This window comes from Caulobacter sp. FV2ye17ST (genome assembly GCF_058680955.1).
In genome coordinates this window covers 670,039-779,546 of sequence record NZ_CM178727.1, presented here as the reverse complement: position 1 = coordinate 779,546, position 109,508 = coordinate 670,039, and the positions used below count along the sequence as shown (strand labels likewise).

The window sequence follows — 109,508 nt, the reverse complement described above, 5'->3', positions numbered from 1 at the left end:
TGATGAAGCGGTTGAAGTGAAACACCACGATCATCACCGCCCCGACGATGCGCAGGGCGTCCAGGTGCAGCATCTGGTCGGAATCGGGCTTCAGGGGCGGCAGCTTGATCATGGGCGAGACGTGCGCCGGAGCGCCGAAACGGTCAAGTTGGTCAGCATACCCAATTTGATTCACCGCATGGTTTGGCTTGCGGGTAACCCACACCATGTATCGGCCATGACCCTGCAACCCGCGCCCTTCACCGACGCCGAGATCGACGCCCTGGTCGAGACCTTCTACGCCAAGGTCCAGCAGCACCACCGCCTGGGCCCGATCTTCCAGAAGGCCGTCGGCGATGACGGCTGGCCCGAGCATCTGGCGACGCTGAAGCGGTTCTGGGCCGGGGTGCTGCGCGGCGACGGCGGCTACAAGGGCTCGCCCATGGCCGTGCACCAGCGGGTCGAGGGCATCACCGAGGGCCTGTTCACCCCGTGGCTGGGCCTGTTTCACCTGACCTGCGCCGAGCTGTTCGACGCGCCCCGCGCGGCCCTGGTCGGCGCCAAGGCCGAGCGCATCGCCCATACCCTCAAGCGCGGTCTGTCGTTCCGGCCGGGGGCGGCGGCTTGAGCGCCGAAACCCTGCGTCAGGCCCTGACCGCTCAGGGCTATGCGCGCTCGCCGGCTGAAGAGACCCGCGCCCTGCTGGGGCCCGCTGCCCTGACCGACTGGGCCGGCTTCGCCGACAGCTGGAACAATCTGGGCCTGGACGGCTTCATGGCCGACGGCGGCCGCTATCGGAAACGCCGCTTCGCCGCCTTCGCGGCGACCCCGGAAGGGGTGCGCCGCAAGCCGCATCAGCCGCACTATCAGAGCCGCGACTACAACGCCCTGAACGGCGGGGTGCAGCGCTGGTTCGAGCCCGTGACCGACGCCATCGCCGACCATCCGGTGACCCGCGCCGTGATCGCGCAGGGGCTGGCGATCTTTCATCCGATCACGCCGCAGCCGCCCGCGTCCTGGCATGTGGAACTGCATCAGTTTCGCGTCGAGGCCCGGGCCGGCGAGGCGGGCCTGCCCACGCCCGAGGGCGCGCACCGCGACGGCGTGGACTGGGTGATCGTCATGCTGGTCGACCGGGTCAATGTGCTGAGCGGCGTCACCGACATCTATGCTCCTGGCGGCAAGTCCCTGGGCAGTTTCACCCTGACCGCCCCGACCGACATGGTGCTGCTGGACGACCTGCGGGTGCTGCACGGCGTCACTCCGATCCGCCCCGAAGACCCCGCCCGCCCCGCCCTGCGCGACGTGCTGGTGGTGACATTCAGGCAAGAGATCTCGGCGACGGCGGCGATCTGAACACGCACAACGTTTCGGCTTCACGCGGTTGACCCGCTGAAGGTGTGGGGAGGCGGCGGAGCGTCCGGGCCAGGCCCGGATGAGGGTGTAGTGGAGTACCGTTTCGGCCGTGGCCGGAGCGCTCCGCGCGGTCGTTATCCCTCTGGCCGGGGCGCGCGGGTCTTGTTCAACCCTATGCCCCACCCGGATTTTGTCCTCCTCGCGACGGACCCAGCCCTCAAGCTGCAAGCCACGCCGATTCCGGAGGAACCCGGAGCGAACCTTCGGACGGGCGGAGGCTTGGCCTTCCTCCGATAGGCGGGTTTACGTCACCCGCCCTCTGAACCCGTACAACCGCCCCCATCGCCCGTCAGGTCGCCAGCTGGACGCCCTCCCCTTGCGATGAAGCAAGGAGAAGTATGCGGGCGTTTTGCAGGGGGCTGCGTCGATTTTCGATCGTGACGCTGGGCGTCGCCGTCAGGGCGTTGTTTTTATTGAGCGCGGGGCGAGGTTATCCCCGTGCGGGCACGGGGATAAAGCTCTCTTCAGCAACCCTCCCCCTTCGAGAGAGCAAGGGGCGCGCCGTCGCCACTATCCCGATGTCACCGCAATCCACTCACCGAAACTCCTGTCGGCGAGATCAGATGGGCCCGATTGATCCAGGTCAGGGTTGAAGCGCGAGCGAGCGCGCAACGTACCGGCCTCAAGCTTGAATGGAGTCCGGCTCATGATCCCCGATGCAAGAACCCTGGTCGTCGTCGCCGACGGACATCGCGCGCGCCTGCTGGAGCAGATGCGCCTGGACGGCCCGTTGCACGACCGCCCCGACTGGCTGGACGGCCTCAAGGAGCGCCACGCCCATTCGCGCAAGCCGGCGCCGCATGACGGCGACGCCAATGACAAGGCCGAGCGCGCCTTCATCAAGGATCTGGCCCACCATCTCGAAGGCGTCGCCCGCGACCACGCCTTCGACCAGTTGATCCTGATCGCCCCGCCCCGCGCCCTGGGCCATCTGCGCGAAGACCTGCCGAAGGCTCTGGCCAGCAAGGTCGTGGGCTCCAACCCCCATGAGTGGGTCGATGCGCCGATCATGACCCTTCAGGACGTGGTTGGGGCGGTCCGCCGCGAAATGGCGAGCTGAGGGCGACCGCCAAAGTGGGTCGGCATCCGGGCGTCAACGGTCGGAGTGGGGCGCTCGTGCAGGACCTGCGCGTCGATCCGGCCGCTCGCTCAGCCCCGCCAAGCGCGGAGCCCTCACGATCCCTGATGCAGCGCCCCGCGGCATGGCCTATGCTACAGCGCACCCGCCATGCGCTTCGACGACCGCTTCCTTGAAGAACTGAAGTCCCGCCTTCGCCCTTCCGACGTGATCGGAAAGTCGGTGAAGCTGCGGCGGCAGGGGCGCGAATATGCCGGGCTGTCGCCGTTCACCAAGGAGAAGAGCCCGTCGTTCTTCGTCAATGACGACAAGGGCTTCTATCACTGCTTCTCCAGCGGCAAGCACGGCGACATCATCAGCTACCTGCAGGAAACCGAGCGGCTGACCTTTACCGAGGCGGTCGAGCGGCTGGCTTCGGAAGCCGGCATGGTGCTGCCCGAGCCCGACGTCCGCGCCGCCCAGGAAGACCGCAAACGCCAGGGCCTGGGCGACTGGATGGAGCTGGCCGCCGCCTGGTTCGAGGCCGAGCTGCGCCGGCCGGTCGGCCAGGCCGCGCGGGCCTATCTGGAGCGCCGGGGCCTGCCCGAGAGCGAGTGGAGCCGGTTTCACATCGGCTTCGCGCCCAACAACCGCACGGGCCTGAAGGACTATCTTATCGCCAAGGGAGCCCAGCCGGGCGATCTGGTCGAGGCCGGGGTGCTGATCGCGCCCGAGGACGGCGGCGCGCCCTATGACCGGTTCCGCGACCGGATCATCTTTCCCATCACCGACACGCGCGGCAAGGTCGTCTCGTTCGGCGGCCGGGCCATGGATCCCGCCGCCCGCGCCAAATATCTGAACGGCCCGGAGACCAGCCTCTTCCACAAGGGTCGGCTGCTGTACGGCCTGTACGAGGCCCGCAAGATCCTGCACGCCGCCCAGGCCGCCGCGCCGACCGAGACCAACCCGATGGTGGTGGTGGAAGGCTATATGGACGTCATCGCCTGTCACCGCGCCGGCGTGGCGGCGGTGGCGGCCATGGGCACGGCCATGACCGAGGAGCAGATGGAGGTGCTTTGGCGCCTGCATCCCGAGCCCACCCTGTGCTTTGACGGCGACAAGGCCGGCCAGCGCGCCGCCAGCCGGGCCATGGATCGCGCCCTGCCCCTGCTGAAACCCGGCCGCTCGTTCCGCTTCTCGCTGGTGACCGGCGGCAAGGACCCCGACGACGTGCTGCGCGAACAGGGTCCGGCGGCGCTGAAGGCCCAGCTGGCCGCGACCACGCCCTTCGTCGAGCAGCTGTTCAATCGCGAGCGCGACCTGGAGCCGCTGGACACGCCCGAGCGCAAGGCCGGCCTCAAGCAGCGCCTGCGCGCCGCCGCCGCCAGCATCGCCGACAAGGACCTGGCCCAGGCCTATCGCGACGACCTTCTGGGCAAGCTGGACGCGCTGTTTCCCCGCGCCGGCTTCACGCCCAATGACGGGGGCGGTTATGGGGGCGGCTATGGCGGGGGGCGACCCTTCACCCCGCGCGGCCAGTGGAAGAACGGCAAGCGCGAACCGCCTGACCCCGGCATCCGGGGCGTGGCCCGCGCCCTGATCGGCGAGCGCATCAATCCCTTCCACGCCGCGATCGCCGTGGCCGCCATCGACCATCCCGGCTGGGCGCGTCCCTATGACGAGGCCATCGAACGGGTGGGCTTTGGCGATCCGCGCCTGCGGCCCCTGGCGCTGGAGCTGTTCGAGGCGCTGGTCGACGACATGCACGACGACGCCCCGTTCCGCGAGATCCTGGCCCGCAAGGGCTTCGCGCCGCAGATCGCCGAGCTCGAGCGCGTCGCCCAGGCCCTGGCCGGCGCGCCGTTCCTCGATCCGAACATGGACCAGCACCGCGCCCGGGCCCTGTGGTCGGCCTGCTACGAAGCGGTGATCGAGGTCGCCAATTCCGAACAGGCCCTGGAATCCCTGCGCCGCGAACCCGTCACCGCCGGCAGCCTGACCGCCACCCGCGACCTGCGCACCCGTATCGGCGTGCTCCAGCGCCAGATCAGCAATCTGGAGTTCTGGCGGGGGGAGAGCTAGGCCTCCACAGCCTTCTTCAGGATGTCGTTGATCCTGCCCTGCCATCCCGGCCCGCCGGCGCGCAGCCGATCGATGACGTCCTGGTCGAGGCGCAGGGTGATCTGCTTCTTGGGCTGGTCGAGTTTGGGACGCCCCCGCTTGGTCAGCGTGCCGCTCGCCGGACGCACAAGGCGCTCGCCGTCGCGAACCTCCGCGCGCTCGAACACATCGACCGTCCATTCCGGAGCGTCGTCAGGGTCAACCCACGGCGTCTTGGTAGGCTTTTCGTTCGCGGGCATTGCACTCTCTCATCGAAATTATGCGCCGCGCAGAGCCTCGCGGCGTCCAGACCACCATGACGGTCTTGCGTCCCAGACGTCCGATGGTCTGGTAGCGAGCTTCTCCATAACTGACGCGATCATCTTCCACGGTGACGGTCAGGCCTTCGAAGACCTGGCCAGCATGCGCGAAGTCCAGCGCTCGATGCTCAAGCGTCAGTCTTCTCTTGTCCGGATCGTACTCGATTTCCATTATCGTAGCTACAATAATTGACGACGGTCAAGGCGCGCAAAGCCTGAAGGTGTTTTGAGGTCTTTCACATCCTTTGATTGCATTTTCAGACGAAATAGGCCGATTGTCGAGGCGATCAATTGGCCAGCGGACCTCCACGCCCTTGACACCGCCCCCTCGCCCCGCCATTTGCCGACTCAAGGATTTGCCAAGCAGCTGATTGACATCGAGCGGGCCGCCGTCGCATCGCGCGCGCCCTTACCGAAACAGGATGTCACCCTCGCCGCCGAAGCTGGATCCCAAGTGGTCGCGGACCGTCAAGGTCGTCATGCACAAGGCCGCGCTGAAGACGCCCATGTCTCCGCCGAGAGGTTTCTCGCGGAGCGATCCTCCGTGGCGAACGTTCAGTGCTGACCCAATGCGACGGTTTGACGCCAAGATTTTTTTGGGAAACGGCGAAACGGACGACGCAGCGCAACGCGGGCGGGACCTTTTCGGATCTAGAATTTTTTCGGCGCGCCTCTCGCGGGGGAGGTCGCGCCGACTTCGGAGACCTTGATGAGCAACAATTCCTCGGCTGAGACCGAAGCGCCTGAGTCCACCGGTGGTGATGGTCCCCTGCTCGACCTGACCGACGCCGGCGTCAAGAAGTTCATCAAGCAGGCGAAAGCCCGCGGCTTCGTGACGATGGAAGAGCTGAACAAGGTTCTGCCTTCGGAAGAGGTCAGCCCCGACGCCATCGAAGACACGCTGGCCATGCTCAGCGAGATGGGCGTCAATGTCGTCGAGGCCGAAGAAGACGCCGAGACCAACGAAGGCGGCGAAGTCGTCGCCCGCGAAGACAACCAGCAGGTCATCACCTCCGACAAGCCGTCGGCCTATGACCGCACCGACGACCCCGTGCGGATGTATCTGCGCGAAATGGGCTCGGTGGAGCTGCTGTCGCGCGAAGGCGAAATCGCCATCGCCAAGCGGATCGAAGCCGGTCGCGACACCATGATCCGGGGTCTGTGCGAAAGCGCCCTGACCTTCGAAGCCATCATGGTCTGGCGCGAGGAACTGGGCACGGGCCGCATCCTGCTGCGCGAAGTGATCGACCTGGAAGGCACCTACGCCGCCATCAACGGCGTCGCCGCCCAGCCCGCGACCGACGACACCGACGCCGAACCGGCCGAGCCGGTCGACGAGGAAGGCGCCGCGCCCAAGCCGGAAGGCGACGGCGACGACGAGGACGACTTCGACGACGGCGCCGGTCCGACCGTCAGCGCCATGGAAGGCGAACTGCGCGAAGGCGTGATGGCCATCCTGGACGCCATCGCCAGCGAGTTCGAAACCTTCCGCAAGCTGCAGGACAAGCTGGTCGGCAGCCGCCTGAAGGGCGAAGATCTCAGCGACAACGACCGCAAGGCCTATGAGGCCCTGTCGCAGACCATCATCCTGCACCTCAAGACCCTGAAGCTGAACAACAACCGTATCGAGGCCCTGGTCGAGCAGCTCTATGCGATCAACAAGCGCCTGATCGGTCTGGAAGGCCGCCTGCTGCGCCTGGCCGACAGCTACGGCATCAGCCGCTCCGAGTTCCTGAAGGCCTATTTCGGCTCCGAGCTGAACCCGACCTGGAGCGATCAGGTCAAGACCATGGGCGTGCGCTGGACCAAGTTCGTCGAGAACGACCAGACCTCGGTCGTCGACATCCGCAGCGAGATCGCCGCCCTGGCCACCGAGACCGGCGTGCCGATCGACGACTATCGCCGCATCGTCCAGACCGTCCAGAAGGGCGAGCGCGAAGCCCGTCAGGCCAAGAAGGAAATGGTCGAGGCCAATCTGCGTCTCGTGATCTCGATCGCCAAGAAATACACCAACCGCGGCCTGCAGTTCCTGGACCTGATCCAGGAAGGCAATATCGGTCTGATGAAGGCCGTCGATAAGTTCGAATATCGTCGCGGCTACAAGTTCTCGACCTACGCCACCTGGTGGATCCGTCAGGCCATCACCCGCTCGATCGCCGACCAGGCGCGGACCATCCGCATCCCGGTCCACATGATCGAGACGATCAACAAGATCGTCCGCACCAGCCGCCAGATGCTGCACGAGATCGGCCGCGAGCCGACCCCGGAAGAACTGGCCGAAAAGCTGGCCATGCCGCTGGAAAAGGTCCGCAAGGTCCTGAAGATCGCCAAGGAGCCCATCAGCCTCGAAACGCCGATCGGCGACGAGGAAGACAGCCACCTGGGCGACTTCATCGAAGACAAGAACGCCATCCTGCCCATCGACGCGGCCATCCAGTCCAACCTGCGGGAAACCACCACCCGCGTGCTGGCCTCGCTGACGCCGCGCGAAGAGCGGGTTCTGCGCATGCGCTTCGGCATCGGCATGAACACCGACCACACCCTGGAAGAAGTCGGCCAGCAGTTCAGCGTCACCCGCGAACGCATCCGTCAGATCGAGGCCAAGGCCCTGCGCAAGCTCAAGCACCCCTCGCGCTCGCGCAAGCTGCGCAGCTTCCTGGACAGCTAGGGCGCTTCGATCAGAAAGACGGAAAAGGGCGGCTCGCAAGAGCCGCCCTTTTTTCTTGAAATCCGGGCTACTCGTGCCCCGCAAAGGACTTTTGTTGGGCCAGAAGGAGGCTGCTCTAGGGTCTGTGCGATCCCCTCCGCGTCCTCCAGACAGTCCGTTGCGCCACCTCCCCTTACACGTCACACCACCCCCAAGCGCCACCGACGCCTAAAAATAACACCGTTCGATGATTTACGTTCTTCGGAATTTATGCCATTTTATCAGGTGGCATGGGACGTCAACAACCTTGGGCCGATTTTGAACGGACTTAGGCGACCCCAACCTCCAGTACAGTGTTCATCAACCCATCGCTGTTCATCTGACGCGCTACCGCTCGGCCGCGCCAAATGGGCGGCTGAAAGCCGGGCGCCGGAATGCAGGTCGACGTTCAAGAGGATCTTTACAGCGCCCTCGCTCGCCGGCTGGCGTTGAAAGTCGCCACCACCATCGTCACAGGTTTGATCTCCAGAGAGGTCTTCGCCAAAGACGTCATCTGCGCGCGTGAGGCGGCGGTTGAAGACCTCGTCTTTGATTTGGCGTTCTTTGCGCTGGCTCAGTTCGAAGACACATCGGGCCTGGAGATCGAGGGCGTTCGCTATTTCCCTCATTGCCTGTTCGCACCGGCTCACTCAGCCCCCTCCACCTACATCGCTGGAACATCCCGCACGGCGCTGCACGGCGCGTTGGACGATGACCTGCTTGAGAAAGCCTTCGAGACCGCCTGCTCGACCACTTCGAAACCCTAACCTCTCATTCAAACTGAACCCCTCAGCGGAGAAGCATATGCGTCAGTCCAATGGAGACACCAGCCGCACGTGGCCTCAGTCTGATAAAAGTAACGTCGTCGGCGTGGGCAGTTTTCACAAGAGTCTACGCCATAATGACTATGGCGAAGTAATCCAGACCGAATTCACGATGCTCGTGGATGCTACTCAGGGCAAAGCAGCCTTTGCGCACGTGCCTAAAGGGCAAGCCCGCCCCGCATGCGATGGAACAGTAGCGCAGCTGACCAACCCCCAGGCTGGCCTCGCCGCTGACCGCCTGACCCACCCGTCGACCGCCTATGCGATGCTCCCGGCGCCCTCCGTGACGTCGGAGACCACGGCCGCCGAGATGACCGAACTCTATTGGATGGCGTTGTTTCGCGATGTTTCGCTCGACGCCCTGCCCTCTGATCCCAGGGCCAATACAGCCGTCGGCGAACTGAACCAGAGATTTTCGAACGGAATAACGGACACCCAGGACGCAGGACATATCCGGCCGGGATTGGATCTTCCCGGCACATCAGCAGCCTTCGCGCCCTTCACCGCAGACACGCTCTTTCGCCTCGGCCTCCCGGGCGAAGAGCTGGGCCCCATGATCAGCCAGTTCTTCCTGCGCCCGATCGCCTACGGCGTGCAGACCATCGACCAGCGCCTGCGGCCGTACGCCAAGGCGTGTGACTTTCTTACAGATTTCGAAGATTGGCTCGCGGCTCAGAATAGCGGGACAGATCGAAATTGCCGGGCCTACAGCCAATGCAATGAAGAGAACGCCAGCTTTTTCGAGGGAGAGACGCTTCGCTACATTGCCACAATGCGCGACCTGGCCCGCTTCGTGAACAAGGATGCCCTACACCAGGCCTATTTCAATGCCGCCCTGATCCTGCTTTCCGGCAAGGCGGCCTGGACCCCAGGAAACCCCTACGCGACAAATCAGCCCCTCGCTGATCGGGAAGCGGGCTTTGGCGTGCTGGGCGGCCCGCACATCCTGGCGCTGGTCTCCGAAGTCGCCACGCGCGCCCTCAAGGTCGCCTGGAACCAGAAGTGGCAGGTGCATCTACGTCTGCGTCCAGAGGCTTATGGCGGCCTGGTTCACGTCGAGAATGTCGGCGTGGCGGGCAACAAGCGAGCCTACGGCCTTCCACAATGGATCGCCAAGACGAGCGCCGCCAAAGAGCTGATGGCCAACAACAAAAGCTACCTGCTCCCCATGGCCTTCACTGCGGGCAGCCCAACCCACCCCTCCTACGGCGCGGGCCACGCCACAGTCGCCGGCGCCTGCGTCACGATCCTCAAGGCCTATTTCGATATGGGCCCAATCGATAAGCCTATACTTTTCAAAACCCTAAAGGAACGCTCGACGCCTTACGATCCGCCCAATCCGATCAAAGCCTACGATCCAAAGTTAAGCGCCCTCGACGGGCGCGCAGATCTCGCCCCGGACGTCGCCGACACGCTGACCATCGAAGGTGAACTGAACAAGCTGGCCCAGAACGTCGCCATGGGTCGCTCCATGGGCGGGGTTCACTGGCGCACGGACAATACCCGAAGCCTGATCCTGGGCGAGGCTCTGGCGGCCGAGATCCTCGCCGAGATCTCAACGGACTCGGCCGAGAAGCCCGTATTCACCTTCCGCACGTTCGCGCGTGGCGCGGATGGGTTGCCTAGGACCGTCGTGATCGACGGCGGCCGGATCACGGTCGACGGCGCGCCCAGGGTAACGGCGCTTGAGTAGGACAGCGTTGGGCTCGGCTCACCCGATGCCGGTCCCGGAGGCCCCCAAGCTGGAGGGCGCCCGCCTCGCCAGCCACTGATCCATGACGATATCGGGGACCCGCCGGCGCGGGTCCCCTTTGCCGATCGCCCTACAGCGTCGCCATGTCGATCACGAAGCGGTAGCGCACGTCGCTCTTGGCCATGCGCTTGTAGGCCTCGTTGATCTGGTCGATCGAGATGGTCTCGATGTCGGCGACGATGTTGTGGTCGCCGCAGAAGTCGAGCATCTCCTGGGTTTCCTTGATCGAGCCGATCATCGAGCCAGCCAGGGTGCGGCGGCCGGGGATCAGGGCGAAGGCGTTCAGCGACACCGGCTCTTCGGGCGCGCCGACCAGGACCATGGTCCCGTCGATCTTCAGCAGGTTCAGATAGGCGCCCCAGTCGATGCCGGCCGAAACCGTGCAGATGATCAGGTCGAGCGTTCCGGCCAAAGTCTTGAACGTCTCGGCGTCGCTGGTGGCGTAGTAGTGGTCCGCGCCCATCGCCAGGCCATCGGCTTGCTTGGACAGGGTCTGGCTCAGCACCGTGACCTCGGCGCCCATGGCGTGGGCGATCTTGACGCCCATGTGGCCCAGGCCGCCCAGGCCCAGGATCGCGACCTTCTTGCCGGGACCGGCGTTCCAGTGGCGCAGCGGCGAATAGAGGGTGACGCCGGCGCACAGCAGCGGGGCGGCGGCGTCGAGGGCCAGGTTGTCGGGGATCGACAGCACATAGCCTTCCTTGACCACCATGTGGTCGGAATAGCCGCCATAGGTGGGCAGGTCGCTGCCGGGCTGGGGGCTGCTATAGGTCTGGACCAGGCCCGGCATGTACTGCTCGCGGTCGAGGTCGCGCGTGGCGCAGCCGATGCAGCTGTCGACGAAACAGCCGACGCCGACCCGGTCGCCTTCCTTGAAGCGGCTGACCTTGGAGCCGACGGCGGTGACCACGCCGGTGATCTCGTGGCCGGGCACGATCGGATAGACGCTCATGCCCCAGCCGTTATCGACCATGTGGATGTCGGAGTGGCAGACGCCGCAATGCTTGATGGCGATGACGACGTCGTCTTCGTTGGGTTCGCGGCGGTCGAAAGTGAAGGGCGCGAGCGGCGCGCCGGCGGCGGGCGCCGCGTAGCCTTTGGCATGGGCCATCGGGAATTCCTTGAATTTCTGGAGATCGATCTGGGGAGCGATCGAACGGCCAAGGTGTTCCACGGGCCGACCGCCTGGCGTTAGACCAATCCTCGGAGACTCCTGCACGATCCTGCAAAGCCGGGCCTGAGCGGTTTTCAGGCGGCAGGACGGGGCGTAGAAGGGCGATGTCGCGAAAGCCAGGAAAACCAAGCCCTTGACCCTGCCCGTCCCGCCCGGCGTCTATGGCGAGCTCGCCCAGATCGTCACCCGTTACGCCACGGGCGGCGCCGAGCCCGCCTCGCCGAGGGAGGGCCTGTTCTTCACCCGCCGGGATGAGCCTTCGCAGCCGCTGCACGTGGCCCAGCGCCCCAGCTTCTGGCTGGTGGTCCAGGGCCGCAAGTGCCTGAGCATCGGCGACGAGGAGCTGCACTACGGTGTCGGCGACTGCCTGCTGGTGGCGCTGGACCTGCCGGTGACCTCCCGGATCACCCTGGCCAGCCCGGCCGAGCCGCATCTGTGCGTGGGCATGGCGATCAACCCGACCAGCCTGGCCGAGTTGGTCAGCCGCGCCCCGACGCCGGCGCCCGTTGCGGCGTTCTCACAGTGTCGGCGAGGCGTCGCCGTCCACGCCGCGCCGCCGGAACTGCTGGACGCGATGCTGCGGCTTCTGCGCCTGCTGGACCGCCCCGCCGACCTGGCCGCGATGGGCCCGCTGATCGAACAGGAAATCCTGTGGCGGCTGCTGAACGGCCCCGACGGCGCGCGCCTGTTGCGCGTGGCGATGGGCGAGGGTCAGGGCGGCCGGGTGTCCAAGGCCGTCTCGTGGCTGCGCAACAACTTCGCCGAGCCCCTGCGCATCGAGGCCCTGGCCGAGCGGGTGGGCATGAGTGAGTCGTCCCTGCACCACCACTTCAAGGCCGTCACCAACATGACGCCCATGCAGTACCAGAAGCAGCTGCGGCTCTATGAGGCCCGGCGGCTGATGCTGGCCGAAGGACTGGACGTCGGCGCGGCCGGCTTCAGCGTCGGCTATCAGAGCCCCTCGCAGTTCAGCCGCGAATATCGCCGGCTCTACGGCCTGTCTCCGGCCCGCGACATCGAGGCCCTGCGCGCGCCGATCGCGGCGGAGTAGGCAAGAGCGGCCCCTCGCGGAGCCGCCCCTGGTCTCCGTCAGGCCAGTTCCAGCGTCTTGGCCTGGGGCTGGTGGCTGTCCAGCGCCGCGTTCGGATCGGCCATGTCGGAAACCGCATTGGCGAAGCCCAGATATTCGGCCGCGAATGTCGGCGGGAGGATCTCGACCAGCCAGGTGTTCTCGATCCACACCTCGACGACGCGGAAGTGGCCGCCCCGGTCGCAGACGAAGGCGTCCCAGCCCCTGGCGGCGGCGCGGGCCAGGACCTCGTCAGCGCCCATCTCGACGCTGAGCGCGAAATGGGTGGGCGAGCGGCGGTCGGCGCCGTCGGGCTGGCGCACGAAGATCGCGCCGGGCTCGCCATTGGGCTCCATCACGCTGCCGGCGGGATAGATCTCGAGGGCGGTGCCGTGGCCGTCGGCCTTAAACACCATGCAGCTGCCCGGGTTGGGCGGAAAATCGACGACGACGCCGGCCATGAGATCAGCGAAGAATTCGCCCACACCCTGGGGGTCTGCGGCGCTGACGGACAAGTGATGGATCATAAGGGTACCCTCCGGATGAGGCGCAGTTCGACTCCGGGCGCGCGACCTCTGCCGCGCGCCGCACTTTCGACTCGCCGTTGCTGATGAAATATCGGCGTTATCGCGCCGAGGCCGGGGATTTATTTGCCCAACCTCGAGACCTCAACTTACAAGGCCGTCATGACCTCGATTTAATCTTCGGGAGCGCGACCAGCCTCCTGCGGCCGCCTCGTCCGAGCAGCGCGAGATAACTCAAGCAATCGCTTTAGTTTTTGCTTGTCGGGCGCCGCCGGCCGGAATACTAAAGCATATGCTTCAGCAAACACCCGCCCTCGACCACGTCTTTCACGCCCTCGCCGACCCCGCGCGGCGCAGCATGCTGGAGCGGCTTTCCGCCGGGCCGGCCTCGGTCAGCGAACTGGCCCACCCCCTGCCCATGAGCCTGTCGGCCGTGGGCCAGCACCTGGCCGTGCTGGAGGCCTCCGGCCTGGTGAAAACCGAAAAAGTCGGCCGCGTGCGGACCTGCACACTGGACGCCGGGGCCCTGACCCAGGCCGAAAAATGGATCAACGAACGCCGCATCGGCTGGGAGCGGAAGCTCGACCGGCTGGGCGACTATCTGGCGCAAACCAAACCCGACACGGAGACCTGACCCATGGCCGCCATCACCCACGCCACCTTTTGTCTTGAGCGGGTTTATGACGCCGCCCCGGCCCGCGTCTTTCACGCCTTTACCGATCCCGCCGCGCGGATGCGCTGGTTCTTCAAGGCCGACAGCTGGTCACTGCACAAGCATTCCGGCGGCGAGCTGGGCATCGGGGCCCAGGAGTCCAGCCTGTTCAGCCCGCCGGGCCAAACGGTGCTGATCACCAATGACAGCATCTATCTGGACGTCGTCGAAAACGAGCGGCTGATCTTCGCCTATTCGATGACCCTGGGCGGCGCGCCGCTGTCCTCATCCCTGGCCACGGTGGAGCTGCGGGCCGAGGGCAAGGGAACGCGGCTGATCTTCACCGAACAGGGCGCCTATCTGGACGGCAATGTCGCCGGTCGCGAGGAAGGCACCCGGCTGATGCTGGAGTCGCTGGCCGCGGAAATCGCCCGGGCCTAGTCATGTGCGAAGGGACCCGCAAGCGCGGCGGGCGGTAGGCGAACCCGCTCCCCGGGCAAACTTGGGGGAAACCCGGGGAGCGTTATCCGAACGCGGCCGCTGGGGGATGCGGGCGCGCCCGGGAAGCGGCGCGCTAGACCTTCAGGTCCAGCAGGGCGCCGGTCATGGCGTCGGCGGTCTTGGCCACCGCGACATTGGCTTCGAAATCGGTCTTGGCGGAAACCTGCTCGACCGCTTCCTTGGCGAGATCGGTGTCAATCTCGCGCGCGCTCCACGTCGCCGTGCGCTGGGCGCTTTCGGTGAGGCGGTGAGCGGCGGCGGTCATGCCGGCGGCGGCGATGGCGAGGGCCTGCATGGCGAGGGTTTCCCTTTGCGATGAGACAGATCGTCCCACGTCGCGGTTAAGCCCTCGCGTAAAAGAAAGGTGAAGATCGTATCAGCCATGTCAGGCTGCGGGGACGCGCCAGGCCGACAAAGATTACAAAACGTTCAGGTAACCCAACCTCGACAAGCCGCCTCCGGCTGGCCAAGGTTCGCCCCTTTCGCGGGCCAGCCCCGCCCTGGAGCCTGCTTGATGTCATTTTCGCGCCGCGCCGCTCTTCTCAGCGCCGCCCTGCTCATGGTCGCCCAACCCGTCCTGGCCGCGCCGAAGGCCAAGGCTCCCGCGTCCAGCTTCACGCCGTCGCCCGAGGCGATCCGCGCCCACATGACCTTCCTGGCCGATGACGCGATGGAGGGCCGCGAGGCCGGCACCCGCGGCTATGACATCGCCGCCAACTATGTCGCCGCCCAGTACGCCCTGCTGGGCGTCAAGCCCGGCGCCGCCAACGGCTCGTATCTGCAGCGCGTGCCTCTGCTGGCCTTCAAGAACGCCAGCGAGGGGTCGATCACCCTGACCGGGGCCGACGGCGAGGAACAGGCCCTGAAGTTTGGCGAGGACTACCTGCCCAGCGCCCAGGCCCAGACGACCGAAGTCTCGATCAACGCCCCGCTGGTCTTTGTCGGCTTTGGCCTGGTGGCCCCCGAGAAGGGCCGCGACGACTACGCCGGCCTGGACGTGAAGGGCAAGATCGTCGTCCTGCTGAGCGGCGCGCCGTCCAGCTTCCAGACCGAAGAACGCGCCCACTACGGCAACGGCAACGTCAAGCGCGTCGAGGCCGCCAAGCGCGGCGCGGCGGGCGTCATCACCATGAGCACGGCCAGCGGCGAGAAGCGCCGCCCGTTCGAGCGCGGCGTGGTCGGCTATCGCGAATGGCGCATGACCTGGCGCGACGCCAATGACGTCGGCCACGTGCGCGGCGTCTCGGCCAACAACCTGGCCTCGATCAGCCACAAGGCCGCCGGCAAGCTGTTCGCCGGCGCCCCGACCTCGCTGGAGGCGGTGCTGGCCGCCGCTGAAACCCCCGAGGGCGCGGTGAAGGGCTTCGACCTGCCGTTCAAGGCCTCGGTGGCCCTCAAGAGCGAGATCGAAAAGCGCGAGAGCAGCAATGTCGTCGGCGTGATCGAGGGTTCTGACCCGACGCTGAAGGCCCAGACCATCGTGCTGTCGGCCCACCTGGACCACACCGGCGTCAACACCCACGGCACGGGCGCCGACAAGATCAACAACGGCGCGCTGGACAACGCCTCGGGCATCGCCACCCTGCTGGAGGTCGCCCGCGGCTTCAAGAACGCCAAGACCAAGCCCAGGCGCACCATCCTGCTGGTCGCCGTGACGGCCGAGGAAAAAGGCCTGATCGGCTCGGAATATTTCGCCAACAACCCGACCGTCCCCAAGGCCGATATCGCCGCCAATGTGAACCTGGACATGCCGGTGCTGCTGTATCCGTTCACCGACGTGATCGCCTTTGGCGCCGACCGCTCGACCCTCGGCCCGGCCGTGGCCAAGGCCGCCGGCCGCGTGGGCATCGCCCTGTCGGGCGACCCGATGCCCGAGGAAGGCCTGTTCACCCGCAGCGACCACTATCGCTTCGTCGAGCAGGGCGTGCCGTCGGTGTTCCTGATGACCGGCTTCCAGAACGGCGGCGAGAAAGCCTTCAAGGACTTCCTGGCCACCAACTATCACAAGCCCACCGACGATCTGAACCTGCCGATCGACTATGTGGCGGCCGCCAAGTTCGCCCTGGTCAACTATGAGATCGCCCGCGAACTGGCCGACGCCAAGGACCGTCCTGTGTGGAAGACGGGCGACTTCTTCGGCTCGCAGTTCGCGCCGGCGGGCCACCCGTCCGCGGCGAAGTAACTTCCGGCAAGACCGGCATTGACCCAGGGGGCGGCGGAAGGGATTCTGCCGCCCTCGTTGTTTCCAGAGGCTCGCTTTCCCGTGTCTGCCCGCACCGGCGCCTTCCTGAAGATCGGCGTGATCACGCCGGTGATCATGGTCGCCGACGTGTGGCTGGCCCAGCAGCTGTTTCCCGGCTTTGACCCCGGCGCGCAGTTCATCAGCGAGCTGGGCGGCCCCGCCGCCCCCGCCCCGCTGGTGTTCAATATCGGCATGGTGCTGGCGGGAACGGCCGGCCTGTTCGCCGGAGCGGGCTTCACCCATGCCCTGGAGCATGCCGGCGGGCGTCGCGCGGTCTCGGCCTTCACCGGCCTGTGGGTGGCCCTGACCGGACTGGGGGCGATCTTCGCCGGACTGTTCCACTGGCCCGACGAGATGCACCGCGCATGCGGCGTGGGCCTGGCCATCCAGTTCGCGCCGCTGTTCACCGCCTGGGCCCTGTGGGGCGTTCCTGGCCACAAGCGCCTGGCCCAGTTCTCGCTGGGCTGGTTCTTCGGCCTGCTGCTGGTGTTCGCCCTGCTGACCGGGGTGTGGAACGTCCGGACAGGCTATGACGTCGGCTACTGGCAACGCGGCCACGCCTTCCTGGGCCTGCTGTGGCTGGGCATAGCGGCGTGGACGCTGGAGCGGGGCTGGCGGGTGCGGCTGTCCCGCGAGATCGAGGCGGTTTCGGCCTAGACCGTGGCGTTTCCGACATCGGCGGTGGAAAAAATCCGCCGAGCGATGTCGACTTGCGCCTGGCCCGTTCGTCAAGACTGGGAACAGCGCTGCAGGAGACGCCTCATGACCCAGTATTGGGTGACCATACTCCGCCCCGACGACTACGATCCGTCCGTCGAAGACGCCGCGATGCGGCGCGGGATCAGCGCGCTGAACGAAGAGATGATCGCCGCGGGCGTCAGGGTCTTCGTGGGCGGGCTGCAATCGCCACACCGCGCCAGGTCTCTACGCCCCCAGCCCGACGGCCAGATCCTGGTCACCGACGGGCCCTCCCTGTCGACCGGGCAGCATGTGGGCGGCTTCTGGGTGCTCGAGGTCGCTGACCTGGAAGCGGCCCTGGCCTGGGGTCGCAAGGCCGCCGTCGCCTGCCGGGCTCCGGTCGAGGTGCGCCCATTCCATTGACCCGGGGCTAGAGGCCTTGGCTTTCGCATCCTGTTCGCGGAAAGCCAAAGCCCACTTTTCCGCCCGACAACGCGCCTACTCCCCCACCTCCATCGGCGTGGGATCGCCATCGTGCGAGATCAGCACCGCCAGCCAGCGCAGGTCTTCATACTGGGCCAGGGCGTACATCAGGGCCAAGGCCAGGGGGATGGCCAGGAAGGCGCCGGGCACGCCCCACAGCACCGTCCACATGCCGACCGCGATCAGGCTGGCGGCCGGGTCGATGTTCTGACTGTCGGCCTGCATCTTGGGCAGCACCAGATTGCCGACCACCGACGCGACGATCTGGATCCCGACAAAGACGATGATCGCGGGTGTCAGGCTTGGAAACTGCAGCAGCGCGAACAGGGTCGGCCCGACGCTGCCGATCAGGACGCCCAGCACCGGCAGATAGGAGAACAGGAAGATCACCAGGCTCCAGAACAGAGCGTTGTCCAGGCCGACGGCGAACATCACCACGCCAGCCCCCACGGCGATGATCAGGCCGGTGATCGACTGGACGTACATATAGCTTTGAACGCCCGAGAAGCTGCGCTCCAGGACCGTGGCCAGGCCACGGCCGCCGCGCGCGGCGATGATCTGGTCCACGCGCTTTTCGATCGCAGCCTTGGACACCAGCAGGAAGAACAGGAAGATCAGGGTCAGACCCAGGCCGGCGGAAGCCTCCTGGACGCTGGTCAGCAGCCGGTCGGCCAAAGGTCCCAGCTCGACCTTCTCGGCCAGGGCCTTCAGGCTGAGGGTCCCGCCTTCGGGCAAGCGAACCCTGGCCAACAGCTGGTCGATGCGGGCCAGCATGGCCGGGACCTCGCCGACGATCCGCGAGGCGCCCTCGATTACGACCGCGATGCTGGCCAGGATAATGCTCCCGACGATCACCGCCGTGATGGCGAAGACCATCCAGCGGCGCGCCTTGGGCAGCAGCCGCTCCACGCGTTCGCTCAGGGCCATGATCAGGATGGCCAGGACCAGGGCCAGGGTGAAGGGCCACAGCACGCCGCGGAACACATACAGCAGCGCCGTGGCCGCGAAGAAGTTCACCAGGAACGAGGCGCTCGTCTTGCTCACGGTGTCTCCTTTGGATCGGCCTGGCCCAGGATCGCCTGCCGGCGATATCGTGGACCGGCGCAAAGCGCTACCGCCAGGCGTAGTTGAAGCTGACGCTGATCCGCTGCTCTTCAGCCTGATTGGGCGTCACCTCGTGGCGCAGCCAGCTTTCCCACAGCAGGATCGTGCCGGGCTCGGGCTGCACATAGACGAACGGCTGCAGGGTCTCGGGGGCGTCGGCGTTGCGCGTCGGCGCGGCCATCATCATCGGCAGGCGCGGATCCTCGAACTTCAGCGCCGAGGCGCCGGCCGGGATGGTGACATAGACCGTGCCCGAGATGACGCTGTGCGGGTGGATATGGCCGGTGTGCTGGCCGCCCGGGTCGAGGATGTTGATCCACAGGCTGTCCATCACCAGCTTGCCGCCGGCCAGGTCAAAGCAAAGCTCCTTGGCGAAGGCCGCCGCGTGCTTGTCGAGCTTCTTCTTGAGGTCGGCGAACAGGCTGTCGCGCTGGGCCAGGTCGTCCAGCGAGGCGTAGGAGGTGTAGCCCAGATAGCCCTTCTTCTCGGCCCAGGCCTGACCGGCCTCGTCCTCCTCGGCCACCGCGATGCAGGCGTCGTGCAGGTCGTCGATGAAGGTCTCGAAGTCCTTGTCGCCTGAAAGGCTGGCTTCATAGAGCGGGGTGACGAAGAGCGAGCGTGTGGTCATGGGGGCGGCGTAGACACCCGGATCGGGGATGTCAAAAACACTTTATGGTTGTTCGTTGAAAAGATTAATGCGACGGTGAGATATCAGTGTTCTTCCAAATGGGGGCGGAGAATGCGTTCAGGTTTCATGGTGGCTGCTTGCCTGGCGTCAGCGCTCGGATTGGGTGGGTGCGTGAGCGGTTTTACGGGCGCGCCCGCCACGACCATCGACGCGGCCAAGGTTTCATCCTGCCCCGTGATCGCTAAGAATGATCTGCCGGACAGAAGGGACTATGACGCTCAAGGCAGCGATGCCGAGACACGGCGCATCGCGCGTAACGCCTTCGTCGACAAGTGCGTGGCGGCCATCGAGACGAGCTATCAGGCGTTCGCGCAGAACCTGTCGACGGACCAGAAGTCCTTCGCGGTTGGATCCGATCTCGCGGCGTCGGGCGCGACGGCGGCGGCGACCCTCGCCAAGAGCGCCCGCACCAAGACACATCTCACGACCTATGCCAGCGTGATCCTGGGCCTCAGAGGCAGTGTCGAGAAAGAGCTTTTCTTCAGCAAAGCCCTGCCCGCGCTGATGACCCAGATGGAAGCTTCACGCGACGTCGTGATGGCGCGCATCATCCTGAACAAGGCCCGTCCCGTGACCGAGTACACGCTGGACGGCGCCCTGACCGATCTCAAGGCGTACTACGCGGCAGGAACCCTGACCGGCGCGCTGACTGAGGTGACGGCGGACGCCGGCAAGAGCGCCACCACCGCAAAGATGGAGCTGAAGCGGGTAACCGAGGGCGACTACAGCTATACCGACGCGGGCCAGAAGTTGCGCCGGTATTGGCGCCCCGACGGAACTATCAATGCAGCCAACGCCGCCAATTTGCAGGCTTGGCTGAGCACCAACGCCGGTGGTCGCAGCGTAAGCGAACTGGTCTACGGCATAGGTATTCCACCCGCCCTTCAGACCCAGGCGGTCAAGGACCTGAACATTCAATAGGAGCGACGCGGATGCGCACCAAGCACCTGGACAGCCTGCGAGCCTACCTAAAACCTGGCGGCGAGACAGACCCGAAGCGGGCGGCGGAGCTGGCCAAGGCCTTCCAGGCCTTTGGGGCGAAAGAGAACAGCTTATCGCTCCTACTCTATCGGCCCGCCCATCGGCGCCTTCATGCCAGGGTCGCGGCGCATCTGAACCTTTAAAAGGGAGGCGGCGATGGCTCGCCAAGTCACGGTCAACAAGGTGCCCGCCGACATGGTGGACCAGGTCCAGGGCGACTTCGAAAGCGAAGGCGCCAGGGTCGTTCGCATACCCAACCCCGACGGCAGCTTCAAGCTGGTCGTCTACTTCCCCTAAGCGCCACGTCGCGTGACGGTGTGACATGCGCCGCGCCGCCGATTCACCTATATCAGCGGGGTGACTGACGACGCCCCCACCCCCCGCCTCTCTGGCGCCGACCTGATCAAGGACGAGGCCGCGCGCCTGCCTGACGCGCCGGGCGTGTACCGGATGATCGGCGAGGCGGACGAGGTCCTGTACGTCGGCAAGGCCAAGAGCCTGAAGAAGCGGGTGATCCAGTACGCCCAGGGCCGCTTCCACACCAACCGAATCGCCCACATGGTCGACGCCACGCGGGCCATGGTGTTCGTCACCACCCGCACCGAAGCCGACGCCCTGCTGCTCGAGATCAACCTGATCAAGTCGTTGAAGCCGCGCTTCAACGTGCTGCTGCGCGACGACAAGAGCTTTCCCGAGATCATGATCCGCCGCGATCATGACGCGCCACAGCTGCGCAAGCATCGCGGGGCGCACGCGATCAAGGGCGACTATTTCGGGCCCTTCGCCAGCGCCGGGGCGGTGAACAGCACGCTCAACACCCTGCAGAAGGCCTTCCTGCTGCGCTCGTGCAGCGACAGCGTCTATGAGAGCCGCGACCGGCCCTGCATGCTGCACCAGATCAAGCGCTGCGCCGCGCCGTGCACCGGGCTGGTCAGCATCCCCGACTATCAGGCCCTGGTCGACCAGGCCGAGGCGTTTCTGAGGGGCAAGTCACGCGCGGTCATGGCGACCATGGCCGCCGAGATGGAGGCCGCCGCCGAGGACCTGGAGTTCGAACGCGCCGCCCGCCTGCGCGACCGTATCCGCGCCCTCTCGGCCGTGGCCCAGGAAAGCCAGATCAATCCCGAGACCGTGGAGGAGGCCGACGTCGTCGCCCTGCACGTCGAGGGCGGCCAGGCCTGCGTGCAGGTGTTCTTCTTCCGGGCCGGCCAGAACTGGGGCAACCGCGCCTACTTCCCCCGCATTACCGGCGCGGCGGAAGAAGAAGGGGTCAGCGAGGAGGCCCAGGCGATGACCGCGTTCCTGGGCCAGTTCTATGACGACAAGCCGATCCCGCGCCTGATCCTGGCCAATATCGAACCGGCCGAGTGCGCCCTGCTGGCCGAGGCCTTCGCCCTGAAGAGCGGCCGCAAGGTCGAGATCGCCGTACCCCGGCGCGGCGAAAAGGCTGATCTGGTCCAGCACGCCCTGACCAATGCCCGCGAGGCGCTGGGCCGGAAGATGGCGGAGGGCTCGGCCCAGACCAAGCTGCTGGCCGGCGTCGCCGAGGCGTTCGGCCTGGACGCCCCGCCCGAGCGGATCGAGGTCTATGACAACAGCCACATCCAGGGCACCAACGCCGTGGGCGGCATGATCGTGGCCGGGCCGGACGGCTTCATGAAGGGCCAGTACCGCAAGTTCAACATCAAGAGCACCGAGCTGACCCCCGGCGATGACTACGGCATGATGAAGGAGGTGCTGAAGCGCCGCTTCGCCCGCCTGGTCAAGGAAGAGGAAGAGGGGCAAAGCGACAACCGCCCCGACCTGGTGCTGGTCGACGGCGGCAAGGGCCAGCTGGACGCGGCGCTGGAGATCATGGCCGACCTGGGCGTCGACGACATCGCCGTCGTGGGCGTCGCCAAGGGTCCGGACCGCGACGCGGGCCTGGAGCGGTTCTTCATGCCCGACAAGACGCCGTTCATGCTCGAGCCGAAATCACCGGTGCTCTACTACCTGCAGCGCCTGCGCGACGAGGCCCACCGCTTCGCCATCGGCGCCCACCGTACGCGCCGCAGCATGGACCTGAAAAAGAACCCGCTGGACGAGATCGAGGGCGTGGGTCCCGGCCGCAAGAAGGCCCTGCTGCACGCCTTCGGCTCGGCCAAGGGCGTCGGCCGCGCCGGGGTCGAGGACCTGCTGAAGGTCGAGGGCGTCAGCCAGGCCCTGGCCGAGCGCATCCACGCCTTCTTCCGCAAGAGCTGAAGTCCGGCCTTGCAGGCGGGCCCGGGCGGGCCACATCAGATGCATGTCCGATCTGATCGCGATCCTGCTCACCCTTGCCGTCATCGCCATTCTGACGCCGGTCGCGATCCGGGCGATCCGCAACGCCAAGCGCTCCAAGAGGGCCATGGCTCCACTGGCCGGCATGATGATGCTGCTGGGCGCCTTCCTTACCGCCGATCCGCCGCCTCCCCCGCGATCGGAATCCATCGCGCGCGAAGAGGAGGACGAGGATGGGGCGGCCGACGGAACGAAGCCAGAGGCTTAGGTTTAAGCCTGTAATCTTTTACGCTTGTCAAACCAAATACTGCTGCGCACTCTCGCCCGCGGGGATGGGAGAACGCCGATGACGAGACCGGTCTGGGACAAGCCGCGCCGCATGCCGCTGCTGCCGCGTATCCTCTCAGGCGTGATCGTGGCCGCGATCCTGGGGGCGCTGGTGTTCGGCATCGTCGATCTGATGCGCGTGGAAAGCGTCAACGCCACCCTGCCCCCGGCGACGGCCGAGCAGATGCTGGTCGAAAAGCCCAAGGCCCGGGCCGAATGGGGCCATGTGCGGGCCAATCTGAAGACCCGGCTGAACCAAACCAATCCGCTGGATCTGGGCGCCGTCTGGTCCACACGCACGGGCCGGGTCTGCGGGCTGGTCAATGGCCGGGGCAGCTTCGGCGGCCTCAGCGGCATGGTGCGGTTCTATTCGGTCGACAGGGTCCCGGTGTTCCATCAGGACGTCGATCACCTAGAGTTCCAGCACGGCTGGTTCGAGTGCAACCGCGATCGTTGGGTCAGGCTGCGGGACGGTTCGGAAGAGACCGGGTTCTGCGGCACCGAACTGGGCAAGCGTCGCTGTTATTCCGTGCGGGTCGTCGACCGCGTGCGCACGGTGGAAGACTAGAGCATTCCGTCCTGACTGCGTCAGTCCGGAGCTCTAGTTCTTTGTTTGACGCATTTTCTTCACGCGAACCGGAATCCACTTCGCTCGAAAATGCTCTAGAGACCCCGCATCTCAAGAGGCTCACGGTCCGCGTCCAGACGGATGGCGATGTCGGCGCGGGGCGGCAGATCGCGGGCGATCCACTCGGTCAGACGCTGATAGTGGGCGACGAAGCGGTCCAGGGCCATCTCGTCCATCGCCAGCCGGGGGTCATGGCCCTGGGCGGCTAGGTCGTGGCGCAGGCGCTGCTCCTGCTGGCCCCGCCAGGCGCGGACGGTGGCGAAGTCGGGGGCGGTCATCGCGACCAGAAGATCGATCCTGTCGAACAGCGCGCGATAGGGCCCTGCCAGGGCGGCGTTGGCGTAGCCCCGCCAGACGCCCGCGGGGTCTTCCTCACGCTCGAGGGCGTTGACCGGTTGATCAAGGGCCGCCTGGGGCTGGGCCCGGGCGCCCACGCACCAGCCCTCCAGCAGGATCACCTGCGCCGGTCCCTCGAAGGGCTCGAAGTCAGCGACCCGCGCCCGGTCGTCGGCGGCCTTGTCGAAGCGGGGCAACAGCACGCGATCCGGATGGGCCAGAGCGTCCAGCACGCTCAGACCTAGCGGGATGTCGTGGGTCCCGGGAACCCCGCGCGTGCGCAGCAGGGGATGGACCGTTCGGCCCAGAACCAGACGCTCCGCATGGGTCAGATAGAGGTCGTCCAGCGACAGATTGGCGGTCTTCAGGCCCCGGCGTCGCAACAGCCGGGTCACCAGCGCCGTCAGGGTCGACTTGCCGGCGCCCTGCGGCGCGCAGAGGCCGACCACCAGCGGCCTGCCGCGTCCAGCAGACGCTTGGGCGATCCGCGCGGCGAGGGGGATGTGGAGTCGGGCGGCCAGAGCGGCGAAGCGCGGCGGCAGTCCCGCCTGCGCCATGAAGGCGGCGACCTCTCTGCTGTCGGGCGCCATGCTCAGAACGGATTGGCCCAGCGCACGGCGTCCGCCGCCGGCAAGGGCAGGGTCGCCTCGAACACCAGCCCCTCGAGCCGGAAGTCGAAGCTGGGCGAGCCTTTCAGTTCCCGACGGATCGAGCTGTCGATCAGCCGCGTGCCAAAACCCGGCTTGCTGGGCGCGCTCACGGCGGGGCCGCCCGTCTCGACCCAGACAAGGGTCAGGACCCGGGTCTGCGGATCGATCCGCCAGTCGATGCCGACCCGCCCGGCCGGCGCCGACAGGGCGCCGTACTTGGCGCTGTTGGTGGCCAGTTCGTGAAACACCATCGACAGGGCCACGGCGGTGTGGGGATCCAGGGAGACGGGCGGCCCTGAATAGGCGATCCGTTCGCCGTGGGCGCGGGTGCAGACGCGCATCAACTCGTCCAGGTCGGCCTTGCTCCAGCCGCTGCGGGTCAGCAGATCATGGGCGGCCGAAAGGGCGATCAGCCGCTCCGTGAACATCTCGACCGGCGCCCCTTCCAGCTTGCCGAACGTCTGGCGCGCCAGGGCCTGAACCGTGGCCAGGGTGTTCTTCACCCGGTGGTTCAGCTCGTTGATCATCACCTTCTGGCGGTCTTCGCGGGTCTTCAGTTCATGGGAGGCGACGGCCAGGGCGTCATGGATGGCGGCCACTTCCTCGAGGCTTCGCCCGGTCGACTCGCCCACCGGCTGCCCCTCGCCGATCGCGCGGGCGGCGGCGACCAGGCCGCTGACCTGGCGATTGATACCGCGCGAGACGAACAGCGCCATGCCGATGCCCAGCACCAGCAGCAGCCCGAAGACGCCGGTGGCGACGGCGACGGACCGGATCACCACGCCATCCAGCTCGGCCCGGGGAACCGCGACCATCAGGGTCCAGCCCGTCTGGGCCGACCGCGTATAGGCCACCGCGGTCGGCACGCCGTCGAGCGATACGCTCCGGCCGATACCCTCACGGGCGCGTTTCAGGCTTTCGAGCGTCGCGGCCGGTATGGTGCGACCGGTCCAGGTGGCATTGTCCGCTGAGCGGGCGATGACCTTGTAGTTGCTGTCCACCAGGGTGGCGATCCAGCGATCGGGAACACGCTGCTGGCGGAAGACCGACGTGAACGAGGCGGCCTCGACCACATAGGCCAGAAGATGGGGCTGACCCTTGATATCGACCCGGGCCCCCACGGTGATCACCGGCCTTTTGGCCACCCGGCCAACCCGCAGATCCGACACCCTGCTCTGGCCGACCATCAGGGCCTGGGTCAGCTGTCTTGGCCTTTGCACCATGGGCAGGGGCGCGCCGTAGGGGCGCAGGGTGTTGATGAGCTGCTGGCCGGCGACGTCGGTCACCACGACCCAGCCAGACCGCTGCTCCACCACCCGGCGGGCGCGCGCGTCAAACTCCTTCAGGTCGCCGTTCTGCAGCGCCTGGTCGCTGGCCAGGGTCTCGACGACAGCGATCCCGACAGCGGTCTGCCGATCCACGGTGCCCGAAAGGGCGCGGGCCGTGGTCAGCATCTGCTGGTAGGTTTGCGCGCGGCCCTGACGATCGGCGCCCGCCAGCAGGAAGCCCATGCTCAGCACCGCGGGAACCAGCAGGCTGAGCGTCAGCAGAATGAGCCGGACGCGAACAGAATTGACGCGCCCCCGGACCTGGCGCCGGACACGATCCAGCAGATTCATGCGATCAAGACTTCGCAAAATCCCGAACTCCCGCCTCGTTCCCTCTCCTCTGTATAGCGAGGGTGGGTGAGTCCCATGTCACGAAAAATGCCCGTTATGGTTTAGGTCTGACAGCGGCGTAGCCCTTTGGCCGTTTCCCGCGTTAGAACATCACCATGAAGAATCTTCCGAACATCCTCACCGCCTCGCGCCTTGTCGTCGCCCTGTTCATGTTCGTGGCGCTGGCCGCCGCCGCCGGCGCGGTGCCCTATCTGAGCGAACGCCTGACCGGCGAAGATCAGCTGCGGCTGGAACGCTGGGCGTTCTGGGCGTTCGTGATCGCCGCCATCACCGACTTCTTCGACGGCTGGCTGGCGCGCAAGCTGGACGCCGTCACGGTCTGGGGCGCGATCCTGGATCCCATCGGCGACAAGATTCTGGTCTGCGGCGCCCTGCTGGGCCTGATGGCCCTGGGGCCCAATCCGATGGTCGTGCTGCCGGCCGGCCTGATCCTGTTCCGCGAATTCGCCGTCAGCGCGCTGCGCGAGGTCGGCGCCGGCAAGGGGATCAAGCTGCCCGTCACCCTGCTGGCCAAGTGGAAGACCACCCTGCAACTGGTGGCCATCGGCGCCGAGATGGTGCTGGCCTCCTGGGCGGCGTTCGGCCTGCCCGACACCCCGGACGTCGTCGGCCCCGCCACCCTGGCCATCCACGGCCTGCTGTGGCTGGCGGCGATCATCACCCTGATCACCGGCGCCCAGTACTGGGAAGCGGCCCGCAAGGCGCTGACCTAAACGGAGCGCCTACTCGGCCGCCAGCAGACCAGGCTCGTCGTCCTCGCCCTCCACGGCGTCGGGATCGGTCGGGCCGTACAGCAGCCATTCGCTGTCCAGCGGATCAAGACCCCGACGCGCCCGTTCGGCGCGCATCATCAGGGTCAGCCAGTTCGCACCGGTTGTTCGCAATACCATCCTCGCCTCCTGTGGCCTGGAGAGGTTATTGAGAATGACTCTCAATAACGGCGACGGCAAGGCTGTTTCGACGCGCCGCCCGACTTCGACAGGCTTCGCCATGGAAGCCCGGCTTGATCACGTCGTGAAGATCAGAAGGCAGGGCGCGTGGCGGCCAAAAAGCAGACTCCAAGATTCTCCTTGCTGGCGCGGCCTTATGCCCCCATCATGGGTCCATCGAATTCGCTGCCGTTCGGCCTGCTATTCCATGCTTCCTTCGAGGAAGCGCCGGACGCGCCTACCGATCCCCAACGAAATTTGATCGTCGAACGGAACGCTTCCGGCGGCGACTACTATCCAAAGGACTACACACCATGGCTACCGGCACCGTTAAGTGGTTCAACGGCACCAAGGGCTTCGGCTTCATCCAACCGGATGACGGCGGCTCGGACGTTTTTGTGCACATCTCGGCCGTTGAACGCGCCGGCCTTCGCACCCTCAATGAGGGCCAGAAGATCACCTACGAACTGGAACAAGACAAGCGCAGCGGCAAGATGTCCGCTGGCCAGCTGCAGGCTTAATCCAGTCAGAAAAGCGCCGGTACGCCGGCGCTCTTCGAAAGCTTCCTATAGGCCGGCGCTTGCGCCGGCCTATTTGCGTTTGGGGGATCCTGCTCTAGCTTGAGAGTGTTGTCCCAACCCCGGTTGCCCCATGCGCACGACCCGTCTCCTGATCGTGCTGCTGGCCAGCCTGATGCTCAGCGCCTGCGGCTCGCTGCCTCGCGAGGCCTTCACCGCCAGTGATATTGTCGGGGGCGCGCCGCAGGGTCTGTCAGACGTGCGCTTCGACGCCAGCGACGCGGCCGCCGGCATTCAGTTCGCCGACGCCGCCCGCACCCGCGCCGCGGGCCAGAATACGTTCGACGTGCTGGCCGTCTCGGGCGGCGGATCGAACGGGGCCTATGGCGCCGGCGTGCTGGTGGGCTGGACCAAGGCGGGCGACCGGCCCGAATTCGATATCGTCACCGGCGTCTCGACCGGGGCCCTGACCGCCCCCTTCGCCTTCCTGGGCCCCGACTGGGACAAGCGCCTGACCGAGGCCTACACCAGCGACGCCGCCGAACGCATTCTGGACCGCCGGGGCCTGGACATCCTGTTCCGGCCCAGCTTCTACACCAGCAACGCCCTGCGCGGCCTGGTCGAGACCTATGTCGACCCGCCCCTGCTGTACGCCGTGGCCACCGAGCACGCCCGGGGCCGACGGCTGCTGATCGCCACCACCAATCTCGACACCGAGCAGACGGTGATCTGGGACATGGGCGCCATCGCCGCGCGTGGCGATGACAAGGCCCTGAAGCTCTTTCAGGACGTCCTGGTGGCCTCGGCCAGCATCCCCGGAGTCTTCCCGCCCACCCTGATCGAGGTGGAGGGCAAGGGCCGGCGCCTGTCGGAAATGCACGTCGACGGGGGTGTCTCGACGCCGTTCTTCGTGGCGCCCGAAGCCCTGCTTCTGTGGACCACCCCCAGTCATGGCCAGGCGCGGCCGGGTCGCATCCGGGTGATCGTCAACGGCAAGATCGGCGGCGCCTTCGCCTTCACCGGGGGCGGCGCCCTGGCCATTGTCGGCCGGGCCTGGAGCACCATGAGCAAGGCCCAGATGCGCACACACCTGACCGCCAGCGCCGCCTTCGCCCGCCGCAACGGCGGGTCACTGCTCTATGCCGCCATCCCCGACGACGCCGAAGCCGACACCTCGGGCCTGGACTTCAAGGCCGCCAATCGCGAGGCGCTGTTCAAGCTGGGCTATGAGCGCGCGATCGCCGGCGCCGAATGGCAGGCGCCCGCCGCCCCCGTGGACGCGCCCAAGGGGTCCTGAGAGATCCTACTGGCCGCCGGTCCACTGAAAGACGTCCTCAAGCCGCTTGTCGAACACCTGGGCGATGCGAAACGCCGCCTCCAGGGTGGGTGAATACTTGCCCGCCTCGATGGCCGCGATGGTCTGGCGCGTCAGGCCGATACGGGCGCCAAGCTCGGCCTGCGACATCTCGCCAGCCAGGAAGCGCAGCGTGCGGATCTGGTTGACGATCTGGCCGCCGCTCATGCCCGGCTCCGGCCGTAGCTCCACAGGACCAAGCCGCTCTGCACGACCTCGGCCAGCACGATCATGAACAGCGCGGCGTTGATGATCTCCCAGCCGCTGGTGGTGAAGGGCATGACCACGCCTACCAGGATCAGGCCAGCCATCATCACATAATAGGCCGCCGTGGTGGAGCGACGCTCGATGGCCAGGTCCCGCTCATCGGCCGGCGCCCGGGCGTCCTCGGGCGCGCGCAGCCGGAACCACAGCCGGCCCAGGCCCTGGATCAGCGCGTGACTGGTCGCCGTGATCGCCAGCAGCCCCAGTTGCGGCAGGTTGGGTAACACCCCCGGGGCCGGTGGGCGCAGGGCGACATAGGTGAAGTAAGGGACATAGGCGGCCAGCATCGCCAGCAGCAGCAGCCAGGCCATTTTTTCTCGATGCGGCATCGTCGCGCCTTTCATGTCTGAAATTGTCGACTCAATGTCAGATATTTTTGACATAGAGTCAATCAGACCGAACATGCGCACCAGACCTTAGCGCGCGTAGTCCGCCGCCACCGCCTCGGCCACCTTGATGCCGTCCACCGCCGCCGACAGGATGCCGCCGGCATAGCCCGCGCCTTCACCGGCCGGGAACAGGCCCGCCGTGTTGAGGCTCTGGAAGTCCTGACCGCGCGTGATCCGGATCGGCGAGGAGGTGCGGGTCTCGACCCCGGTCAGCAGCACGTCGGGATGGTCATAGCCGGCGATCTGGCGACCAAACACCGGCAGGGCCTCGCGCATGGCCTCGACCGCGAAGGCGGGCAGGCAGGCCGACAGGTCGGTCATGGTGATGCCCGGCTTGTACGAGGGGGCCACCTCGCCAAGATCGGTCGAGGGGCGGCCGGCCAGGAAATCGCCGACCTTCTGGGCGGGCGCGGCATAGGTCGAACCGCCCGCCACATAGGCCAAGCTCTCCCATTTGCGCTGGAATTCGATGCCGGCTAGCGGATGGCCCGGATAGTCGCGCTCGGGGTCGATGCCGACCACGAAGCCCGAATTGGCGTTCCGTTCGTTGCGCGAATACTGGCTCATGCCGTTGGTCACGACGCGGCCCGGCTCCGAGGTCGCCGCCACCACCGTGCCACCCGGGCACATGCAGAAACTGTAGACCGTGCGACCATTGGCGCAGTGATGCGACAGGCTGTAGTCGGCCGCGCCGAGGTCGGGATGGCCCGCATGGCTGCCGAAGCGCGCCCGGTCCATCCACGACTGCGGATGCTCGATCCGCACCCCGACCGAGAACGGCTTGGCCTCGATATGGACGCCCTGGTCGTACAGCCTCTGGAAGGTGTCGCGGGCGCTGTGGCCGACGGCCAGAACCACCCGGTCGGCCTCCAGATAGTCGCCGGTCGAGAGCTTCAGACCCTTCACCCTGCGCGAGCCGTCGGCGGCGGTCTCGATGTCGAGCTCGTCGACCCGGTGCTGCCAGCGATATTCCCCGCCCAGGGCCTCGATGGTCTCGCGCATGGACTCAACCATGGTCACCAGCCGGAAGGTGCCGATGTGGGGGTGGGCCTCGGTCAGGATCTCGGGCGGGGCGCCGGCCTTGACGAACTCCTCCAGCACCTTGCGGCCCAGATGGCGGGGATCCTTGATCTGGCTATAGAGCTTGCCATCCGAAAACGTGCCTGCCCCGCCCTCGCCGAACTGGACGTTGGACTCCGGGTTCAGCTCGCTGCGCCGCCACAGCGCCCAGGTGTCCTTGGTGCGCTCGCGCACCACCTTGCCACGGTCCAGGATGATCGGCTTGAAGCCCATCTGGGCCAGGATCAGGCCGGCGAACAGACCGCAGGGACCCGCGCCGATCACCACCGGACGCAGGGCGTTCAGCGGCTCGGGCGCGCGGGCCATCAGGCGGTATTCGGTGTCGGGCGCCACGCGCACATGGTTATCGCCGGCCAGGCGCGCCAAGACCCCCGCCTCGTCACGCACCGTGACGTCGATCGAGTAGACCATCAGGATCGCGGCCTTGCGGCGGGCGTCGTGGGCCCGGCGCGCGACGGTCCAGGACAACAGGTCGCCGGCCCGCAGACCCAGGCGCTCAAGGATCGCCGGCTCCATCGCCTCGGGCGGATGGCCGAGCGGCAGCTTCAGTTCGGAAATGCGCAACATGGCGCGGGTTTAGCGGGAAGATGGGCCGCGCGCCAGAAACCCGCCGCGACTCCGGTTCCCTGGGTAACCTTGCTCTCCGGATCGGGGGTTGCGCGGGCCCGACTCCGTCTCTAAACGGGCGACTTAACCTGCAAGATGGTCGGCAGCGGGCGCGCGGATGTGCGCGACCGTGTCTCTGCGCGCGAGTTTTCTCCTATGCCCAAAAGAACAGACCTCTCCTCGATCCTGATCATCGGCGCCGGCCCGATCGTCATCGGCCAGGCGTGCGAGTTCGACTATTCGGGCGTCCAGGCCTGTAAGGCGCTGCGCGCCGAGGGCTACCGGATCATTCTGGTCAATTCCAACCCCGCCACGATCATGACCGACCCGGACGTGGCCGACGCGACCTATATCGAGCCGATCACGCCCGAGATGGTCGCCAAGATCATCGAGAAGGAGCGCCCCGACGCCCTGCTCCCCACCATGGGCGGCCAGACGGCTCTGAACACCGCGCTGGCCCTGGAAGCCAATGGCACCCTGGCCAAGTACGGCGTCGAGATGATCGGCGCCAAGGCGGCCGTGATCGACAAGGCCGAGGACCGTCAAAAATTCCGTGACGCCATGGACAAGCTGGGTCTCGAAAGCCCCAAGTCCAAGGCCGCGCACAGCATGGACGAGGCCCGCGAAGGCCTGGCCTTCGTCGGCCTGCCCGCCATCATCCGCCCCAGCTTCACCCTGGCCGGCACCGGCGGCGGCATCGCCTACAACCTCGAGGAATTCGAGGAGATTGTGCTGCGCGGGCTGGACCTGTCGCCCACCACCGAGGTGCTGATCGAAGAAAGCGTCCTGGGCTGGAAAGAGTACGAGATGGAGGTCGTCCGCGACACGGCCGACAACTGCATCATCGTCTGCTCGATCGAGAACATCGACCCGATGGGCGTCCACACCGGCGACTCCATCACCGTCGCCCCGGCCCTGACCCTGACGGACAAGGAATATCAGTGGATGCGTGCGGCCTCGATCGCCGTGCTGCGCGAGATCGGTGTCGAGACCGGCGGCTCCAACGTCCAGTTCGCGGTCAATCCGGCCGACGGCCGCATGGTCGTGATCGAGATGAACCCGCGCGTCTCGCGCTCGTCGGCCCTGGCCTCCAAGGCCACCGGCTTCCCGATCGCCAAGGTCGCCGCGCGCCTGGCCGTCGGCTACACCCTGGATGAGCTGAAGAACGACATCACGGGCGGCGCGACCCCGGCCTCGTTCGAGCCCTCGATCGACTACGTGGTCACCAAGATCCCGCGCTTCGCCTTCGAAAAGTATCCGGGCAGCGAGCCGCACCTGACCACCGCCATGAAGTCGGTCGGCGAAGTCATGGCTATTGGCCGCACCTTCAAGGAAAGCGTCCAGAAGGCCCTGCGCGGCCTGGAGACCGGCCTGACCGGCTTCGACGAGATCGAGATCCACGGCGCCGACGATCCCGACAACGGCAAGGCCGCCGTGATCCGCGCCCTGGGCATGCCCACCCCCGACCGCATCCGCGTGATCGCCCAGGCCTTCCGCCACGGCCTGACCGTCGAAGAGGTCAACGCCGCCTGTTCCTATGAGCCCTGGTTCCTGCGCCAGATCGCCGAGCTGGTGCGCCAGGAAGGCTGGGTCCGCGCCGGCGGCCTGCCGACCGACGCCCAAGGCTTCCGCGCCCTGAAGGCGCAGGGCTTCTCCGACGCCCGCCTGGCCAAGCTGGCCGGTTCGGACGAAACCGCCGTCCGCAAGGCCCGTCAGGCCCTGAACGTGCGCCCGGTGTTCAAGCGCATCGACAGCTGCGCCGGCGAGTTCGCCGCTGCGACGCCCTACATGTATTCGACCTATGAGACCGGCGCCCTGGGTCAGATCCCCGAGTGCGAAAGCCTGCCGACCAACCGCAAGAAGGCGGTCATTCTGGGCGGCGGTCCCAACCGGATCGGCCAGGGCATCGAGTTCGACTATTGCTGCTGCCACGCGGCCTTCGCGCTGGACGCCATCGGCATCGAGTCGATCATGGTCAACTGCAACCCCGAGACCGTCTCGACCGACTATGACACCTCCGACCGCCTGTATTTCGAGCCGCTGACGGCCGAGGACGTGCTGGAGCTGCTGCATGTCGAGATGAGCAACGGGACCCTGGCCGGGGTCATCGTCCAGTTCGGCGGCCAGACGCCGCTGAAGCTGGCTCAGGCGCTGCAAGACGCCGGCGTGCCGATCCTGGGCACCAGCCCCGACGCCATCGACCTGGCCGAAGACCGCGAGCGCTTCCAGCAGCTGCTGAACGGCCTGGACATCGCCCAGCCCGAAAACGCCATCGCGCGCACCTGGGACGAAGCCCGCGTGGCCGGCGAGGAAATCGGCTTCCCGTTCGTGATGCGTCCGTCCTACGTGCTGGGCGGCCGGGGCATGGAGATCATCCGCGATCACGAGCACCTGGAACGCTACATCACCAACACCGGCGAGATCTCGTTCGAGCACCCGATCCTGCTGGACCACTATCTGAGCCGCGCCACCGAGGTGGACGTCGACGCCCTGTGCGACGGGACCGACGTGTTCGTGGCCGGCGTGCTGGAGCATATCGAGGAAGCCGGCGTCCACTCGGGCGACAGCGCCTGCTCGATGCCGCCCTTCTCGCTGTCGGCCGAAACGGTCGAGGAGCTGAAGCGCCAGACCGTGAAGATGGCCCTGGCCCTCAATGTGCGCGGCCTGATGAACGTGCAGTTCGCCATCGAGGAGCCGCACAGCGAAAACCCGCGCATCTATGTGCTGGAAGTGAACCCCCGCGCCTCGCGCACGGTGCCCTTCGTGGCCAAGACCATCGGTCAGCCCGTGGCCGCCATCGCCGCCAAGATCATGGCCGGCGAGACGCTCAAGAGCTTTGGCCTGGTCGACAAGCCGTACGACCATATCGCGGTCAAGGAAGCGGTCTTCCCGTTCGCCCGCTTCGCCGGGGTCGACACGATCCTGGGCCCGGAAATGCGCTCGACCGGCGAGGTCATGGGCCTGGACTGGCTGCGCGAGGGCGAGACCAGCATGGCGCCCGCCTTCGCCCGCGCCTTCGCCAAGAGCCAGCTGGGCGGCGGCGTCACCCTGCCCCGCGAGGGCACGGCCTTCGTCTCGGTCAAGGAAAGCGACAAGCCCTGGATCGTCGAGCCCGTCCGCCTGCTGCAGGCCGCCGGCTTCACGGTGCTCTCCACCGAAGGCACCCGCGCCTATCTGGCCACCCAAGGCGTCCAGGTCGAGCATGTGAAGAAGGTGCTGGAAGGCCGCCCACACATCGTCGACGTGATGAAGAACGGCGGCGTGCAGCTGGTGTTCAACACCACCGAAGGCAAGCAGGCCCTGGAAGACAGCTTCGAGATCCGCCGCACGGCCCTGATGATGAAGGTGCCCTATTACACCACCTCGGCCGGCGCCCTGGCGGCGGCCCAGGCCATCTCCATCGCCCCCGCCGAAGCGCTGGAAGTGCGGCCGCTGCAGAGCTACCAGTAAACGTTGTCCGCCCAGCCGCGCGTCCTCTTCCTGAAGGGGGAGGACGCCAGCGGCTCTTGAAACGGCGGCTGAAACCCGCGAGCCACAGGCCATGCCCCCCTACACCGACGCCGATGTCGCCCGCCTCGCCGAGCGCCTGCTGGACCATTCGCTGCCCAAGGCCGAGTGGACCCATGCCGCCCACCTGACCGCCACGATGCGTCTGGTCCGCACCCGCGACGCGGGACTGGAGCGCGACATGCCGGGCATCATCCGCACCTACAATGTCGCCGTCGGCGGGGTGAACGATGACAAGGGCGGCTATCACGAGACCATCACCCAGGCCTATCTGACCGCCATCCGCGCCTTCGTGGCGACCCTGCCGACCGGGATCGGCGACGGGGAAGCCGCCAGCCGCCTTCTGGCCACCCCGATGGGCGACAAGGAATGGCCGCTGACCTTCTGGTCGCGCGAGCGACTGTTCAGCGTCGAGGCCCGACGCGGCTGGGTGGAGCCGGACCTGAAGGCGCTGGGCTAGCGTCTCACGGGGCTTCGCCGCCCGCCATCTTCTGATAGCGACCGCACAAAAATCAGCCCCCCAACAGGGATGACCTCGGCTATGCCGGAGCCATGGCCGACACGATCCTGACCCTGCTGCGCGGCAAGACCCCCGCCCAGCCCCTCGCCGCCCTGCGGGGCGGGGTCGGCGCCCTGCTGGGGCTGCTGTTCGCCGGACTGCTGGGACGACTGGCCGTCGGCGGCGAGAGTCTGGCCCATCCGCTGCTGGTGGCGCCCATCGGCGCCTCCGCGGTGCTGGTCTTCGCCGTGCCCGCCAGCCCCCTGGCCCAGCCGCGCAGCGTGATCGGTGGCAATGTCGTCTCGGCGCTGGTTGGCGTCACGGTGGCCCTGCTGGTTCCCAACACCCTGATCGCGGCCCCCCTGGCCGTGGGCCTGGCCATCAGCATGATGTTGCTGATGGGCTGCCTGCATCCACCCGGCGGCGCGGTGGCCCTGATCGCGGTGATCGGCGGCCCGGCGGTGAGGGAGGCCGGCTATCTGTTCGCGCTCAGTCCAGTGCTGCTGGACTCGGTGCTGCTGGTCTCGGCGGGCATGATCTGGGGCCGTCTGACCGGGCATTCCTATCCGCACCGGGTTCCGGTTGCCGCCAGCCCGCACCACACCGGCGATCCGGCGCCCGCCGCGCGCGTCGGCTTCACTCGCGACGACCTGGACAGGGCGCTGGCCCGCTATGGCGAACTGCTGGATGTGAGCCGCGAGGATCTGGACGCCCTATTCCGCCAAGTCGAGCTGCAGGCCCATCAGAGACTGCACACCCAGATCCGCTGCGGCGACATCATGTCCCGCGATGTCATTCGTGTGGATCCGCACCAGTCGGCCGAGAGCGCCTTGGCCTTCCTGCAGCAGCACGAGCTGCGCGCCGCCCCGGTGGTCGACGCCGACGGCCGGGTGATCGGCATGGTCCGTCGCGCCGAGCTGCAGGCCAACCGCCCCCGCCAGGTGGTCGCGGCCCTGGATCCCTTCGTGCACCGGGTCATGGAATCGACCCCGATCGCAGCCCTGCTGCCGATCCTGTCCAGCGGCCACACCCACGAGGCCATGGTGGTCGATGCCGACCGCAAGCTGATCGGGGTGATCACCCAGACCGACCTGATCGCCGTGCTCTATCGCGCCCACATCGTCGAAGCGGTGACAGCGGATGATCGGGCTTGACTGACCCTCACAGCGTCATGCGACGCTGACCACCTCTCGGAGAACCGCGCCATGATCATCGTCCATCACCTGAACAATTCCCGCAGCCAGCGGGTGCTCTGGCTGCTGGAGGAGCTGGGCGTTCCCTACGAGGTCAAGCGCTATGAGCGCGACGCCGACACCATGCTGGCCCCGCCGGAGTTGCGGGCCATTCATCCGCTGGGCAAGTCGCCGGTGATCACCGACGGCGACAAGACCATCGCCGAGACCGGCGCCATCGTCGAATACATCATCGAGACCTATGGCCAGGGACGGCTGATCCCCGCCGCCGGAACGCCGGAACGCCTGCGCTACACCTACTGGCTGCACTATGCCGAGGGCTCGGCCATGACGCCGCTGCTGCTGAAGCTGGTCTTCATGGCCCTGCCGACCCGCGCGCCGGGCCTGTTGAGGGGCCTGATCAAGGCTGTCGCCAACAAGGCCCAGAGCAGCTTCATCGATCCGCAGCTGAAGAGCCATGTGGACTACTGGGACGCCGAGCTTGGCAAATCCGCCTGGTTCGCGGGCCAACACTTCACCGCCGCCGACATCATGATGAGCTTCCCGCTGGAGGCGGGCGCCGCACGGGCCGGCGCGGCGTCGCGACCGCGCGTCAAGGCGTTCCTGGACGCCATCCATGGCCGCCCCGCCTATCGCGAGGCGCTGAAGCGCGGCGGCCCCTACGACTACGCCTCATAGGGCCCTGGGGAGGGGCGGGCAGAATGTCGCGCCGGGAACGGAGTTAAGGCGAAGGTAACCTCATCTCGCGCATGGATTTGAGGGTCCCGCCCGTATCCTCCGGCGGGCCACCTTAGAGCCGCCGCCAATGCCGGACTCCCTGATCACATCGGCCAAAAGCCCGTCAGTCGTCGGCGCCATGCTCGCGACCGCCGGAGCGATCGTGGCTGGACTGCTGGCGGCCGTGTCCGTGAACGCCCAGCCGAAAGATCCGTCGCGCGTCGCGGCTGTCTTTCCGCCGTGGTGGAGCGTGGCCCAGAGCGTGAGCGCCGCCGGTTCGGCCGGCAGCATCGCCGCCGTCGGCGGCGCGCCCTTCATTGTCATTCTGCGGGGCGACCCGATCGATCTGGCGCAACGCGCCCGCTCGGCCGGCGCCCTGCTGGTTCTCGATCCCGATCTCGCTGGCGTCTGTGCCCCCAAGGAAGTCCTGTCATGACCGTCGCTCTTTCCAGCCTCGACAGCCAACGCCAACTCGGCGGCAAGCTGGTCGTGGCCCTCACCTGGCTGCTCGCCGGCATCGTGGTCGGGGCCCGTCTGCTGGTGCACGGACCCTTGCTGGGCCTGGCGCTCGCGGCCGTGGCCACGGCCGTCGCCGCCACCGTGGCCAACAACACGGCCGGCTCCAGCTCGACGGGGCGCGCCCTGACCGGCGTGGCCCTGATGGCTCAGGTGTCGTTGCTGGTCGCCGCCGTGAACGGTCACGCCTGGCAGACCGACATGCACATGACCTATTTCGCCGCCCTGGCCCTGCTGGTGGTCTATTGCGACTGGAAGGTCATAACCGCCGCGGCCGCCACGGTGGCCGTGCACCATCTGGGCCTGAGCTTCCTGTTGCCGGCGGCGGTGTTCCCCGGCTCGGCCAGCCTGGGCCGCGTTCTGGTCCACGCCGTGATCCTGATCGTCGAGGCCGGCGCCCTGATCGCCACCACCTTCAGCATCAACAGCATGTTCGCCACCGCCAACAAGGCCCGCGCCGAGGCCGAGCAAGCGGTTGAAGCCGCGCGCGCGGCCAATGACGTCGCCGAGAACGCCCGTCGCTCGGAAGAAGCCGGCCGCGCCAGCCACGCCGAAGAAAACGCCGAGGCCGAGCAGCAGCGCACGGACGCCGTCGCCGCCCTAGCCCAGGCGCTCTCGCGCCTGGCGCAGGGCGACCTGACCATCCGCCTCAACAGCCGCTTCGCCCAGGCGTATGAGGCGCTGCGCAACGACTTCAACGCCGCCGCCGAGCGCGTGCAGGCCGCCATGCGGGCCATCTCGCTGACCACCGGCGCCGTCAGCGCCGGCGCCGACGAAATCGCCCAGGCCTCCGACAACCTGTCGCGCCGGACCGAGCAGCAGGCCGCCAGCCTGGAACAGACCGCCGCCGCCCTCGACGAGATCACCGCCACGGTGCGCAAGACCGCCGCCGGCGCCAAGGAGGCCTCGGATGTGGTGACCACCGCCCGCAGCGACGCCCAGCGCTCGGGTGAGATCGTCGACCAGGCGGTCGCCGCCATGACCCAGATCGAAGGCTCCTCGCATCAGGTGGGCCAGATCATCGGGGTGATCGACGAGATCGCCTTCCAGACCAACCTGCTGGCCCTGAACGCCGGGGTCGAGGCCGCCCGCGCCGGCGAGGCCGGTCGCGGCTTCGCCGTGGTCGCCCAGGAAGTGCGGGCCCTGGCCCAGCGTTCGGCCGAGGCCGCCAGAGAGATCAAGACCCTGATCTCGACCTCGACCCAGCAGGTCGGGGCCGGCGTCGCCCTGGTCGGCCAGACGGGCGAAGCGCTGCAGCGCATCGTCGGCCAGGTCGCATCCATCGACACCCTGGTCAACCAGATCGCCGCCTCGGCCAACGCCCAGTCGACGGGCCTGCACGAAGTGAACGCCGCCGTGAACCAGATGGACCAGGTGGTGCAGCAGAACGCCGCCATGGTCGAAGAGGCCACCGCCGCCACCCATTCGCTGAAGGGCGAGGCCGCCGAACTGGCGGCGCTGGTCGGTCGCTTCAAGGTCTCCGAAGGCGCTGACATCGCAAGTTCGGCCCCGGCGCCCCGCGCCCGACCCAACACCGCCGTTCGTCCGGGACGCGGTTCGGCCGCGGTGGCTGTCAAGGAAGACTGGCAGGAGTTCTGATCCGTCCGCGCCCTGGCGGAGGACGGAAAGCGCCAGCCAATTCCCTTACGGCAAAGACGAAGCTTCCCGGCCTCTTGCTTATCGTGAACGCGCCTCCTATCCTCTCAGCCCCCGGTCGCGCGCGCCAGCGACGGGACGAATACTCCTCCCAAGGCGAACCGAGCTAAAATCCGCAATGGAAAAAGTGCCGATGACCGCCGGGGGTTATCAAACCCTCGACGATGAACTGAAGCGTTTGAAGACGATCGAGCGTCCGGCGGTGATCGCCGCGATCTCCGAGGCGCGCCAGCATGGCGACCTCTCGGAAAACGCAGAGTATCACGCGGCCAAGGAACGTCAGGGCTGGATCGAAGGCCGTATCGCCGAGATCGAGGACAAGATCGCCCGCGCGCAGGTGATCGACGTATCGAAGCTGTCGGGCAAGCAGGTGAAGTTCGGGGCGACCGTCAGCGTCGTCGACGAGGACACCGAGGAAGAGGCTCGCTACCAGATCGTTGGCGATCACGAAGCCGACGTGAAGGAAGGCCGCATCTCGCTGTCTTCCCCGCTGTCGCGCGCCATGATCGGCAAGGAAGTGGGCGAAGTCGTCGAGGTCTACACGCCCGGCGGCGTCAAGGCCTACGAGATCCTGAAAGTGGAGTGGCTGTAAGGCGCCTTGCCTTACGCCCAACCCGCGCCATAAAGCGAGACCATGAGCAAGGCTGCTTCCTCGGAAGCGGCCTTGTCTGCGTGACCGTGCTCGTCGGGATGACGTCTTGAAGAAACCTCCCCTGATCATCTGGGCTATCTCGGATGGCCGCGCCGGCATCGAGGCCCAGGCCGTCGGCCTGGCCGAGGCGGTCGCGCGCGAGGCCCGGGCCCAGGGGATCGAGGCCGCGATCGAGATCAAGCGCGTCGGCTGGACCGGCCGCGTTGGCCGTCTGCCCTGGTGGCTCAACTGGTTCCCGCGCCGCTGGCTGACTCCCGAGAGCGACATCAGCGGCCCGTGGCCAGACCTGTGGATCGCCGCCGGTCGCGCCACCCTGCCCCTCTCCATCCGCGCCAAGCGCTGGTCGGGCGGCAAGACCTATGTCGTCCAGATCCAGGACCCACGCGTCCCGCCGCAGATGTTCGACCTGGTCATCCCGCCCAAGCACGACCGATTGTCCGGCGACAACATCCTGTCGATCACCGGCTCGCCGCACCGGGTGACGGTGGCGCGCCTGGCCAGCGAGTACGAGGCGTTCAGGGCCCAACTCGACGACCTGCCCCACCCGCGCGTCGCGGTGCTGCTGGGCGGCAAGTCCAAGGCCTTCGACCTGCCGGTCGAACGCGCCGCCCAGATGGCCCATCAGATCCAGATCCCGCTGGAACAGGACGGCGGGTCTTTGCTGATGACCTTCTCGCGCCGCACGCCCGAGCCGGCCCGCGCCCTGCTGACCGCCCGCCTGCGCCACCTGCCCGGCATGGTCTGGGACGGCGAGGGCCCCAACCCCTATTTCGCCTTCCTGGCGGCCGCCGACTACATCCTCGTCACCGAGGACTCCACCAACATGGCCACCGAGGCCGCCTCGACGGGCAAGCCGGTGTTCATCCTGAAGATGGAAGGCTCCAGCCTGAAGTTCCGCCTCTTCCACGAGGAACTTGAACGCCAGGGCGCGGCACGACCCTATGGCGGCGCGTTCCACGGCTGGACCTACGAGCCCGTCGACGAAACCGGCCGCGCGGCCCGCGAAGTGCTGGCGCGGATGCGGGGGGAGACGGCGACGGAGGCGGTCGAGGCCGAGCCTGCGCCGACCGAGACGGCCCCGGCCGAACCTGTCGAGGCGACGGCCCAACCGATCCAGCCGCCCAAGGTCAGGCCCAAGCCAAAGCCCAGAGCCGCTCCACGGCCTGAAGCATCTGTTGGCGCGACAAAGGCGCCGGCCAGGCGGAAGGCCGCGGTCAAGGCGCAGCCCGCCGTGACGCCGGAGCCGGCGGCCGCGGCCAAGCCCAACCCCCGCGCGAAGCCCAAGCCCAAGGCCTGAGCGGCATCTGGCGCACCGCACCGAAACGGTGTGGAATGACCCCATGATCCTCGCCGTCCTCCAGGCCCGCATGAGCTCCACCCGACTGCCGGGCAAGGTGCTGATGCCGATCCTGCGCCAGCCGATGATCGTGCGGCAGATCGAGCGGGTGGCGCGCTCCCGTCGCATCGACAGGCTGGTGGTGGCCACCAGCGACCAGCCCAGCGACGATGTGCTGGCCGACGCCGTCCGCAAGGAAGGCATAGCCGTGCATCGCGGGCCGCTGGACAATGTTCTGGAGCGCTTTATCGGCGCCCTGGACGCCCATCCCGCCGATCACGTGGTGCGCCTGACCGCCGACTGCCCGCTGGCAGACCCCGAGCTGATCGACGCGACCATCGACCTGCACCTGTCGACCGGCGCCGACTATGCCAGCAACAGCCCTGAAGGCGCGGCGTTTCCCAAGGGACTGGACGTCGAGGTGATCACCGCCGAGGGCCTGCGCCGCGTCGCGCGGCAGGCCGACAGCCAGGAAGCCCGCGAGCACGTCACCTGGGACGTCTGGAACAACCCGCTGCAGTGGAAGATCGCCTGGCTGCCCGCCGAACCGGGTCAGGACGCCATCCGCTGGACCGTCGACCGGCCAGACGACTACGCCTTTGTCGCCACGGTTTATGACCACCTGTATCCCACCAACCGCCACTTCACCTCCGACGACATCAAGGCCTTTGTCGCCAAACGGCCGGACCTGGCCAATTACGGCGGCGACCGGCGCGGATGAGAGCCCTCTCGCCACAGGACAGGCCGGCCATCCTCTTCGTCTGTGACGCCGGACCCGACGTGGGCGGCGGCCATGTGATGCGCTCCCTGACCCTGGCCCAGTCCCTGACGGCGGCCGGCGCGGAGTGCGCCTTCCTGGCCCGCCCGGCGGTCGAGGCCGTGCTGGACGCCTTCGCGCCGGACACGATCCGCACCACCGCGACCGAGCCCTTCGACGCCGTGGTCTTCGACCACTATGGCCTGTCGGCCCCCGACCACCGCGCCCTGGCCAAGGGCCGCCCGACCCTGGCGATCGACGACCTGGCCAACCGTCCGCTCGAGGCCGACCTTGTGCTGGACGCCGGACCGGCGCGAAGGGCGCAGGACTATGCCGGCCTGACGCCGCCGGGCGCTGTTCTGCTGCTGGGCCCCAACCACGCCCCGGTGAGGCCGGCTTTCCCGGCCCTGCGCGAGGCGGCCCTGACCCGCCGCGCGGCGGAGGGGCCGGTGCGACGCATCCTGGTTTCGCTGGGCCTGACCGACGTGGGCGGGATCACCGGCCGGGTGGTCGATCTGCTGCTGCCCCGGCTGGGCGATATCGCGCTGGACGTGGTGATGGGCAGCGGCGCGCCCAGCCTGCCGCGCCTGCGTGAGCTTGCCGCTCATGAACCGCGCCTGGTCCTGCACATCGACACCCAGGACATGCCCCGCCTGACGCTTGAGGCCGACCTTGCCGTCGGGGCCGGCGGCTCGACCAGCTGGGAGCGCTGCATCCTGGCCCTGCCGACCCTGACCCTGATCCTGGCCGACAACCAGATCGCCGCCGCCACCGCCCTGGAGGCGGCCGGGGCCAGCCCGAGGCTGGACGTTTCGGCGACGGATTTCGACGCCGCGTTCGGGCGGGAAATCGACCGGCTGATCGCCGACAGGGACCTGCGCACCGCCCTGTCTGCCGCGAGCGCCCAGGTTTGCGACGGCGGCGGCGCCGATCGCGTGGCGGCGGCGTTTCTGGCCCGGATCGCGGGGGCCTAGAGCCTGATCATTGCGGGCGGACGAGTGCTTCCTTGTCGTCGCGCCCCGGCCGCGTCAGAGCACTTCGGGTATGGCGCCTATCGCCATTTCAGAAGTTCCAGTGAATCCGGCAATGCTAGCGCACAGGAGTTGAATTTTTGATTCACTTTTTTGATAAATCCGACATTCCCGCCGGACATAACCCTCCAGCTATTATATAAAATAGCTGAGTCTAAGGACAATTTTTCGCTAGATTTATTAAAACTAACGCCATTAAGGCTATTTATATAGTAAGCTTTATTGTATAATTTAGTATCAATTTCTCGCGCATTTTTGTTCGGAATTTGACCAACCTGTCTAAAGACGATTAGAGCCGCTTTGCACTCGACGATGTAGCTGTAGTTGTCAGTCTGACTTTCTCCCGGACTACCGACATCTACTTGCGCGTCCACGAAGGATGAGCCCACAGGCTCTCTGACGCCCCCAAGAGCGCCAGAAGCAACGGCAACAAAAAGCCCGGCGCCCACGAAAGCCGCTTTCATCCCCTGCCTCCCAAACCAGAGAAATGAAGGCTGGAGCCGGAACTCGAAGTCAAGCTGCGTGCAGGTTCAATGCAATTTTTACGCGATCATTCGAGAAGACGCGTTGTCAGGTTACGGGAGCGTTGGCAGTGATTGCGCTCCCCCCTCATGACGCAGCACCCACGCGAAGCACCAGCAGCTTACCCCAACTTCCCCTTAAGGGTAAAAACCCGGCCAACTGCGACAAACTGCGCTGCGTCGCCTAACGGCTGTTAACCAAACGTTCGGCGCTTGGGCTGGATTCTCCCGCGATCAAATCGTCGCCCGGATTCCGCCCGCCATGCCCGCCCTGCCCGATATTCGCGGCCTGAAATATCCGGACGAGTTCGTCGCCCGGCATTTCTTCAAGCGCGGTCTGCACCAGCGCACCGGCCGGGTGGTCGAGCTGGGCGGCGGGACGGGCAACAATCTGTCGCTCTACGCCGCCTATGGCTGGGCCCTGACCGATGTCGACTATTCGCAGGCCGCCCTCGACGACGCCGCCTTCAATCTGGACGGCCGGGTCGAGACGATCCGCGCCGACCTGTCGCAAGGCCTGCCCGACCTGGGCCAGACGCCCGTCGACGTGCTGCTGATCCCCAACCTGTTGTGCTACCTCACCGACGCCCAGGCGCGCGCCGTGCTGACCGCCGCGCGCAAGGCGCTGCCCCCCGGGGCCGAGGTCTTCGTGCGCACCCGGCTGGTCGACGACTATCGCTGCGGCAAGGGCGTGGAGGAGGAACCCAACGGCTGGCGGCTCGACACCCCGGAAACCGGCGAGGCAGGGCTGTTCAACCTCTTCTACACCGAGGACGGCCTCGTGCGGCGCCTGGTCCAGGAACTAGGCCTTGTTGAACCCACGGCCCTGAAGGTGTCGTTCGACAACGTTCAGAACGGCGTCCGCGTCGCGCCCAACAGCGATCTGGTGGTGTGGGGGGCCGCAGCGTGAGCGAGCGCGTTCGCATCGTCGGCGGCGGGCTGACCGGCATTCTGGCGGCCTTCGAGGCCCATCGCCTGGGCTGGCGCGACATCACGATCCAGGAGCGCTTCGAGGCCCTAGGCGGCGTGGCGCGGCCCAGGCTGCGTCATGGCAAGGAGATGCGCGACGGCTGCATCTACTTCGGCGGGCCTGACAGTCAAGGGCGGGGTGATCCGATCGTCGACGCCCTGACCGCCCATGGCGCGCGCTTCGAGAGCTTCGACAACCGCTTCGGCTCGGTCAGCCTGGGAGCCGACGGCCACCGGGTGTTCACCTGGGACTTCGGGGGTCCGGCCGTCGACTGCGCGGTGACGAAAATCGGCAGGCCAGCCGGCGACAGCCTGGCCGCCCGCATTGCTGCTTACCCGCCCCCCATCGCCGCCCGGCTGGAAGCCTATTGCCGCTGGCATCTGGAAACCGACCTTGAGACCGTGCACGGCGAGGCCGCCATCCCGCTGGCCATCAACCGCGTGTTTCCGGCCGCCGCCGACCTGAACGCTCTGGCCAGCCTGAAAGCGACCAATCCCTGGGCCGACGAGCTCTACGCCATCCCCCGCGGCCTGTCGGGCCGCACCGCCAACCTGACCGCGACCCTGCCGGTCGGCGGCTTTTCCGCCCTGTTCGATACGTGCCACAAGGCGCTGCTGAACCTGGGTGTGAAGGTCGAGCTCAACGCCCTGGTCTCGCCCCGCGCCCTGATGGCCGCGCCCGAAGTCGGCGAGACCGTGGTCTGGGCCGCCAATCCGACGCCGCTGTTCAAGCCGCTGGGTCTGGCCACACCCGCCCTGCTCAAGAAGAGCTTCGCCACCTATGTCTTCGAGGTGGACTTCGATGGGCCCTGCCCGGTCTATGTCCAGAACTTCACCGCCCAGGGCGCGGCGTTCCGCGTCTATCTGTATGAGAGCGGCGGGCAAAAGCTGGCCGTGGCCGAATGCGTGCGCGAGGCCGATCTCGCCAAACTGCCCACCGAGATGCGGGTCCTGATGTCGGGCTTCGGATCGCTGAAGGTCGGCGCCCTGCTACACACCGACGTCCAGCCCCGCTGGATCTATCACACGCTGGACGCCATCGAGGGCCTGAAGGCCCTGCGCGGCGAACTGGCGGCGCGGTTCGGCGCGAGCTTCATTCCCGGCGCCTGGGAGCCCTATGCCAAGGCCGCCAAGCTGGCGGAGGTCAATGCGGCCCTGCTGGCGGCCCGCGAAGGCGCGCCTGCCCTGGCGCCGAACGTCGCGAAGGCCGGATGACCACCACGGCGGCGATCATGCAGCCGACCTACTTGCCGTATCTGGGCTATTTCCAGTTGATGGCGGCCAGCGACGTCTTCGTGTTCCTGGACGATGTGCAGTTCGCCCGCCGTTCCTGGCAATCCCGCAACCGCATCCTCACGGCCAATGGCGAGCTGATGCTGACCGTGCCGGTGAAAAAGCACGACCGCGACACCCCCATCAGCGCCATCGAGATCGACGACAGCCAGGGCTGGCGCGACAAGCATCTGGCCGCCATCCGCCACGCCTATGGCAAGCGGCCGGGCTTTGCCGAGGGCTGGGCGTTCGTCTCCGAACAGCTGGCGCTGCATCCCGGCGGAAAGCTGGCGGACCTGACCTGCGACATGGCCCAGGCGGCGGCCCGGCTCATGGGCCTGGCGCCGCGCTTCGAGCGGGCCTCGGCGCTCGGCGCGGCGGGCGCGCGGTCAGAGCACCTGCTGGCGATCTGCCAGGCCGTGGGGGCGACCCAGTACGTCTCGCCGATGGGCTCGGCCGACTACATGGAAGAGGACGGGGTCTTCGCGGCCGCCGGCTTCCCGGCGCGGTTCCAGGCGTTCACGTCTGTGGAGTATCCGCAGGGCTCTGAGGAGTTCACGCCGTTCATGGGCTTCGTCGACGCGCTGATGAGCGTGGGGTGGGCGGGCATGCGCGAGCTCGTCGCGCCACCCGAAGCCTGAGCCGATTTCGCACTTCGGCGCTCCGTGACGTGGTAGCGTGACGGCGAGGCGCTACGAAGCGCCATCTGGCGCGTTCCACTGTGATCGCGGAACGCCGCCAAGGCTCCCCACAGAAGGGAGCGCTCCTTTGCTGTCCGACAATCGACCCCGACGTCCCTTCGCTGGGCGCGCCTTGCCGCGCCGGACCCTTTGAGGTCCGGGCGACGTCGCGCGTCCGTCGCCCCGCCGCTCCAGAAGAAGTGACCGCCGATGAAAACCTATCCGGGCACCCGCCCCTCCGGTCCCAAGGGCCTGAACGATTCCCGCTCGACCGGCGGCCAGACCACCCGTCCGCGCCCGATCGATCCCGACGCCCTGCGCGGCACCAAGACTTGAACCGTCTCGCCCCGGTCGACGCGACCGCAGCCGCCGCGCGTGACAGCGTGATCGCCTATCTGGTCCTGGTTCACCGCTATCCCGAGCAGTTCAAGCGCCTGTTCAAGGCCATCCACGATCCGGAAAACCACTATCTGATCCACGTCGACAAGAACTCCGGCCCGGCGCTCGAAGCCGAGATCCGCGAGTTTCTGGCCGCCTATCCCAACGCCGCCGTGCTGGAGAGCAAGAAGGCCCTGTGGGGCGGCTACAGCCTGGTTGACGCCGAGCTGCGCGGCATGGAAAAGCTGCTGGAGATGGGCCAGGACTGGGACTTCTTCATCAACCTGTCGGGCCAGGACTTCCCGCTGATGACCCAGAAGCGCATCCGCGCCTTCCTGTCGGACAATCGCGGCCGCGAGTTCATCAAGGTGCTGGACCAGGCCAGGATGCGTCCCGACACCATGGGCCGGGTGCTGAAACACGTGGTCGAGCTGAAGGACCGCATCGTCGACACCCTGGCCACGCGGATCTTCCTGGACGGCGCCACGCCCTATATCGGCAACCAGTGGAAGATCGTCAGCCGCGCCTTCTGCGACTTCGTCTGCCACGACCCGTCGGTCGAGCGGTACAAGGCCTTTTACCGCAACACCTTCATCGCCGATGAGGGCTTCTTCCAGACCGTGATGATGAACACCTCGACCCATGGCGAGATCGTCAATGACGACAAGCGGATGATCGACTGGGTGCCCGACGGCGACATCAAGCTGCGGCCCCGGACCTATCTGGCGAGCGACGCGGTACAACTGACGACGAGTAGCGACCTCTTCGCCCGCAAGTTCGATGCGACGGAAGATGCCGAGATCCTCGACATCCTGGAGGCGCATCTGCGGACCCAGGATGTGGCGAATGTGGATGAGGCGCCGGGGGCGATCGAGGCGCGGCTGCTGGTCGGGGCGTAGGTAAACCGCCCGTATCGCCTCGCGACACATTTGGCTTGAAATTCGTGTCGCGAGGCGATACATATTTCACCGGAGACGGTGATGGCGATCCAGAGCTTCAAGGACGAACGGGCCAAGGCGATCCTTGACGGGAAACATCCCGGCAAGGGCTTTCCTTCCGACCTGTTACGGTCCGCGAAGCGTAAGCTTGAGATCCTGGACGCCGCCGTCTTTCTGAACGACCTGCGCGCTCCGCCGGGCAATCGCCTTGAGGCCCTGTCGGGCGACCGGCAGGGACAGCATTCGATCCGGGTGAACGATCAGTTCCGGCTGGTATTCATCTGGACCGAGACTGGCCCGACCGAAGTGCAGTTCGTGGACTATCACTGAGGGAGCCGCCCTCGAAAATCACGGAGGATGCGATGGAAGCCCACATCGCCACCCCCGACAGCGATCCCCTCGCCCCGGTCCATCCGGGCGAGATCCTGTTGGAAGAGTTCATCAAACCCTACGGCCTGACCGCCGGCCGGGTCGCCGCTCGGCTGCACATCGCCCGCCCCCGGATCGAGAAGCTGGTTCGCGGTCAGACGCCGATCACCATTGATACGGCCCTGCGTCTAGAGCGCCTGTTCGGCGCCAGCGCCCAGTTCTGGCTGAACCTGCAAAACAGCTATGATCTGGCCATGGCCCAGCGCGGCGTGGCGTCAGACATCGCCAGCATCCAGCCCTACGAGAGCGCGGCGGCCTAACCCACCATCGACCAGTCCAGCGGCTCGCCCCGCGTCAGATCCCGCGACGCCTTGCCGGCCAGCACCTTGGCGAGGTCGGCCGGGGGCAGGCCGTTGCCCGGGCGGACCGAGCGGACATTGGCCTTCGTCAGGGGCTCGCCGGCCTTCACATCGGCGGTGACATACAGCGAGCGCCGGAACAGCAGGCTCGTCGCCTCCGAGCCCAGCGTGTCGTAGTGCGCCCGGCCCAGCGAGGCCCAGGCGTTCTTGCAGTCGTCGACCAGGGCCTTGAATTCGACCGGCTCCAGGCTGAAGGCCGCGTCGGGGCCGCCGTCGGCGCGGGCCAGGGTGAAGTGCTTCTCCACCGCGCAGGCCCCGACCGACACCGCCGCGACCGAAGCCGCCGTGCCCGGCGTGTGGTCCGACAGGCCGACCGGGCAGCCGAAGCGGGCGGCCATGTCGGCCACCGTCCGCACATTGGCGTCGGCGAAGGTGGCCGGATAGCTGGAGACGCAGTGCAGCAGCAGCACCCCCGCCGCCCCCGCGCCCAGGGCGGTGTCGAGCGCGGTCTGCATCTCCTGCAGATTGGCCATGCCGGTCGAGATGATCAGCGGCTTGCCCTTGCTGGCGGCGTACTGGATCAGCGGAATGTCGACGGCCTCGAACGAGGCGATCTTGAAGGCCGGCGCGCCCAGGCTGTCGAGCAGATCGACCGCCGTGTCGTCGAACGGGCTGGAGAAGATGGTCACGCCGCGCTGACGGGCGCGCTCGAAGATCGCCGCATGCCATTCGAACGGCGTGTGGGCCTCTTGGTAGAGTTCGTACAGGGTGCGCCCGTCCCATAGCCCGCCATGGATCTTGAACTCGGGCCGGTCGACATTCAGCGTAATGGTGTCGGCCGTGTAGGTCTGGATCTTGATCGCGTCGCAGCCGGTCGCGGCGGCGGCGTCCACCATGGTCAGGCAGCGCTCGAGGCTGCCGTTGTGGTTGCCCGACAGCTCGCAGATCACATAGGGCGCGAAGTCCGCGCCGATCTTGCGGCCGGCGATCTCGATATAGGGTGAGGCGGTCATGGCGCGGTCCGGAGCAACATGGTTTCCGGCAGTTTAACCCGGCAAAGGTGCACGAGCCGTCAATCGCCGCCGCCGCCGCCATCTCCACCGCCGTCACCGTCGCCGTCGGAGTCATCTGACTTCGATCCTTTCGATGAGGAACCGGTGTAGAGGCCGCCGCCATCACCGCCGTCGCCCGGCTTCTTGCCCTTTTCCCTGGCTGCGCCGGACGCCGCCATCGCCGCGCCCGAGCCGGCGCCGATGGCCACCCCAAGAGCGATCCCCAGCGCCAGATTGTCAAACGCCACGCCCAGAGCCGCCCCAAGCGCGGCGCCCAAGCCGATCCCGACCGGCAAACCCGCTTTCATGATTTCCCCCATGTCGCGGCCATCGCACTAAATCGGAATCGACACTATATCTGCGCCCATGTCGACCTCCCCCGCCCCCCGCACCACCCGCTGCCTGATCATCGGTTCAGGTCCCGCCGGCTATACGGCCGCAATCTACGCCGCGCGCGCCCTGCTCAAGCCGGTGCTGATCGCCGGCATCCAGCCGGGCGGCCAGTTGACCATCACGACCGATGTCGAGAACTATCCGGGCTTCGCCGACGTCATCCAGGGCCCCTGGCTGATGGATCAGATGAAGGCCCAGGCCGAGCATGTGGGCACCGAGTTCGTCAGCGACATCGTGCTGACCGCCGACCTGTCCAAGCGCCCGTTCCATATCACCACCGACAGCGGCCAGGACTGGCTGGCCGAGACGGTGATCATCGCCACGGGCGCGCAAGCCAAGTGGCTGGGCCTGGAGAGCGAGAGCCGCTTCCAGGGCTTTGGCGTCAGCGCCTGCGCCACCTGCGACGGCTTCTTCTATCGCAACAAGGAGGTCGTGGTGGTCGGCGGCGGCAACACGGCCGTCGAGGAAGCCCTGTTCCTGACCAGCTTCGCCAGCAAGGTGACACTCGTTCACCGCAAGGACGAGCTGCGGGCCGAGAAGATCCTGCAGGAGCGCCTGCTGGCCCATCCCAAGATCGAGATCGCCTGGAACAGCGCCATCGACGAGATCGTCGGCGACACCAACCCGATGGGCGTGACCGGCGTTCGCCTCAAGAACGTGGTCACCGGCGACCTGACGCAGCTTGCGTGTGACGGCGTGTTCATCGCCATCGGCCACGCCCCGTCGTCGGAACTGTTCAAGGGCCAGCTGGAAACCCACGCCAACGGCTATCTGACGGTCAAGCCCGGCACGACCTCGACCACCATCCCCGGCGTCTATGCGGCGGGCGACGTGACCGACGACATCTACCGCCAAGCCGTCACCGCCGCAGGCATGGGCTGCATGGCCGCCCTGGAAGCCGTGCGCTTCCTGGCCGAGGAAGATCACATCCGCGACCATCATCCGATCAGCCACGCCGAGGCCGAGAAGATCGGCGTCTGGTAGGGCTTGCGGCGTCCCCCCTAGTTCAACGGATTGAACAAACTCGGCGGCCGCTGCTTCGGCTTGGGCGGCGGGGGCGGCGGGGCCTTGGGGGCTTCGATCACCACCGGCTTCTCCGCAGCCACTTCCGGCAGCTTTTCCAGCGAGCGGTTGATCTCGGCGATCTCTTCGGGGGTCGGGATACGGCGGCCGGCGACCGTGCCTTCCAGGCGCAGGCGCTCGCCGCCGGGGGCGCTGGCGTCGGGGGTCATGACCAGATGGGCGCCGGGGGCCAGGGTGGTGGGGATCAACCCTGCCGCCTGGGCCTGGGCCAGGACCTCGGTATTGACCACCGATCCGGCGGCCAGGGCCTCGGCCGGGGCGGCCTCCAGGGTGCGGTCGTCGCCAGCCAGCAGGATGTCGGCGGTGACGTCCTCGCCGCCGCGATACTTGCCCCTGAACGCCGCCAGCGTGCCGGACGGGCCTGTCCAGCGATAGAAGATGTGCTGGCCGACCTGCCTGAGCTTGACCAGGGTCGGCGCCCAATAGGGCGCGACATAGCTGGCGTGATAGTGGGTGGCGACGCCGACGTCCTTCATCACGAAGCCGTTCAGGGCGCGTCGGGCCACCGACTCGGCCGTGGCCCACAGGGTGGGGTTGGGCTCGCGGGCCAGCGAGCCGTCGCAGGTGAAGCTGAACTGGCAGCCGGTGGCGCGGGCGGCGCCTTCATAGATCACGCCGCATACGGTCTTGGGATAGCCCGGATGGCGCATGCGGTTCAGCACCGTCTGGGCCACGGCCTCCTGTCCGGCCAGGGGCTCGAAGGCGGACTCGAAATAGACCGCCTGGGCCAGACAGCGCAGGGCCTTGGTGCGGTCCTCACCTGACGCCTTCAGCACGAACGGCCTAGCGGCCTCGATCTCGAGCGGCGCGGCCAGGCGCAGGGAATTGATCAGGCGGGCGGTGTCGAAGTCGGGCGTGACGTCTGAAAAACGCGGGATCGAGGCCAGGTCCAGCCGCTCCCAGCCCTCGACCCGGCCCCAGTAGTTGGTGTGCGGCCGCGGATCGTGCCGACGCGCCAGGGTCAGCATGGCCGGGTCCATATTGGCCACATAGCGGGTCAGGGCGGCGTCGGAGAAGCCGCGCGTGATCCGCGCCACGCCGGCCTCGCGACCATAGCCGCGCGGCACGTAATAGGTGGCGCACGCGGAAAGGCCGCCCAGGAGCAAAAGCCCCAGGACGGCCCCGACTAGACGCTTGGAAACCGGCGCGAGCACGAAGCGGCTATTTGCCGCCCAGGGTCGAGCGGATCATCCAGGCGTGCTTCTCGTGAGCCTGCAGGCGCTGGGTCAGCAGGTCGGCGGTGGCTTCGTCGCCGGCCTCGTCGGCGGCCGGGAAGGCGGCGCGCAGGGTGGCGATCACCGTCTCGTTGTCCGTTTTCAGCTCGGCGAACATGCCCTCCCAGTCCTGCTCGGGATCGCCGTCCTTGATGCTGGAAAGGTTGCCGAAGGCCGCATAGCCCTGAGGAGCCAGCTCGCCCAGAGCGCGAATGCGCTCGGCGATGGCGTCAAGCGCCGCCCACTCCTCGGTGTACTGACCTTCCAGCAGAACATGCAGGGACTGGAAATTGGGGCCCCGAACGTTCCAGTGATAGCCATGCGTCTTGAGATAGAGCGCATAGCTGTCAGCCAGCACCTTGTTCAGTCCGGCGACGATTTCGGAACGTTGCTTTGCAGACAGTCCGGTGTTGGGCGCGACAGCCATCGTAATCTCCCGTGTTGCGTGCTCTAGGTAAGCTCGTCCATGGTCTTGGCAAGCCTTGTTTGGGCGGAGAGCGACAAAGGTGAGTCAGGGCCCATCATCCTCGATCTCTAGAGACCGTGAACGCCTTCACGGACTCGTTAGCGCGTGGCTGATCCCCCCGGTTCCACCCGCCGCCTGGCATTGCGCCGTGGCGACGCTGATCGCGGTCGCGGCGGCCATCCTGATGCGTGTCGCGCTCCTGGGCCTGAGCGGCGGCGTCGGGGCGACCCAGCCCTTCTTCCCGGCCATCGTGCTGGTGTCGCTCTATGCCGGCTGGCGCTGGGGCCTTGTCCCCGTTGTCAGCGGGGCGGCCTTCGGCTGGTGGCTGTGGGGCGGTCGCTATGGCGAGACCCTGTCGGAGGACGAGATCGCCAGCATGGTGATCTTCCTGATCTCGGCGGGGGTCACCGTGGTCGTCACCGAGGCGCTGCGCGGGGCCATCCGCAGTCTGGCCCAGGCGCGCCGCGAACGACAGGACGCCGAGGTTCGGCTGGAACTCGTCCAGACCACCGCAAGCGTCGGCCCCTGGGACTGGGATATCGTCACCGACACCCTGCACCTCTCGCCCAGCGCGCGGCGAAACCTGGGTCTGTCGCTGGAGGAGCCGGTCGATTGGCCGCGCATGAACGCCGCGATCCATCCCGACGATCGCCAGATGGTCCGCGACAATATCCGCGCCTCGGTGCGTGAAGGCGGCCCGTGCGAGGTGGAATTCCGGCTGGCCGATCTCAGCCAGGGCGAGCGCTGGATCCACGCCCGCGGCCAGGTGCTGCAGAACGAGGCCGGCCGATCGATCCAGATGCTGGGCCTGAACTTTGATGTCACCAAACGCCGCCGCGACGATGAACGCCTGCGCGAGAGCGAGGCGCGCTTCCGCAGCCTGGCCGACAGCGCCCCGGCGCTGATGTGGGTGTCCCGCGTCGAGGGCCAGCGCGAGTTCGTCAACAAGGCCTATGTCGACTTCGCCGGCGTCGACTATGACAGCGCCCTGCAGCTGGACTGGCGCACGCGGCTGGACCCGGACGACCTGCCCGGCATCCTCAAGCGCCAGATCGCCGGCGAGGGTTCCCGCAAGCCGTTCTCGCTGGAAGGCCGCTATCGCCGCGCCGATGGCCAGATGCGCTGGCTGAAGTCCTTTTCCCAGCCGCGTCTGGATCCGGGCGGCGACTTCGCCGGCTTCATCGGCATCGCCTTCGACATCACCGACGCCAAGCAGGCCGAGGCGGATCTGGCCGGCGTCAACGAACTGCTGGCCGAGCGGGTGCAGGCCGCCGTCGCCGAGCGCGACGCGGCCCAGGCGGCGCTGTTCCAGTCGCAGAAGCTGGAGGCCATCGGCCAGCTGACCGGCGGCGTGGCCCATGACTTCAACAACCTGCTGACGGTGATCATCGGCGCGCTGGACGTGGTCGAGCGCAATCCGGACGACGAGGTCCGGCGCCAGCGGATGATCGCCGCCGCCCTGGCCGCCGCCAAGCGCGGCGAGAAGCTGACCCAGCACCTGCTGGCCTTCGCCCGCCGTCAGCCGCTACGCCCCGAGGTCTGCCGGATCGACCTCCTGATCGCCGAGAGCGAGGGCCTGCTGCGCCGGGCCCTGGGCGACGCCTACGGCTTCCACCTGCGGCTGGGCGGCGGCGTGCGCAACGCGCTGGTCGATTCCGGACAGTTCGAGGCGGCGCTGCTGAACCTGGTCGTCAACGCCCGAGACGCGACACCGGCCGGGGGCGAGGTGACCATCGAGACCCGGCCCGTCACCCTGACCAAGGCCGTCGGCGACCTGGAGCCGGGCCAGTATCTGCGCGTCGCGGTGCGCGACACCGGCTCTGGCATGGACGCCGCGACCGCCGCCCGGGCCATCGAGCCCTTCTTCACCACCAAGCCGCCCGGCGAAGGCACCGGCCTTGGCCTGTCGCAGGTCTATGGCTTCGCCCGCCAGAGCGGCGGCTCGGTGGATATCGAGACCCGGCCGGGACAGGGCGCGACCGTGGCCATGCTGCTGCCCATCGCCGATGCGGCCGACCTGGACGCCGGCGAGGCCGCTATCGACCATGTGGCCGGGCAGATCCCGTCGCGGGTGCTGCTGGTCGAGGATGACCCCCAGGTGGCCGAGCTGGTCGACGCCATGCTGGGCGACCTGGGCCATACCGTGATCCGGGCCGGCGGCGTCGACGAGGCCCTCGACCAGTTGGACAAGGACCGGACCATCGAGCTGGTGCTCAGCGATGTGATCATGCCCGGCGGCCGCAGCGGCGTCGATCTGGCCGAGCACCTGGCGCAGGTGCGACCCGGCCTGCCGGTGGTGCTGTGCTCGGGCTATACCGGCGGCGACCAGGGCCGCGCCCAGGCCGGCGCCTGGCCGTTCCTGAGCAAGCCGTTCTCGCTGGACAGCCTGGCGCGGGTGCTGACCGAGGCGCGGGCGCACTGAGCTTGCGCGGCCTTCCCGACAGCCGCAACGCCAGCCTTGTCGTCGTCAAGCCGGCGGGCGGGCGTTACAATCGGCCTGGGCCTGAAGCCGCCTGGACAGCCGGCCCGCATTTGGAGGTAGCGTGCTCAAACCCGTCGCCAGAGGTCTGAAGATCTGGAGCCTAACCGTGTGCGCGCTGACGGCAGGCGCGTCGGTCGCGATCGCTCAACCCGTGCCGCCGCGCCCCGACCTGGACAGTGTTTCCAGCGAAGCCGCCGAGTATTCCCTTCTGTCCGACACGCTCTGGATCATGGGGCTGGACGACCTTCCCGAGCCACTGGAAACCGCCCGGGCCGCCGTCGCCGCCGACCCCGACAGCGCGCAAGCCCATCTGAGACTGGGGCTCGCCCTCAGGCTGGCCAGCCCGCAGGCTGCGCCGCTGATCCGGCGCGAATACGAAGAGGCCCTGCGCCTGGATCCCACGCTGCTGCGCGCCCACGCCCTGATCGGCGAACTGCTCAGCGCCGAAGGCGACGCCGCCGGCGTCGATCAGACCTACGCGGCCTGGCTTGCCGCCGCCCCCGCCGATCCGAAGGCCCACCTGTCCCATGCCCTCGCCCTGGGGCGTCTGGACCGATCGCCCGAAGCACGGGCCGCGCTGGACCGCTCCCTGGCGCTGCACCCTACAGCGGCCGCCTATGTGCTGAGGTCGATGATGGCGTCGCCAGACGCCGCGCTGGCCGATCTGGACCGGGCCCTGGCCGTCGGCGGCGGCGAGGCGCGGATCTATCGCTGGCGCGCCCGCATGCGCTGGGACGCGCGGGAAACGGATCTGGCGCTGGCCGACGTGGCCAGGGCCCTGGAATACGCGCCCGGTAGTTTCCGCCTTCGCCAGCTGCGCGCCCAGATCAATGCCGACGCCGGCCGCTATGATCCGGCGCTGAAAGACCTCGACGCCCTGATAGCGCTTCAGCCCGGCTGGCCCGACGTGACCAACGATCGATGCTGGCTGCGGGCCAGGGCAGGCGTGGGACTGAGCCTGGCGCTGGCCGACTGCAACGCCGTGCTGGGCTGGGAGCCTGATCGCCCCGAAGCCCTGGACAGTCGGGGCCTGGTCAAGTTGCGACTGGGCGACCTGCAAGGCGCGATCACCGACTATGACGCCGCCCTGAAGCAAGACCCCGAAATCGCCACCTCGCTGTTCGGCCGCGGCGTGGCCAAACGCTGGGGTGGCGACAGGGCCGGCGGCGATGCGGATCTCCAGCAGGCCCTGGCGCTCGACCCCACGGTCGACAAGCGGTTCGCGGATTTCGGCGTCACACCCTAGAGCGCAACGGGCCTTTGCATTCCCGCCACAAGGGTCTATATATCTGAAAGTCACTTATGCTCAATTTCAGCATAAGCCGGACGTCGGAACGGTTCACCCTGCTCCGGCGTTTTTTGAGGCCCTACAAATGCTCAGTTTGAGCATAAGCGAGGATCACATGGCCGACGGCTTTGCCGCTCTGGATTTCACCCCCGACGTCGAGGCTCAGACCTCGAAGATCTGGGACAAGGTGAAGAACCACGTCACCCCGATGGAGTGGCGGCTGCACGCGCCCCTGATCGCCGAGATCAACCGTCTCAAGCGCGAGAAGAATGCGGTCATCCTGGCCCACAACTACATGACCACCGAGATCTTCCACGGCGTGGGCGATTTCGTGGGCGACAGCCTGGCCCTGGCCCGCGAGGCGGCCAAGTGCGACGCGGCGGTGATCGTTCAGGCCGGCGTGCACTTCATGGCCGAGACCAGCAAGGTGCTGGCGCCGGACAAGCGCGTGCTGATCCCCGACCCGCTGGCCGGCTGCTCACTGGCGTCCTCGATCACGGGCGCGGACGTGCGGATGATCAAGGCCCGCTATCCGGGTGTGCCGGTGGTCACCTATGTCAACACCACCGCCGACGTGAAGGCCGAGACCGACATCTGCTGCACCAGCGCCAACGCCGTGCAGGTGGTGGAGTGGGCGGCGCGCGAGTGGGGGACTGACAAGGTCATCCTGATCCCCGACGAGTTCCTGGCCCGCAACGTGGCCCGCCAGACCGACGTCAAGATCATCGCCTGGCAGGGCCGCTGCGAGGTGCACGAGCGCTTCACCCGCCAGGACATCCTGGACCTGCGCGAAAGCTATCCCGGCGCCGAGATCCTGGCCCACCCCGAGTGCCCGGCCGAGATCCTGGAAGAGTCCGACTTCGCCGGCTCGACCGCCGCGATGAACGACTATGTCATCCAGCGGAAGCCGAAACAGGTGATCCTGATCACCGAGTGCTCGATGGCCGGCAATGTCGAGGCCGACGCGCCGGACACCGACTTCATCAAGCCCTGCAACCTGTGCCCGCACATGAAGCGGATCACCCTGCAGAACATCCACGACGCCCTGGTGTTCGACCGCTACGAGGTGACGGTGGATCCCGCCATCGCCTCGGCCGCGCGCCTGGCCGTGCAGCGGATGATCGACCTGCCGCCGCCGCTGATCCCCGCCCGCTACGACCTCGTGAAGGCTCGCCATCACGTGGACGTGGAGCTGATCTAGGAGCCCTTCCCCCTTGATGGGGGAAGGGTTGGGATGGGGGTGATGCTGAGGTTCAGCCGCCCCTGCCCCTCCCGCCTTCGCCGATGGCTGAACGCTTCGCGTTCACCCCCATCCCCGGCCCTTCCCCCATCGAGGGGGAAGGGAGTGGAGTGTGAAATGACCGATCGTCTGATCTTCGACGGCCCCGTGATCCTCGGGGCCGGTCTGGCCGGCCTGACCGCCGCGCTCGCGGCCAAGCGGGCGATGGTGCTTTCGCCGACGCCGCTGGCGACCGGCTGCTCCAGCGCCTGGGCGCAGGGCGGCATGGCGGCGGCCCTGTCGGCTGACGACACCCCGGCCCTGCACGCGGCCGACACCGCCGCCGCCGGCGCTGGGCTGTGCGACGCCGAAGCGGTGGAACTGCTGACCCGCGAAGGCCCTGACGCCGTCCGCGCCCTGGCCGCGCTGGGCGCCCCGTTCGACACGAAGGATGGCGACTTCACGCTGAGCCTGGAAGCGGCTCACTCCAAGGCCCGCGTCGCCCGCGTGGGCGGCGACGGGGCCGGCGCGGCGATCATGGCCGCCGTCATCGCCGCCGTCCACGCCGCCCCCGGCATCGAGGTGCGCGAGAACGCCCGCGCCCGCCGCCTGCTGCAGGACGCGACCGGTCGCGTGATCGGCGTGCTGGCGCAGATCGACGGCCAGATGGTCGAGATCCTGAGCCCCGCCGTGATCCTGGCCACCGGCGGCGTCGGCGGCCTCTATGCCGTCACCACCACCCCGGCCGAAGTGCGCGGCGAGGGCCTGGGCCTCGCGGCTCTGGCCGGCGCGGTGATCGCCGATCCCGAGTTCGTGCAGTTCCACCCCACGGCCATCGACATCGGCCGAGACCCGGCTCCGCTCGCCACCGAGGCTCTGCGCGGCGAGGGCGCGATCCTGCGCAATAACGATGGCCAGGCCTTCATGGCGAGCTACCACCCCGCCGCCGAACTGGCGCCGCGTGATATCGTGGCGAGAGCCATCCACGCCGAGCGCGCGGCCGGTCGCGGCGCCTTTCTCGACGCCACGACGGCGGTCGGCGCGCACTTCCCACACGAGTTTCCGGCCGTGTTCGAGGCCTGCCGCTCGGGCGGGATTGATCCGCGCCGCGAGATGATCCCGGTCACCCCGGCCGTGCACTATCACATGGGCGGCGTGGCCACCGATCTGGACGGACGCACCTCCTTGCCCGGCCTCTACGCCGCCGGTGAGTGCGCCGCCACCGGCGTGCACGGCGCCAATCGCCTGGCCTCCAACAGCCTGCTGGAGGCGGCCGTGTTCGGCGCCCGGGCCGGACGCGCTGCGGCGGTGGAAAAGGTCATCGGCGGCGAGCCCGTGTCGCTGGCGCCCCTGCCCGACCTGCCCGGAGCGGCGCTGCAGACCCTGCGCAAGGCCATGAGCCGCGACGCCGGCGTGATCCGCGACGCCGCGGGCCTGACGCGGCTGCTGGACCAGATCGAGGCCCTGGAGCCCGCCTATGGCCCCTGCCCTACCGTCGTCGCCGCGCGCCTGATCGTCGCTGCCGCCCTGGCGCACGAGGAAAGCCGGGGTGGTCATTTCCGCGCCGACTTCCCCGCGACCGCCGCGCCGCAGCGGACCTTCGTCACCCTCGAGGACCTGGAAACGGGCCGTGCCGTCCGTTACGCCGCCGAATGACCCTGTCTCCGCTTCCTGACCTGCTGATCCGCCCGATCATCGACATGGCCCTGGCCGAGGATCTCGGCCGGGCCGGCGACATCACCGCCCAGGCCTGTATCGACGCCGACGCCCGGCTGTCGGTGGTGTTCGCCGCCCGTCAGGACGGTCGCGTGGCAGGCCTGTCCTGCGCGCGCCTGGCCCTGGCGGCGATGGACTCGACGGCGACGTTCGAGACCGTCACCCCCGATGGGGCCGACTGCGCGCCGGGTACGGTTCTGGCCCGAGCGGAAGGCAATGCCCGCGCGGTGCTGGCGGCCGAGCGCACGGGGCTGAACCTGCTGGGGCGCCTTTCGGGGATCGCCACCCTGACCCGCGCCTATGTCCGCCTGGTCGAGGGCACTGGCGCGACCATCGTCGACACCCGCAAGACCACGCCCGGCCTGCGGGCTCTGGAAAAGTATGCTGTTCGCTGCGGCGGCGGCATCAACCATCGCTTCGGCCTGGATGACGCCATCCTGATCAAGGACAACCACGTCGCCGCCTGCGGCGGGGTCGGTGAAGCCGTCCGCCGGGCGCGGGCCTTCGCCGGACATCTGGTGAAGGTGGAGGTCGAGGTCGACGGACTGGACCAGCTGGAAGACGCGCTGAAGCACGGCCCGGACGTGGTGATGCTGGACAATTTCAGCCTCGACGACCTTCGGACGGCGGTATCGCTGGCCAAGGGCCGGGCGGTGCTGGAGGCCTCCGGCGGGGTCAACCTGACCACCGTGCGGGCCATCGCCGAGACGGGAGTGGACGTGATCAGCGTCGGGGCCCTGACCCACTCGGCGCCGGTGCTGGATATCGGGCTGGACGCGGTTTAGGGCGATTTCAGATGCTCCCCCTCCGGGGGAGCTGTCGGCGAGGCCGACTGAGGGGGCCACCGCGGCGTCAGCCGAGCCAGCCCCCTCCGGCCCTCTGGGCCACCTCCCCCAGAGGGGGAGGATCGATCGTCTAGCCCCAGATCTTCACGCATTCGCGCACGACCATCACCGCCAGGGTGATCGTCGACAGCGCGAACAGCAGGAACCGCAGGTTCACGATGTTCACCGTCACCTGCACCAGGCTGTGCAGCACCCGCAGGCCCACATAGACCCAGGCGAAATGCACGGCCCAGCCGTCGGCATGACCGGCCACGGCGATCGCCAGGGCGGCGGCGTAGAAGATGGTCGGCTGTTCCATCAGGTGGTTGTAGTTGTCGGCCGCCTGGCGGGCGCCGGCGGGCAGCACGTCCAGCGAGCCCGGAAAGGCGGCGTCCTGCGGCTTGATCCCGGCCTTCAGCATCGCCGGGATGCGGCGGATGTACATCCACAGCCAGATCACAAGCGACCAGGCCACCAGCGCCATCACTGGCGCGATCATCGTATTCATGGAGCGTCCCTCCCCGGACGATTGTTGTCCGGAGAGGTTAGACGAAGAACGTCGTTATTGCGAAGCTTGCCGTTGCGGCAGCGCCTACGTCCGGTCGCGGAACGGATCGGCCGGATAGACGCCCAGGATCTCGAACTTGTCGGAGAAGAACTTCAGTTCGTCGAAGGCCAGGGCCAGGTTGCGATCCTCGGGACGGCCATCGACCTCGGCGTAGAAGAAGGTGGCCGTGAAGGCGCCGTCCTCCATGTAGCTCTCCAGCTTGGTCATGTTGACGCCGTTGGTCGCGAACCCGCCCATGGCCTTGTAGAGCGCGGCGGGCAGGTTCCTGACCTTGAACACGAAGCTGGTCACGCAGCGATGGGTGAAGGCCGGCGGGGTCGGGGTGGTGTCGGCCGTCATCACCAGGAAGCGGGTGGTGTTGTGGCGCTCGTCCTCGATGTCGCTGGCCAGGATATCCAGGCCATAGATCTCGGCCGCCAGGGCCGGGGCCACGGCGCCGCGCGTGGAGTCGGGCTTGAGGGCCAGGGCCTTGGCCGCGCCGGCGGTGTCGCCCGCGCCCTCGGTGGCCACGCCCAGCTTGCGCAGGCTGTTGCGGCACTGGGCCAGGGCGATCGGCATCGAGGCCACGACCTTGATGTCCTCCAGCCTGACGCCCCTGTTGGCCATCAGCTGGAAGCGGATCGGCTTGAAGCGCTCGCCGATGATCTTCAGGCCCGAGGCCGGCAGCAGGTGGTGCACGTCGGCGACGCGGCCGGCGATCGAGTTCTCGATCGGGATCATGCCCAGTTCGCAGACCCCGGTCTTGATGGCCTCGAACGCCTCCTGGAAGGTGGCGCAGGGATAGGCCTCATAGTCCGGAAAATAGGTGCGGCAGGCCTCATGGCTGTTGGCGCCGGGTTCGCCCTGGAAGGCGATCTTCTTGAGGATGCTCATGCTTGGTTTCCAGCCTGGAGACGGGCGGCTTCGAGATCAGAAGGGTTGTCGACGGAGATCGGCGCTTCAGCCGCCACGGCGGCGCGGATCGTCATGCCCAGCTCCATGGCCCGCAGCTGCTCCAGCTTCTCGCGCTTTTCCAGCGGCGAGGGTGAAGCGGCGTTGAACGCCTCCAGCGCCTCGCGGCGATAGCCGTAGATGCCGATATGGCGCCAGACCGGGCCGTCGCCATAGAGGGTGGAGCGGGTGAAGTAGAGGGCCCGGCCGCTCTGGCCGTCATCCTCCATGGCCAGCACGGCCTTGACCACGTCGGGATTGGTCCGGTCGGCGGGCGAGGCCTCGGCCGCGACGACGGTGGCGATGTCGCAATCGCCGAAGTCTTCCAGCAGGCCGGCGCAGGCGCTCAGCACCGACGGGTCGACGAACGGCATGTCTCCCTGCAGATTGATCACCACGTCGTGCTCGAAATGGGGATCGAGTTCAGCCAGCGCCGCCAGGATCCGGTCAGACCCCGAGGGCAGATCCGGGTCGGTCAGCACGGCGCGACCACCTGTCGCACGCACGGCCTCGACGATCTCGGGATCGCCCGCGGCGACCGCCACGGGGCCGATATTGGCCTTGAGCGCCTGGTTCAGAACGCGAACAATCATCGGCAGACCGCCGATATCGGCCAGCGGCTTGTTCGGCAGGCGGGTCGCCGCCATGCGGGCGGGGATCAGGACGATAGGGTTCATGAGGTCAATATCGCTGCTGCCCGGTTGCGCGAGGGGCGGTAGCGTGTAAGAGACGCGAGCGCAACAAGAGGCGCGCGCGGGGGATTCCTCGCCGCGGGTTTGGGCCCCGCCTCAGGCGGGCCGGTAAGAGGCTGACAAGGCTGAGATGAGCGACCTGACGTTCAACAAGATTGCTGGCGGCGTGCTGCTGACCGGCCTCGTTATTTTCGGTCTGCGTGAAGCATCGACCGTCGTGTTCCAGAAGCACGAGGTCGAAAAGGCCGGTTACGAAATCGCGGTCGAAGAGTCGACCGGCGGCGCCGCCGCCGCTGTCGAGGTCGCGCCCGACTGGGGCACCGCCCTGCTGCTGCCCGCCAATATCGCGGCCGGCCAGGCCGTCGCCGCCAAGTGCGCCGCGTGCCACAAGCTGGACCCGTCGAACGCCAACAGCATCGGCCCTGGCCTGTATGGCATTCTGGGCCACAAGCCCGGTTCGCACGCCGGCTTCGCCTATTCCGGCGCGATGAAGGAATTCGGCGCCAAGAACCCGGTGTGGGACTATGACCACATGTACGAGTTCCTGAAGGCTCCGGGTAAGTACATCTCGGGCACCAATATGAGCTTCGTCGGCCTGAAGAAGCCGGAAGATCGCGTGGCGATCATCGCCTATCTGCACAGCCTGGGTTCGACCCTGCCGGTGCCGGCGCCCAAGCCGGCCGAAGCGGCCCCCGCGGCTGCGGCCGAAGGCGCTCCGGCCACGGCTCCGGAAGCTGCCGCCGCCGCCGCCGGCGCGCCCGCCGCCCCGGCCGAGGCGCCCGCCAAGAGCTGATCGGTTTCCGATCGGGACAGGATCAAGGGCCGCGAAGTTCGCTTCGCGGCCCTTTTCTGTGTTTCAGACCCGCCGATAGCCCAGCGGCGCGCCGACGCCGGCCGCCTCGATCCGGGCGATGGCCTCGGCCAGAGGCTCGATGGCCACGGCCATGTGGTGGGCGTTGGCGTGCAGGATGGTGTCGGGGTCCAGCAGGATGGCCACGTGGCCCTTCCAGAACACCAGATCCCCGCGACGACGCTCAGAAGCCTGGATTTCCGGGAAGAAGCCGCGCTGCAGGTCGGTGTCGCGCGGGCAGGCGCGGTTGCAGGCCGCCAGCGACTGCTGGATCAGGGCCGAGCAGTCCAGGCCCAGCGACTCGCGTCCGCCCCACTGATAGGGCGCGCCCAGGAACCGCTGGGCGACGGCGACATAGTCGCTCTCGCCCCGGCCGACCGGCGTCAGATGGGCCTCGATGAACCAGCCCGAGCGGGCGCCCCGGACAAAGCGCCCCTCGCGCGCCTCGACGGTCACCAGGGCGTTGAGGCTATAGAGGCCGACAATGGCCGACTTGATGTCGGGCTCGCTGAAAGCGTAGGTGCGGATCGCCGACACCCGATGGGTGGGCGCGAGGACAGGCGCCGACAGGGCGTCGCTGGCGACATAGCCCACATAGCCGTCGCGACGGGCCTGGCCGAAGGCGAAGCCGTCGACCTCGAACAGCACGTCGAAGCGCTCGCCAAAGGCCAGCTGGTCTTCCTGCTCGGCGTCGGGGGCCGGCGCCTTGCGGATCGAGGCGATCGGCGCGCTGGCCTGCATCGGCGCGGCGGCGGCGAAGCGCTCGGCCGAGGCCACGCCCTCCAGCCGCACATCCGCCAGACCGTCGCGGATCAGGGTCAGGCGGCGGTCGGGAGCGCTCACGCCGGGAACCGCGACTTGAGCATCGAAAACAGCGCCCGGATCGCCTGGGCCTCGGCGCCGCCCGGATAGCCCGGCCGGCTCTTGGGGTTCCAGGCATAGAGGTCGAAATGGGCCCACGGCCCGATGCCCTCGCCGCTCGGCGCGAACCGCTGCAGGAACAGGGCCGCCGTCGTCGCCCCGGCCTGGGCCCAGGCGGCGGAGTCGTTCTGCAGGTCGGCGATCTCGCTCTCGATGGACTCGCCATAGGCCTCGGTCAGGGGCATGCGCCACAGCAGGTCGGCGGTCGCCTTCGAGGCCGCCTCGATCTGTCCCGCCAGCTTGTCGTCGGCCGTCCAGAACGGGATCACGAACGGCCCCAGGGCCACGCGCGCCGCCCCGGTCAGGGTGGCGAGGTCCAGGGTCAGGGCGGGCTTGTGCTCGGCGGCGCGGGCCAGGGCGTCGGCCAGGATCAGGCGGCCCTCGGCGTCGGTATTGCCCACCTCGACGGTGAGGCCGGCGCGGGTCTGCAGCACGTCGCCGGGACGCATGGCGTCGCCGCTGATGGCGTTCTCAACCACCGGGGTCAGCACCACCAGCCGGACCGGCAGTTTGGCGCCCATCACCATCCGCGCCAGGGCCAGGGCGTGGGCCGCCCCGCCCATGTCCTTCTTCATCAGCCGCATGCCCGATGAGGGCTTGATGTCCAGACCACCGCTGTCGAACACCACGCCCTTGCCGACCAGGGCGAGCACCGGGTGGGCGAGGTCGCCCCAGTTCATTTCCAGGATGCGCGGCGCGCGATGCGGCGCGGCGGCGCGGCCCACGGCGTGGACGGCCGGATAGTTCTGGGTCAGCAGGTCGTCGCCGACGATCACCGACAGGGTCGCGCCGTGCTGCTCGGCGATCTCGCGAGCGATGGTCTCGATCTGCAGCGGGCCCATGTCGTTGGCCGGGGTGTTGACCATGTCCTTGGCCAGGGCGCAGGCGTGGCTGATCGCGGTGACTGCCTCGATGTCGACGCCCTTGGGGGCGACCAGACGCGGCCCGGCATCACCAGACCGCTTGCGATAGCGATCGAAGCGATAGAGCCCCAGGGCGAAGGCCAAGGTCGCCTCCTGGGCGTCCAGGCCGCGCGGCAGGCGGGCCAGGCGATAGTCTCCGGCGGGCAGCTTGCCGGCCAGCGTCCGGAACAGGCCTGGATCAACGGCGGCGCGGGTCCCCAGCCCCATCAGCACGCGTTCGACCTGGCCGCCGGGCCCGGACAGGACCAGCACCTGACCAGCCTTGGCCTTGAACTGGGCCTGGGCGGCCAGGACCCTGGCCGATGGTCGGCGCGCCGCCAGGAAGGCCTCAAGCTCGGCCTCGAACAGCGGGTGGACCGGGAGGCCGCCTTCAGTGGCCGGGGCCAGGATGGGGGAGCTGTCCAACATGTCGCGGCCCTCGGAAATTATGCTTAACGATTCCTTGAGGGCCGCACGGCGAGGATGCGCGAACCTTTCGGAGACTCGTCTTCCATGTGTCGCAAGCGCGCGCTCCTCGCAACCGTTCTCGCTCCGGCTCTTCTGATGCTGGGCGCTCAGGCCCATGCCGGCGCCGCCAAGACGCCGCCTGCCGCCGCCGAGCAGGCTGTGTCGCACAAGGCCAGCCCGGCCCAGCGGGCCGAGATGCGCCGCGCCGATCCCCTGGCTCGCGCCGCCTTCTGGGGCGGCGAGTTCGAGACCGACGGCCGCGACGCCGAGGCCGGCGTCGCCCTGGCCCAGGCCCTGCGGGCCATGGGTCGCTATGACGACGCCGCCGAGGCCGCCAGCAAGGTGCTGATGGTCGAGCCTGACAATCTGGACGCCCTGCTCGAATCGGCCCGAGCCCATATCGCGCGCGGCCAGGGCTTCTACGCCGTCGAGCCGGCCCGTCACGCCGCTGTCCTGGCGCCGAAGGACTGGCGTCCGCAGTCGCTGCTGGGCGTCGCCTACGAGCAGGCCCAGCGCGAGGAAGAAGCCACCGCCGCACACCGTCAGGCCGTGACCCTGGGTCCCAACGAGGCCGTGCCCAACGCCAACTACGCCATGCACCTGGCCAGCCAGGGCGATCTGGCCGGCGCCGAGGCGCTGCTGCGCCGCGCGGCGGTCATGCCCGCCTCAAGCATCCAGATCCGCCAGAACCTGGCGCTGGTGATCGGTCTGCAGGGCCGCATCGCCGAAGCCGAGAAACTGGCCCGCCAAGACCTGCCGCCCGAAGCAGTGGCCAACAACCTGGCCTGGCTGCGCGCGGCCACCAGCCAGCCCAGCCCGACGGCCTCGTCCCGGACCTGGGAAGCGATGAAGTCTGGCGGCTAGCCAAAGCACTTTCGAGCGAAGTGGATCCCGGTTCGCATGAAGAAAATGCGCTAAACCAAAGATCTAGATTTCCGGACTGACGCAGTCAGGATGGAAACTCTAGTAAGCCGAGCTGAGCGCGCGCTCGATGACCTTGGCCGCTTCGGCGAACTGCTGAAGCAGCGGCATGGACACGCCCTCGCGGACGACCACCGCCATGGTCGCCGCCAGCGAGAAGATCAAAGCCGTCTCGACCGCTGATCCACCCGTCTCGTCACGCGCGAGGTTTCGATCGCGGAGAGCCCGCTTGCCGCCGATCTTCATGCTGACTGTCCCACAATGGCAAACCACTGGGCGCCGCGCCGCAAGAAGGGCGCCGGTCTATCTGCCTAGCCGGGCCAGCAGGTCGTCGCGATAGGTGCGGCTGGCGACCAGTTCGGCGCCGCTCTCCATCGTCAGCCGCCATGAGCCATCCGACAGCGACTGGGTCTCGCGGACGCGGGCCAGATTGACCAGGGTCGAGCGATGGCTGCGGGCGAAGATCGCCGGATCCAGCCGCGCTTCGAGATTCTGCAGAGTCTCGCGGATCAGGCCCTCGCGCTGCTCCCAGTGCACGACGACATAGTTGCCGGCGGCCGAGAACCACTCCACGCGGGACAGGTCGACCGGCGTCCGGCGCGATCCCGTCGAGACCATCAGGCGCTCGGCCGGGGCGGCCTGGCGCGCCACGACCCGCCGCGCCTCTGTCAGGGCCGTCTCCAGATGATCGGCGCGGGTCTGAGCCTCGACGGCCCTCTGGCGGTGGGCCGCGGCCAGACCTGCGGCGGCCAGGGCGGTGTAGAGCAGGATCGAAACGGGCGAGCGGCTCAGGGCCCGGGCCAGCCCTTCGGCCAAGCCGCCGCCCGACGCGCGGAACGCCATGTCCACCCAGGCCGCGCCGATCGATTCGAGCGCGACGACGGGGATCATCGCCAGGGTCAGGACCGCGACGCCTCGCCCGCTCGCTCCGAAGCGCCGCAGGATCGCCCAGACCAGGCCGGCGACGGGCAGCCACAGGGCATAGCTGGCGCCCTGCCACGCCACCGACTCGACGAGGCTGATCGGCGCCCCGACCGCCCGCGCGGACCGTCGCGCGAACCAGGCGGCGCTGAAGGTGGTGACGACATAGCTGTAGGCGCCGAAGGCCCACACCCAGGCGGCCGTCGGGGCGCGCTTCAGGCGGGCGAAAGGTCCCGGCGGCGGCGCAGGGCCCGCGACAGGATCCAGATCACGGCCAGGGATTGGAACACGAGGGTCGGCCAGAGCTGGCTCCAGGGGGTCGGCAGGAAGGTCAGGAAGTTGCCCGAGAAGGCGCTCATCACCGCCCCGTAGGCGCTTAGCATCTTCACTAGATGCTCGTAGGTCCAGAGGTCCGGAAAGAAAGGCCAGGCCGTGGGGCGGGCAAAGCGCCACAGATCCCAGCCGCCATAGGTCAGCGCGCCATAGACCAGGGCGGCGGAGACGGCCGTCCTGCCGCCCGTCTGGCCGCGCAGGATCAGCACCAGCACCCACAGGCCCACGCCCACGACGATCAGGGTCAGGATCCAGTCGAGGGCCCTGGCGCGATCGGCGCGGCGCAGGTCCGGCCGCCTGCGCCCCAGCACCCGCACCCCGGAGAACAGGGTGATGGTCGCCGTGGCGGTCAGGGCCGCGAAATAGGGGTTGAAGCGCAGCGCCGTCAGCCCCCAGGCGCAGACCAGCATCACGCCCATGACGCCGGCGAAGATCCGCCCCGTCAGCCGATGCCAGCGGCCGCCCTTGCGGGTGAGGATGGGCGCCGCGCCCAGCGCGACGGCCGCGAAGCCGGCGGCGATGTGCAGGGCCAGGATGGGTGTGAAGAGCGTGTCCATGCGCCGTGGGTGACGGGGCGGAACGGCGGCTGCGAGGACCTTGGGACGAAACGCGGGTGGCGGGGACGAGATGCTGATCTCCTCTCCGCAGGGAGCGGAGATCAGCATCTCGTGGGCGACGGCGGATAGGGGCTACCGCGCCGCCGCGACCTCGGCCTTGCCCGGCGCGTTGGCGACTTGCGGCGGGTTGCAGTCGGCCAGCTGGGCGTCCGACAGCACCACGCCGCGATAGCCGAAGGCCGTCACGGCTCCCAGTTCTCGCGCCAGGCGCTTGCAACTGCGCAGGGGCGGCAGCGACTTGACCTGGGGCGAGCGACAGACGTCGGACTTGCAGCGCCAAACCGCGCCGTCGAAGATGACGTGGTCGCGGGTGGTGGGCGTGCTCAGCGTCAGCCAGCCGTTCTGGGGCTTGGTTTCGGCCATGGCGAGGCCGCCCGTCGCGGCGAGGGCCGCGACGGCGAAAAGAAGACTACGCATGGGAAAACTCCGGGGGAGAGGAGGTTTGGGGAGGTACGCCTACTGAGATCCGGCCGGGAATCCCGCCTTAGGCGGCGGCCTTGAACAGGTTGAATTCCTCGCCGAAGGCGCGCGCCACCGCGGGCCGGGCCTGCAGACGGTCGCGATAGGCGGCCAGAACGGGATAGGGCGCGAAGTCCAGTCCGACGTACCGAGCCCAGACCAGCATCACGAACAGATAGGCGTCGGCGACGCTGAACCGTCCCTGCAGGAACTCGTGTCCCGACAGATGCGCCTCCAGCACGGCCAGGCGGCTGGCGGCCGAGGCGCGGGCCATGACCTTGGCCTCCTCCGGGGCGTTGGCGGCGAGCAGGACCCTGAACGTCATGGCGTGTAGTTCGGTGCTGATGAAGCTGAGCCAGGCCAGCACGCGCCGGCGTTCGGCCCCGTCGGGCGGGATCAGGCCCGAGGCCGGGAACCGGTCGGCCAGATATTGCAGGACCACCACGTTCTCGGAGATCAATTCGCCGTCGTCGGTGCGCAGCACGGGCACCTGGCCCAGCGGATTGATCGCCAGAAACGGCGCGCCGTCCCGGGTTCGCTTGGGCGAGGCCTTGTTGTCGACCTCGATGAAATTGATCGGGGCGCCCGCCTCGTAGGCGGCGATCCGCGTCGCCATCGAACAGGCCATCGGTAAGAAATACAGGTCCATTGTCGCCTCCGTTTGCATTTGCGTACTGTTTCGCATAAAAATAGCACGGGTCAAGGAATAAACTGCGAAACAGTACAAAAAGCAGAGACCGGCCCGGAGAGAGTCTGATGTCCGAACAGCCCGCCAAGCGCCGAGGCCGGCCCCGCGCCTACGACCCCGAAGTCGCCCTCGCCAAGGCCACCGAGACCTTCTGGGTCCAGGGTTACGCGGGCGCCTCGCTGGACGACCTGAGCGCCGCCACGGGCATGAACCGCCCTAGCCTGTATGGGGCGTTCGGCGACAAGCAGGCGCTCTTCTCGGCCGCCATCGACGCCTATATGGACACGTCCCGAGAGGCGATGGTCCGGGCTTTCCAGGCCGGCGGCACGCTGCGCGAGGCGCTGGAACGGGTCTATCGCGCGGCGCTGGAGCGGTATCTGTCGGGCGACAGCGGCGGACGTGGCTGCTTCATGATCAGCGCCGGCCTGGGCCAGGCCCTGGTCGATCCGGCCGTGCGCGACAAGATCGCCGGCGGTCTGCACGAACTGGACAGAGGCTTCGAGCAGTTGGTGGCCCGCGCTGACGCGGCCGGCGAACTGCCCCCGGGCGCCGATCCGGCCGTCCTGGCCAAGGTGGCCGGAGGAATGCTGAACGCCCTGTCGGTGCGCGCCCGCGCGGGCGAGACACCAGAGCAGCTGGAAGCCATGGTCCAGGCCACTCTGGACATGGTCTGCGGACGACGGGCGCCGGCGTGAGCCGCCTTCGCCCCTAGCCCTTGCCCATCACGTCCTGGATCTTGATGATCGCCGGACCCAGGATCACGACGAACAGCACAGGCAGGAAGAACAGGATCATCGGCACGGTCAGTTGGGCCGGCAGGGCGGCAGCTTTCTTTTCCGCCGCCGAAAGACGCAGTTCGCGGTTTTCCTTGGCCATGACCCGCAGGGCCGAGCCAAGCGGCGTGCCGTAGCGCTCGGCCTGGATCATGGCAGTGGCCACCGAGCGGATGCCGGGGTGGTTGGTGCGGCGGGCCAGGCCTTCATAGGCGAGGCGCCGGTCGGGCAGATAGGACAGCTCGGCGGTCAGCAGGCTCAGTTCCTCGGCCAGCTCCATCGAGCTGGAGCCGACTTCGGCGCCCACCTTCTGGATCGCCGCCTCGATCGACATGCCGCTTTCGACGCAGATCAGCAGCAGGTCCAGCGAGTCGGGAAAGGCCGCCACGATCGACTCGCGACGCTTGGTGGCGACGTTGGTGATGTAGACGTTGGGCGCGTAGTAGCCGATGGCGAGGGCCGCGACGCAGGCGCACAGCTTCTGCATGCCCAGCAGGCCGAAATCATTGATCAGATAGATGTAGAACGCCGTCACCACGGCGAAGACGAACGGCATCACGAAGCGAAAGAAATAGAAGGTCGAGACCGGCTGCGGTCCGCGAAAGCCGGCCTGGGCCAGCTTGTCGACAACCTTGGGATCTTCCAGCAGGCGCGACAGCTGCAGGCGGTCGACGATGTTCTTGTACAGGCCCTCGTCGGTGTGGCGCAGAGTGCTGCCCGCGCCGCCCTTCTGGACGATGGCCTCGCGGGAGCGGCGGCGCAGCTCCTCGCGGCGGTTGGCCACCGACTTCAGGCGCCCTTCCAGGCCCCGATCGGTCATGGCGGGCGCGGCCAGGGTGATGATAGTGGCGAACACCACGATGGCGATGAAGCCGGTCAGCAGGTTGCCGGGATCGGTGAGGACGGCGACGATGTTCATGAGCCCCCTCTCCTAGAACTTGAAGTTGATCATCTTGCGCATCACGAAGATGCCGATGCTCATCCAGATCCCGCCGGCCAGCAGCATCAGGTGTCCGCGCGGGTCGGTGAACAGCGGCTGCATATAGGCCGGCGAGGTGACGGTGATCAGCACCACCACGCCCGGCGGCAGGCAGCCGATGATGAAGGCCGAAGCCACGGCTTCGGCCGACAGCGCCTTGATCTTCTCGCCCATCAGCTTGCGGGCCCGCAGCACGGTCGACAGGTTGCCCAGCGCCTCGGCCAGGTTGCCGCCGGTCTTGGCCTGGATCGACAGGACGATGGCGAAGAAGCGCAGCTCGTTGGTGGGCATGCGCTCGTACATGCGCTCCAGGGCCACATCCATCGGCATGCCCATGCCGACATTCTCGGTCATGATCCGGAACTCGCCGGCCAGGGGCTCGGGGCACTCCTTGCCGATAATCTTCAGGCAGTCATGGACCGGCAGGCCCGACTTGATGCCGCGCACGATGATGTCGATGGCGTCGGAGAAGGCCTCGGTGAACTTCTTGGTGCGGGCGGTGGCCAGCATGCCGACCACCCAGCGCGGCAGGCCGAAGCCGGCGGCGAAGGCGGCGCCCAGGGCGATCAGTGGATGCTGGCGCAGGATGATCACCACTAGGCCGGCCATCAGGCCGATGACGCCGCTGATGATCCAGAACATCTGGACCTTTTCGCCCAGGCCCGCGGCGCGCAGACGCGCGGCGATGGTCAGCGAAGCCTTCTTCTGCTGCTTGTCCTGCTCTTTCAGGGTCTTGAGGATCTGCTTGCGGCGGGCGTCGGGCGTGTTGGCCACGGCCTTGGCGCGGGCGCCGGCGTCGCGGGCTCCGCCACCGACGATGGCCTGGGCGCGCTTGGCCGTGCGGGCCGCGTTCTGATCGCCGCCGGCGAAGGCCAGTCCCAGAGCGGTAAGAGTGATGAAGCCCAGAACGCCGGCGATCACGAACAGCATGGGCTACTCCGCCGCGTCGAGGGCTTCGGCCAGCTCGCGCTCCAGGCCGTAATAGCGGGCCCGGTCCCAGAAGCGCGGACGGGCGATGCCGGTCGAGCGGTGCTTGCCGATCACCTTGCCTTCGGCGTCCTCGCCGGTGATCTCGTAGACGAACAGGTCCTGGGTGACGATCACGTCGCCTTCCAGCCCCACCACCTCGGTGATGTGGGTGATCCGGCGCGAGCCGTCGCGCAGGCGAGCGGCCTGGACGATGACGTCGACCGAGCCGACGATCATTTCCTTGATGGTCTTGGAGGGCAGGCCATAGCCGCCCATGGTGATCATGCTCTCGATCCGGCTGATGGCTTCGCGCGGGCTGTTGGCGTGCAGCGTGCCCATCGAGCCGTCGTGGCCGGTGTTCATGGCCTGCAGGAGGTCGAACGCCTCCGGGCCCCGGACTTCACCGACGATGATCCGTTCGGGACGCATCCGAAGGCAGTTCTTGACCAGGTCGCGCATGGTCACCGCGCCCGAGCCTTCCAGGTTGGGCGGCCGGGTTTCCAGGCGCACCACGTGCGGCTGCTGCAGCTGCAGTTCGGCGGCGTCCTCGCAGGTCACCACCCGCTCGGTCGGATCGATGAAGGCGGTCAGGGTGTTGAGCAGGGTGGTCTTGCCCGAGCCGGTGCCGCCCGAGATGACGATGTTGCAGCGGCAGGCGCCGATGACGCCCAGAACCCGCGCCCCCTCCGGGCTGATCGACGCATAGTCGACCAGGTTCTTCATCGTCAGCTTGTCCTTCTTGAACTTCCGGATGGTCAGGGTGGGACCATCCAGAGCCAGAGGCGGCGCGATGACGTTGACGCGGGAGCCGTCGGGCAGACGGGCGTCGCAGATCGGCGAGCTTTCATCGACCCGGCGGCCGACCTGGCTGACGATCCGCTGGCAGATGTTCATCAGCTGCATGTTGTCGCGGAAGCGCACATTGGTCAGCTGGACCTTGCCGCCGACTTCGATGAACACGCGGTGGGCGCCGTTGACCATGATGTCGGCGATGTCGTCGCGGGCCAGCAGTGGCTCCAGCGGGCCATAGCCCAGGACATCGTTGATGATGTCCTGGACCAGGTGCTCCTGCTCGGAGACCGACATCGAAACGTTCTTGATCGCCACCAGCTCGGCGACGATGTCGCGGATCTCCTCGGCCGCCGCCTTGACGTCCAGCTGGGCCAGCTGGCTCAGGTCGATGGTGTTGAGCAGCGCGTTGAAGATCGTGGTCTTGGTGGCGTGGTAGTAGTCGCTCTGCTCGCGCACGATGGTCGTGGTGGCCGGCGCGCCCTGGGCGGCGCGCAGCTGCTCCAGGCCGGGCGTGGCCTTGGGGGCGGCTACCTTGGCGGACGGCGCGGCGCGATCCTGGGCCGGCTCGACGCGCTGGGGACGCGTGGCGATCGCCGAACCGTCAGTCGGCGCCGGGGGCGGCGCGTGACGGTCCGTTGCGGGGTTCTGATCGCGCTTGCCGAACATCCGTCGCTATTTCTTCCTGAACAGACCCGAGAGCATCGAGGCCTTCTGAACCTGCGGCGGTTCGCGACGGCTGATCAGCTGGGCCAGGTGGTCGATGCCCTCGGCCGCCTTGGACTTGGGCGCGACCTCGCCGACCATCTGGCCGTTGTTGGCGGCCTGGCCGAAGGACTTGGGATCGAAGGGCAGGACCAGCGACGGCGCGACGCCCAGGGCCTCGCCGAAATCCTTGACCGGGATCTCGGGACGGCCGGGCACGCCCACCTGGTTCAGCACCAGCCGCGGCGGCGCGTCGTTGGGACGGGCCTGGCGGACCATGTCGATGATGTTCTTGGCGTTGCGCAGGGAGGCCAGATCCGGCGTGGCGACCACGACCAGATCATCCGAGCCGATCAGCACCCGGCGCGTCCAGGCCGCCCAGCTGTGCGGCAGGTCCAGCACCACGAAGGGGGCCGCGCCGCGGATCTTCTGGGTGACTTCCTCATAGGCGTCGGCGCTGATGTCGTAGTCCTGGTCGAGGGTCGCCGGCGCGGCGAACAGCGACAGGCGATCGCCGCAGCGGACCATCATCCGGTCCATCAGCACCGGGTCGAGACGGTCGGGCTGGCTGAGCGCGTCGATCACGCCCTGCAGCGGGTCCTGGTTGAAGTCGAGGCCAGCAGTGCCGAACGGCAGGTCCAGGTCGACGATGACCGTGGCCGTCTGCATGCGCTCGGCCATCGACCAGGCGAAGTTGTGGGCCAGGGTCGAGGCCCCTACCCCGCCCTTGGCGCCGACAAAGGCCACCTGGCGGCCTACGAAGGGCGCCGACGGATCGGCATACAGGCCCGAAACGGCGCGGATGATCTGCAGCGGACCCAGCGGCTGGGTCAGATATTCGCTGACCCCGCGGCGCATCAGCTCGCGATAGAGGGCGATGTCGTTGGTCTGGCCGATGACCACGACCTTGGTGCCCGGGTCGCAGACCTGGGCCAGGGCGTCCAGCAGGTGCAGCAGACGCTGCGCGCTGTCATGGGTTTCGACCATCACCAGCGAGGGCGTGGACTGGTTCTGATAGAGCTCGACGGCGGCGTCGAGGCCTCCCACGCGAACGATGGTCGAGGCGCGGGCCATCCGGCGATCGGCGGCGGCGACCTCGATCAGGGCCGAGGTCTCGGGCCGCACGCAGAAGGCGTGGATGGTGATGCGCGGCACCGCCATCTCGCCCAGGGCGGCGTCGCTGCCGCTCAGGCTGTCATGCGGGGACGGTTCGTGTCTCGCCGGCGCGGTCACTTCGGCGGCCGGCGCGCGCTGAATCTCGGGCTGCGGGGCGGGGCTGGGAACAGCCGCGCGGGCCGGAGCCAGGGCCTGGGCTTGAGCCTGACGCGCAGCGGCGGGGGCCGCGAAAGGGTCCTGCGCCGGCGCTGGCCGCTCGTCGCGCGGCCGGGCCGGCGGGAAATCGGCGAAGGGATCGTCCATGCCGCCCAGGGTCGGGGTCAGGGCCGGAGCAGACGAGCGCCAGGGATCGGAGCCGGCCGAGGTGAACTCGTCGGCGGCCTCGAACCCCAGGTCGAACGGCTCTTGATCCGAAGGAGAACGCGGCATCAGTTGATCGCCTTGGAGACGGAGCCGGTGGCCTGCTCATCCTTGGCCGACGAGGTGGTTTCGCCCTTGCGGTACTTGCCCAGGACGGTGTCGCGGCGGCCCGCGTCGATCGGGGTGGAGTCGCGCGGACGGATCAGGTCCTCGGGATTGGCGATCTGGGCGGCCAGATTGGCGGCCACGGCGCAGCCGAAATTGCCATAGGTCTCGTTCTTGCGGGTGGCGGTGAGGTTTTCCCAGCCACCGCAGGTGGGGCCTTCAGCGGTGAAGATCTCGAAACCGACACGCATCGGGGCCGGGGTCTGGCCACCGGCGTCATAGCCGACGATCCTGACCTGGGCCGGGGCCGCGCCATAGAACATCAGGCGCTCGCGGATCTGCGCGGCCATGCCGCCAGCCGCCGAGGCCTCGCCGCCGCCGACGGGGGCGCTGACCACGATCTCGCGCGCCTGGGCCGACAGCCAGCGACTGACCAGGGCCGACAGCGCCTGGTCCTGGTTGGCCGATACGCCGGCAGCGTGGACCGCCAGCTGGATCTCGTCGGTGCGGCCGTCGACCTTGATCTGGTCGCGCCACTTTTCGGTCTCGGTGCGCGAGGCAGGCGCGGAAACGGGCGATTCAACGCCGGCGCTGGCGCAGGCCGAAAGACCCAGCAGCGCGGCGCCGAGGAGAAGGACGCATTTCACGGTTTGCTTGCTCATGTCCGCGTCCTCACTCGATCACATAGCCGACGGGGCCCTGATAGGCGCGCCCCGCATTGGCGCCGGCCGGCGCCTTGACCACCTGGTTCAGGCGCCCAAGCAGGGTCGCGCTCATGTCGCCCGCGAACTTCAGGCCGTCGGCCGGGGTCTGCAGGTTCTGGGGCCGGGTGGGATCGACGATGTAGGGGGTGATGATGATCACCAGCTCGGTCTCGCCGTTCAGATAGTCGCGCGAACGGAACAGCGAGCCGAGGACCGGCATCGAGGTCAGGCCCGGCAGGGAGTCGATGGTCTGTTTGGTCGTCTGCTGCAGCAGACCGGCGATCATCATCGAGCCGCCCGAGGGCAGTTCGACCGTCGTCTCGGCCCGGCGGACCATCAGGCCCGGCACGGTCAGCACGCTGGAGCCCGAACCGCTGGACACCGAGAAGGCGCCCAGGCTGGAGAGCTCGGAAACCTCGGTCGACAGCTTCAGCGAGATGCGGCCGCCCGACAGCACGACCGGCACATACCCCAGGCCCACGCCGTAGGGCTTGAACTCGATGGTGATCTTGCCGGTGGCGTCCTGGCCGGTGGGGACCGGGAACTCGCCGCCCGCGAGGAACTTGCCCGCCTCGCCCGACAGCACCGTCAGGTTGGGCTCGGCCAGGGTGCGGATCAGGCCGACGCGCTCAAAGGCCTGCAGACAGGCGTTGGTGTTGCTGCCCGTAGCGGTCTTGTAGGCCGTCGTGGCGACATTGGTGATCAGGTTGGTCAGGGCGTTGGACGTGCCGCTGTTCGTGCCCGAATTGACCGCGCTGTTGACCGCGTTTGTCCGCGTGATCGAGCCGACGCTGTCGGCGGCGATCGTGACGGGGTTTCCGTTGACGTCGATCAGCGTCACGGTCGAGGTCGAAACCGAGTTTGACGTGTTGTTGGACGTCGAGCCCGTGGTGCTCGAGGTAACGCCGTTCTGATTGCTCTGGGTGGCGGTGTTGTTGACGTTGGTGGTGCGGGCGTTGTTGTAGCCGGCGCACAGATCGGCCCCGCCCATCAGCGCGCCGTTGACGCCAAAAGTGTTGTCGCGGCCCAGGCCATAGGTCCGGACGCCGTCGTTGAAGAGGGCGCTGGACGACACGCCCAGCTGCTTGATGACGTTGCGCTGCACCTCGACGATGCGCACTTCCAGCATCACTTGGTCCTTGCCGGCGATGCTGAGCATGTTCAGCACCTTTTCCGGCGAGGCCACGAACTGGGCGGCGATACGCGAGGCCTTTTCGGAATCGGCGGCGTTCATCACCACGCCGGTGAGGATGACGCTGTCCTTCAGCGGAACGACCTGCACCGAGCCCATGGGCAGGACGGCGCGCAGGGTCGAGGACAGCAGGCTGATGTCCTGGGCGACACGGATGTTCAGCTGCAGGATCTTGCGGCCGGCGGAATCGAAGAACACGGCGTCGGTCGCGCCGGAGGTCATGCCCAGCACATAGATCCGGCGAGGGCTGCGCAGCACCGCGTCGGCCACCAGCGGATTGGTGACCAGCATGTCGCGCACGTCGACCGGCAGCTCGATGATCGCCGACTTGCCCAGCGGCAGGTCCAGCACCCGGGCGCCGGCCCCGGCGGTGAGGTCGATGCTCAGCACCTGCTCGGCGGCGGGCGGCGCCATCGACGCGATCGGCGTGACGGCGACCGGACGCGGGCGAACCACGCGCGGCGTGGGGCGATAGGTGTGCGAGCCGCCGACCGGGCCGTCAGCCAGCACCGAACTGGTGGAGCTGAGCGCCAGAAGCGCGGCGACATGCGCGGTGACAATACGGCGGATCATGGGGGAGCGGCTCATGGGCGCACCGAGGCGTTGGTGGTCTGGCCGCCACGGTTGATACGGATCACCGCGTCCTCCTGGGCCTTGTGTTCCACCCGGCCGACGGCGCCCGAAGGGCCGCCCAGGTCGGTATAGGCGCGCAGGGCCAGGGTCACCGGGCCGGTCGCCTTGGCCTTGGTCAGGGCCTCGGCGTCGGTGGGGCTGACCTCGATGGTGGCGGTGGCCGCGACGATGGACTTGGCGTCCTTCTCGGCCGCGGTGCTCTGGTCCAGGGCCAGCACGCGCACGTTCTGCAGGATGGTCTCGGCGATCGTCACCTTGCCCGAGCCGCCGTCTTCGTTGCCGCCGGTGGTCTCGCGGGTCTGCAGCACGTCCACCCGGTCGCCGGGCAGGATGAAGCCGCCGACGGCGGTCTCGGAGGTGACGGGCACCGACATGGCGCGCTTGCCGGGCGACAGCACGACCGACAGATAGCCGCCGTCGCCGCCACGGACGATCTTGCGGGGGGTGATGGGTTCGCCGGTCAGGATCGGGTCGCGAACGATCGCGCCCTCGACGGCCTTGGCCGGATCGACGCCGCCGATCATGTCATTGGTGGCATTGGTGACGGCGGCCTTGGCCTTGTCCACGCCCTCGGGCTTGGGCAGGGCGGCGCCGTTGGTAATGAAGGCGGCGTTGACGGCCTCGGTCGGCCAGGCCTGCCAGATAACGTCCTCGCCGGTCAGGCGCGCGCCGATGGCCAGATCGTGCTTGGCGACCAGGACCTGGGTCATGGGCTTGCCCGCGACCGGCGCGGCGACGGCCGACGGCGCGGCGGCGGGCTTTCCGCCCAGCGCGCGCTGCATCACCACGGCCAGGGCGATGGCCGAGACGGCGGCGACCAGGACGATCAGGAGGCGGACAGGATTCATTGCGCGGTCACAGGCTTTCGCGACGAGAAGCGAGGTTTCGCGAGCTACTGCCCTTCAGGGCGGCGCGCACGATTCGTCAGACAGCCTTTCTGGCCAGCCCCATGCTCGCCCGCGCATGGTTAACACCGGCTAAAGTTTTGGCTCCCCGAGTCGATATGCCCGCTGTGACAGGCTGACGCGGAACCGGCCCAGGCGCCCGGAGGGCTCAGCCCAGAATGGCGATCGCCAGGGCGCCTTGCGGGAAGGTGGCCAGGGCGCCGGCCGCGATGGCCACGCCATAGGGAATGTCGCCGCCCTGGGCGCCCAGCTTGCGCAGCCACGCAGGGCTGCCGGCCAGCACCGGCTCGAGCCAGCCCGAGCGCAGGGCCAGGATGGTCATGGTCAGGGCGCCGCCCGCCAGTCCGGTCGACAGCATGAAGGGAAAGGCCGCCGGCCAGCCGATCCACAGGGCGCTGGCCGCGAACAGCTTGGCGTCGCCGCCGCCGATCCAGCCGGCCGCGAACATGCCCATTCCCAGAAGCAGCGCGCCGAACCCCGTCGCCAGGCACAGGCCGATGGCCGGCAGGGACGCGCCGCTGACGGCCGCCGCCGGAACGAAGGCCGCGATCAGGGCCAGCGAGATCCAGTTGGGGATGGTGTAGCTGGTGACGTCCTTCAACGCCGCCACGATGACCAGGGCCGGAAAGATCAGCAGCAGCGGGATCTGGATAGCGTGCATCGCGAGGCGCCTTGTTGAACGCCCCATTCTGGGACGATCAGGTGAAGCAATGGTTTCCCCCAAATGCGGAAAAGGCCGCGACGAAACCGTCGCGGCCCTCCCGTTTTCGAGGCGGTGCGTCGGCCCGTTCGGGCCGGAACGCCTTAGCTGGCCGAGTTGGCCGTGCTGACCTTGGTGCCGACGTTCGTGAACGTGGTCTTCAGGTTGGTGCCCAGGGTGGTGACGGCGGTCACGATCACGACGGCGATCAGGGCGACAATCAGACCATATTCAATGGCCGTGGCGCCGGATTCGTCATTCAGGAAAGTCTTGATGAAGCTGGTCATGTGTCAATCTCCAGTGTTGAAACCTGTGAGACAGACATTGCCGCAATTGTGTAAATCAACCGTATTCAACGAACGGTATTATTCCGAGAAAAATACTTTTCAATCTGGAAATTGAACAAAGAAAAAGGGCCGGAACCGAGGTTCCGACCCTTCTTTTTTCGAGGCCTGAAGCCAGGTCTTAGCTAGCCGAGTTGGCCGTGCTGACCTTGGTGCCGACGTTCGTGAACGTGGTCTTCAGGTTGGTGCCGAGCGTGGTGACGGCGGTCACGATCACGACGGCGATCAGGGCGACGATCAGACCATATTCGATGGCCGTGGCGCCGGATTCGTCGTTCAGGAAGCGGGTGAAGAACTTCGACATGACTTGATCTCCTAAATCATCGTTGGTTGATTTTGAGGTCTTCAAGCCATGTTGACTTGCTCACCCCCGAAAACACGATCAATTTCGCCCAGCTCGCTTAATGGCCAGTAAACGTCGGAATAGTTTCTTCTGTTTTTCTTTTGGTTTATTTGCATTTACTATTACTTACTCTTAACCACGCCACCCGAAACACGGATCAAAGCCTTTTGAATCAACGGTTTCGGCAAGGGTCACGTTGTCGCGGGAGCGACGGATTTAGTCTTTTGTTGACCATTCAAAGTCAGTCTCCGGGATGCCCGGATATCGAACTGGAACCGTCATGCGCCGCCTTTCGCTCGCTCTCGCCGCCGTTTTCGCCCTCGCGGGCGCCTCGGCGCGTGCTGAAAGCCTGTCGGTGCCCGCCGGCGAGGTCGCACGTATCGGCCTTTCCGGCGCGGTTCGCGACGTAGTGGTCGGCGATCCGCTGATCGCCGACGTCAGCGTCCTCAATGACCGCACCCTGGTGATCCTGGGCAAGCGGGCCGGCGTCACCACCGTGCTGGCCTTCGACGCCGCCGGCCGCCCTCTGGCCGACCGTCAGGTGATCGTCTCCGACAGCAGCGCCGGCATCACTGTCTATCGGGGCGCCGCCAATGTCGGGACCTATGCCTGCGGCGTGCAATGCACCCGCATCGCGCCCGCCGTCGCCGCCAGCGTCCCTTAAGAGGACTCGCGCGCGTGTACGCGTGAGCGCACGGCTAAACGACTGATTAGGGGCGGCAGGCCTAGACTGCCCCGACCGGCCGCTCCGGCGGCTTCGAAACGGACTCAACGCGCATGGCGCCTGTCGCCCGCCTCCAACGTCTCAAACGCCGCGCCGGCCTGCTGGCCCGCTTTGCGCGCGCGCGCCGCGGCGCGGTGACCGTCGAGTTCGCCTTTGTCTCCATCCCCTTCCTGCTGCTGATCTTCGCGATCATCGAGCTGGGCCTGGTGTTCCTGGTCTCGGTAACCCTGGAAAACGCCGTGATGGATGTGGGCCGCACCATCCGCACGGGCGAGGTCCAGACCGCCAACCGCACCGCCGCCGCCTTCAAGACCGCCGTCTGCACCGAGATGAGCTGGCTGGGCTCGGCCTGCAGCACGGCCTTGAGCCTGGACGTGCGCACCTTCACCGGCTTCTCGGCCTCGGGCACGGCGCTGAACGCCGCCAAGCCGAACACCCCCTGCTGGGATCCGGGCGGCCCGGGCTCGATCGTCATGATCCGCGCCTACTATAACTGGCCGCTGGTCACCCCCCTGCTGCAGACCGGCCTGCAGACCTCGAACGGCCGGCGCATGCTGACGGCCGCGACGGCCTTTTCCAACGAGCCCTATTCCGACACTCCGGCGGCGACGGTGACATGCCCCACCAACTGACCCCCCGCTCAAAGAAAGGCCTGAAAGGCTTCTGGCGCGACCGTCGCGGCGTCTCGGCCGTCGAGTTCGCCCTGATCGCGCCCGTGCTGGTGATCTTCTATTGCGGCATGGCCGAGCTGACCCAGGCCATGATGGCCCAGCGCCGCCTGAGCAACATCGCCTCGTCCATCGGCGACCTGGTGGCCCAGAGCGCCCAGCTGAACGACGCCCGTCTCGCCGACATCTTCACGATCGGCAACACGATCATGGCGCCGTTCCCGACCGCGACCCTGCGCATGTGCCTGGTCAGCATCACCTCGGACTCGACCGGCCGGGACACGGTCGCCTGGTCAGAGAACCGCAACAGCCACGCCAATTGCCCGGCCCAGGGCACGGTGCTGGGCTCCACCGTGATCCCGGTCGGCGTGCTGCCCGCCAACCAGAGCGTGATCATGGCCAAGACCAGCTATGGCTATACCTCGCCGATCAGGTTCATCCTGCCTTCGACCCTGAACTTCTACCGCACCTTCTATCTGCGCCCCCGCAAGACCGAGACCGTGTTGCGCGTGACCTGATTTAAGCGGGCTGGGCGAGCGCTGTCCGCAGCCGCTCGACCAGCGGATGCGGCGCGAAGATCCGCTCCTCCAGCCGCGAAACCGGCCGCACGCCGATCAGGCTATTGGTCAGAAAGACCCCATCGGCGCCCGCCAGCCGCGCGCCTTCGGCGGCGATTTCCACCGCCTCGATTTCCCACGACCGCGCGGCGGCCAGCACGCGCCCGCGAGTGATCCCGGCCAGCACGCCGCAATCCAGCGCCGGGGTCAGCAGTCGCTCACCCTCGATCCAGAACAGGTTGGCCGCCGCCGCGCAGGCCAGATGGCCGGCATTGTTCAACATCACAGCCTCGTCGGCGCCCGCCGCCCGGGCCTGCGCGCGGGCCAGCACATTGTCGAGATAGGCCAGGGTCTTGAGCCGTGACGCCGGCGAGCCCTCGTTGCGGCGGGTCTGGGCGATGATCAGGGTCGCCGGCGTCTCGATGGGCGCCGACAGGGCGGCCGTCGCCCTCAGGCGCGGGACGATCTGGGCCGGACGATCCAGGCCCCGCCCGCCCGAGCCGGCCGTCACGGTCAGGCGCACGGCGGCCCGGCCCGTGGCCGGCGGCGCGGCCAGGCACAGGGCCCGCGCCGCCTCGCGATCCAGATCCGGCAGACCCAGCGCCGCACAGCCGGCCGCCAGGCGGTCCAGATGCGCCTCGATCATCGGGATCACGCCGTCCAGCGCCAGCATGGTCTCGAACAGGCCATCGCCCAGCAGCAGGCCACGATCATCAAGTGGGATCATCCGGCGCTCTCCGTCATGGGTTCGGTCAGAGCCCGCTTCAGGGCGGCGATCTTGGTTTCGGTTTCCAGGCGTTCGGCCCGCGGATCGCTGTCGGCGACGATGCCCGCCCCGGCCCGCGCCTCGAGCGTCCAGCCATCACCGTCGCGCTCGAGGCCCACCGTGCGGATCAGCACGCTGGAGTCGAAGCCGCCGTCGAACCCGGCCCAGAACAGCGAGCCGCAATAGGGACCGCGCGGCGGCTCCAGCCCGGCGATGACCTTCATGGCCTGGACCTTGGGCGCGCCGGTGATCGAGCCCGGCGGAAAGCTGGCCCGCAGCAGGTCGGCGACGGTGAGGCCCGGCGCCAGACGCGCGGTCACGGTCGAGACCAGGTGGTGCACATTGACGAAGGTCTCCACCCCGAACAGCGCGGGGACCCTGACGCTGCCCGGCGGACTGACCCGGGCCAGGTCGTTGCGCATCAGGTCGACGATCATGAGGTTCTCGGCCCGGTCCTTGGCGCTGGCCGACAGCTCGGCCACCATCAGGGCGTCCTCGGCCGGGGTCGCGCCGCGCCGCCGGGTGCCCTTGATCGGCTTGGTCTCGATGGCCCCGTCCCGCACCTTCAGGAACCGCTCGGGCGAGTTGGAGACCAGCGCCCTGCCCTCCAGCCGCCAATAGGCCGAGAACGGCGCCGGGCTCTGGGCGCGCAGGCGGGTGAACAGGTCGAACGGATCAACGCCCTGCGCCAGCCGCCCGGTCCAGGCGCGGGCGATATTGGCCTGAAAGATCTCGCCGCCATGGATGCGGGCCACGACATCAGCGACAGCGGCTTCGTAGGCCGCGCCGTCGGTGGCGGTCAGGGCCGCGCACAGCGGCCCCTCCACCTGCGGCCGCGCATCGACGGGCGCGTCCAGCCAGGTCAGCGCCGCGCGCGCCCGTTCAGCGGCCTGAGCATCGGTGTCGCCTCGCCCGACAGCGACGACGCGGCGCGCCTGATGGTCGAAGGCCAGCAGGGCGCCATAGCGGGCGCAGGTCAGGTCCGGCCAGCCGGTGCGGCCAAGACCCAGGTGCTCGACCCGGTCGCCCAGCTCGTAGGTTCCCAGACCCACCACCCCGCCCTGGAACGGCGGGCCTTCGGGGTCAGCGGGCAGGCGCGGGCCGATCAGGGCGCTCAGGGCCTCGAACGGGTCACGAGGGTCGGCGGCATCCAGGGTCAGGACCGCGTCGGGCGCGCGCAGCAGATACGACCACCGCTCGCCGCCGCCCGACAGCAGGGCGCAGGCGTGCGGCTCGTCCCGGAACGGCTGCAGGGCCCAGACCGGCTCACGCCAGGGGGCGGTTAGGAGAGCGACGCGGCGCATGGCGGGGTTGATACCTCCCCGCGCGCCGCGCCGCCATGCCTCAGGCCTCGCGTCCGCCGCCCTTGACGAGGAACAGGCCCAGCGAGCCCAGCAGCAACAGGCCGACGATGGGCACGAAGCCCGCCACCTGGCTCTGGAAGATCCGGGTCGCCAGGGCCACCAGCAGCGAGCCCAGCCAAACCGTCGCCGTGCCCGACAGGGCGAACAGGCCAAAGAAGGCGGCGATACGGTCGGGCGGCGCCAGACGCACCAGCAGGGTGCGGCTGGAGGCGTACTGGGCGGTGACGAACACCGCGATCAGCAGGCCCAGGCCCAGATACAGAACCTCTGGCAGGGTGCGAAACAGCGGCCCGTTCCAGAGCGGCGCATGGGCGGCGGCGTCATAACTCCAGAAGTACAGGATCCTGTCTCGGCCCATGCCCAGGGCGCTGATCAGCACGATCAGGCAGCCGAAGATCTCCAGCTGCACCGCTCGGCGCGGCCCCAGGGTCCTGTCCAGCCAGGGGGCCAGGAAGCCGCCCAGCACGCCGAAGATCGACAGCGAAATGCCATAGGCCAGCATCTCCAGCTCGCCCCAGCCCATCAGACCGGCGGCGAACAGGCCGCTGAACACCAGCAGGGCGGTCATGCCGTCGCAATAGAGCATCCGCGTCGCCAGGAACGTCGCGACGTCGCGGTGGCCCTTGAGGTTGCTCAGGGTGTCGATCAGCAGCCGGACGCCATGGCGCAGGCTGGCCGCCATCGACAGGCCGGTGCGCGGCGCATCGCGCGTCCACAGCAGGAACGGGATCGCGCCCAGCAGCATCACCCCGGCCGCCATCGGTCCCGACAGGCGGGCCGGCTCGTGGTTGTCGGTGGGCAGGCCAAACAGCGGCGCGGCCGGCACGCCGGGCCAGTCCACCGCGCCGGGCAGGACGAAGGCCCACATCATGAAGATCAGCAGGCTCACCGACAGGCCGTTGGCCATGGCGTAGCCCAGCCCCGAAACCAGCGGCTCCTGCCCCGGCTCGGCGGCCCGCGACAGCAGCGAGTTGTTGAGCACGTCGCCCCAGTTATAGGACACGCCCAGCACGATCAGGACGGCGCCGATCACGGCCACGGACGGCCCGTCGTTCGGCTGGGCAAACCACAGCAGCATCAGCAGCGGCAGCATGATCGCCAGAATGCCGATCAGGAACGGCTTGCGCGGGCCGTAGCGCTCGATCGAGGCGCCCAGCAGCGGAGCGGTAAGCGCCGTCAGCAAACCAAAGGCGGTGGCGATGTCGGCCATGGTCGCCTGGCCCTTGACCGGATCGCCGACCAGCACCCGCGAGAAGTAAGGCGCGAAGATGTAGATGGTGATCAGGACGACATAGGCGTCGCGCGAACCCTGGTGGAAGATCCAGCTGAGCGCGCCCTTTGACAGGCCACCCGGTTTGCCGCCCGCCGACACGCCCGCCACATCACTCATGCCCTACCCCGGTTCGAGCGCCGTCTGATGCGAGCGCTTCCAAGGGAGCGTGGCGGTTAAACGGGCGTTTGTCATCACCGACTTTAGAGCAGGATATGCGCCCGCACGGCCTCGCGCATTTCGGCGTCCAGACCTACGGCCTGTTCCAGATAGCCATCCAGCGAGCCGTGCTGGTCCTTCATCGCGGCGAAGGCGGCGGCCAGATACTGGGCCTCGACGCCCATGGCCGCGCGCATGGCCGCCTCAGTCGGGGTGCGGCCGGTCATCTCCTGGATGATGGCCATGAACTGGGGCCCGCGCCGCTCGAAGCGCGCGGGGTCGTTGGTCAGCAGATAGTCGTCGATGACGTCATCGTCCGACACGCCGGCCACATGGTGGGTCAGGGCCGCCAGTATGCCCGTGCGGTCCTTGCCGGCGGCGCAGTGGATCAGCACCGGTCCCCTGGCCTGCGCCAGGGCGCGGAAATAGCGCGAGAAAAGGTCCAGGTGGCGCTCCTTGAACGGAGCGCGCTGATAGTACTCGACCATATAGGCCTGGATGGAGCCTTCGGAGAGGTCCGAGCTTTTCAGGAACTCATGCCAGGGGTCCGGGCCGGTCGCGCCCAGTTCGTTGTCGATCACCTCGGCCGAAAAGCCGGTCCAGCGCCGTGACGGCGACCGCTCGCGCTCGTTGGGACGGCGCAGGTCGACCAGGGTGACGATGTTCAGGGCGGCCAGGGCGTCGAGGTCGGCGTCGGTGGCTTCGGCCTGGTGGGCGGCGCGGTACAGCACACCCTTCTTCAGTCGGCCAAGACCGGCGGCGTAGTCGCCATAGTCGCGGAGGTTCTCGACGCCTTGGAGCGGGATGTGTCGGGTCATGTCTGGGGTGTTAGCGCGACCGGATGACATTGGCGAGACGTTGCTATCGCCTCAGCCACGGCGCCAGCCGGTCCTGCACCGGCTGGTCCACATAGGTGTGGAACAGCCACGCCGCGCCATAGGCCAGGGGGAAGCCCGCCAGCCACATCAGCCACTGCCAGCCGATGCCGATCGGCACGGTGTCGATCAGCTTGTGGACGGCGCTCCAGTAGATCACGCCGACGAAGATGTGGGTAATAAACAGGGCGAAGGACAGCTTGGCTCCCTCCTCGATCCAGGCGCTGGGGCGCTGCACCGGCAAACGGCCGGCGCCCAGGATGATGCAGGCGATGGCGGCCAGGCTGGGCAGGTCGAACCACAGCACGTCGGGCAGGGCGTAGCGGTCCAGGGTCTGCCACCCCACCAGCACCACGACGCCGCCATACAGCAGCGCCCGGGCCGCCTTCTCAGACGGCCAGTCCATCTCGACCGCCCGGGCCAGGCACACGCCCAGAATGAACAGCGGCAGGGCCCGCACGACTCCGAACTGGAACCGCAGGTCGGCCAGGGCCTGGTCGAAGCCGAAGCGGGCGATCAGTTCGAAGGCGATGATGACCGCCACGCCCACCAGCGGCAGGATCATCGCATGGCGCACCTTGTCGGCCGCCCGCCACATGAAGGGGAAGATCGCGTAGCAGACGATCAGGGCCGACAGCGACCAGCTGGGCAGGTTCCAGCCGTCACTGGGCACGCCCCAGGCATGGATCAGCAGGGCCTGCGCCGGCAGCTGGTCCCAGGCGAAGCGGCTGGGCTTGTGGGCGTCGGTGCCGATGGCGTTGAGGACCAGCACCAGCACCGCCATGGCCGCCAGCACCATCAGGTGCCCCGGCCAGACGCGGGCGGCGCGGCGCAGCCAGAACCGGGCCGGCGTGATGTGTCCCGACAGGGTCGAGGCGCCATAGGCCCGGCCCAGCACATAGCCCGACAGGATCAGGAAGAAGTCCGTCGCCAGAAAGCCGCGCGAGAACACCTGATGGAAACGCTCGATCCGCAGCGGGCTCTCGGCCCCGAAATGGTAGAGCACGATCAGCAGCGAGGCCAGGAACCGCAGGAAATCCAGGGCCCCGCCCCGCACGGCGCGATGGGCCCGGACGCGCGCGGAGACGCCATCCGCCGTCGGGGCGCTCAGATCGGGCGGACTTGGGGGCGAAGCGGAAGCGGTCACGGTCTTGGCCTTAACAAAGGCGGCGGTGCGGGAAAAGCCATGGCGTGGCGTCATCTTGCGAGACGAGGTCGTCAGGCCTATCTGTAACTTCTACTGTTTCCAAAGAGTTCGCCATGACCCGCATGCCCGCCCTGTTCGTCGGCCACGGCTCGCCGATGAACGCCATCGAGGACAACGCCTGGAGCCGCGCCTGGGGCCAGATGGGCCGCGACCTGCCACGCCCGCGCGCCATCGCCATGGTCAGCGCCCACTGGGAGACGCAGGGCGCCACCGCCGTCAGCGCCTCGGCGGCGCCGGAGACCATCCACGATTTCGGCGGCTTTCCGCAGGCCCTGTTCGACGTGCAGTACCGCGCGCCGGGCGATCCGGCCCTGGCCGCGCGCATCGGCGCGATCCTGTCGCCCGACCCGGTGGTCCAGCATCCCACGCGCGGCCTCGACCACGGCGCCTGGGGCGTGCTGCGGCCGATGTATCCCGACGCCGACATCCCCGTGGTGCAGATCAGCCTGGATCGCGGCCGCTCCAACCGCTGGCACTATGAGGCCGGCCGTCGCCTGGCGGCCCTGCGCGACGAGGGCGTGCTGCTGATGGGCAGCGGCGACATCGTCCACAACCTGCGCGCCGCCGACTTCCGCCGGCCCGAGGCCCCCGCATGGGCCGACCGTTTCAACCAGACCGCCAAGGCCCTGATCGCCTCGGGCGACCACGACCCGCTGATCGACTGGCAGGGCCTGGGCCCCGACGCCGAGATCTCCATCAACAGCGCCGAACACTATCTGCCGCTGCTGTATGTGCTGGGCGCTCAAGGGGCGGGTGAAGCGGTGAGCTTCTTCACCGACGACGTCTTCGCGGCGATCTCGATGACGGGCGTCAAGGTCGGCTAGCGCCCCGGGCGGGAAGGCCGCTTGCGACGATCCCGCCCCCTCGCTATCACTCTAAAAACGAAATCATGGATAAAAAGGTGCTGACTTGGGGAAACGCGGCCTGACCCTTGTTGCCGCCCTGGCCGCCGTCGCGGCCGTCCTCGCCCCGGCCGGCGGCGCGATCGCCGAGACCCCTGCCGCTCGCACCCTTGTCATTGACGTCGCCGCCGCGAGCCGCCCGCGCGACCGGATGGCCGACTACTCCGTCGGCTCCGACTATCCCGGCACCCTGATCCGCCCGGACAGCCTGGCCCAGCTGAAGACCGTGCGCGACGAGCTGGGCTTTCGCTACATCCGCTTCCACGACATCTTCCACGACGAGATGGGCGTCTATCGCGAGGTCGATGGACGGCCGGTCTATGACTGGACCCGCATCGACAGCCTGTACGACCAGCTGCTGGCCATGGGCATCAAGCCGTTCATCGAGCTGGGCTTCACGCCCGATGCGATGAAGACCTCAAAGCAGACGATCTTCTACTGGAAGGGCAACACCTCCCATCCGCAGCCCGAGAAATGGACGGGGCTGGTCGACGCCTTTGTCCGCCACCTGATCGACCGCTACGGCGCCGCCGAGGTGCGCGGCTGGTATTTCGAGTTCTGGAACGAGCCCAATCTCGACGGCTTCTGGGAGCGGGCCGACCAGGCCGCCTATTTCGACTACTACGCCCGCACCGCGCGGACGATCAAAGCCATCGACCCGGCCCTGCGGGTGGGCGGTCCGTCCACGGCGGGGGCGGCCTGGGTGCCCGAGTTCCTGGCCTATGCCGACCAGCACGCCCTGCCCGTCGATTTCATCACCACCCACACCTATGGCGTCGAGGGCGGCTTCCTGGACGAGAAGGGCGAGGGCGACAACAAGCTGTCGCGCGATCCCGACGCGGTCGTCGCCGACTTGCGCAAGGTGCGCCGGGAAATCGAGGCCTCGTCCCGCCCCGGCCTGCCGCTGTTCTTCACCGAGTGGAGCACCAGCTACAATCCGCGCGACCCGATCCACGACGACCACCTCAGCGCATCCTATGTGCTGACCAAGCTGCGCGAGAGCGAAGGCCTGGTTCAGGGCATGAGCTACTGGACGTTCAGCGACCTGTTCGAAGAGCCCGGGCCCCAGACCAAACCGTTCGACGGCGGCTTTGGCCTGCTGACCCCGCAGGGCGTGCGCAAGCCGAGCTATTTCGCCTACCGGTACCTCAACAGCCTGGGCGATCGCGAGCTGGCGACGGGCGACGCCCAGAGCATCGCCGCCCTGAAGGGCGACCGGCTGCAGGTGCTGGCCTGGCGCTATGAACTGCCCGACCAGCCGGTCAGCAACCGCCCCTTTTTCCGCCAGGTTCGACAGCCGAAGCCCGCTGCGCCGCTCGAGATCAGCGTGGCCAATCTGCGCCCCGGCCTCCACCGGGCCACCGTCCGGCGCGTCGGCTTCAAGGCCAATGACGCCTATACCGCCTGGCTGGAAATGGGCTCGCCCGCCAGCCTCGACGCCGGCCAGTTGAAGCAGCTGCAGGACCTCACGCGCGACACACCCACGACCTCCACGATCCGCGTGGGCCGCGACGGGCGCGGGCGACTGAGCCTGCGGATGCGGACCTATGACGTGGTCATGGTCGAGGTCGAGGGCGCGGCGCGCTGACCCGCCCTCACGCCACCTGGGTCGCCGTGCCCGCCACCATGTACCAGGTCAGCAGCAGGCCGCAGATCACGGTCGCCGCCGCATAGCCGCCGGTGCGTTTCCAGGTGAAGACGCCGATCACCGCCATCAGGGCCGTCAGCGGCAGGAACTGCATGGCCACCACGGTCGACAGCGGGTCGAAGGCGGTGGGCAGGCGGCCGGTCAGGAACAGCGCGCCATAGTCCAGGGCCAGCAGCAGGGCGAAACCGCCGCTCAGGGCCAGGACCGCGCCGGCATAGCGGGCCAGGTTGCTCTCGCCCGCCACCGGGATGCGGGCCAGCAGGGTGCGCAGGGTGACGCCAAAGGCCAGGGTCAGGGGCAGCACATAGACCAGCACCTGATCGGCCTGGGCCAGGCTCAGGCGCTTGAGGGCCACCACCCAGAACCGGAAGTCGACCAGGAACAGGCGATGGACCAGCTCCAGCGCGCCATAGACCACGCCCACACTGACGATGCCGATCAGCAGCGACAGTCGCAGGGACCGACTGAACGCAGGCCTCTCGCGCTTGCCGAGAGCGGCCAGCCCCAGGGTGATCAGGGCGGTCAGCACGGCCCAGGTCAGGACCTGGTTGGTGATCCCCTGCTTGAGGATGGCGTTGGGCGGCAGGGCGACCATGCCCAGGATGAAGAACGGGAAATAGGTCAGGGCCGGCAGCAGGGCGGTCAGGGCGACGCCGCGCCACCAGCCCGCGTCACGACGGGCGACCGTCGGCTGGATCGGCTGACGCAGGGACGCAAACAGCGGCAGGGTCAGCAGCAGCTGGAACGTGCCCAGCAGCAGCACGACGGCGCCGATCAGGGCGACGCCGGTGCCGGCTTCCTTCCACATCCAGATCTGGTCGCTGGCCGGGCGCGGCGTTCCGCCCTTCAGGGTCAGGGCGAACCAGTCCAGCGCGTGGCCGACGGCGGCGGGCGAGATGTGGTCGCCGGGATGGGTGGTGGCGGGCGTCTGCAACAGGCGCGCGGTTCCGTCGGCGACCGAGCCATAGACCCTGCCCGGCTGGACCGGCGCCGTCGCGCCGAACACCGCCTGCAGCTTGGCGCTGCCGGTAACGTCCTTAGCCCGATCGACGCCCCACATCAGCTTGGAGAACTCGTCATACTGGCTGAACACCAGGGCCAGATTACGCGGCCAGGCGGGCGAACCCTCGGCGGCGAAAGGCTTGCCGGTGGAGGAGCCTTCCAGCACCACCGCCCTGTAGGCGTCCGGCATGGTCGCGGCGGCGGCCAGCACCGTCCAGCCGCCCATGCTGTGGCCTTCCAGGCCGATATTGGCGGGATCGACGCTCGGCAGGCTGCGCAGATATTTCAGGCCATCAGGACCACCAAAGCCGTTCGAGAACGCCGCGCCGCCGCTATAGCCGTGACCGGTCTGGTCCAGGGCCAGCACCACATAGCCGCGCCGGGCGAACTCGATGGCGAAGCCGCTCTGGGTCTCGCGGGAATTGATATAGCCGTGCACAGCCAGCACGCCAGGGGCCGGCGTCGCCGCGGTGGCGTTGGGGGGCGTGTAGAGCAGGCCGCTCATCGGCGTGCCGCCAGTTCCGGCGAAGGTCACCTCGGTGACCTTGATCCCGCCCGCCGTCTGGACCTTCCAGGCCAGCGCGCTTCCGCCCAGCACCAGGACCAGGCCCAGCACAAACAACAGCCATGGCTTGCGCATGACATCCTCTCCCCCGCGCCGGTCGTTCGCCGGCTTTGGGGGGAGGTTAGTCGAGGATGGGGGAATGTCGAATCTGCTTCCCCTTTGGCGATAGGCCTAGACCAGCGCCCCGGCCTTCTCCGCCGCCGCCAGCCGCTCGGCCATGCCGGAGCCGTAGATCCGCTGCACGCGCTCCAGCACCTCGGCCGGCGCCGTTTCCGGCCGTCCCGAGTTGAACGGCGGGGCCGGCGCATATTCCACGGCCAGCTGGATGGCCTGGGCCATGTCCTCGCCGGCGATCTCGGCGGCGATGGTCAGGGCGAAGTCGATGCCGGCCGTCACCCCGCCGCCGGTGAAGACCTTGCCGTCGCGCACCACGCGGGCCGGATCGGGGATCGCGCCGAACAGGGACAGCTGGTCGCGCCACGCCCAGTGGCAGGCCGCCCGCTTGCCCTTCAGCAGGCCCGCCGCGCCCAGCACCAGCGAGCCGGTGCAGACCGAGGTCACATAGCGCGCGCCCCAGGCCAGGCGGCGGATCTCGTCGAGGAAGGCGGGATTGGCCATGGCCTCGGTGGTCCCGAAGCCGCCCGGCACCACCAGCACGTCGCAGGCCTCGACATCGCTCAGGCGCGGCAGGTGCGCGAAGATCAGGCCGTCGGCCTCGATCTCGCCGCCGTCCAGGCTGGCGACCGTGACCTTCGCGCCGGGCAGGCGGCACAGGATCTGGTGCGGACCGGTGAAGTCCAGATGGGTGACGCCCGGAAACAGGGCGAAGACGATGTTGAGGGGCTGGGTCTGGGTCATCGACGCCTCCGTGATTGACGCCGCATCATCCCGCGCCTAGCGTCTGGCGGAAATGACATAATTCCCTCGGATTCCGCCATGCCCCGCACGATCGGCTTTCTGGTCTATCCGGACTTCCAGCTGCTGGACGCCACGGGACCGATCGCCACGTTCGAAATCGCCGCGCGGTTCTCGCCGGGGGCCTATCGCCTGGTCTTCCTGTCCCGGGACGGCGGCATGATCGCCAGCTCCTCGGGCCTGGCCGTCGCCACCATCGCCCTGACCGACGCGCCGCCGCTGGACACCCTGATCGTTTCGGGCGGCGACGGCGTGCATGGGCCCGCGATCTGTGAGGTCACCCTGGCCTATGTGCGCAAGACAGCGAAGACCGCCCGCCGCGTCGCCAGCGTCTGTTCGGGGACCTACATCCTGGCCGAGGCCGGCCTGCTGGACGGCAAGCGCGCCACCACCCACTGGAGCCGGACGAAGGACATCCAGAAGCGCTATCCGGCCATCAAGCTCGAACCCGACAGGATCTTCGTTCAGGACGGCCAGATCTGGAGCTCGGCCGGCATCACCGCCGGCATCGACCTATCGCTGGCCCTGATCGGCGCCGACGTGGGCGAGGCCGTGGCCCGGCGGGTCGCCCAGCAGCTGGTGGTCTATCATCGCCGCCCCGGCGGCCAGTCGCAGTTCTCGGCCCTGATCGACCTGAAGGCCGGGCGCTTCGACACCGTCATGGCCTGGGCCCGCGAGAACCTGGCCGAAGCCTTGAGCGTCGAGCAGCTGGCCGACCGCGCCGCCATGAGCCCGCGCAACTTCGCGCGCCTATTCGCCGCCGAGACCGGGGTCACCCCGGCCAAGGCGGTCGAGCGCCTGCGCGTCGAGGCCGCCCGCGCCCTGCTGGACAGCCAGCCGCTGCAGGTCGAGGACGTGGCCCTCGAGACCGGCTTTGGCGATCCCGAGCGCATGCGCCGCGCGTTCATCCGGGCGTTCGGCCAGCCGCCGCAGGCGCTGCGGCGGACAGCCAGAGCGGTCTAGACGGGCGAGCCTAGTGCCCCCCGCCCCGCGCCGGATGGGGCATCTTGGCGACATCGGCCGCCGTCACCGGCTTGGCGTAGGCATTGCCGAAATTGGTGCGGATATAGGTCACCACTTCGGCGATCTGGGTGTCGTCCAGCGGGCCGGCCAGGCTGGGCATGCCGCCCTTGCCCATCACCACCGCCGAGATCGGATAGGCCGCCCCCGCCAGGCGCGGGTTTGAGGCGAGGGCCGGAATAGTCCCGGCGCCGACGCCGCCCTTGGCGTCGGCCATGTGGCAGGCCTGGCAGACGGCTTCATAGACCTGCTGGCCCGTAACCGGCTTGGCGACGCGAACCACGCCGCCGCCGGTGTCGCCGCCGGCCGGGGTCTGGGCGACGGCGGGTGCGGCCATGGCGAGCAGGCCGCCGATGATCGCAAAGGAAAGACGAACGGTCATGCTCAGGCCTCCAGGGCGCGCTTGTGCAGGCGGGTGATGGCGTCGATCGAGGAGAGCAGCGCTCCCTCCATCCAGCAGCCCACATAGGAGGCGTGCTCGCCGGCCAGGACGATGCGGCGGTCCATGCCCACCAGGGTCTGGTAGTGCTCCTTGCGGGACTCCTCGGTCCAGCGGGCGCAGCAGCCCAGGGCCCAGGGCACGCGGCTCCAGGCCACCGAGGCGCCGCTGGCGAACTCCTTGCGATAGCTGGCCGGGTGCAGGACCGAGCCCTGTTGCAGGGCCACCTCGATCCGCTGCTCGGGCGTCATGCCGGCCAGGCGATAGGCCCCCATCTCGCGGGCGAAGGCCCCCAGCAGCACGGCCGGGCCATCGCCGAAGAAGTTGCTGTTGGGATAGGAGATCAGGGCGATCTCCTGGTCGGTGAAGCTGTGGCCGCCATAGATGGAGTCCTCCTCCTCCCAGAAGCGGCGCTTCATCTCCAGGCCGATCTTGACCTGGCCCGAATAGGGCACGGCCTTGATGGCGGCCATCATCTCGTCGGTGACCTGCGCATCGATCTGGCCCAGCACCGACAGGGGAATGGTGCAAACGCACCAGTCGGCCTCGGCGGTGACCACCTTGCCCGTCTTGGTGTCGGCATAGGTGACCGCCACGCCCTTGTCGTCCTGGGCGATCTTGCTGACCTTGGCGTTGTAGGTGATCTGGCCCTCGACCTGCTTGGCGAAGGCCTTGCCGATCATGTCCATGCCGCCGACCGGCTGGAACATGGTGGTCTGCATCTCGTGACCCATTAAGAAGGCCATCGAGGTCCAGACCTGCGGGTCCAGCACGTCGTGGAAGTCGTAGAGGGCCGAGGGGATCGGCGCGCCGTTGATCCCGCCGCCGGGCGGGCGATCATAGCCCCGGTGCGAGGCCGAGCGCAGGTTGGAGGCGTACTTGTAGTCCTTGTCCAGCATGCCCCAGCCCTTCAGGGCCTCCAGCAGGCGCTCGCGGTCTTCAGGGGTGACCTGGTCGTCGAGGGCCTTGGTATTGACCGACTTGGCCAGCAGCTCGGCGACATTGCCCTCGAAGTCGGCGGCGGCGGCCTTGAAGCGCACAGGCTTGCCACCGAACGATTCCGACGAGTGGATCCAGGTGTTGTGGTTGAACTGGATGAAGGGCTCCAGCGCCACGCCGAACGCCTTGCAGTAGTGCAGCAGGGTCCGGTGATGGTGCGGGATCCGCCAGGGGCCGGGGTTGAAATAGTTGCCCGGCGCATAGCCGACCTTCTGGGTCGCCCCGCCCAGCTCGGTATAGGTGTCGCCGCCGCGCAGCGACCAGTTCCGGCCGCCGGCCCGGTCCTGGTATTCGAGGATCTGGACCTTGTAGCCGGCCTTGGTCAGCTCATGGGCGGCCAGCATGCCGGCTAGGCCCGCCCCCAACACGATCACCGAGGCGCCCTTGCGCGCGCCGGCCAGGTTGGGCGGACCGGCGAACTGGGTCTCTGCCGCATGGCCCAGCGAGGTCATGGCCTGATACAGCGCCGCCGTGCCCCCGACGGCGGCGATGGCGGAAAGCAGCTGACGCCGGGTCGGTGTTCGCGCGCCCAGTTCCATTCGACGAAATCCCCTCTCGCCGTCCGTTCGACGGCTGTTGGGATCGAGCTAACGAGGACTCGGGCGGCTTGGCGCGGGTGATGTGGCCGGCGAGAGCCCTGTCCCCGTCAGCTTGGCCTTTGGGGGCGCCTGGAGGATGGCTGTGCGCAGGAAGTGTGCAGAGGGCGAGACGCATGTTTCTGGTCCGCCGATCGACTCAGGCGCCGCTCGACCTCAGATCTCGGTCCGCGTCCGGGAGCGGGGATCATCGACAAGCTCGCCGCTGTGCAGGCGGCCGTGGATCGCCCCGTCGCGCCAGGCGACGGTGGAGTCATAGATCGGCGCGTCCGGATCGACCGACGAGATCAGCACGCCGTCCTGCCCCACCTCCAGCGCTCCGGTGATCACCCCGTCCGGCCGCACCAGGAACGCCGGCCAGCAACTGACCGGGGCCGATGTGTTGGGACAGCTGATCCACATATTGTTGTTCGAGGCCGCAGCGATCATGCCAGCCGGCATGGTGATGGCCGGAAGGGTCTCACCGCCGCCCAAGGCCAGCCGCTGATCCCCGACCTGCGCCGCCATGGCCGCGTAGCGTTCCTCCGTCAGCCCGCCGGCGTGATAGCCGTGGAACATCAGCCGCACGCCCCGCTGCTGATAGGCGCGGTAGAGCTCCGGATAGCGATAGTCGTGGCAGATCAGGACGCCGCAGCGGACGCCCTTGATGTCGAACACCGCCCAGTGATCGCCCGGCGTATAGTGGGCCAGGTCGCCTGAGATCCCGTCGACATCCCCCGCGCAGAACCGCTTGTCGTAGCGGTCGACGATCTGTCCGTGGTCGTCGATGACATAGGCGCAGTTGTGCGGCTTGCGACCGGCGGTCAGGGGATGGGCCGAACCGACCACCACCCACAGGCCCAGCTCACGCGCCAGCGCGGCGACGTTCAGTGTCGCGGCCCTGAGCGCGGGCCAGTCGAAGTCCGCGAACGAGGCCAGGTCGACGCCGGCATAGCCCGACAGGCTGGCTTCCGGGAAATGCGCCACGTCCGCCCCGCCGGCCCGGGCCTGTCGCATCTGATCGCCAATCCAGCGCAGGTTGGCGGCGATGTCGGCCGAGACCGGAAACTGGCAGGTCGCGACGATCAGAGGCATCGCCCCCTAGCCCCTTGCGTCTAACTTGCTGGTGAGCGCCGCCACCTGCGCCTCGAGCCGGCCCAGGGCCTCGGCGTTGTGGCGGCTCAGCTCGGCGATGTCGCGCTCGCGCAGGGCGTCCAGCTTGGCGTGCAGGTGCATGATCTCCAGCTCGGCGCGCAGGTTGACGACATAGTCGTGCTCGGCGTTCTGGCGGTCCTTCAGGGCCTGGCGGTTCTGGCTCATCATGATCACCGGCGCCTGCAGGGCCGCGACGGTCGAGAGCATCAGGTTCAGGAAGATGAAGGGATAGGGGTCAAACGCCATGTCGAAGCGCTTGAGCACGATATTGACCGCGATCCACACCATCAGCGCGGCGCTGAACCCACCGATGAAGGCCCACGAGCCCCCCACCTTGGCGACGGTGTCGGCCAGCCGGTCCCAATAGGTGCGATCATCATTGACCAGCGTCTTGTTCAGGCCCGTGGGCGCCTCGTCGCAGATCAGGTCGATGACGCTCTTCTGAACTTCGGTCAGGTGGGCATAGGGAACGGAGAGCAATTGACGGGAAAGCTGGTCCAGGCGGTCGTCAATATTCATTCACAATCTCCGCAAGCATCTTGATTGACTCGTCGCCGGGCGACGCGCGACGGTCCTTGGGTCGTCAAGACGACACGCCATATCCGCACCGGGAGACACCCATGGCCTACAAGTTCATAATCAAGAAGGACAAGGCGGGCGAGTTCCGCGTCAATTTCGTGGCCTCCAATGGCGAGACCATGTTCGCCACCGAGGGCTATGCGTCCAAGGCCTCGGCCAAGAACGCCATCGAATCCTTCAAGAAGAACGGCCCCGAGGCCGAAATCGACGACCAGACCGACTGATCTGCGCCTTTCCGCCCGCGCCCCCCGAGCACCTCCCGGGAGGGCGCGGGTCTTGACCCCTTCCCGTCCTCGGCGTCTGATCGCTGATAACAAACAAGGGGAGGATCGCCGATGAGCGCCAGTTCAGACGGCCGCAAGACCATCTTCATCACCGGCGCCGCCAGCGGCATCGGCCTGGCCAGCGCCAAGCGGTTCGCCGCGGCGGGCTGGTTCGTGGGCCTGTCGGATATCGACGCCGCGGGCCTGAAGGCCGCTCTGCTGGCCATCGGCCCCGCCAATGGCGCGACCTTCAAGCTGGACGTCCGCGACCGCCAGGCCTGGGACAACGCCCTGGGCGAGTTCGGGCGGATGACCGGCGGCAAGCTGGACGCCTTGCTCAACAATGCGGGCATCGCCCGGTTCGGCAACTTGGAAGAGCTGAGCGAGGCCGACTGCGACCTCCAGATCGACATCAACATCAAGGGCGTGGTCAACGGCGCGCGGGCCGGCCTGCCGCTGCTGAAGGCGGGCGGCGGACGGCTGATCAATGTGGCGTCCTGCGCGGGCCTCTATGGCTCGCCCAAGCTGGCGGTCTATTCAGCCACCAAGTTCGCGGTGCGGGGCCTGTCCGAGGCGCTGGACGTCGAATTCGCCCAGCACGGCGTCACCGTCGCCTGCGTGATGCCGTGGTTCATCGAGACGCCGATCCTCAACGCCGGGGCGGCGGGCAGCAACGGCAACATGGCCGACGCCCTCAAGAAGGGCGGGCTGGAAGTCTATCCCGTCGAGGACGCCGCCGAGGTGGTGTTCAAGTCGGCGACCGGCAAGGACCTGCACTACATGGTGGGCAAGCGGGCCAAGCAGATGCGCTTCGCCAGCAGCCACATGCCCGGCTCCGTCAGGAAGCAGCTCCGGTCACGGCCCCTGCTGTCGTCCTGACGCCGTCGGCCGAGGTCTTGTCGACCACCGGCTTGGCGGGCGCCGAGGCCGGCTCGGAGACCTGACCCAGCGGGCCGCCCATGCCGTTGCCGGCCGGCGCGGCCTGGGCCGCCGGCGTGACGATGGCGTTGGCGGCATAGATCACGCCGCCAATTCCGCCCATCGGCTTGCCGTCGGCGGTGATGCCGGCGATTTCCGGAGCGTTGGGCATGTCGTCCAGGGTCGAGGGACGCGGGGTCGACGAGAAGGCGCCCGGCGCGCCGGCCCGGCCGCCGAAGCGGTAGAACACGTGCATGCCGACCTGGGCGACCTTCAGCAGGCGCGGACCCCAGCCGGGCGAGACGCCGGTGGTGTGGAAATGGGTGGCCGAGCCGACCTCGTTCATCACCGCGCCGCTGAGCGCGCGCGCGGCGATCTTCTGGGCCCGGGTCCAGGCGCCGCGTTCGCGCCCGCGGCTCATCGAGCCGTCGCAGGCGAAGCTGAACTGGCAACCAACCTTGCGATAGGCGCCCTGGAAGACCACGCCGCAAACCGACTTGGGGAACGAGGGGTGGCGGACGCGGTTGAGGACCACCTGGGCCACGGCAGCCTGACCGCTGGGGGTCTCGCCGCGGGCTTCGTAATAGACGGCCTCGGCCAGGCATTCGAGCTCACGCGAGCTTTCCAGCACATTGCCAAGATGGAAGGGCGAGGCGGCCGGATTGAACGGACCGCCAAAGCTGGCCCGCAGCATCATCGGGCCGCTGCGGGGAACCGGCGCACGGGTCTGGCCGTTTTCAAGACGAGCGACCAACAGGGAAATCTGGCGGTCGCGCTGAGCGGCGCCCGCGACGGTGTAGGGGTCGTGACGACGGGCCACGGCGAGCGCGCCCTGGTCCATACGCGAAGCGGCATTCATCAGGGCGACGTCGGAGAACCCCTCCGAGGCGCCGTCTGCAAGGCGTGTAACACGGGCGTGCTGGGTGGCGGTCTGGGCAAGCCCACCCGCCAGGTAAACGGCGCCCAGAGCCAGGCCCGTAGCGGACCCGACCAATACGGCGCCGACCAGCGCGCGCGCATCTGCGCGCGTCTGCGACTTGATATACAAAACTCGTGTCCTGCGCGGCGAGGGCGAACCGCCCCCCGACAAAATCGCTTCTAGGAACCCGGAAATCTCACTGTCGGGCAGTCCAAGAGGCGGGGGTTCGACCGTTTCACGATATGGCCGAAAACCCACTTGTGACCGGCTTATGAACGATATCGGCACGAGTCGCAAGCGCATGCCGCAGTGCAACATTGAATCTGGGCCTATTGGCCGCAGTCAAGATCGTTAACGCCTTGATTCGCTAGAAAAACCCGACAGTGAAAAAAATCGCTGCTCTGCCGCGGTGCGAAGCATTGGTCGGACTGTTCTAAACCCCTTGATTCAGGGAACGCCGCACCGTCGAGCGCCGTTACTCAAGCCAGACAAATACCGTCTAAGAGGAGCGCGCCATGACCCTTAATCTTAACGCCTGCCGGACCCTGCGACGGCCTCGCTGGCCGCCCTCGCGGCCCTCTCGCTGAGCGCCTGCGGCCACAACATGGAGCAGCGGGCGGCCACCGGAGCAGCGACCGGCGCCGTGGTCGCCGGACCGGTCGGCGCGGTCGTCGGCGCCGGGGTCGGGGCGGTGGTCGACACCGCCTCCAAGCCCAAGCGCTGACCCTTTTACCCCTCCCCGCCGCTCAGGCGCGGGAGGGGCGCAGCAGCCGCCAGCCCTCGATCAGGATCTTGCCGGCGCAGATGGCGACCGTGACCACCACGCAGACCCTGAGGATATTGTCGGCGACATAGCGAAGGGTCACGAAATCCTCGGCCGAGGCGCCCGGCCCGGCGAACGTCACCAGCGGCATCTGGCCCCAAAGGACGGCGGCCAGGGCGATGCCGGCGATCGACAGCACGATCTCGGCGACGGCGCGCGGCCTGATCCAGGCGGGACGGATCACCAGGATCAGACCCGAGAGCGCCTGGCCGATGGCCAGCAGCAGGATCGGCGTGTGCAGCTGGGTCAGGATCGGCGCCAGCGTCATCTGCAGTTCGCCGTCCAGGCCAAACGGCCCCCGGCTGCCGGGAAAGTCGATCACGTCGGCCCACCACAGGGCGAACAGCGCCATGAACACGACCTCGAACAGCGCCTCGAAGCGGGTGGTTCGAAACCATTGCTTCCGGGGCGCGACATAGGGCAGGTCGCTGACCTTCCACTGGCCAAACTCACCCGTCTTGATCCAGCCGCGCTCGATCATCGCCCCGATGATGGTGATCAACCCTATCAGCGTCAGGGCGCTGGGGATGAAGGCGTGGATCGCGTGACCGATGGCCTGAGAGACATCGCCATCGCTGGTGAAGGCGCCGACCACGGCGGGGATCACCGCCACGAAGGCCGCGATCGCCAGGGCGACCTTCACCGCGAAGATATAGAAGGGATAGAGCTCTACCCCGATCAGGGCGCGCTGCGGGCCATAGCGTCCGGCCACGGCCAGCGGATGGCCAAGGTCGCGGAACAGGGCCTCCAGCTCATCCTTCTTGAGGCGACGCCCCAGCTGGGCCTCCTTGTCCTCGATACGGTTCATCAGAACGTCGCGCAGCTCGGCGACGATGTCCTGACGTTGGGCGGCGGGCAGCAGGGCGGCGATGGCGCCCAGATAGCGTTCGAGCAGATCCATGATCCGTCCTCTCCTCAGAGCAGGGGTTGCAGGGTGTCGTTGATGGCGCGCCATTCGTCGGCCAGGCGGGCCAGCACGGCCTCGCCCTGCGCCGACAGGCGGTAGAAACGCTTCTTGCGCTTGTCTTCCTCGCGCCACTCGCTGGAGAGCAGGCCCTGCCCTTCCAGCCGGCGCAGCATGGGATAGAGCGCGCCTTCGTCGATCTCGACGCCCACCGACGCCAGCGCCTGACGCAGGCTGTAGCCGTAGCGCTCGACCCGCAGCTGGGCCAGCACGGCCAGGATCAGGGTTCCGCGCCGAAGCTCCTGGCGGAGCTGTTCAAAGATGTCAGTGTCCGTGGGCATGGTGTGCGCCGTATCGTGTGCGCCACATGGTGTGTGGCGCACACTGTGTGTCACACAGTGAATTGAGAGTCAAACGCCTCGCATCCCGACGTTCGCTCGCGGCGTATCTTACGGTGAAGCTGAACCCCGGAGACCCGCGCCATGCGCCGCCGCGCCCTCACCCTTGCCCTGGCCGCCGGCCTGACCCTGACCGGCCTGCCCGCCGCCGCCCAGGCCCAGCTCGACATCGCCGCCCTGCGCCTGGCCATGGCGGGCCGCTGGGAGGGCAAGTTGGAATATCTCGACTATTCGGCCAACCGCTGGTTTGGCATCCCGATGAAGGTGCTGATCGAGGACCAGGGCGACGGCGTCACCCTGATCCGCAAGGCCGACTTCGACGACGGCCCCAAGGTGGGCATCGTGCGCATCACCACGGTCGAGCTGTTTGACCCGGCCACCGGCCAGGAAACCTCGGCCAGCTTCCGCAAGGGCCGCGAGACCAGCCTGGACACCACGACCCTGCGCCTCGCCGCCCCGGCCGCCGACGCCGCCCACTGGACCCTGGTGTCGGAAACCACCGCCCAGGACGACAACCGCCCCGCCCGACTGCGCCAGACCCTGACCCGCGACGGCGACGTCATGACCAGCCTGAAGGAAATCGATTTTCTGGACGACGCGGGCGAGGCCTGGATCTCGCGCAACCGCACGACGCTGAAACGCGTCACGGCCCCTTGAGGCTCGGCAGGGGCTGGCTGTCCTCGGCCCCCTAGGCCCGCAGGACCATGTCCAGCCCGACGATGGCCGAGATGACGAGGCTGCAAACGAGGTAGGCGCCCAGGTTCACCTTCCAGGACAGTCGCAGCGTCCTGCTGGCCGCCACGGTAAGCGCGCCGAGGCCCAGGACGACGATGGCCGGCAGCGTCCAGACTCCCCAGCTCAGCAGTTGGCTGGCTCTCGCCTCGTCATTCAAATTGAAGACGCTGACCACGGCGGCGGCCAGCCGCATGAAGAACGCGAAGTATAGGATCGCATAGGCGGTGAGGCTGGGCGCCTGTTTCAACCAGACAAACGCCGCCAGCGCCCCCAGTATCGTGACCGCCGGACCGGCAAGCGAAAACAGAATGTGGTCCGGGGCGGTCATCGCGGTCGCCGAAGAGACGCCGTTCAAGCCGAATGTGACCGGATATCCCAGCGCCAGGCCGACGACCCAGTGAAGGGCCTCATGCAGCAGATAGGTCAGGACGCCGATGACGGCGAGGCGTGCGTAAAAGCCGACGCCCACACGGTGAGACTTCATTCTCGTCTACTCCCCCAACGGGCTTCGCCCATGCCAGTCGCTGGCTGAAGAGACCGCCTAAGGCCCCTCGCGCCAACCCGAAAAAGGCCGGCCCCTCGCGGGACCGGCCTCCTCCAGCGCGGTTGCTCGCCTAGTACTCGAAGCGAACGCCCATCTTGAACGTCCGGCCGATCAGGCCGGCATAATGGAAGGACGTCAGGAAGTTCGGGGCGCTGGAATAGGCGCCCGGCGCGATCGGAGCCCGTTCGTCGAACAGGTTGCCGACGTGGCCGTACAGCGTGACACCGTCGTTCAGCCTGGCCGTCCCGTTCAGGTCGACATTGATGAACTTCTTGATGTTACAGAACTTCTCGCCCAACACGGCGTTGCCGGTCGCATACTGGTTGGCGGTGACGCAGTCGGTGCTGGTCCGCTGGTCGGCGGCCACGGACTTGATCTTGCCGACATAGTAGGCGGTGGCCGACAGGCTGTAGCGGCCAAACTCCACCGAGTTCTGCCAGTTGCCGCGCCAGTCGGGCGTGCCGTTGCCCGACGACAGCTGGTAGGGGCCCAGGGTGCCCGCATACTTCTGCACGCCGCCGCTGGTGTGGAGGTCGTACTTCAGCACGTGGGTGACCTCGACGCGGCTGGTCAGCTTGGCGTCGCCCGGCAGGTCGAACTTGCCGGTGGCCGAGAAGTCGACGCCCGAAGTCTTGGAGTAGTCGGCGTTGACGAACGGCGCATTGATGATCAGCACGCGCGGCAGGGCGTTCGGGAACAGCGGATCGACGGCGTCGATCAGGTTGCACGAATAGCCCGCGCCAACGGCCGCCACGGCCGCGCAGGCGTCCGTCACGTTGGTCTTGGTGTAGTAGGCGTTGCGGGCGTTGGCCAGCAGCGGCCCGGCCACGATCAGGTCCGACTTCTTGACGTCGTAATAGTCCAGCGTCGCCGAGAACCAGCGGGTAGGCTCGACGATCACGCCGGCGGTGAAGCTGCGCGACTTTTCCGGCTTCAGGTCCGGATTGCCGACATAGCCGCCCCCCAGCGAATAGGACTGGGCATAGGGGTTGGTGTTGCCGCCCGAGGTCAGGCCGCCGTGCGCCTGCTGGAAGGCGGCCGGAGTGGTGAAGGTCGAGAAGCCCGCATACTGGCTGCGCGCGCCCGCTTCGGCGAAGGTCGGCGCCCGGAAGCCCTTGGAGTAGGTGCCCCGGAAAGCCAGCTGCTTCATCGGCGCGTACTTGGCGCCGATCTTCGGCGAGAAGTGGCCGAAGCCTTCCGAATAGTCGTCATAGCGACCCGAGACGTTGATCTCGAGGTCCTCGGTGACCGGCGCCAGCACTTCGAAATAGCCGGCCGCGACCGTGTGCTCGCCGAAGGCCGACGAGGTGGTCAGGGTATAGGTGTCCAGGCGGGCGTTCTGGTTGTTGTTGACCAGGGTTTCCTTGCGCAGCTGCGCGCCCAGGGCCAGCTGCATGTCGCCGCCGGGCAGGGCCCAGAGCGACTTGGTCACCGAGCCGTCCAGCGACAGCAAGGTCGAGTGCGACGGGGTGATCACGTCGGGCGAGACGAAGTCGCGAACCGCCTCGGTATTGGCCGACGGATTGACGAAGTTGTAGCCGCCCGTGTTGATCGACTTCAGCAGGTTGGCGATGTTGAGGAAGCCGTACTGGGTGATCTTCAGGTTGTCGCGTGCGGCGACGCCCTCGACCCGCCAGTCCCAGCCGTCGCCGAAGCTGCCCTTGAGGCCGGCCGTGCCGCGGATCACGTCGTTGCTGCGATCGCTGCCGGCCGGGATGTCGCCGAACAGATAGTAGATGCGCGCCGCGCCGTTGGCCGGGTCGGCCGCGAAGGCGGTGGCATAGGGGTTGTTCGGGTTCAGTCGGCGGTCCGCGGCCGTGGCGCAGTTGACGCCCGACGAGCAGACATAGACCGGCAGCACGATGCCCGGGTTCAGCGACGAGACGGCGGGCGAACCCCCGAACGGCTGGGTGGCCCGGATGGTGCGCGGCTGGTTTTTGATCCGCACCTCGTCATGCGAGAAGCTGCCAGTGATGTAGCCCTCGATGTTCTCGTTCAGGCGCACGCTCAGGCGGCCGTTGACGGCGTAGCGCTCCTGGAACGGCGCGATCTGGTTGTACAGATCGACCAGGTCGTACTTGCAGCTGGAGCCTTGGGCCGCGCCGGTGGTGACGCTGTAGGTTCCGTTGGCGCAGTTCAGGTTCAGGGCCTGGTACTGATTGGTCAGCGGCGCGCCGATCATGCCCGACAGCGGGTTGTTCAGGTCGGTCTGGCTGACGCGGGTGACGACGGCGGTAGGGGTGGCCGTGGTCAGGGTGCTGTCGGCGGTGTTCTGGTCCAGACCGCCGATGCGGCTCAGGTCCTGGGTGTTGTACGGGAAGCCGCGGCTGTGGTTGGTGACCCGGCCGTCCTTCTGGTACTCGCCGTTGACGTAGACGTTCCACCCGCTCTCGGCATAGTCGCCATAGCCGAGGGTCAGGTCGAACTGCTTGTGCTCGGCGTCGCCGCGATCGCTTTCGCCATATTCGGCGCTGCCGGCCACGCCGACGAACTGCTTCTTCAGGATCAGGTTGACCACGCCGCCGATGGCGTCGGCGCCGTAGCTGGACGAGGCGCCGTCCTTCAGCACTTCGATGCGGTCGATCAGGCTGAACGGGATCGAGTTCAGGTCGACATAGGCGTTGTGGCCGTCGTCATTGATCGGGAAGTTGGCCGAGCGCAGGCCGTCCACCAGCACCAGGGTCGAGGACACGCCCAGGCCGCGCAGCGAGACGGCCGAACCGCCGGCGCTGAAGCCGCTCTGGAAGCCCGTGCCGATCGAGCCGGCGCCGTCGGCCGAGACCGAGCGGATGGCGTCGGTGGCCGTGGTGATGCCGGCGCGCTCCAGGGTTTCGTTGGTCATCACGGTGACCGGCGAAGGGGTCTCGGTGTCGGTGCGCCGGAACAGCGAACCGGTGACCACAACGGCTTCGATCTCGGTGGATTCGGGCGCGGGCGTCGTGGTCTGGGCCGAGGCCTGGCCAGCGGCCAGCGCCGCCATGGCGACGCCACAGATCATCGAAGATCCCAGCAGACGTCGACGTATAGTTCTATATTGCTTCACGATAAATTCCCCTCTTTCGTCAATAAGACGACATCGAATACCGACAAACAGAAATACTTCCCGATCTCAAAGTAGAGTCGAGACAAGATCGGCCTGTTGGTTGGCGGGATTGCAATCGTGAAATTTCAAGTCCGTCTCATGACAAATTGCTAACTTGCGGACCACCCCGAAGCGTCCTCCTTGCTCTTCACGAATAGACATGAAGACTATTCAAAGATGAACGCCACGGCGCCCGCCGCTGGCGCGTTTCCGCGTGGCGCGGGGCGCGCCGATCCGGTCGCCAGCCCCCCGGCGACGGGCGGCGCTCCGGGGACAGGCCCGGACAGGAAACCGTGGATGTGTATCGTCGGCGCAACACGCGGATCGCGGGGGATGGACGGCGCGCCTTGCACGAGGGCCGCTTCGTCAGAGAGAAAAGCTGGCCAGACCGCCGGGCTTGGCGTGGAACGCAACGGGTTCCCGGCGATCTGATCCAACACGCCTAGGGAATCCGGCTCGCCTCTGGCGCGCAAGGCTTTGCCTCGACAACCACGTCACGCCAGACAGATCTCTGGTGAAGGTTGGCGGGGAAGCATGCGCCCAGGCTTGTTGGTTGTGAGCGCGCTTGCTCTAGCGCCCTTGGCCGCTCCGGCCCAGGCCTCAATCGCTCCGACCAAGGCGCAGAGCGCTCCGGTCCGGCGAACGCCCTTGAGCGCGCCCTTCCTCGGCGGCCCAATGTCAAATCTTGAACTCGCCGCGACGCGTGTCGGAGCCGAGGACTTCGGGGGCGCCCTGGAAATACTACGGCCGCTGATCGAGACCAATGAATTCCTGGCGATGCCGGTCAAGACTCAGCGATCTGGCCTTTACCTGACAGGCGTCTCCGCGCTGAAGACCCAGCAGTATCAGGAGGCCCACGATCTGCTGCGGCGCGCATCCGAGATGGAAGGCGCCGATGGCTGGGCCTGGCTGATGCGCGTTTCAGCTGCGCTGGGCGCCGAGGATCATGACGATGCCCTCTTCGCCTTCGAAACGCTGGTCATTCGCCACCCCGCCATGCTGCAGCAGGTCAGCGACGAGGGGATCAACGGACTCTATATCGACAGCCTAAAGCTGCCGCGCGGTGAGATCCGGCAGATGGCCCTGATGAACACTTTGCTCGATGAGGGGTGGGCGCCGAAAGATCCGATCAATGACTGGAGCGCGGCCTGGAGCACCCACGCGGGCCGTTTGCTCGACCGCCTTGAGTTTGAGCGCGCCGCCCTCGCCGCCCGACGCGTCACGGCGCCCCAACGGCTGATCGGCATGCGCGCCGATTGGCGGTTCGCGTCGCTGGTCATCAAAAATCCGGCCGCCTTCAACATCAAGGAGGCCTATGCCCGCCAGCTCGATCGGTTGCAGACCCTCTCCCGAGCGGACCCCACTTCGCTGCATCGCGTCAACGCCCTAGGCCTAGCCCTGCTGGATATGAAGCGCGACGATGAGCTCCTCGCCCTGACGGAAGAGGCTCTTGGCCGGCTCGCCGCGCCGACAGGATCGCCGATGGGCCTCTCCGATCCCGAGGCGGCGATCTGGACGCGCGACCTACGGGCGCGCGCGCTGAGGGCGCTAGGGCGTTCGGACGAGGCCGAGGCCGCCTGGCGACAGGCTATAGCCCAAGCCGACGGCCGAGCCGGCACACCCCTCCTTCTCAATCTGGCTGAGTTCCTGGCCGACATGGAGCGACCTAGCGAAGCCTTGGCCGCGTTGGCCGGCCTGGATACTGCGAGCCTGAGCACACGGGGCGCTCTGTTTGTCGACAGCGTTCGCGCCTGCGCCCACGCCCAGTTGGGTGATGTGGCGGCTCGCGATCAGGCCTTGGCCGCCTTGCGGCGCAAACAAGACTTCGCGCCCGACCTCTATATGGACGCCCTCGCCTGCGTGAACGACCTGGACGCGGCCGCGCTGTCGCTGATGGACCGACTGGACGATACCGGAGCGCGCATGGAAGCCCTCATCGAAGTCCAGACCTTCCCCGAACCCCCGCCGCGATCCGAGACCGAGCGCGCTCGACAGGCTCACCGCCGGGCCCTGCTCGCGGACCCCCAAGTTCGCGGCGTCATCTCGCTCTCCGGCAAGGTCGAAACCCAGCCCTATCCCCGGCCCTTCAGATGACCCTGCGCGTCACGTTTCTCGCCTTGGCGATGACCTTGGCCCTGGCCACCGCCGCCAGCGCCGAGGCCGCGCCGACCGCGATCGACCTTGCCCGACCGGAGTCAGCGGTGACCGCGGTGGAGTCCTCCGTCCGCGCGACCGGCAAGCTGGACGCGTTCGATCACGGGGACCTTCACAAGCTGGCAGAAGTCGTCGAGGAGGGGGCGTTGCGGCTGCAGCTGCTGCGGGCCCTGGCCGCTGGAGGCCTGACCTCGCCCGACCCGTTTGTTCGCGAAGACTGGGCGTGGAGCGAACTGGCGCTGAGAGAGGCGGAGCGCGGCGCCGCGCCCGGGCACGTTCTCGCCATACTCAAGCGCCTGCGATCGACTAGCGCTCTCCTGATGGTCCGACTGGACCCCCGCCTGGCCGAAGCGCGGCGGCTGGATGACGCGTGGTTCGATCCGAAGACCGTCGCCGCGCGCGAACTCGCCGAGCTGGAACAGCTCAGTCTTGCGCATCCCAGACGTTTGGAGGGGCTGCGTCAGCGCGCCGAACTGCTTCGCCGCCTGGGCCGTCCTGCAGCGGCCCTGCGCCTGGTCGACGACGCCATCGCCCGCGCCGTCAAAGCGCCGGCGGCCTTCGAGGACATCGCGATCCTGCCCCGCGTCCGGGCCGAGCGCGCCCACGCCCTCTGGCAGCTGGGCGAGTTCGACAGGGCTATCGATGAGGACGGAACGGTGGTTCTCGCCGCTGAAAGGGCGAAGGACTATGACGGCTGGGCGGACCTGGTCCTTGTTCGCCACCTGTCTGACGACGTTCGCCTGGTCGAAGCCCTGCGAGCGATCGACTATTTCAAGTATCCGGGTGAGCCCGACATGGCCGATTGGGTTGCGGCCCAGGCTGCCTGCGTCAATTTCCGGCTGCACCGGACGACGGCCCTGCGCCTGGACTTCGAGGAGATGTGGTCGCGCGACGGCCCTTCGTCCCTGCCGGCCCAGACCTACGCCCTGCTCTGCCTGGGCGAACTCGACGAAGCCGCCAAGCTGTACAAGATCCGGCTGTCACGCCCGAACGAGGCGCCGTGGGCGATCCATGCCCTGTCGGCCCGGGCCCGTCCGGCTGCCCTCTCGCCCAGCGACGATGCCCTGCTCCAGCGTCAGGCGGCGATCGCGGCCCGTCCCGATATCCAGGCGGCGCTGGTCAAAGTCGGCGGCGCGCGTGCGACCTGGCTGGCTC

Annotated in this window: 113 protein-coding genes and 1 pseudogene (2 of these 114 only partly in view); 59 read left to right on the top strand and 55 right to left on the bottom strand. The window is 67.8% G+C overall.

The window, feature by feature from the left end:
- Positions 1-112, bottom strand: partial view of an acyltransferase family protein gene (locus tag ACW17V_RS03845; RefSeq protein WP_492107566.1) — the start only. It extends 995 nt beyond the left edge of the window; the window shows 112 of its 1,107 coding nt (coding positions 1-112); its start codon is at positions 110-112; its stop codon lies beyond the left edge, outside the window.
- Between the two features lie 105 nt (positions 113-217).
- Between ACW17V_RS03845 and ACW17V_RS03840 the strand changes: the two genes are divergently transcribed.
- From ACW17V_RS03840 to dnaG, 4 genes are all read left to right on the top strand, one after another.
- Positions 218-607, top strand: coding sequence for a group III truncated hemoglobin (locus tag ACW17V_RS03840; protein ID WP_492107565.1), 390 nt, complete (start codon positions 218-220; stop codon positions 605-607).
- Entirely contained in the window at positions 604-1,335 is a 732-nt protein-coding gene (locus ACW17V_RS03835) for a 2OG-Fe dioxygenase family protein (RefSeq protein WP_492107564.1), read from the top strand. The genes ACW17V_RS03840 and ACW17V_RS03835 overlap by 4 nt, the downstream gene beginning before the upstream one ends.
- 706 nt (positions 1,336-2,041) lie before the next feature.
- Complete coding sequence (locus ACW17V_RS03830) at positions 2,042-2,455, top strand: baeRF12 domain-containing protein (protein ID WP_492107563.1); 414 nt, start codon at positions 2,042-2,044, stop codon at positions 2,453-2,455.
- Between the two features lie 168 nt (positions 2,456-2,623).
- Entirely contained in the window at positions 2,624-4,534 is a 1,911-nt protein-coding gene (gene dnaG / locus ACW17V_RS03825; protein WP_492107562.1) for a DNA primase, read from the top strand.
- On the opposite strand, the gene ACW17V_RS03820 is transcribed toward dnaG, so the two are convergent.
- Positions 4,531-4,812, bottom strand: a complete 282-nt coding sequence (locus ACW17V_RS03820) for a BrnA antitoxin family protein (RefSeq protein WP_492107561.1) — start codon at positions 4,810-4,812, stop codon at positions 4,531-4,533. The two genes, dnaG and ACW17V_RS03820, sit on opposite strands and share 4 nt — an antisense overlap.
- Complete coding sequence (locus ACW17V_RS03815) at positions 4,772-5,044, bottom strand: BrnT family toxin (RefSeq protein ID WP_492107560.1); 273 nt, start codon at positions 5,042-5,044, stop codon at positions 4,772-4,774. The genes ACW17V_RS03820 and ACW17V_RS03815 overlap by 41 nt, the downstream gene beginning before the upstream one ends.
- Before the next feature lie 537 nt (positions 5,045-5,581).
- Between ACW17V_RS03815 and rpoD the strand changes: the two genes are divergently transcribed.
- From rpoD to ACW17V_RS03800, 3 genes are all read left to right on the top strand, one after another.
- Entirely contained in the window at positions 5,582-7,540 is a 1,959-nt protein-coding gene (rpoD, locus tag ACW17V_RS03810) for an RNA polymerase sigma factor RpoD (protein WP_492107559.1), read from the top strand.
- A 413-nt stretch (positions 7,541-7,953) separates the two neighbouring features.
- Positions 7,954-8,325, top strand: coding sequence for a hypothetical protein (locus ACW17V_RS03805; protein ID WP_492107558.1), 372 nt, complete (start codon positions 7,954-7,956; stop codon positions 8,323-8,325).
- Positions 8,326-8,362: 37 nt separating this feature from the next.
- Positions 8,363-10,075 (top strand): vanadium-dependent haloperoxidase, encoded by a 1,713-nt coding sequence (locus tag ACW17V_RS03800; RefSeq protein WP_492107557.1) that lies wholly within the window; start codon positions 8,363-8,365, stop codon positions 10,073-10,075.
- 130 nt (positions 10,076-10,205) lie between these two features.
- On the opposite strand, the gene ACW17V_RS03795 is transcribed toward ACW17V_RS03800, so the two are convergent.
- A complete protein-coding gene (locus tag ACW17V_RS03795; protein WP_492107556.1) occupies positions 10,206-11,246 on the bottom strand; it encodes an NAD(P)-dependent alcohol dehydrogenase in 1,041 nt (346 codons plus the stop codon).
- 196 nt (positions 11,247-11,442) lie between these two features.
- Between ACW17V_RS03795 and ACW17V_RS03790 the strand changes: the two genes are divergently transcribed.
- Positions 11,443-12,360 (top strand): AraC family transcriptional regulator, encoded by a 918-nt coding sequence (locus tag ACW17V_RS03790; RefSeq protein WP_492107555.1) that lies wholly within the window; start codon positions 11,443-11,445, stop codon positions 12,358-12,360.
- 38 nt (positions 12,361-12,398) lie between these two features.
- Here the strand turns inward: ACW17V_RS03790 and ACW17V_RS03785 are convergent, their stop codons facing one another.
- Positions 12,399-12,905, bottom strand: a complete 507-nt coding sequence (locus ACW17V_RS03785) for a VOC family protein (RefSeq protein ID WP_492107554.1) — start codon at positions 12,903-12,905, stop codon at positions 12,399-12,401.
- A 289-nt stretch (positions 12,906-13,194) separates the two neighbouring features.
- Here ACW17V_RS03785 and ACW17V_RS03780 point away from each other — a divergent pair, with 289 nt between their 5' ends.
- Together ACW17V_RS03780 and ACW17V_RS03775 are read left to right on the top strand one after the other, a co-directional pair.
- Positions 13,195-13,536, top strand: a complete 342-nt coding sequence (locus ACW17V_RS03780) for an ArsR/SmtB family transcription factor (protein ID WP_492107553.1) — start codon at positions 13,195-13,197, stop codon at positions 13,534-13,536.
- A gap of 3 nt (positions 13,537-13,539) precedes the next feature.
- Positions 13,540-13,995 (top strand): SRPBCC family protein, encoded by a 456-nt coding sequence (locus tag ACW17V_RS03775; protein ID WP_492107552.1) that lies wholly within the window; start codon positions 13,540-13,542, stop codon positions 13,993-13,995.
- A gap of 133 nt (positions 13,996-14,128) precedes the next feature.
- Here the strand turns inward: ACW17V_RS03775 and ACW17V_RS03770 are convergent, their stop codons facing one another.
- A complete protein-coding gene (locus ACW17V_RS03770) occupies positions 14,129-14,350 on the bottom strand; it encodes a flagellar hook protein FlgE (RefSeq protein WP_492107551.1) in 222 nt (73 codons plus the stop codon).
- 219 nt (positions 14,351-14,569) lie between these two features.
- On the opposite strand from ACW17V_RS03770, the gene ACW17V_RS03765 reads away from it, so the two are divergent.
- The 3 genes from ACW17V_RS03765 (at position 14,570) to ACW17V_RS03755 (ending at position 17,398) form a co-directional block, all read left to right on the top strand.
- Positions 14,570-16,237: a M20/M25/M40 family metallo-hydrolase gene (locus tag ACW17V_RS03765; RefSeq protein ID WP_492107550.1), complete on the top strand. Its 1,668-nt coding sequence runs from the start codon at positions 14,570-14,572 to the stop codon at positions 16,235-16,237.
- 18 nt (positions 16,238-16,255) lie between these two features.
- Entirely contained in the window at positions 16,256-16,954 is a 699-nt protein-coding gene (locus ACW17V_RS03760) for a DUF998 domain-containing protein (protein WP_492107549.1), read from the top strand.
- 105 nt (positions 16,955-17,059) lie between these two features.
- The gene (locus tag ACW17V_RS03755) at positions 17,060-17,398 is read left to right on the top strand and encodes a YciI family protein (RefSeq protein ID WP_492107548.1); all 339 of its coding nucleotides are present in this window, start codon (positions 17,060-17,062) and stop codon (positions 17,396-17,398) included.
- 75 nt (positions 17,399-17,473) lie between these two features.
- On the opposite strand, the gene ACW17V_RS03750 is transcribed toward ACW17V_RS03755, so the two are convergent.
- Both ACW17V_RS03750 and ACW17V_RS03745 read right to left on the bottom strand, forming a co-directional pair.
- Positions 17,474-18,502, bottom strand: coding sequence for an AI-2E family transporter (locus tag ACW17V_RS03750; RefSeq protein ID WP_492107547.1), 1,029 nt, complete (start codon positions 18,500-18,502; stop codon positions 17,474-17,476).
- A 67-nt stretch (positions 18,503-18,569) separates the two neighbouring features.
- Positions 18,570-19,190: a TIGR02466 family protein gene (locus ACW17V_RS03745; RefSeq protein ID WP_492107546.1), complete on the bottom strand. Its 621-nt coding sequence runs from the start codon at positions 19,188-19,190 to the stop codon at positions 18,570-18,572.
- A 111-nt stretch (positions 19,191-19,301) separates the two neighbouring features.
- Between ACW17V_RS03745 and ACW17V_RS03740 the strand changes: the two genes are divergently transcribed.
- The 6 genes from ACW17V_RS03740 (at position 19,302) to ACW17V_RS03715 (ending at position 23,385) form a co-directional block, all read left to right on the top strand.
- Positions 19,302-20,171 (top strand): hypothetical protein, encoded by an 870-nt coding sequence (locus ACW17V_RS03740; RefSeq protein WP_492107545.1) that lies wholly within the window; start codon positions 19,302-19,304, stop codon positions 20,169-20,171.
- An 11-nt stretch (positions 20,172-20,182) separates the two neighbouring features.
- On the top strand, positions 20,183-20,374 hold the full coding sequence (locus tag ACW17V_RS03735; protein WP_492107544.1) for a hypothetical protein: 192 nt from the start codon (positions 20,183-20,185) through the stop codon (positions 20,372-20,374).
- Positions 20,375-20,387: 13 nt separating this feature from the next.
- Positions 20,388-20,528, top strand: coding sequence for a hypothetical protein (locus ACW17V_RS03730; protein WP_492107543.1), 141 nt, complete (start codon positions 20,388-20,390; stop codon positions 20,526-20,528).
- Positions 20,529-20,588: 60 nt separating this feature from the next.
- Complete coding sequence (uvrC, locus tag ACW17V_RS03725; protein ID WP_492107542.1) at positions 20,589-22,472, top strand: excinuclease ABC subunit UvrC; 1,884 nt, start codon at positions 20,589-20,591, stop codon at positions 22,470-22,472.
- Positions 22,473-22,515: 43 nt separating this feature from the next.
- Complete coding sequence (locus tag ACW17V_RS03720) at positions 22,516-22,758, top strand: hypothetical protein (protein ID WP_492107541.1); 243 nt, start codon at positions 22,516-22,518, stop codon at positions 22,756-22,758.
- A 78-nt stretch (positions 22,759-22,836) separates the two neighbouring features.
- On the top strand, positions 22,837-23,385 hold the full coding sequence (locus ACW17V_RS03715; RefSeq protein WP_492107540.1) for a hypothetical protein: 549 nt from the start codon (positions 22,837-22,839) through the stop codon (positions 23,383-23,385).
- A 95-nt stretch (positions 23,386-23,480) separates the two neighbouring features.
- On the opposite strand, the gene ACW17V_RS03710 is transcribed toward ACW17V_RS03715, so the two are convergent.
- Together ACW17V_RS03710 and ACW17V_RS03705 are read right to left on the bottom strand one after the other, a co-directional pair.
- Positions 23,481-24,371, bottom strand: a complete 891-nt coding sequence (locus ACW17V_RS03710; protein WP_492107539.1) for a kinase — start codon at positions 24,369-24,371, stop codon at positions 23,481-23,483.
- Positions 24,372-24,373: 2 nt separating this feature from the next.
- Positions 24,374-26,050, bottom strand: coding sequence for a sensor histidine kinase (locus ACW17V_RS03705; RefSeq protein ID WP_492107538.1), 1,677 nt, complete (start codon positions 26,048-26,050; stop codon positions 24,374-24,376).
- Positions 26,051-26,205: 155 nt separating this feature from the next.
- Here ACW17V_RS03705 and pgsA point away from each other — a divergent pair, with 155 nt between their 5' ends.
- Positions 26,206-26,823, top strand: coding sequence for a CDP-diacylglycerol--glycerol-3-phosphate 3-phosphatidyltransferase (gene pgsA / locus ACW17V_RS03700; protein ID WP_492107537.1), 618 nt, complete (start codon positions 26,206-26,208; stop codon positions 26,821-26,823).
- 9 nt (positions 26,824-26,832) lie between these two features.
- On the opposite strand, the gene ACW17V_RS03695 is transcribed toward pgsA, so the two are convergent.
- Positions 26,833-27,000, bottom strand: a complete 168-nt coding sequence (locus ACW17V_RS03695; RefSeq protein WP_492107536.1) for a hypothetical protein — start codon at positions 26,998-27,000, stop codon at positions 26,833-26,835.
- Between the two features lie 353 nt (positions 27,001-27,353).
- Between ACW17V_RS03695 and ACW17V_RS03690 the strand changes: the two genes are divergently transcribed.
- A complete protein-coding gene (locus tag ACW17V_RS03690; RefSeq protein WP_062148808.1) occupies positions 27,354-27,560 on the top strand; it encodes a cold-shock protein in 207 nt (68 codons plus the stop codon).
- A 130-nt stretch (positions 27,561-27,690) separates the two neighbouring features.
- Positions 27,691-28,854: a patatin-like phospholipase family protein gene (locus ACW17V_RS03685; RefSeq protein WP_492107535.1), complete on the top strand. Its 1,164-nt coding sequence runs from the start codon at positions 27,691-27,693 to the stop codon at positions 28,852-28,854.
- Positions 28,855-28,860: 6 nt separating this feature from the next.
- Here ACW17V_RS03685 and ACW17V_RS03680 read toward each other — a convergent pair whose 3' ends face one another.
- From ACW17V_RS03680 to ACW17V_RS03670, 3 genes are all read right to left on the bottom strand, one after another.
- A complete protein-coding gene (locus tag ACW17V_RS03680) occupies positions 28,861-29,079 on the bottom strand; it encodes a helix-turn-helix transcriptional regulator (RefSeq protein WP_492107534.1) in 219 nt (72 codons plus the stop codon).
- The gene (locus tag ACW17V_RS03675; RefSeq protein ID WP_492107533.1) at positions 29,076-29,486 is read right to left on the bottom strand and encodes a hypothetical protein; all 411 of its coding nucleotides are present in this window, start codon (positions 29,484-29,486) and stop codon (positions 29,076-29,078) included. Before ACW17V_RS03675 ends, ACW17V_RS03680 begins: the two co-directional genes overlap by 4 nt.
- 105 nt (positions 29,487-29,591) lie before the next feature.
- Positions 29,592-31,211, bottom strand: coding sequence for an NAD(P)/FAD-dependent oxidoreductase (locus tag ACW17V_RS03670; protein WP_492107532.1), 1,620 nt, complete (start codon positions 31,209-31,211; stop codon positions 29,592-29,594).
- Between the two features lie 195 nt (positions 31,212-31,406).
- On the opposite strand from ACW17V_RS03670, the gene carB reads away from it, so the two are divergent.
- The 10 genes and pseudogenes from carB to pseG all read left to right on the top strand — a co-directional run bounded on the left by carB (position 31,407) and on the right by pseG (position 43,057).
- A complete protein-coding gene (carB, locus tag ACW17V_RS03665) occupies positions 31,407-34,700 on the top strand; it encodes a carbamoyl-phosphate synthase large subunit (protein WP_492107531.1) in 3,294 nt (1,097 codons plus the stop codon).
- Positions 34,701-34,791: 91 nt separating this feature from the next.
- Positions 34,792-35,217 carry a hypothetical protein gene (locus ACW17V_RS03660; RefSeq protein ID WP_492107530.1) on the top strand — a complete coding sequence of 142 codons (426 nt, stop codon included), beginning with the start codon at positions 34,792-34,794 and terminating at the stop codon, positions 35,215-35,217.
- A gap of 92 nt (positions 35,218-35,309) precedes the next feature.
- Positions 35,310-36,410, top strand: coding sequence for an HPP family protein (locus ACW17V_RS03655; protein WP_492107529.1), 1,101 nt, complete (start codon positions 35,310-35,312; stop codon positions 36,408-36,410).
- Between the two features lie 51 nt (positions 36,411-36,461).
- The gene (locus ACW17V_RS03650) at positions 36,462-37,127 is read left to right on the top strand and encodes a glutathione S-transferase family protein (protein WP_492107528.1); all 666 of its coding nucleotides are present in this window, start codon (positions 36,462-36,464) and stop codon (positions 37,125-37,127) included.
- Positions 37,128-37,254: 127 nt separating this feature from the next.
- Entirely contained in the window at positions 37,255-37,602 is a 348-nt protein-coding gene (locus ACW17V_RS03645; protein WP_492107527.1) for a hypothetical protein, read from the top strand.
- Positions 37,599-39,281, top strand: coding sequence for a methyl-accepting chemotaxis protein (locus tag ACW17V_RS03640; protein WP_492107526.1), 1,683 nt, complete (start codon positions 37,599-37,601; stop codon positions 39,279-39,281). Before ACW17V_RS03645 ends, ACW17V_RS03640 begins: the two co-directional genes overlap by 4 nt.
- Before the next feature lie 175 nt (positions 39,282-39,456).
- Positions 39,457-39,930 carry a transcription elongation factor GreA gene (greA, locus tag ACW17V_RS03635; protein WP_419320175.1) on the top strand — a complete coding sequence of 158 codons (474 nt, stop codon included), beginning with the start codon at positions 39,457-39,459 and terminating at the stop codon, positions 39,928-39,930.
- Between the two features lie 106 nt (positions 39,931-40,036).
- Positions 40,037-41,218 (top strand): annotated as a pseudogene (locus tag ACW17V_RS03630) (mitochondrial fission ELM1 family protein); the annotation flags it as partial.
- A gap of 112 nt (positions 41,219-41,330) precedes the next feature.
- On the top strand, positions 41,331-42,047 hold the full coding sequence (locus ACW17V_RS03625) for a cytidylyltransferase domain-containing protein (protein WP_492107525.1): 717 nt from the start codon (positions 41,331-41,333) through the stop codon (positions 42,045-42,047).
- Positions 42,044-43,057: a UDP-2,4-diacetamido-2,4,6-trideoxy-beta-L-altropyranose hydrolase gene (gene pseG, locus ACW17V_RS03620; RefSeq protein ID WP_492107524.1), complete on the top strand. Its 1,014-nt coding sequence runs from the start codon at positions 42,044-42,046 to the stop codon at positions 43,055-43,057. Before ACW17V_RS03625 ends, pseG begins: the two co-directional genes overlap by 4 nt.
- Before the next feature lie 77 nt (positions 43,058-43,134).
- Here pseG and ACW17V_RS03615 read toward each other — a convergent pair whose 3' ends face one another.
- A complete protein-coding gene (locus ACW17V_RS03615; protein WP_492107523.1) occupies positions 43,135-43,578 on the bottom strand; it encodes a hypothetical protein in 444 nt (147 codons plus the stop codon).
- Between the two features lie 319 nt (positions 43,579-43,897).
- On the opposite strand from ACW17V_RS03615, the gene ACW17V_RS03610 reads away from it, so the two are divergent.
- The 7 genes from ACW17V_RS03610 (at position 43,898) to ACW17V_RS03580 (ending at position 48,561) form a co-directional block, all read left to right on the top strand.
- Positions 43,898-44,545: a class I SAM-dependent methyltransferase gene (locus tag ACW17V_RS03610; protein ID WP_492107522.1), complete on the top strand. Its 648-nt coding sequence runs from the start codon at positions 43,898-43,900 to the stop codon at positions 44,543-44,545.
- Positions 44,542-45,819, top strand: a complete 1,278-nt coding sequence (locus ACW17V_RS03605; protein WP_492107521.1) for a flagellin modification protein FlmF — start codon at positions 44,542-44,544, stop codon at positions 45,817-45,819. The genes ACW17V_RS03610 and ACW17V_RS03605 overlap by 4 nt, the downstream gene beginning before the upstream one ends.
- Complete coding sequence (locus ACW17V_RS03600; protein ID WP_492107520.1) at positions 45,816-46,517, top strand: WbqC family protein; 702 nt, start codon at positions 45,816-45,818, stop codon at positions 46,515-46,517. Before ACW17V_RS03605 ends, ACW17V_RS03600 begins: the two co-directional genes overlap by 4 nt.
- A 249-nt stretch (positions 46,518-46,766) precedes the next feature.
- Entirely contained in the window at positions 46,767-46,892 is a 126-nt protein-coding gene (locus ACW17V_RS03595; RefSeq protein ID WP_492107519.1) for a hypothetical protein, read from the top strand.
- Entirely contained in the window at positions 46,889-47,833 is a 945-nt protein-coding gene (locus tag ACW17V_RS03590; RefSeq protein ID WP_492107518.1) for a beta-1,6-N-acetylglucosaminyltransferase, read from the top strand. Before ACW17V_RS03595 ends, ACW17V_RS03590 begins: the two co-directional genes overlap by 4 nt.
- 81 nt (positions 47,834-47,914) lie before the next feature.
- Positions 47,915-48,202: a type II toxin-antitoxin system RelE/ParE family toxin gene (locus ACW17V_RS03585; RefSeq protein ID WP_492107517.1), complete on the top strand. Its 288-nt coding sequence runs from the start codon at positions 47,915-47,917 to the stop codon at positions 48,200-48,202.
- A gap of 32 nt (positions 48,203-48,234) precedes the next feature.
- Positions 48,235-48,561, top strand: a complete 327-nt coding sequence (locus tag ACW17V_RS03580) for a HigA family addiction module antitoxin (RefSeq protein ID WP_492107516.1) — start codon at positions 48,235-48,237, stop codon at positions 48,559-48,561.
- On the opposite strand, the gene pseI is transcribed toward ACW17V_RS03580, so the two are convergent.
- Positions 48,558-49,613: a pseudaminic acid synthase gene (pseI, locus tag ACW17V_RS03575; RefSeq protein ID WP_492107515.1), complete on the bottom strand. Its 1,056-nt coding sequence runs from the start codon at positions 49,611-49,613 to the stop codon at positions 48,558-48,560. The genes ACW17V_RS03580 and pseI overlap by 4 nt on opposite strands.
- Positions 49,614-49,672: 59 nt before the next feature.
- Complete coding sequence (locus ACW17V_RS03570; protein WP_492107514.1) at positions 49,673-49,960, bottom strand: glycine zipper domain-containing protein; 288 nt, start codon at positions 49,958-49,960, stop codon at positions 49,673-49,675.
- Between the two features lie 58 nt (positions 49,961-50,018).
- Here ACW17V_RS03570 and trxB point away from each other — a divergent pair, with 58 nt between their 5' ends.
- Entirely contained in the window at positions 50,019-51,029 is a 1,011-nt protein-coding gene (trxB, locus tag ACW17V_RS03565) for a thioredoxin-disulfide reductase (protein ID WP_492107513.1), read from the top strand.
- Between the two features lie 17 nt (positions 51,030-51,046).
- Here the strand turns inward: trxB and ACW17V_RS03560 are convergent, their stop codons facing one another.
- Positions 51,047-52,282, bottom strand: coding sequence for a cell wall hydrolase (locus ACW17V_RS03560; RefSeq protein ID WP_492107512.1), 1,236 nt, complete (start codon positions 52,280-52,282; stop codon positions 51,047-51,049).
- Positions 52,283-52,289: 7 nt separating this feature from the next.
- Positions 52,290-52,769 carry a Dps family protein gene (locus tag ACW17V_RS03555; protein ID WP_492107511.1) on the bottom strand — a complete coding sequence of 160 codons (480 nt, stop codon included), beginning with the start codon at positions 52,767-52,769 and terminating at the stop codon, positions 52,290-52,292.
- A gap of 187 nt (positions 52,770-52,956) precedes the next feature.
- Between ACW17V_RS03555 and ACW17V_RS03550 the strand changes: the two genes are divergently transcribed.
- The 5 genes from ACW17V_RS03550 to nadC all read left to right on the top strand — a co-directional run bounded on the left by ACW17V_RS03550 (position 52,957) and on the right by nadC (position 60,298).
- The gene (locus ACW17V_RS03550) at positions 52,957-55,230 is read left to right on the top strand and encodes a hybrid sensor histidine kinase/response regulator (RefSeq protein WP_492107510.1); all 2,274 of its coding nucleotides are present in this window, start codon (positions 52,957-52,959) and stop codon (positions 55,228-55,230) included.
- A 121-nt stretch (positions 55,231-55,351) separates the two neighbouring features.
- Entirely contained in the window at positions 55,352-56,536 is a 1,185-nt protein-coding gene (locus tag ACW17V_RS03545) for a tetratricopeptide repeat protein (RefSeq protein WP_492107509.1), read from the top strand.
- Positions 56,537-56,693: 157 nt separating this feature from the next.
- Entirely contained in the window at positions 56,694-57,779 is a 1,086-nt protein-coding gene (gene nadA, locus ACW17V_RS03540; RefSeq protein WP_492107508.1) for a quinolinate synthase NadA, read from the top strand.
- Between the two features lie 156 nt (positions 57,780-57,935).
- Positions 57,936-59,453, top strand: a complete 1,518-nt coding sequence (locus ACW17V_RS03535) for an L-aspartate oxidase (protein ID WP_492107507.1) — start codon at positions 57,936-57,938, stop codon at positions 59,451-59,453.
- Entirely contained in the window at positions 59,450-60,298 is an 849-nt protein-coding gene (gene nadC, locus ACW17V_RS03530; RefSeq protein WP_492107506.1) for a carboxylating nicotinate-nucleotide diphosphorylase, read from the top strand. The genes ACW17V_RS03535 and nadC overlap by 4 nt, the downstream gene beginning before the upstream one ends.
- A gap of 130 nt (positions 60,299-60,428) precedes the next feature.
- Here nadC and ACW17V_RS03525 read toward each other — a convergent pair whose 3' ends face one another.
- The 3 genes from ACW17V_RS03525 to ACW17V_RS03515 all read right to left on the bottom strand — a co-directional run bounded on the left by ACW17V_RS03525 (position 60,429) and on the right by ACW17V_RS03515 (position 62,512).
- On the bottom strand, positions 60,429-60,845 hold the full coding sequence (locus ACW17V_RS03525; RefSeq protein ID WP_492107505.1) for an MAPEG family protein: 417 nt from the start codon (positions 60,843-60,845) through the stop codon (positions 60,429-60,431).
- 84 nt (positions 60,846-60,929) lie between these two features.
- Entirely contained in the window at positions 60,930-61,778 is an 849-nt protein-coding gene (locus tag ACW17V_RS03520) for a prephenate dehydratase (RefSeq protein WP_492107504.1), read from the bottom strand.
- On the bottom strand, positions 61,775-62,512 hold the full coding sequence (locus tag ACW17V_RS03515) for a 3-deoxy-manno-octulosonate cytidylyltransferase (protein ID WP_492107503.1): 738 nt from the start codon (positions 62,510-62,512) through the stop codon (positions 61,775-61,777). Before ACW17V_RS03515 ends, ACW17V_RS03520 begins: the two co-directional genes overlap by 4 nt.
- Before the next feature lie 145 nt (positions 62,513-62,657).
- Here ACW17V_RS03515 and ACW17V_RS03510 point away from each other — a divergent pair, with 145 nt between their 5' ends.
- Entirely contained in the window at positions 62,658-63,320 is a 663-nt protein-coding gene (locus tag ACW17V_RS03510; RefSeq protein ID WP_492107502.1) for a c-type cytochrome, read from the top strand.
- A gap of 63 nt (positions 63,321-63,383) precedes the next feature.
- Here the strand turns inward: ACW17V_RS03510 and ACW17V_RS03505 are convergent, their stop codons facing one another.
- Positions 63,384-64,220 (bottom strand): C40 family peptidase, encoded by an 837-nt coding sequence (locus ACW17V_RS03505; RefSeq protein ID WP_492107501.1) that lies wholly within the window; start codon positions 64,218-64,220, stop codon positions 63,384-63,386.
- Positions 64,217-65,629 carry a leucyl aminopeptidase family protein gene (locus tag ACW17V_RS03500; RefSeq protein WP_492107500.1) on the bottom strand — a complete coding sequence of 471 codons (1,413 nt, stop codon included), beginning with the start codon at positions 65,627-65,629 and terminating at the stop codon, positions 64,217-64,219. The genes ACW17V_RS03505 and ACW17V_RS03500 overlap by 4 nt, the downstream gene beginning before the upstream one ends.
- A gap of 84 nt (positions 65,630-65,713) precedes the next feature.
- Here ACW17V_RS03500 and ACW17V_RS03495 point away from each other — a divergent pair, with 84 nt between their 5' ends.
- Entirely contained in the window at positions 65,714-66,532 is an 819-nt protein-coding gene (locus ACW17V_RS03495; RefSeq protein ID WP_492107499.1) for a tetratricopeptide repeat protein, read from the top strand.
- Positions 66,533-66,631: 99 nt separating this feature from the next.
- On the opposite strand, the gene ACW17V_RS03490 is transcribed toward ACW17V_RS03495, so the two are convergent.
- From ACW17V_RS03490 to ACW17V_RS03470, 5 genes are all read right to left on the bottom strand, one after another.
- The gene (locus ACW17V_RS03490) at positions 66,632-66,835 is read right to left on the bottom strand and encodes a hypothetical protein (RefSeq protein WP_492107498.1); all 204 of its coding nucleotides are present in this window, start codon (positions 66,833-66,835) and stop codon (positions 66,632-66,634) included.
- Between the two features lie 57 nt (positions 66,836-66,892).
- Positions 66,893-67,702 carry a LytR/AlgR family response regulator transcription factor gene (locus ACW17V_RS03485; RefSeq protein ID WP_492107497.1) on the bottom strand — a complete coding sequence of 270 codons (810 nt, stop codon included), beginning with the start codon at positions 67,700-67,702 and terminating at the stop codon, positions 66,893-66,895.
- Between the two features lie 23 nt (positions 67,703-67,725).
- Positions 67,726-68,400 (bottom strand): DUF2306 domain-containing protein, encoded by a 675-nt coding sequence (locus tag ACW17V_RS03480; RefSeq protein ID WP_492107496.1) that lies wholly within the window; start codon positions 68,398-68,400, stop codon positions 67,726-67,728.
- A gap of 132 nt (positions 68,401-68,532) precedes the next feature.
- A complete protein-coding gene (locus tag ACW17V_RS03475; protein ID WP_492107495.1) occupies positions 68,533-68,877 on the bottom strand; it encodes a DUF8200 family protein in 345 nt (114 codons plus the stop codon).
- 67 nt (positions 68,878-68,944) lie between these two features.
- Complete coding sequence (locus ACW17V_RS03470; protein ID WP_492107494.1) at positions 68,945-69,568, bottom strand: glutathione S-transferase C-terminal domain-containing protein; 624 nt, start codon at positions 69,566-69,568, stop codon at positions 68,945-68,947.
- 107 nt (positions 69,569-69,675) lie between these two features.
- On the opposite strand from ACW17V_RS03470, the gene ACW17V_RS03465 reads away from it, so the two are divergent.
- The gene (locus ACW17V_RS03465) at positions 69,676-70,302 is read left to right on the top strand and encodes a TetR/AcrR family transcriptional regulator (RefSeq protein ID WP_492107493.1); all 627 of its coding nucleotides are present in this window, start codon (positions 69,676-69,678) and stop codon (positions 70,300-70,302) included.
- 13 nt (positions 70,303-70,315) lie between these two features.
- On the opposite strand, the gene ACW17V_RS03460 is transcribed toward ACW17V_RS03465, so the two are convergent.
- The 10 genes from ACW17V_RS03460 to ACW17V_RS03415 form a co-directional block, all read right to left on the bottom strand.
- On the bottom strand, positions 70,316-71,299 hold the full coding sequence (locus ACW17V_RS03460; protein ID WP_492107492.1) for a type II secretion system F family protein: 984 nt from the start codon (positions 71,297-71,299) through the stop codon (positions 70,316-70,318).
- Between the two features lie 12 nt (positions 71,300-71,311).
- Positions 71,312-72,289 carry a type II secretion system F family protein gene (locus ACW17V_RS03455; RefSeq protein WP_492107491.1) on the bottom strand — a complete coding sequence of 326 codons (978 nt, stop codon included), beginning with the start codon at positions 72,287-72,289 and terminating at the stop codon, positions 71,312-71,314.
- Positions 72,290-72,292: 3 nt separating this feature from the next.
- Complete coding sequence (locus tag ACW17V_RS03450) at positions 72,293-73,786, bottom strand: TadA family conjugal transfer-associated ATPase (RefSeq protein ID WP_492107490.1); 1,494 nt, start codon at positions 73,784-73,786, stop codon at positions 72,293-72,295.
- A 6-nt stretch (positions 73,787-73,792) separates the two neighbouring features.
- On the bottom strand, positions 73,793-75,367 hold the full coding sequence (locus tag ACW17V_RS03445; RefSeq protein WP_492107489.1) for a CpaE/TadZ family protein: 1,575 nt from the start codon (positions 75,365-75,367) through the stop codon (positions 73,793-73,795).
- On the bottom strand, positions 75,367-76,065 hold the full coding sequence (locus ACW17V_RS03440) for a CpaD family pilus assembly protein (protein WP_492107488.1): 699 nt from the start codon (positions 76,063-76,065) through the stop codon (positions 75,367-75,369). Before ACW17V_RS03440 ends, ACW17V_RS03445 begins: the two co-directional genes overlap by 1 nt.
- A 10-nt stretch (positions 76,066-76,075) precedes the next feature.
- Positions 76,076-77,872 (bottom strand): type II and III secretion system protein family protein, encoded by a 1,797-nt coding sequence (locus ACW17V_RS03435; RefSeq protein ID WP_492107487.1) that lies wholly within the window; start codon positions 77,870-77,872, stop codon positions 76,076-76,078.
- A gap of 11 nt (positions 77,873-77,883) precedes the next feature.
- On the bottom strand, positions 77,884-78,780 hold the full coding sequence (cpaB, locus tag ACW17V_RS03430; RefSeq protein ID WP_492107486.1) for a Flp pilus assembly protein CpaB: 897 nt from the start codon (positions 78,778-78,780) through the stop codon (positions 77,884-77,886).
- 205 nt (positions 78,781-78,985) lie between these two features.
- The gene (locus tag ACW17V_RS03425) at positions 78,986-79,498 is read right to left on the bottom strand and encodes an A24 family peptidase (RefSeq protein WP_492107485.1); all 513 of its coding nucleotides are present in this window, start codon (positions 79,496-79,498) and stop codon (positions 78,986-78,988) included.
- Positions 79,499-79,641: 143 nt separating this feature from the next.
- Positions 79,642-79,824 carry a Flp family type IVb pilin gene (locus tag ACW17V_RS03420; RefSeq protein ID WP_419254288.1) on the bottom strand — a complete coding sequence of 61 codons (183 nt, stop codon included), beginning with the start codon at positions 79,822-79,824 and terminating at the stop codon, positions 79,642-79,644.
- A 178-nt stretch (positions 79,825-80,002) separates the two neighbouring features.
- The gene (locus ACW17V_RS03415; RefSeq protein ID WP_419320127.1) at positions 80,003-80,185 is read right to left on the bottom strand and encodes a Flp family type IVb pilin; all 183 of its coding nucleotides are present in this window, start codon (positions 80,183-80,185) and stop codon (positions 80,003-80,005) included.
- Positions 80,186-80,504: 319 nt separating this feature from the next.
- On the opposite strand from ACW17V_RS03415, the gene ACW17V_RS03410 reads away from it, so the two are divergent.
- The 3 genes from ACW17V_RS03410 (at position 80,505) to ACW17V_RS03400 (ending at position 82,134) form a co-directional block, all read left to right on the top strand.
- Positions 80,505-80,888, top strand: coding sequence for a pilus assembly protein N-terminal domain-containing protein (locus ACW17V_RS03410; protein WP_492107484.1), 384 nt, complete (start codon positions 80,505-80,507; stop codon positions 80,886-80,888).
- A 113-nt stretch (positions 80,889-81,001) separates the two neighbouring features.
- Positions 81,002-81,580: a TadE/TadG family type IV pilus assembly protein gene (locus tag ACW17V_RS03405; RefSeq protein WP_492107483.1), complete on the top strand. Its 579-nt coding sequence runs from the start codon at positions 81,002-81,004 to the stop codon at positions 81,578-81,580.
- The gene (locus ACW17V_RS03400; protein ID WP_492107482.1) at positions 81,565-82,134 is read left to right on the top strand and encodes a TadE/TadG family type IV pilus assembly protein; all 570 of its coding nucleotides are present in this window, start codon (positions 81,565-81,567) and stop codon (positions 82,132-82,134) included. Before ACW17V_RS03405 ends, ACW17V_RS03400 begins: the two co-directional genes overlap by 16 nt.
- A gap of 1 nt (position 82,135) precedes the next feature.
- Here the strand turns inward: ACW17V_RS03400 and ACW17V_RS03395 are convergent, their stop codons facing one another.
- The 5 genes from ACW17V_RS03395 to ACW17V_RS03375 all read right to left on the bottom strand — a co-directional run bounded on the left by ACW17V_RS03395 (position 82,136) and on the right by ACW17V_RS03375 (position 87,754).
- Positions 82,136-82,900, bottom strand: a complete 765-nt coding sequence (locus tag ACW17V_RS03395; RefSeq protein WP_492107481.1) for an aminotransferase class IV — start codon at positions 82,898-82,900, stop codon at positions 82,136-82,138.
- Entirely contained in the window at positions 82,897-84,243 is a 1,347-nt protein-coding gene (gene pabB, locus ACW17V_RS03390) for an aminodeoxychorismate synthase, component I (protein WP_492107480.1), read from the bottom strand. Before pabB ends, ACW17V_RS03395 begins: the two co-directional genes overlap by 4 nt.
- 40 nt (positions 84,244-84,283) lie before the next feature.
- Positions 84,284-85,693 carry an MFS transporter gene (locus ACW17V_RS03385; RefSeq protein ID WP_492107479.1) on the bottom strand — a complete coding sequence of 470 codons (1,410 nt, stop codon included), beginning with the start codon at positions 85,691-85,693 and terminating at the stop codon, positions 84,284-84,286.
- An 83-nt stretch (positions 85,694-85,776) separates the two neighbouring features.
- Positions 85,777-86,550, bottom strand: a complete 774-nt coding sequence (locus tag ACW17V_RS03380) for a tyrosine-protein phosphatase (protein WP_492107478.1) — start codon at positions 86,548-86,550, stop codon at positions 85,777-85,779.
- A 43-nt stretch (positions 86,551-86,593) separates the two neighbouring features.
- Positions 86,594-87,754 carry an acyltransferase family protein gene (locus ACW17V_RS03375; protein ID WP_492107477.1) on the bottom strand — a complete coding sequence of 387 codons (1,161 nt, stop codon included), beginning with the start codon at positions 87,752-87,754 and terminating at the stop codon, positions 86,594-86,596.
- A gap of 113 nt (positions 87,755-87,867) precedes the next feature.
- Here ACW17V_RS03375 and ygiD point away from each other — a divergent pair, with 113 nt between their 5' ends.
- Positions 87,868-88,638 carry a 4,5-DOPA-extradiol-dioxygenase gene (gene ygiD / locus ACW17V_RS03370; RefSeq protein ID WP_492107476.1) on the top strand — a complete coding sequence of 257 codons (771 nt, stop codon included), beginning with the start codon at positions 87,868-87,870 and terminating at the stop codon, positions 88,636-88,638.
- Positions 88,639-88,723: 85 nt separating this feature from the next.
- On the top strand, positions 88,724-90,304 hold the full coding sequence (locus ACW17V_RS03365; RefSeq protein ID WP_492107475.1) for a GH39 family glycosyl hydrolase: 1,581 nt from the start codon (positions 88,724-88,726) through the stop codon (positions 90,302-90,304).
- 7 nt (positions 90,305-90,311) lie between these two features.
- Here the strand turns inward: ACW17V_RS03365 and ACW17V_RS03360 are convergent, their stop codons facing one another.
- Complete coding sequence (locus tag ACW17V_RS03360; RefSeq protein WP_492107474.1) at positions 90,312-92,006, bottom strand: alpha/beta hydrolase family protein; 1,695 nt, start codon at positions 92,004-92,006, stop codon at positions 90,312-90,314.
- 96 nt (positions 92,007-92,102) lie between these two features.
- The gene (locus ACW17V_RS03355) at positions 92,103-92,789 is read right to left on the bottom strand and encodes a DJ-1/PfpI family protein (RefSeq protein ID WP_492107473.1); all 687 of its coding nucleotides are present in this window, start codon (positions 92,787-92,789) and stop codon (positions 92,103-92,105) included.
- Between the two features lie 78 nt (positions 92,790-92,867).
- On the opposite strand from ACW17V_RS03355, the gene ACW17V_RS03350 reads away from it, so the two are divergent.
- Entirely contained in the window at positions 92,868-93,809 is a 942-nt protein-coding gene (locus ACW17V_RS03350) for a GlxA family transcriptional regulator (RefSeq protein WP_492107472.1), read from the top strand.
- Positions 93,810-93,819: 10 nt separating this feature from the next.
- Here ACW17V_RS03350 and ACW17V_RS03345 read toward each other — a convergent pair whose 3' ends face one another.
- From ACW17V_RS03345 to ACW17V_RS03330, 4 genes are all read right to left on the bottom strand, one after another.
- Entirely contained in the window at positions 93,820-94,248 is a 429-nt protein-coding gene (locus ACW17V_RS03345; RefSeq protein WP_492107471.1) for a c-type cytochrome, read from the bottom strand.
- Positions 94,249-94,250: 2 nt separating this feature from the next.
- Positions 94,251-95,843: a flavin monoamine oxidase family protein gene (locus tag ACW17V_RS03340; protein ID WP_492107470.1), complete on the bottom strand. Its 1,593-nt coding sequence runs from the start codon at positions 95,841-95,843 to the stop codon at positions 94,251-94,253.
- 213 nt (positions 95,844-96,056) lie between these two features.
- Complete coding sequence (locus ACW17V_RS03335) at positions 96,057-96,974, bottom strand: carbon-nitrogen hydrolase family protein (RefSeq protein ID WP_492107469.1); 918 nt, start codon at positions 96,972-96,974, stop codon at positions 96,057-96,059.
- A gap of 6 nt (positions 96,975-96,980) precedes the next feature.
- Positions 96,981-97,553 carry a DUF1003 domain-containing protein gene (locus ACW17V_RS03330; protein ID WP_492107468.1) on the bottom strand — a complete coding sequence of 191 codons (573 nt, stop codon included), beginning with the start codon at positions 97,551-97,553 and terminating at the stop codon, positions 96,981-96,983.
- Between the two features lie 101 nt (positions 97,554-97,654).
- Here ACW17V_RS03330 and ACW17V_RS03325 point away from each other — a divergent pair, with 101 nt between their 5' ends.
- Entirely contained in the window at positions 97,655-97,837 is a 183-nt protein-coding gene (locus ACW17V_RS03325; protein ID WP_492107467.1) for a YegP family protein, read from the top strand.
- Positions 97,838-97,948: 111 nt separating this feature from the next.
- On the top strand, positions 97,949-98,755 hold the full coding sequence (locus ACW17V_RS03320) for an SDR family oxidoreductase (RefSeq protein WP_492107466.1): 807 nt from the start codon (positions 97,949-97,951) through the stop codon (positions 98,753-98,755).
- Here ACW17V_RS03320 and ACW17V_RS03315 read toward each other — a convergent pair.
- The 3 genes from ACW17V_RS03315 to ACW17V_RS03305 form a co-directional block, all read right to left on the bottom strand.
- Entirely contained in the window at positions 98,715-99,842 is a 1,128-nt protein-coding gene (locus ACW17V_RS03315) for a cell wall hydrolase (protein WP_492107465.1), read from the bottom strand. The two genes, ACW17V_RS03320 and ACW17V_RS03315, sit on opposite strands and share 41 nt — an antisense overlap.
- Before the next feature lie 617 nt (positions 99,843-100,459).
- On the bottom strand, positions 100,460-101,437 hold the full coding sequence (locus tag ACW17V_RS03310) for a hypothetical protein (protein ID WP_492107464.1): 978 nt from the start codon (positions 101,435-101,437) through the stop codon (positions 100,460-100,462).
- Between the two features lie 14 nt (positions 101,438-101,451).
- Positions 101,452-101,781 carry a PadR family transcriptional regulator gene (locus tag ACW17V_RS03305; RefSeq protein WP_492107463.1) on the bottom strand — a complete coding sequence of 110 codons (330 nt, stop codon included), beginning with the start codon at positions 101,779-101,781 and terminating at the stop codon, positions 101,452-101,454.
- A gap of 141 nt (positions 101,782-101,922) precedes the next feature.
- On the opposite strand from ACW17V_RS03305, the gene ACW17V_RS03300 reads away from it, so the two are divergent.
- A complete protein-coding gene (locus ACW17V_RS03300) occupies positions 101,923-102,495 on the top strand; it encodes a hypothetical protein (protein WP_492107462.1) in 573 nt (190 codons plus the stop codon).
- Between the two features lie 31 nt (positions 102,496-102,526).
- On the opposite strand, the gene ACW17V_RS03295 is transcribed toward ACW17V_RS03300, so the two are convergent.
- The gene (locus ACW17V_RS03295; RefSeq protein ID WP_492107461.1) at positions 102,527-103,042 is read right to left on the bottom strand and encodes a hypothetical protein; all 516 of its coding nucleotides are present in this window, start codon (positions 103,040-103,042) and stop codon (positions 102,527-102,529) included.
- 145 nt (positions 103,043-103,187) lie between these two features.
- On the bottom strand, positions 103,188-106,115 hold the full coding sequence (locus ACW17V_RS03290; protein WP_492107460.1) for a TonB-dependent receptor plug domain-containing protein: 2,928 nt from the start codon (positions 106,113-106,115) through the stop codon (positions 103,188-103,190).
- A gap of 759 nt (positions 106,116-106,874) precedes the next feature.
- Here ACW17V_RS03290 and ACW17V_RS03285 point away from each other — a divergent pair.
- Together ACW17V_RS03285 and ACW17V_RS03280 are read left to right on the top strand one after the other, a co-directional pair.
- Positions 106,875-108,293 carry a tetratricopeptide repeat protein gene (locus ACW17V_RS03285; RefSeq protein ID WP_492107459.1) on the top strand — a complete coding sequence of 473 codons (1,419 nt, stop codon included), beginning with the start codon at positions 106,875-106,877 and terminating at the stop codon, positions 108,291-108,293.
- On the top strand, positions 108,290-109,508 hold the 5' portion of the coding sequence (locus ACW17V_RS03280) for a hypothetical protein (RefSeq protein WP_492107458.1). It continues 23 nt past the right edge of the window; only the first 1,219 of its 1,242 coding nucleotides appear in the window; the start codon lies at positions 108,290-108,292; its stop codon lies off the right edge, out of view. Before ACW17V_RS03285 ends, ACW17V_RS03280 begins: the two co-directional genes overlap by 4 nt.

Bases quoted from the DNA above. Each gene is read 5' to 3' on its own strand.
- ACW17V_RS03610 (WP_492107522.1), top strand. From the start codon at position 43,898: ATGCCCGCCCTGCCCGATATTCGCGGCCTGAAATATCCGGACGAGTTC.
- ACW17V_RS03685 (WP_492107535.1), top strand. From the start codon at position 27,691: ATGCGCACGACCCGTCTCCTGATCGTGCTGCTGGCCAGCCTGATGCTC.
- ACW17V_RS03450 (WP_492107490.1), bottom strand. From the start codon at position 73,786: ATGTTCGGCAAGCGCGATCAGAACCCCGCAACGGACCGTCACGCGCCG.
- ACW17V_RS03285 (WP_492107459.1), top strand. From the start codon at position 106,875: ATGTCAAATCTTGAACTCGCCGCGACGCGTGTCGGAGCCGAGGACTTC.
- ACW17V_RS03660 (WP_492107530.1), top strand. From the start codon at position 34,792: ATGCCCCCCTACACCGACGCCGATGTCGCCCGCCTCGCCGAGCGCCTG.
- ACW17V_RS03830 (WP_492107563.1), top strand. From the start codon at position 2,042: ATGATCCCCGATGCAAGAACCCTGGTCGTCGTCGCCGACGGACATCGC.
- ACW17V_RS03355 (WP_492107473.1), bottom strand. From the start codon at position 92,789: ATGACCCAGACCCAGCCCCTCAACATCGTCTTCGCCCTGTTTCCGGGC.
- ACW17V_RS03320 (WP_492107466.1), top strand. From the start codon at position 97,949: ATGAGCGCCAGTTCAGACGGCCGCAAGACCATCTTCATCACCGGCGCC.
- ACW17V_RS03615 (WP_492107523.1), bottom strand. From the start codon at position 43,578: ATGAAAGCGGCTTTCGTGGGCGCCGGGCTTTTTGTTGCCGTTGCTTCT.
- ACW17V_RS03655 (WP_492107529.1), top strand. From the start codon at position 35,310: ATGGCCGACACGATCCTGACCCTGCTGCGCGGCAAGACCCCCGCCCAG.
- ACW17V_RS03350 (WP_492107472.1), top strand. From the start codon at position 92,868: ATGCCCCGCACGATCGGCTTTCTGGTCTATCCGGACTTCCAGCTGCTG.
- ACW17V_RS03755 (WP_492107548.1), top strand. From the start codon at position 17,060: ATGACCCAGTATTGGGTGACCATACTCCGCCCCGACGACTACGATCCG.
- trxB (WP_492107513.1), top strand. From the start codon at position 50,019: ATGTCGACCTCCCCCGCCCCCCGCACCACCCGCTGCCTGATCATCGGT.
- ACW17V_RS03425 (WP_492107485.1), bottom strand. From the start codon at position 79,498: ATGCACGCTATCCAGATCCCGCTGCTGCTGATCTTTCCGGCCCTGGTC.
- ACW17V_RS03290 (WP_492107460.1), bottom strand. From the start codon at position 106,115: ATGATCTGTGGCGTCGCCATGGCGGCGCTGGCCGCTGGCCAGGCCTCG.
- ACW17V_RS03480 (WP_492107496.1), bottom strand. From the start codon at position 68,400: ATGGACACGCTCTTCACACCCATCCTGGCCCTGCACATCGCCGCCGGC.
- ACW17V_RS03345 (WP_492107471.1), bottom strand. From the start codon at position 94,248: ATGACCGTTCGTCTTTCCTTTGCGATCATCGGCGGCCTGCTCGCCATG.
- ACW17V_RS03445 (WP_492107489.1), bottom strand. From the start codon at position 75,367: ATGCCGCGTTCTCCTTCGGATCAAGAGCCGTTCGACCTGGGGTTCGAG.
- ACW17V_RS03325 (WP_492107467.1), top strand. From the start codon at position 97,655: ATGGCCTACAAGTTCATAATCAAGAAGGACAAGGCGGGCGAGTTCCGC.
- ACW17V_RS03705 (WP_492107538.1), bottom strand. From the start codon at position 26,050: ATGAATCTGCTGGATCGTGTCCGGCGCCAGGTCCGGGGGCGCGTCAAT.
- ACW17V_RS03625 (WP_492107525.1), top strand. From the start codon at position 41,331: ATGATCCTCGCCGTCCTCCAGGCCCGCATGAGCTCCACCCGACTGCCG.
- ACW17V_RS03300 (WP_492107462.1), top strand. From the start codon at position 101,923: ATGCGCCGCCGCGCCCTCACCCTTGCCCTGGCCGCCGGCCTGACCCTG.
- pabB (WP_492107480.1), bottom strand. From the start codon at position 84,243: ATGCGCCGCGTCGCTCTCCTAACCGCCCCCTGGCGTGAGCCGGTCTGG.
- ACW17V_RS03360 (WP_492107474.1), bottom strand. From the start codon at position 92,006: ATGCGCAAGCCATGGCTGTTGTTTGTGCTGGGCCTGGTCCTGGTGCTG.
- carB (WP_492107531.1), top strand. From the start codon at position 31,407: ATGCCCAAAAGAACAGACCTCTCCTCGATCCTGATCATCGGCGCCGGC.
- ACW17V_RS03730 (WP_492107543.1), top strand. From the start codon at position 20,388: ATGGCTCGCCAAGTCACGGTCAACAAGGTGCCCGCCGACATGGTGGAC.
- ACW17V_RS03640 (WP_492107526.1), top strand. From the start codon at position 37,599: ATGACCGTCGCTCTTTCCAGCCTCGACAGCCAACGCCAACTCGGCGGC.
- ACW17V_RS03525 (WP_492107505.1), bottom strand. From the start codon at position 60,845: ATGAATACGATGATCGCGCCAGTGATGGCGCTGGTGGCCTGGTCGCTT.
- ACW17V_RS03695 (WP_492107536.1), bottom strand. From the start codon at position 27,000: ATGGTATTGCGAACAACCGGTGCGAACTGGCTGACCCTGATGATGCGC.
- ACW17V_RS03340 (WP_492107470.1), bottom strand. From the start codon at position 95,843: ATGGAACTGGGCGCGCGAACACCGACCCGGCGTCAGCTGCTTTCCGCC.
- cpaB (WP_492107486.1), bottom strand. From the start codon at position 78,780: ATGAATCCTGTCCGCCTCCTGATCGTCCTGGTCGCCGCCGTCTCGGCC.
- ACW17V_RS03740 (WP_492107545.1), top strand. From the start codon at position 19,302: ATGCGTTCAGGTTTCATGGTGGCTGCTTGCCTGGCGTCAGCGCTCGGA.
- ACW17V_RS03440 (WP_492107488.1), bottom strand. From the start codon at position 76,065: ATGAGCAAGCAAACCGTGAAATGCGTCCTTCTCCTCGGCGCCGCGCTG.
- ACW17V_RS03330 (WP_492107468.1), bottom strand. From the start codon at position 97,553: ATGAATATTGACGACCGCCTGGACCAGCTTTCCCGTCAATTGCTCTCC.
- ACW17V_RS03395 (WP_492107481.1), bottom strand. From the start codon at position 82,900: ATGATCCCACTTGATGATCGTGGCCTGCTGCTGGGCGATGGCCTGTTC.
- ACW17V_RS03490 (WP_492107498.1), bottom strand. From the start codon at position 66,835: ATGAAGATCGGCGGCAAGCGGGCTCTCCGCGATCGAAACCTCGCGCGT.
- ygiD (WP_492107476.1), top strand. From the start codon at position 87,868: ATGACCCGCATGCCCGCCCTGTTCGTCGGCCACGGCTCGCCGATGAAC.
- nadC (WP_492107506.1), top strand. From the start codon at position 59,450: ATGACCCTGTCTCCGCTTCCTGACCTGCTGATCCGCCCGATCATCGAC.
- ACW17V_RS03770 (WP_492107551.1), bottom strand. From the start codon at position 14,350: ATGCAGGCCCTCGCCATCGCCGCCGCCGGCATGACCGCCGCCGCTCAC.
- ACW17V_RS03645 (WP_492107527.1), top strand. From the start codon at position 37,255: ATGCCGGACTCCCTGATCACATCGGCCAAAAGCCCGTCAGTCGTCGGC.
- ACW17V_RS03470 (WP_492107494.1), bottom strand. From the start codon at position 69,568: ATGGACCTGTATTTCTTACCGATGGCCTGTTCGATGGCGACGCGGATC.
- ACW17V_RS03715 (WP_492107540.1), top strand. From the start codon at position 22,837: ATGACGAGACCGGTCTGGGACAAGCCGCGCCGCATGCCGCTGCTGCCG.
- ACW17V_RS03400 (WP_492107482.1), top strand. From the start codon at position 81,565: ATGCCCCACCAACTGACCCCCCGCTCAAAGAAAGGCCTGAAAGGCTTC.
- ACW17V_RS03650 (WP_492107528.1), top strand. From the start codon at position 36,462: ATGATCATCGTCCATCACCTGAACAATTCCCGCAGCCAGCGGGTGCTC.
- ACW17V_RS03515 (WP_492107503.1), bottom strand. From the start codon at position 62,512: ATGAACCCTATCGTCCTGATCCCCGCCCGCATGGCGGCGACCCGCCTG.
- ACW17V_RS03555 (WP_492107511.1), bottom strand. From the start codon at position 52,769: ATGGCTGTCGCGCCCAACACCGGACTGTCTGCAAAGCAACGTTCCGAA.
- ACW17V_RS03735 (WP_492107544.1), top strand. From the start codon at position 20,183: ATGCGCACCAAGCACCTGGACAGCCTGCGAGCCTACCTAAAACCTGGC.
- ACW17V_RS03385 (WP_492107479.1), bottom strand. From the start codon at position 85,693: ATGAGTGATGTGGCGGGCGTGTCGGCGGGCGGCAAACCGGGTGGCCTG.
- ACW17V_RS03570 (WP_492107514.1), bottom strand. From the start codon at position 49,960: ATGAAAGCGGGTTTGCCGGTCGGGATCGGCTTGGGCGCCGCGCTTGGG.
- ACW17V_RS03675 (WP_492107533.1), bottom strand. From the start codon at position 29,486: ATGGCCTGGCTGCTGCTGCTGGCGATGCTGGCCGCCTATGTCCCTTAC.
- ACW17V_RS03585 (WP_492107517.1), top strand. From the start codon at position 47,915: ATGGCGATCCAGAGCTTCAAGGACGAACGGGCCAAGGCGATCCTTGAC.
- ACW17V_RS03420 (WP_419254288.1), bottom strand. From the start codon at position 79,824: ATGACCAGCTTCATCAAGACTTTCCTGAATGACGAATCCGGCGCCACG.
- ACW17V_RS03460 (WP_492107492.1), bottom strand. From the start codon at position 71,299: ATGAACATCGTCGCCGTCCTCACCGATCCCGGCAACCTGCTGACCGGC.
- greA (WP_419320175.1), top strand. From the start codon at position 39,457: ATGGAAAAAGTGCCGATGACCGCCGGGGGTTATCAAACCCTCGACGAT.
- ACW17V_RS03775 (WP_492107552.1), top strand. From the start codon at position 13,540: ATGGCCGCCATCACCCACGCCACCTTTTGTCTTGAGCGGGTTTATGAC.
- ACW17V_RS03720 (WP_492107541.1), top strand. From the start codon at position 22,516: ATGTCCGATCTGATCGCGATCCTGCTCACCCTTGCCGTCATCGCCATT.
- ACW17V_RS03465 (WP_492107493.1), top strand. From the start codon at position 69,676: ATGTCCGAACAGCCCGCCAAGCGCCGAGGCCGGCCCCGCGCCTACGAC.
- ACW17V_RS03805 (WP_492107558.1), top strand. From the start codon at position 7,954: ATGCAGGTCGACGTTCAAGAGGATCTTTACAGCGCCCTCGCTCGCCGG.
- ACW17V_RS03780 (WP_492107553.1), top strand. From the start codon at position 13,195: ATGCTTCAGCAAACACCCGCCCTCGACCACGTCTTTCACGCCCTCGCC.
- ACW17V_RS03510 (WP_492107502.1), top strand. From the start codon at position 62,658: ATGAGCGACCTGACGTTCAACAAGATTGCTGGCGGCGTGCTGCTGACC.
- ACW17V_RS03380 (WP_492107478.1), bottom strand. From the start codon at position 86,550: ATGACCCGACACATCCCGCTCCAAGGCGTCGAGAACCTCCGCGACTAT.
- ACW17V_RS03680 (WP_492107534.1), bottom strand. From the start codon at position 29,079: ATGAGCGGCGGCCAGATCGTCAACCAGATCCGCACGCTGCGCTTCCTG.
- ACW17V_RS03310 (WP_492107464.1), bottom strand. From the start codon at position 101,437: ATGGATCTGCTCGAACGCTATCTGGGCGCCATCGCCGCCCTGCTGCCC.
- ACW17V_RS03600 (WP_492107520.1), top strand. From the start codon at position 45,816: ATGACCACCACGGCGGCGATCATGCAGCCGACCTACTTGCCGTATCTG.
- ACW17V_RS03820 (WP_492107561.1), bottom strand. From the start codon at position 4,812: ATGCCCGCGAACGAAAAGCCTACCAAGACGCCGTGGGTTGACCCTGAC.
- ACW17V_RS03815 (WP_492107560.1), bottom strand. From the start codon at position 5,044: ATGGAAATCGAGTACGATCCGGACAAGAGAAGACTGACGCTTGAGCAT.
- ACW17V_RS03405 (WP_492107483.1), top strand. From the start codon at position 81,002: ATGGCGCCTGTCGCCCGCCTCCAACGTCTCAAACGCCGCGCCGGCCTG.
- ACW17V_RS03670 (WP_492107532.1), bottom strand. From the start codon at position 31,211: ATGTTGCGCATTTCCGAACTGAAGCTGCCGCTCGGCCATCCGCCCGAG.
- ACW17V_RS03785 (WP_492107554.1), bottom strand. From the start codon at position 12,905: ATGATCCATCACTTGTCCGTCAGCGCCGCAGACCCCCAGGGTGTGGGC.
- pgsA (WP_492107537.1), top strand. From the start codon at position 26,206: ATGAAGAATCTTCCGAACATCCTCACCGCCTCGCGCCTTGTCGTCGCC.
- ACW17V_RS03495 (WP_492107499.1), top strand. From the start codon at position 65,714: ATGTGTCGCAAGCGCGCGCTCCTCGCAACCGTTCTCGCTCCGGCTCTT.
- ACW17V_RS03305 (WP_492107463.1), bottom strand. From the start codon at position 101,781: ATGCCCACGGACACTGACATCTTTGAACAGCTCCGCCAGGAGCTTCGG.
- dnaG (WP_492107562.1), top strand. From the start codon at position 2,624: ATGCGCTTCGACGACCGCTTCCTTGAAGAACTGAAGTCCCGCCTTCGC.
- ACW17V_RS03335 (WP_492107469.1), bottom strand. From the start codon at position 96,974: ATGCCTCTGATCGTCGCGACCTGCCAGTTTCCGGTCTCGGCCGACATC.
- ACW17V_RS03840 (WP_492107565.1), top strand. From the start codon at position 218: ATGACCCTGCAACCCGCGCCCTTCACCGACGCCGAGATCGACGCCCTG.
- ACW17V_RS03745 (WP_492107546.1), bottom strand. From the start codon at position 19,190: ATGACCACACGCTCGCTCTTCGTCACCCCGCTCTATGAAGCCAGCCTT.
- ACW17V_RS03475 (WP_492107495.1), bottom strand. From the start codon at position 68,877: ATGCGTAGTCTTCTTTTCGCCGTCGCGGCCCTCGCCGCGACGGGCGGC.
- pseG (WP_492107524.1), top strand. From the start codon at position 42,044: ATGAGAGCCCTCTCGCCACAGGACAGGCCGGCCATCCTCTTCGTCTGT.
- ACW17V_RS03455 (WP_492107491.1), bottom strand. From the start codon at position 72,289: ATGCTGTTCGTGATCGCCGGCGTTCTGGGCTTCATCACTCTTACCGCT.
- ACW17V_RS03435 (WP_492107487.1), bottom strand. From the start codon at position 77,872: ATGATCCGCCGTATTGTCACCGCGCATGTCGCCGCGCTTCTGGCGCTC.
- ACW17V_RS03800 (WP_492107557.1), top strand. From the start codon at position 8,363: ATGCGTCAGTCCAATGGAGACACCAGCCGCACGTGGCCTCAGTCTGAT.
- ACW17V_RS03710 (WP_492107539.1), bottom strand. From the start codon at position 24,371: ATGGCGCCCGACAGCAGAGAGGTCGCCGCCTTCATGGCGCAGGCGGGA.
- ACW17V_RS03410 (WP_492107484.1), top strand. From the start codon at position 80,505: ATGCGCCGCCTTTCGCTCGCTCTCGCCGCCGTTTTCGCCCTCGCGGGC.
- ACW17V_RS03535 (WP_492107507.1), top strand. From the start codon at position 57,936: ATGACCGATCGTCTGATCTTCGACGGCCCCGTGATCCTCGGGGCCGGT.
- nadA (WP_492107508.1), top strand. From the start codon at position 56,694: ATGGCCGACGGCTTTGCCGCTCTGGATTTCACCCCCGACGTCGAGGCT.
- ACW17V_RS03520 (WP_492107504.1), bottom strand. From the start codon at position 61,778: ATGAGCATCCTCAAGAAGATCGCCTTCCAGGGCGAACCCGGCGCCAAC.
- ACW17V_RS03415 (WP_419320127.1), bottom strand. From the start codon at position 80,185: ATGTCGAAGTTCTTCACCCGCTTCCTGAACGACGAATCCGGCGCCACG.
- ACW17V_RS03595 (WP_492107519.1), top strand. From the start codon at position 46,767: ATGAAAACCTATCCGGGCACCCGCCCCTCCGGTCCCAAGGGCCTGAAC.
- ACW17V_RS03500 (WP_492107500.1), bottom strand. From the start codon at position 65,629: ATGTTGGACAGCTCCCCCATCCTGGCCCCGGCCACTGAAGGCGGCCTC.
- pseI (WP_492107515.1), bottom strand. From the start codon at position 49,613: ATGACCGCCTCACCCTATATCGAGATCGCCGGCCGCAAGATCGGCGCG.
- ACW17V_RS03795 (WP_492107556.1), bottom strand. From the start codon at position 11,246: ATGGCCCATGCCAAAGGCTACGCGGCGCCCGCCGCCGGCGCGCCGCTC.
- rpoD (WP_492107559.1), top strand. From the start codon at position 5,582: ATGAGCAACAATTCCTCGGCTGAGACCGAAGCGCCTGAGTCCACCGGT.
- ACW17V_RS03690 (WP_062148808.1), top strand. From the start codon at position 27,354: ATGGCTACCGGCACCGTTAAGTGGTTCAACGGCACCAAGGGCTTCGGC.
- ACW17V_RS03765 (WP_492107550.1), top strand. From the start codon at position 14,570: ATGTCATTTTCGCGCCGCGCCGCTCTTCTCAGCGCCGCCCTGCTCATG.
- ACW17V_RS03580 (WP_492107516.1), top strand. From the start codon at position 48,235: ATGGAAGCCCACATCGCCACCCCCGACAGCGATCCCCTCGCCCCGGTC.